The sequence below is a fragment of the Aquimarina sp. AD10 genome (assembly GCF_003443715.1).
In the GTDB taxonomy this organism is placed as follows: Bacteria; Bacteroidota; Bacteroidia; order Flavobacteriales; family Flavobacteriaceae; genus Aquimarina; species Aquimarina aggregata.
Genome location: NZ_CP031965.1, coordinates 2,478,500 through 2,593,842 on the forward strand (window position 1 = coordinate 2,478,500; position 115,343 = coordinate 2,593,842).

Here is a 115,343-nt window from a genome sequence, read left to right on the forward strand (position 1 = left end):
TTTTTGTTCCTTGGATGAGACTGTTTATACACTTTTGTTAATTGAGCTACACTATGATGCGTATACACTTGAGTAGCTGCTAAACTGGAATGACCAAGCAATTCTTTTACGGCATTAAGATTAGCACCTTCATTAAGTAAGTGAGTAGCAAACGAATGTCTTAGTATATGCGGACTCTTTTTAACTTTTGAAGATACCTTACTAAAATAGCCATTTATGACGCGATAAACAAGTGTTTCATATATTTTAACTCCTTTTTTAGTCAATAATAACGAAGATTCATCATCACTTAACAAAACACCTGATCTTATTTTTAAATATTGTTTTAATGTTTCACTAACAGATGGAAGCAATGGCAAATAACGCTCTTTACTTCTTTTCCCCATTACTTTAATTTGCATATTTGCTAAATCAATATCAGTCATTTTTAGACCAACTAGCTCTATTCTTCTAATTCCTGTTGCATAAAAAAGCTCAACGATCAGTTTATCTCTAACGCTTTCAAAATCTTCGTTATCGACAAAATTATCCAACACCTCTTCTACTTCCTTAACAGAAAATGGAATTTGAAGTTTTTTAGGACTTTTCAAAGCATGATGCTTAGCTAATGGATTGCTCTCAATCTGATCAATCTTAAGCAGGAATTTATAATACGTTTTTAATGAAGACACCTTTCTATTTATGGATCGATTAGAAACCCCTGTATCTACCAAAGACACAATCCAGGATCTAATTTGCTGATAATTTGCTTCAGCAAGCAAAGTATTCTCATATTCATTTTGATAAAACATAAGAAAAGATGACAAATCAGTCTTGTACGCTTTGACTGTATGTTCAGAATATTTTTTTTCAAGAAGTAAGTAATCAAGAAACTCAGAAATAAACATAAAAAAACCGTTAAGACACAAAAGTATGAAACTTTTGCTATCCTAACGGTTTTAAATTTTATACTGAAAAACGAAGTCTTTCTAGAACTCAGAAAGAACTATAGACCACGTTTGAACTTTTTAAATCTCTTCTTGATCTCTTAAGTGCTGAATATATTGCGCCTTTTGGATTTGCGCTCTTCTTTCAACAGAAGGTTTTGAAAACGCTTGACGCTTACGAAGCTGACGCATTGTCCCTGTTCGATCAAATTTTCTTTTAAAACGTTTTAACGCTCTATCTATATTTTCTCCGTCCTTTACTGGTATAATTAACATAGTGGGTACCTCCTTTCTTTAAAAATTAGGATGCAAAGATAATACAAAAGTATTACTGACAAAGCTTTCTATTAAAATATTTAATATTATTTCAAAGACCACACAGTATATCCTTTTGGGGGTGCTTGAATTTTAACCCATTTTCCTCCTTGAGTTGTTGGTTCCCAGCCTGAATTTCCAGTGTAATCTTTAATTTTTCTACTAGACCAATTTGTTTGTACCCATCTCTCTTGCCATGAATTAGAGTTATTGATATACACAATCAATCCTTGTTTTCCATTCCCCCCATTTCTTTTAGCAATGTATTCATCATTATCTGTCCATAAATTTGTGGTGCTTCCTCCTGCAAGGTTATTATGAATCCATATTAAATTATTCATTTTACTTTTACTCAACCAATCTTCATAATCTCGATAAAAAATTGCTGGATATCCTTCATGAGTTAATATATAAGCATATGCTAATATTTTATTATTAATAATCTCGTCTGTATCATGATTAGCCACAAAAGTTACTGCTCTAGTCGAATTTCTTTTCCATAGCATATCACCACTTAGCGCATTTAAATTATTCCCCATGAATGCATCTCTCATTTTATAATAACATCCAAAATCAAAAGCCGACATCTGCGCATTATCAGTCCACCACTTTAGAGCGTTTACATTACCATCCCAATACTCGCCTACCGCAAAACCACCAACAGCTTGATTAAATTGTCTTGCTACCCAAGGTTCAAAACCTTTTACATAATCGAACCTCCAACCATCAAACTTCATTGTATTTTTATAATATTTGGCTACCGAATTGGTTTTTTTCCATAACCAATCTTGAACATAAGGTTTCTTGTGACTTAGATCTGGAAAACCTCCAAAAAAACCACTATCTGAGTCATATTTATCATTAGGATGAAAATCATATTTTGTTCTGTTAAATTTACCAGACATTGGAGTAAATTTTGTGTATGTCTCTTTCCCAGCAAATTCATTTGACTCTAAATCACCACCACTATTATGATTAATCACAATATCTGCTATTACACTTAACCTATTATTATGCGCAGTTGTTATTAAACTAGTTAGCTCGGATCTTGAACCAAATCTAGTTTCTGTACTACCCATCTGATTAAATTCTCCAAAATCATAATAATCAAAAGGATCATAACCCATAGAAAAACGTCCGTTCTGAGCTTTACTTACCGGTGGTAACCATATGGCATCTATTCCTGCATTACTCCAATCACTCACTTTTCCTTTGATCGTATTCCACCAATTACCTCCTGCCGGTACATCCCAATAAAATGCTTGCATCATTACTCCAGAACCTATTTGTTTTAGAGCTTTGGAAGAAACCTCTTTCTCAAGGTTTACGGTTTGTTCTTCTGCTTCATCTATAAGTTCATCTTTGACACAACTTGAATACAGCAGTACGACGGAAAGAATTCCGTAAAAAAAAGTCTTGTTTTTCATAATTAATTGATATTTGTGTTAAATTATTATCAAATTAATTATTTCAGAGTATCGAAAACGTTTGAAATTTCACTAAAACGTTTGCGTGTTGATAAAATTTAAAACTTTAACATTATCATTAGTTTGAAAAAGATGTTAGTAAACAAATACCCCGAGGTATTGCCTCGGGGTATTTGTTTATATACTTACTAAAAGAATAACTCTACTAAGTTGCGGGTTTATATTCTTTTTTATCAATAATCATTTTTGCTATAATTTCTCTTAAGATTTCTGAAGTTCCTCCACCAATAGGCCCCAATCTACTATCTCTAAGCAAACGTGCTAAAGGATATTCTTCCATATAACCATACCCTCCTAAAAGTTGCAGTGCTTTATAAATAACTTCATCTGCCATTTTAGTCGAAAGTAATTTAGACATACTTGCTTCTTTAACTACATATTGGCCATCATTTAGTCTTTTGGTAATTGAGTAATTAAATTCTTTACACATTTCTACTTCACTCGCCATATCAGCAACTGTATGTCTTAATGCTTGAAATCTATCAATTGTCTTTCCAAAAGCCTCTCTTTCTGACATATATTTTAGAACATAATCTACAGCATATTCTGCACGTGCATGGGAGTTAACCCCCATAATTAATCGTTCTAGAGCAAAATGTTGCATAATATATGAAAAGCCTTTATTTTCTTCTCCCATAAGGTTATTTACAGGAATTTTCACATTATCAAAAGCAATCTCTCCAGTATCTGAAGCTTTCCATCCTAGTTTATCAAGTTTTGTAGCAGAAATACCCGGAGTATCTCTATCCATAACAAAGATACTTATACCTTTATTACCCAATTCTGGACTTGTTTTTGCTGCCACTACAAGATAATCACTATATACCCCATTAGTGATAAAAGTTTTAGATCCATTAATTACATAATGATCTCCTTCTTTAACCGCCGTAGTTCTCATCCCTGCAACATCAGAACCTCCAAATGGTTCTGTTATTGCTAAACATCCTATTTTTTCACCAGAAATACTTGGTGTTAAATATTCTTCTTTTATTCTATCGTCTCCTTCTTTATTGATATGAGTCATTGCCAGATACGCATGAGCCCACATAGCCGCTGCAAAACCACCCGAATTAATTTTCTGTAACTCTTCTAAAAAGATAACAGTATAAAAAAGATCCAGGTCTAGACCTCCATATTTTTCGGGATAAGCAATGCCAAAATATCCCATTTCACCAAATTTACTCCAAATAAAGCGCTCTATATCTCCTGTTTTTTCCCATTTATCGATATGCGGAACAACTTCTTTTTTCAAAAACTCTTTAAGGCTTTCTCTAAACAATTCATGCTCTTCTGTAAAATACATACTATTCATCTGTTCTTTTTCTTTTTTTTTTAAAAACGTCAGATAGAATTTACCAATATTATAGCGCAATTCTTATCGTTATGCACCAAACTATTTACATATGGTAATTTTGACTGTTTTAATTAATATAGGCCGTGTATTGAGATTATCAGCAAAAATAAAGATATCGTAATCCAACAATAGTTTTTGTGTTATTAATTGAGGATTTATCAAAATTCACAGCAATTTTTTCCGATTTTTAATTTAATGTCAAATATAAAGCTATTCTGTCAATTTTTTCTAAAGAAAAACCTTCGATTTTTCCTAATTCGTTAAAATTTGAAACACTTCCATTCTTTTTAATAAAATCAGTTATTTCTAGGGCTGTTTCAAAATCGAAGTAAGGTATTTCTATCAGATCTTTAACTGAAGCGCTATTAAGGTTAATTTTTTTTATGTTTGGTGAAGATTTGACAGTAAAGTTGGATAAAATCTTCTTTCTTTGAAAATCATAAAGACCTTTAATATCTTTAAGCTGTTCATCATCTAAAAATCCACCTATTTTATTTCTGTATTTAATTGTTCTTTCGGCTATAAAGTCTGGAACTTGCAAATCATCTATAAGTTGTTTTGCCAATACTTTATTCAGATCCTCTTTTTCTGTATATGGTTTAGTAAAAGTACTTTTCTTTGCAGCTGTTTTTTTCTTTTTCCATTCAGGAAACTTAAACAATGGAGCAATTACTTTAAGAAGTGAGTCCGACACTCCTGATACCTTTTTAAAATCAGAAATAGAATTTATCCATTTATCTTGTTTCCTAAACCGATAAATTCTATCGAGTTCATCAGGAGACAATCCTAATTGATAACCTTTATAATCTGAAATAAAATTAGGATTAAAAGGTTTTAATCTAAACTTCTGTTTTTTCTGCTCTGCAATGGATTTTAAGGAATCTATTTGAACTTGAAAGGTAGTAAGTTCAACCAAATCGTTTTCTACATGTGTAGACTTAGGATAAAAAAAATACCCCAGTATACTTACCAAAAGGATAAGGGTTAAAATAAAAATCCCATTTCGAAAACGTGAATGTATATCGAAATGGGATTTTATATTATTCATGATGTATTAAATCTTATTTATTCGAAGCTTTTATCGCTTCAAAATATCGTGCTAGTTGTTTTTTAACTACTGGGAACAAGAAAAACAATCCTACCATATTAGGGAATACCATTGCAAAAATCATTGCATCAGAGAACGCCCATATAGAATTCATACTTGCAGCAGCTCCTATAACCACAAAGCTCAAGAACAATAGTTTATAAACTAAATCAGCTACTTTTCCTCTACCGAATAAAAATTTCCATGATTGTAAACCATAGTACGACCATGATATCATAGTAGATACTGCAAACAATACCACTGCAATAGTTAAAAATATATTAGAATATGGTATATATTTCCCAAAAGCTTGGGCTGTTATACCAGCACCTTCATAAGCAACACCATCGATTAAAACAGAACCACTTCCATCACCACCATAAGTAAAGGCTCCTCCTGAATTAAAAATTATGATTACTAAAGCTGTCATTGTACATATAACCACTGTATCAATAAATGGCTCTAACAAGGCAACAAGTCCTTCACTGGCAGAATATTTAGTTTTTACAGCAGAGTGCGCAATTGATGCAGAACCAGCTCCAGCTTCGTTAGAAAATGCTGCTCTTTTAAATCCTACTAGTAACACTCCTATAACTCCTCCTACTCCAATAGCTTTAGGATTAAAAGCTTCTGTAACAATCAATCCAAGAGCATCATCCACAAAAGAGAAGTTACTAAAAATGATATACAAACATGCTAACAAATACATGATTGCCATAAAAGGCACTACTTTTTCTGTAACCGAAGCAATACGTTTTATTCCTCCGATAATTATAATTCCTACTAAAATAGCTAGTATTATTCCTATCCAAAAACCAGCTCCCGTGCTTTCTAGTCCCATTAGTTCTTTTAAAACTATAGTCGCCTGATTTGATTGTGCAGCGTTTCCACCACCAAAAGATCCTCCTATACAAAATACTGCAAATATTGCTGCTGCAATTTTACCTAATGTCACGAAACCTTTTTCTTTAAGTCCTTTGCTTAAATAATACATAGGCCCACCATATATAGTACCATCTTCACCAACATCTCTATATTGAACACCAAGTGTACATTCTACAAATTTAGTAGACATACCTAGTAACCCACAGATGATCATCCAAAAAGTAGCTCCAGGACCGCCTAAAGCAATTGCCAATGCCACCCCTGCAATATTACCATTACCCACAGTTCCTGAGACTGCAGTTGCTAGTGCCTGAAAATGAGAGACTTCTCCTTCTTTAGATTCATCTCTGATAGTATCTTTAATATCACCATCTACCGCTGCAGAAGAATCTCCTAGACCATGTCCTTCAACATCATCGTATTTTCCTCGTACTACATTAATTGCTTTTCCAAAATATCTAATATTAGGAAAACCAAAATAAAGCGTAAAAAATAATGCACTTAATACTAATAGTATAATTACAAATGGTGCACCATCAAATACTTCAAAAAAGATGATACTAGAAATTGTATCAGAAAATGGCTTAAAAGCCTCGTCAATTTTCTGATCTAAACCTTTTTCTGTAACTTCTTGTGCAAATGATAAAAATGGAATTGTAAGCGCTAAAAATGAAAGAAGAATTCTCTTCATAATTCTGTGAGTTAATTAAATTTAGTTATTTATGAGGTTAGCAAGATGCTAAAAAAAACGGTCGTGTACAATTTTTAGGAAGTTAAATGTTTTGTAACGGTTAAATATTAAACTCCTTATTAAGTAAATTAATTTGTTCTGGACGACCCAAAACAACAACCTTTGAACCCGGTTTTAACACTGTACTTGCTTCGGGGTTTACAATATATTCTCCATTTGGTGATTTATACCCTATAATTGTGCAACCTGTTCTTGATCGCATATCTATATTAAGTATAGTTCGCTCTTGATGGTCATCAAACATATCTTCAAAAGAAACTTCTTCAATATTTATAGATCGTTTTCCTACAATAGAAAGATTGTCGAGGAACTCTATTAAATCCGGCACTACCACTAACGAAGCCATATGATCTCCACCTATACGGTCTGGCATGATTACATTATCGGCTCCTGCCAATCTTATTTTTTTATATGAGGCATCTTCAGAAGCTCTACTAATTATTTTAAGTTTCTTATTAATCTGTCTTGCAGACAGCACTATAAATAGATTGTCTGCATCCTCTGGCAATGTACATATTAGGCAAGCAGCATTTTTGATACCAGCTTCAATTAAAACTTGATCTTCTGTTGCATTACCCTTAAGAAATAATAATTGATCATTCTGATATCGTTCTATTATCTCATCGTCTTTTTCAATAATAATAAATGGTTTATTATACGCTAATAATTTTACTGCCGATTGTTTTCCATTTCGACCATAACCAATGATAATAATATGGTTTTCTAGCTTATGTATCATTTTTTGTATTTTTCGATATTGAACTCTTTTCGGGTCATTTTTACTAACGATATAGTCTGTAATTACAGATACAGAATATGCAAATATAGAAACACTCGTAGCAATCAAGAAGATAGTGAATAATTTGGCATTTTCATCGAGTGGATGTACTTCACTAAAACCAACGGTAGACATGGTTATTACCGTCATATACAAAGCATCAATCCAAGAATAATCAGAAAAAAATCGAAATCCTAATACGCCGATCAATATGACAACAATTAATAAAATTAAAGCGATATAGACCTTTTTTCTACCCCAATTGTAAATTTTTATCATAGGTCAAATACTGAAGTTCTTTTAGTATACACTAAATCTTTTATTTTTAGCCAAAATGCCATGTTTAGATAAATCACAAAACCTAAACCAGCTGTAGCAAAAGTCAAATAAATAAAAAACAAACGTACAATTTTTGCACGCATACCCAATCTATCAGCTAATCGTGATGATACATAAAATCCATTTCGTTCTAAAAAGTGTCTTAGATTATATAGCATCCTGCAAAATAATTATATTATCTCAAACTTTAATCTTGATTTAGTAAATTATTACCAATTGCACATTTTAAACATTTTTTTTGATCACAATACATATTCTTAAGTTGTAACATCGCTTGAGAGTGCATTGCCGTTTTGATGGGCACTTTATGTTTTATGAAATTATCTATAATAGTATTTTTCTCATAAGATATTTGAGAAATTAACTTAAAAATTTCCTCTTCTACATATTTTCCTTGACTACGGGCATAACTAAATTGCATAGGGATTATAGTATTTATCACTATTAAATCCACAAATTGCTTAGTCATCTGTTTTTGCCGAGGTTTTGACTCTTTATCAAAGGTATAATGACGCTCCCAAAAACTACTAGTACCAACATTAAAGATCTGATAGAATTCGTTTATATCATATGTCTGAATAATTCTACTAAACAGTCTGTCATTTTTAAAATATAATTTAGCCAATTGCGCTAATCGTATTGTTGGAAAGTTTGACGGTCTTAACCTAAAAAACTGCATTGAAATTGCATGTATTGGTTTAAGGCCAAACTTAGTTTTTAGAAAATCATATTCTATTTTAAGTTTTTTTGAATAATAATTATCTTTTTCTTTTTCTAAAAAACCGGCTTGTCCAAAAAACAAAGCTTCTAATTGACCCAGATCATGAGTACATTTTCTAAGTACAGAGAAATCAAATGAGTTTGCAAAACTTAAAAAGGCATCTCCGTTTACTTTTAACCCAAAGTTTTTTGCTAACATTTTAAACATTACGGTTTCCCAATTATTTGCAGAGCTTTTCAATAATTCTGAAATTAGAATAGACTTTTGCTCTAATCGTTCTAAATACAATCTATCTTGCCAGTTTACTAGGACGAAATCTGAAACATTTGACAATTGATTTTCGCATAAAATCCATTTTTTAAAAGTACGCTCAAAAAGTTTTTGATACCTAAATAAAAGTTTCTCATCTATATAGTCTTTTAACACTAATGTGGGAATACTACTATTATCTTTTCTAAAGACCTTTATATCATCAAACCATACAACATGTAGAATAACATTATTATAAGCAAGATCGTTTTCATGATGATGTGCATACCAATCACTAGATTTGATATGAATCTCGACATTCCCTGCCCATTTTTGATTATGTATTGTTATTTGCGCATTAAAAAAGTCTGGCCCAGAATTTTCTACATTGTGTGTTCCGACCTGCTTAATAATCACCTCGTGGTTATCGGTAGTCCTTAAACAAGAAGGGTTAAACTTCTTGTATTTCCAGAGAAACTGGAGAAAATCTTCTTTCATGTGTTTTTGTATATAGCTTTGTTATTCTGCAGATCAATTATTGATAACCACAGAAAGATGCTATTTACATTTTGGGTAGGATTAAGACAAATGCTTTAGCTTATCTAAATTTGAATGTGAAAATACTAAAATTTACTTTAATCTTGTAAGTCATCAATTAGAACCTTGACCAATACAGACTAATAATAAATACTATCCATCATGAATTCAGTACTTAAATCCATTTTTATTTCGGTATTTCCGCTTATTGCTTTATATTTTTCGATAGACGGCATATTACATTTAACCAATCATGGATTGTCTTACAGATATATTGGTAGGTTAATTGCATCTTTTTCTATATTATTTTTCTTTGCTATGCTATTTATAAAACCTGTGGCAAGAACAGATGCTAATTTAAAAATCAATACCATTTTAATTGCAATTGGATTCTTAATCAGCATTGTATTTGGTGGTCTTATCGAAAAGGATATCAATGGCTCATTACCTAGCGTTGGATTATTCTTAGGATGGATTCTTTATATCAAATGGTATTCTATTTTTACAGATCGTAAATCAAATACCACAATTCAAGTTGGCAAACAACTTCCTTCTTTTGAATTAGAGGACTCTGATAAAAATACTGTGCCTATGTCTGGTTTTATCGGCAACCCTTCTATCTTTTTATTTTACAGAGGAAATTGGTGTCCTTTATGTATGGCTCAAATTAAAGAAATTGCCGAGCAATACAAAGAACTAGAAAAAAGAAATGTAAATATGGTTTTGGTAAGCCCACAACCACACAAATACACTAAAACTCTTGCAGAGAAATTTAATGTAAACTTTAATTTTCTAGTAGATCAAGGAAATAAAGTAGCCAAAGAGCTTAAAATTCTTGCAGAAAATGGATTACCTATGGGTTTTCAAGCCCTAGGATATACAAGTGACACCGTAATGCCAACAGTAATTATAACCAATAAATTTGGAAAAATTATCTTTGCCGATCTTACCAATAACTATAGAGTAAGACCAGAGCCCGAAACTTTTCTTAAAATTCTTGATCAAAACATTATTGACTAAATATTCTCATTAAACTAGAAATAAAATATCCTAAACAAAATTGAGGTTACAATAGGTCATAATTAATGTCATAAATACATTTAATTCTTAAAACTACGTTAATTACAAGTAGAAATGTACTATTGGTAAGATTTTATGTATTAATGGAAAACCGTACAACAATTACTTTTCTTTTCTTTGTTTAACAATTAATGGGAAAATTAATTCACAACGACATAAAGATTACAAAACCCTAAGCTAAGTTGAGTTTGTGTTAGGTTATAGATGGCTGTCATTTTTGATAGCCATCTTTATTTTTATAAATTAATATCAGGATAGATATCAAACTTATTGAAAAAGGATTTTTTAAATTTAGATGAGTTAGAATAATTAAGCGTATCCATAACCTCTTTAAGAGGTAACCCCTCACCAAATATCATATTGTAAGAGCTTTCTAATTTTTTATTATTAAAAAATTCTAGCGGAGTTTGATTATGAATTTCTTTAAACATATTAAAGAAATTTGTTCGACTCATGTGAGCCATCGCAGCAAGCTGATCTACTCCTATAAATGGTTCATGTAAATTGTTCTTAAGATAGTTACTTACTTTATAAATATTACCAACTTGTGCACTATTAATATTAAATGGATTACTCTCTGTCTCCCACTTTAAAACATCTTTCCAAAATGTCTCTAATAATCGGATTCCTCTTGATATATAATATAAATAATTTTCAACCCTATTAATATCTGGTTGCACAATCTGATCAAAAAGATTAGATTGTTTATAAGAAAGGTAAAACTTGTTGATGTGTTGATGAGAATATCGTATATAAGTATCTACGCGTTCGGCCATATCATTATTCTTCATAAAATAAGACCGTGTATACGAACTTTTAAGCACTATCATTGTTGATTTAACTACTGCTCCTTTTGGAATAAAAACCTGCTCACCCTGCTGTGAATCCATACACCTCATATTGCCTGGCGTATAGCTATCAGAATATGTACTTATAATTTGATCTTTCTCTAGTTGATGATCTAATGCATACTTTCTAAAATGAAGAATAATATCTCGTTCGTTTATAGGTTGTCTTATATACTCTATATCTGCATTTGCCTTATAATTATTGACCAACAAAAAAACCTCGGGCGAGATTTTATAATATGATAAATACCCTTCTCCTATTTCAGGTGGAAAATAGATATGATCAGAAGTGCTATTTGGATCTAATTGTGATCTAAAATAGTTTCTTAACTTATCTATATCTGAAAAATCAAACGAATATTTATACATCCTCATTTAGGTTTTACATATGTTTATATTCTTATAAGATCAATACTTTTCATTTAAGTTGCGTATTAGCCTTTGTAAAAGATCGACAGATATAAACAACCCCTTTATCAGCGCGTACACTAATAAAGGGGGTATATTAAACTTGATATAAATATAATAATTTATTTTATATGACTGATTACGTCATATTTTGTGATAATGTGATGCTTGCCATTTTCTAACGCTACAAGAACTGCTGGATTTCCATTTTTAATAAGTTTAGATATCTCATCTAGTGACGTTTTAGCTTTTACTATAGGAAAAGGTTCTTTCATCACTTCTTTGATAGGAGTACTATCCATATCTTTATTTTCCATAAAAGCTTTAAATAAAGCACTTTCATCTACAGATCCTACAAAACCATCAGTATCGATTACCGGTATTTGTGAAATTTGAAATTTACGCATACGTTCAATCGCATGAGAAACAAGTTCTTCTGTTTTTACGGTAATTAATGGTTTATCTGCATGATCCTTTATTAAGCCTTCGGCATTAGAAACTTCTTCTTCAAGAAAGCCTCTCTCACGCATCCAATCATCATTAAACATTTTACCAACATATCGGCTACCATGATCGTGATATAAGACTACTACGACATCATCTTTAGTAAAATTTTCTTTTAACTGAAGTAATCCTTTTATAGCCGCACCTGCACTATTTCCTAAAAACATTCCTTCTTCTTTGGCCAGTCTTTGAGTATATATTGCAGCATCCTTATCGGTTACTTTTGTAAACCCATCTATAACAGAAAAATCCACATTTTTAGGCAAAATATCTTCACCAATACCTTCTGTTATGTAGGAATAAATTTCGTTTTCATCAAAAACACCTGTTTCATGGTATTTTTTAAAAACTGACCCATAAGTATCTATCCCCCAAATTTTAACATTAGGGTTTTGTTCTTTTAGATACTTTCCTACACCAGAAATGGTTCCACCTGTGCCTACACCAACAATAAAATGGGTAATCTTGCCATCTGTTTGTTTCCAAATTTCAGGACCGGTACTTTCATAATGCGCCAAAGCATTAGATGGATTATCGTATTGATTTACATACCATGAATTTGGAGTTTCCTCTGCTAATCTTTTTGATACAGAATAATACGATCTTGGATCTTCGGGTTCTACATTTGTTGGGCAAACCATAACTTTAGCGCCAACTGCGCGCAGAATGTCCATTTTTTCTTTGGATTGCTTATCCGCCAAAACACAAATCAATTTATATCCTTTGATAATCGCCACCAACGCTAACCCCATACCTGTATTACCAGAGGTCCCTTCGATAATAGTACCACCAGGTTTTAACCTTCCATCAGCTTCAGCATCTTCTATCATTTTTAACGCCATTCTATCTTTTACAGAATTCCCTGGGTTAAATGTTTCATATTTAGCCAACACCAATGCATCAACATCTTTTACCAATGCATTCATTTTAACCATAGGTGTATTGCCTATAGTTTCTAATATATTTTCTGCGTATTCCACTAGTGTATATTTAGCAACCTAAAGAAATAGGTCATTTAATCGTACAAAGATACAATCTAGATTACCGATGCAAAAATTTTAAATAGATAATCGATATTATTGAAATCGAATTGATTTTGTAGGAGATATTTTTGAAACGATATATGAAGGAATTAATAGCATTATTAGACATAAAAGTATAGTCCCTACATTAAGCAATAATATATAACCAAGGTTTATATATACGGGAGCTGTATCTACATAATACGTCTCGGGGTTAAGTCCAACTACCCCGTAGTAATCTTGAATTAACAACAAGCCTATACCTATAAGATTACCCCAAAAAAGACCTATTAAAATTAAATAAGCTGCATTATATAAAAACATCTTTCTAATGCTCCAATCAGAACTACCTAATGCTTTAAGAATACCTATCATAGGTGTTTTTTCTAAAATCAAAACCAGTAATGCCGTAATCATATTAATCCCAGCTACTAGAATAATAATCCCAATGATCCCAATAATATTGAGATCAAAAAGTTTAAGCCATTCAAAAATCATTGCATACTTCAACGTTATTGTTTGACTATCAAGTGTAGAAGGTATATTTTCGTAGATTTCCTGGCCTTTAGTATCAATCGCAGTAAAATCGTCAATAAAGACTTCAAAATTACCGATCTCATTAGTCTGCCATTTATTCATTTTTTGAATATGCCGTATATCTGCAAAAAGAAATTTCTCGTCAAACTCTTGAAAACCTGAACTATAAATCCCAACTATTTTAAACGCCCTAATATATGTTTTAGAATTTGAAACAGAATTCTTTTTTAAAAAATATGTAATGGCTTTATCACCTACAGTAAGTCCTAAACGACTTGCTATATGTGAGGATAATAAAATCTCTTCATTTAGTTCATTCCTAAAATCGGGTATTCTACCTTCTATTAAATACTCTTTAAAGTAACTCCAATTATAATCTTTGCCTACACCCTTAACAACGACACCATCAAAATCAGTTTCAGTTCGTATGATACCCATTTTAGTTGCAACTCCTTGCATATGAGCGATTCCTTTTACCTCTGGGAATATAGATGGACTTCCTTTTTCTATCCAATTTGTCCAATCTGAATTTTCTACTAGAGCTTTAAATTCTTTGGAGTAAAACTTTTGATCTTTCGAAATTGGAATTAAAGATTCTAAACTACTATTATTATCAAAGCTTGATATTAGCACATGTCCGTTAAACGCTGCAACTTTTTCTCTTATTTTTCGTTGTAAACCTATGCCAGTAGCAATTGTAATAAGCATCATAACCATACCAATAGCAATAGCCGAAATCGCAATTTTTATAATTGGTGTCGAAATGCTACTTTTATGTTCCTTACCTTTGATAAGGCGTTTGGCGATAAAATACTCGAAATTCAAGCTTAACTATGATTTTTATTAGAAATGCATTCAAAAATACATTTTTATTCTTTTGTACCCTTCTTATTTTTCATGGAAGTGTAACAAAAACATTTGCACAAGGTCAAAATGTAAGACAATTAAATACTATTACTAAAGATAGTGTTCAAATTACTGCACCAATTATTGTGGGTGCAAACCAAACAGAACTTTATCTTCCGATATTAGAAGGTAAAAAAGTAGCCATAGTTGGTAATCAAACTTCAGTCATTTTTAGATATCCAAATCTTAACATGCTTATTGAAGAGCAAGGAGGGATTGAATCTACAGAATTTAAACAGTACACACATTTAGTTGATTCTTTATTATCTAGAAATATTAAAATACAAAAGGTATTCGCCCCAGAACATGGTTTTAGAGGCAAAGCAGATGCCGGTGAACTAGTTGCAAATAGCAAGGATATTAAAACTGGTCTGCCTATTTTTTCACTACATGGCAAAGACAAGAAACCCTCTGTAGCATCCCTATCTGGTATTGACATGGTTGTTTTTGACATACAAGATGTTGGCGTTAGGTTTTACACCTATATATCAACATTACATTATGTTATGCAAGCTTGTGCAGAGAACAATATTCCTGTTTTAATTCTGGATAGACCTAACCCAAATGCGCATTATATAGATGGACCTACCTTAGAGCCTAAACATTCAAGTTTTTTAGGAGTACACCCTATCCCACTCGTACATGGTATGACTATAGGTGAGTACGCTAAAATGATTAATGGTGAAGGCTGGCTAGGCAAAGATCTTACTTGTGAAATTACGATTATACCTCTTAAAAACTATACCCATAAAAGTTCTTATAATTTACCGATTAGACCTTCTCCAAACTTACCTAATGATAAAGCTATAAATCTATATCCAAGTTTAGGTTTTTTTGAAGGTACTACTATAAATGCTGGTCGAGGCACCGAAAAACAATTTCAAATTTTTGGATCTCCTGATCTAGCGATAGAGCATTATAATTTTGCATACATTCCAAAACCAAATTTTGGAGCAAAATATCCTAAACATCGCGGAGAAGTTTGTTATGGTAATGATTTAAGAAAAACAAAATGGCTTAGCTCTATAAATTTATGGTGGTTAGTAAATGCCTATAAAAACTCAAACGACAAAGACAAATTCTTTAATACCAAATCTTTTACACTTCATGCTGGAACAGAGAAACTACAGCAACAAATTCAAGATGGAATAAGTGTTCAGGAAATCAAGAAATCTTGGAGCGAAGATTTAAAAGCGTATAAAATCAAAAGACAACAATATCTTTTGTACAAATAAGATGATTTGGATAATTACGAGTAAACACTTTTGGATCAAAGAATCATCAACTCACAACAATATTAATAATCGCTTAAGCCCTTCTATTACTTTTATGTTCAAGATCTATAGTCGCTTTCATTTTTTCAACGATATTATAAGCAGCAGGGCATATAGCTACATTTTTTAAGGTTAAATCAGAAATTTGCTGAAACTTCTTGCGATCTGTATGTGGATATTCTCTACAAGCCTTTGGTCTTACGTCATAAATTGAACAATAATTATCATCTCCCAGAAAAGCGCAAGGTGTTTCTTGCAATACCAAATCTCCATCTTCATCTCTTCGTAAATACTGTGCTTCAAATTGACTAGATTTCATTCTAAAATGCTTAGCAATTCGTTCTACATCTTTATCTAAAAATAATGGACCAGTAGTTCTACAACAATTACCACACGCTAAACAATCTGTTTTTTCAAACTCATCTTGGTGCAAATCTTGCATGATTTCGTCTAACTTCTTTGGTGGCTTTTTTTTGAGCTTAGTAAAGAACTTTTTATTCTCGTTATGTTTATCTTTGGCCAGTTTTGGTAATTGATCTATAAATTGCTGCATAGATGCAAAATTACAACTAAACCAATGAATTATCATTTAGGAAACAGTAATTATGAATAAAGACATTTTTGGAGAAGCCATTAAAGACTTTTACAATCAGAAATACACTGAAGATATCATAGTACAAGCTCCTGATTTTGATGATGATATTATACCCATACCATATCTATTTAGATCCTATAATGAAATGCCTGAACTAGAAAAAAAAGCATTGGATTTATCTTATGGAAAAGTACTTGATGTTGGCTCTGGAGCAGGAAGTCATAGCTTGTATCTTCAAAATACTCGAGATATAGATGTGACTGCTATTGATATTTCAGCTGGAGCTATAGATATTTGCAAAAAAAGAGGACTACAAAAAGCTATAATTCAGGATATATTCGAATTGAAAAATACTACATATGATACGCTACTATTTTTAATGAATGGAAGCGGAATTATAGGTAATTTATCAAATATCGATCGATTTTTCAGCCACATAAAAACACTTCTCGCACCAAAAGGACAAATTCTTATAGATTCTTCTGATATCTCATATTTGTTTACTGATAATGATGGGGGATTCTGGGTTGATGCTTCTGCCGGATATTACGGAGAAATGCAATACAAACTTAAGTACAAAAATTTAGAATCAGATTGGTTTGATTGGTTGTATATAGATTATAACACATTACAAAATGCAGCAAATACCCATGGATTTTTATGTGAATTGTTATCTGAAGGAGAAAATAACGACTACCTAGTTAAATGTACAATAATTAACTAATTTTTAGCAATTAAAAAAGTAAGTAATGTCATAGTGGTATACTATTTGTGGGTAAACTCCTATTTTTAAACAATCATCTACTAAACTTTTTTATTTACTAACTATTATTCACTAAAAACTATATCCCGTGCAAATTACAAAGTTTCTAAGTTATCTATTTATCACTTCATTTTTACTAGTAAGTTGTTCTAACGATGATGATGCAGCCCCAGATAACAACAATACACCAAATTCTTTTAATGTTGCTAACAGACAACCTCTTGGGAGTTCTGCTAATGATCTTTTAAGTGATAATCAATTTAAAAGTATAACAATAGAAATCGTATCTGTTCAAGGGTTTGAGCCTACATCTACTGCAGTAGATGCTTTTAGACAGTTTTTAGAAAATAGAATATTTAAACCAGATGGAATCACCATCAACCAGCGCTCTGTAGCTTCGTCTAATAGAGCTCCTTTTACCGTAGACGAAATCAGAGAAATTGAAGATGGAAATAGAGGTCTATTTAATGCGGGGGATGAAATAACGGTTTATGTGTACTTTGCTGATGGAAATAATGAAGGAGACACCAATACGCAGGTAACATTAGGAACAGCCTATAGAAATACGTCTATGGTTATTTATGAAAGCACACTACGTAGACTTAGCACAAGACCTGGAGCTCCATCTCTTCCTACGATAGAAACAGCAACACTCAATCATGAATTTGCGCACCTTATGGGATTAGTTAACATCGGTACTCCTTTACAATCTGATCATGAAGATCCAGAAGCAGGTGGTCACTGTAACGTAGAGAGTTGCCTTATGGAAGCTGCAATAGAATTTGCCAGCGGTATGATGGGAATGGGAGAAATAGTACCCGAATTAGATGCACAATGTATCGCAGATTTACGTGCTAACGGAGGAAGATAAAAAAACAAAATACTACCAAAAAAGCATCACTTTAATACAGAGTGATGCTTTTTTAATGGAGTTATTTCTTATTATTTAAAAAACTTTTTTACCATCTAAATACGTTGCATTCACTTTGATATTCGGAATCCTATCTTCATCTACTTCCATAATATTCTCTTCCAGGATTACAAAATCGGCAAATTTACCTATGCTTATACTCCCTTTCTCTGTTTCTTCAAAATTACTGTAAGCCGCCCATATTGTCATTCCTTTTAAAGTCTCTTCTCGTGTAAGCGCATTTTCTTTTTGAAAACCACCTTCTGGGTATTGTTTTAGATCTTTTCTTGCTACTGCTGCATAAAAAGTATAAAAAGGACTTACTTGTTCTACAGGGTAATCAGTACCTAAAGCTACTTTACCGGTTTTTTCTAATAACTTTTTATAAGCATAAGCTCCCTTAATACGTTCGTTTCCTAATCGTTCATCTGCCCAATACATATCACTAGTAGCATGAGTAGGTTGTACACTCATGACTAAATTATCATTTAAAATCTCAAACTCTTCTGGAGCTACTACTTGTGCATGCTCCACTCTCCATCTACGATCCGATTTGTTTTGTAAAACTTCGTAATACGTTTTCATGACAACAGCGTTCGCAGAATCACCAATAGCGTGTGTATTCATTTGAAAAGGAGATCCCGCCAGTTTTTTTGCTAATGCTTTAAATTCTGCATTGCCAATTACCATAGCTCCAAAATGTTCATCTTGGTCGCTATATGGTTCTTTTAAAGTAGCACCACGAGATCCCAAAGCCCCATCTGCATACACTTTAAAAGATGAGACATTCAATTTATCTGTTTTATGCACTCCATTTTTTAAATAATAGTCCACATATTCTGGCACATTACTAACCATGGCATACATCCTGATACTAAGCTCTTCTTTGTTTTGTAAGCTATCAATTAATTGTATTACCTGAGGACTCAATCCTGCATCATCAACAGTAGTTAAACCATAACTGAAATTAATTTTTTCGGCTTCTTTTAAAGCTTGAACTTGTTCGTGAACTCTAGGCTCTGGTATAGTTGATTCTATTAACCTCATTGGGTTATCAATAAGCACTCCTGTAAGTTTACCTTCTTTTATAATAATATCCCCTCCTTCAACTTTGGTATTTACCGTAATTTTAGCCAGATCCAATGCTTTTTGATTTACCAACAAAGCATGACCATCAACACGTCGCATCGCTACAGGGATGTTAGGAAATAAACTATCTAATTTTTCTTTGGTTGGGAACTCTTTCACTTCCCAATCATTTTGATCCCAACCTCTACCTGTTATAAAAGCTACATTATTTTCTTTTTGAAATGATACGATACGTTCTAGTACCTCATCATAACTTTTGGTCCCTCTTAAATCAACTTTTTGCTGCTGTAATCCTAATCTATAAAAATGACAGTGTGCATCTATCAATCCTGGAACGATAGTTTTTCCATTTGCGTCCAAAGTATCAGAAACATTATATTGTTTCATTAATGTTTCACTTGTTCCAACCGCTATAAATTTTCCGTCTTTAATTACAAAAGCTTCTGCTTTTGGTTTATCATCATCTACTGTATATATGTTTGCATTTAATACCAAAAGATCTGCATCTTTTTTGGGTTCTTGACAAGAAATAAAAAACAGTGTAATACTAAATAATAGAATAACTTTTTGCATTGTGTATTTGAGTTTGATGTATGTAATAGTGCTTAAAAGTAGGAATATCTATATTTTAAAAGGTTAAGGTTTTCTTAATAAAGATTGACTTACAAAATCCTAAGAGATAAATTAAGCAAAAAACGACTTACAAAAATGCGCTTTATTAGAATTAGAAAAGAACAAATAAATACTATTCTTTTTTATTACTTATAACCTTTATCATAACCTTATGGTAAAAACTTAAAACTATCGTGATTATAGTTCTTCTTTTCTTTAATTTGTATAAACTAAAAAAATAAACACATGGATTTAAAACCAAAACTGGGCTTAGATAATCTTACATTCGGAATGTCTAAAAAAGAGGTTTATGAAGTGCTAGGAATGCCAGATAGAAAAAGAATTAGTGACGACGACGACGATCAACAACTTTTAGAATATAATGATCAAAAATTAAGACTAACTATATACAAGAATGAGGATAATCGTCTAGGATATTTGCAAACCTCGAATCCAAAATTAGAATTTAATGGACATGCTATTATAAATTCAAAAATAGACTTTGTAAAAGATAAAATATTTGGAGACATTATTTCTGATTGGGAAATTGAGGACTATGATTTTTTTGCAACCCATAGCAATGATGACTATTGGATTACACTTAATGTAGAATTTGGAGTTGTAATTAATATCGAGATTGGAGTTCCGTTTAACGACGATAACGACTATGACTGGCCCAATTAAATAACACTAACTGAAGAAACCAATATATGGATATTACTATTCGTAGAGCTGAAGCTGATGACCTAGAGTTTATCTGGCAGATGTGGCATGATGTTATGGCACAAAAGATTTACTTTTCATATAATCATACTTCAACAAGAGCAACAATTGAAAAAAGCTGGATTAATCTTACAAACCATATCTATGTCGCTACTATAGAAAATGAAGTTGTAGGTGCGTATATTTTTAAAGATAATCAACCAGGTTATGGCAATCATATCGCAAATGCTTCGTATATGGTAAAATCAGAACGAAGAGGATTACGAATCGGACATCAATTATGTGCGCATTCTATAATCAAAGCCAAAGAAGTAGGATATAAAGCTATGCAATTTAACTTAGTAGTAAGCACAAACAAAGGAGCAATAAAAACATGGTTAGATAATGGTTTTAAAATTATTGGCACTATCCCAGAAGGTTTTCATCATTATCAGGAAGGATATGTTGATGCTCATATTTTCTATCGTAAACTCTAAACTAAAAATACACCCAGAATCAATAGATTTTTGGTGGGTTAGATGTGAGATAAATTTCGATTTATGACGCTTTGGTATAATTGTTTGACTCTCTGTTCTTGTTTTATTTTGTAAACTACCATTGGTTTTGCCCTATTTTGGGAAACCCTTCCACTATCGATTGTTATTCAGGTAATTTTAATAGTTGTAATACATCTTTATGGGCAGATTCTATAGCACCTGATCCTATAAGTAATCTCTTTATCAAGATATTTGTGATACTGCATTCTGTCTTTGTTTAGTTACAATAGTTAATAATGATGCTTCTTTTTACTGTTATTTTATGTTGTTTTTAGTATTTTTTTTATTGCCACAATCCCTCTTTGGCAAGTATAATTTCTGAAAATCATTACTTCACTCCTACCTTAAAACTTAAAATCAGATATTCTATATTTTTTAAAAAAAGTAGGGTATAAGTCTAAATATTTGTTTTAGGTAAGCAAAGAGCAATAAACTATAATTTTAAAAAAACAGAATGAAAAGAATAATTAAAAATGTATTCAAATTATGTATGATCGCAATAATAGCTAACACTGCGATTTCTTGTGATAAAGATGATGATAATGATAATGTAATGCCTCAAAAAATAAATGCTGTAACTATTTCTAAACCAAAACCGATTGAGGGAAATATACTCAATTTGATTTATGCCGTTTCAGATTTTACAACTGAAGACTATATAAATAACAAGAAGGTTACTATCACATGGTGGAGAATAGATGATATCAATGATAATAACTCAAAACGTGTAATAATACCTAATGAATCTTTATCGCAATATACTCTAAAAAGTGAGGATATTGGTAAGTATATAGAAGTTCAAGTAACCGTAAAGGGTGCTAAAAATCTACAGAAGACTTCTAAATCTATCGGTCCTATAAAAGGAAAAGATAATGCAGACTCACAGGATTCTTCTCTTACTTGTTTTAATGCGTCTCTTGATTATAGTTTTGCTGAAGTATCCCATAGATTATTTCCTTCAAAAGAGAATTGCAACAAACTTAAGACCGCTATTCAAGAATACTTAGCTAATACAGTATGTCCCGTTACTGGTTCAGAAAAATCAAAATTAGAAGAACAATTAAAAAAACTTAATTGCGATACCGAAACACCATCAGAAGATACTACTTTAGCTTGTTTTAATGCATCTAGTGATTATAATTTTGCAGAAGTATCTCATAGATTATTTCCTTCAAAAGAGACTTGCAATAAACTTAAGACCGCTATTCAAGAATACTTGATTAATACAATATGCCCAGTTACAGGTGAAGAAAAATTAAAATTAGAAGAACAACTAAAGATACTTAATTGCGATACCGAAACGCCATCAACATCAGAAGATACTACTTTAGCTTGCTTTAATGCATCTAGCGATTATGGTTTTGCTGAAGTATCCTATAGATTGTTTCCTTCAAAAGAGACTTGCAATAAACTTAAGACCGCTATTCAAGGATACCTAATTAATACAGTATGTCCAGTTACAGGTGAAGAAAAATCAAAATTAGAAGAACAATTAAAAAAACTTAATTGCGATAAATAAGAAATCATGCTTCGAACAAGGCTTCATATATGGTAAAATCGGAACGAAGAGGATTACGCATTGGGCATCAATTATGTGCGCATTCTATAATCAAAGCCAAAGAAGTAGGATATAAAGCTATGCAATTTAATCTGGTAGTAAGTACCAATAAAGGAGCAATAAAACGTGGTTGGACAATGGTTTTGAAATCATTGGCATTACCCCAGAAGGTTTTCATCATTATCAAGAAGGATATGTTGATGTACATATTTTCTATCGTAAACTGTAAAATTTTATAAAAAAACACCCAGAATTCATAGATTCTGGGTGTAAACATTTAAAAAGTACTTAATGTTATTTACTTGCAATAATCCAAGTACTTATTTTATCTTCTAACAACGCTAGTGGTACACAGCCCGTTTCTAAGACTTGATTGTGAAACTGACGAATATCAAATTTATCTCCTAATGCTACCTCTGCTTTAGCTCGAAGTTCTCTTATTTTCAATTGTCCGATTTTATAGGATAATGCTTGTCCTGGATTGGCCATATATCGTTCAATTTCAGACGTAATTCCCGCTTCAGATTCTGCTTCATTATCCAAAGAATATTGTATTGCTTGCTCTCGTGTCCAACCTTTAGAATGAAGTCCTGTATCCACTACTAAACGAACCGCTCTATGCATCTCTGCTCCTAGCATTCCAAAATATTGATAAGGATCGGTATATAATCCAAGTTCTTTACCCAAAGATTCGCTATATAAAGCCCAACCTTCTCCATAACCACTATACCAAAGTGTTTTTCTAAACTGCGGAAGATCTTTACTTTCTTGCGTTAATGAAATTTGATAGTGATGTCCAGGAATTGCCTCATGCAAAAACAAAGACTCATCACTATAGGTATTATACTTTGTTACATCTGGTATTGGTGTGTAAAAAATCCCAGGACGAGTACCATCTAAAGAACCTGGGTTATATTCTGCACTTGCAGATTGCTCACGAAACGCTTCGGTACGACGTACCTCAAAAGGCGTTTTAGGTTTAACATCGAATAATTTTTCAATCTGTGGTTTCATGCGGTTATGAATCGCATTAAAATTATCGATCACTTCTTGAGGATCTTTAAAAGGCATTAGTTCCTTCTTAGTACGTACATAATCAAAGAATGATTTTAAATCTCCTTTATATCCTACTTCATTTTTAACCTTTTCCATTGCTGCAGAAATACGTGCCACTTCAGACAATCCTAATTCATGAATCTCATCGGCAGTCATATTTGTAGTAGTATACAATTTAATCTGATACTTATACAGATCAGCTCCGTTTGGAATATCGGAAATCCCAGAACTTGCTCTACCTGCTTCCATATATTCAGCACTCATGAATTTATGTAAACTTTTGTATGCAGGAACAATTTTTTCTGAAACCATTTTAGTATATGCTTCAGTGAGTTGTTTTTTATCTTCTTCTGAAAAACCTTCTGGAAAATTTTTGACTGGTGTATAAAAAAGATGCTTATCTAAATCTTCTACTGTTAACGCTTCTAACTGCGGAAGGACTTTTGTAATTAAAGATTTAGGAAGAACATATCCCGCTTGCATACCTTCTTTCATTTTTGACTCTGCTGAAGCCAACCATTCTAAATACCCTTCAAGACGTTTTAGCCAATTATTATAATCTTCTACCGTTTCAAAAGGTTGTGCACTTGCACCACTTGCTAATTGACCTGCAACAAGATTAATCGACCACATTTGATCAATTGGGAAATACTCTTTTTTAAATTTAAAAGCTTCTAGGTTAATATCACACTCCCATTTTAGGATAGCTTTGCTCATTTTTTCACTAGCAGAAAGAGAAGCATCATCAAATTGATCTAGCATTTCTTTATATGTAGTATAATATGCTTTTACTTTTGCTACTGTTTCATCTGCTAATGGATTAGGAAACTGATCATTAAAACGATTATCCCCCGCAAAGGTAGCTTGTACAGGGTTTAGTTTAAGTCCTTCTTCATAGTAATTATCCAGCATTTTATTAAACTTGGCACTAACATCAACAGTGGCCTCAGGTTCTTTTGTAGTGACTTCATTTTTACACGCGGTAAAAACTACTGCTAGATAAACTACAGCAAGTATTCTTTTAATCATGGTATTATGTGTTTTGTTTTGAGTGTTGAAAGATAGCAAAATTTGCTGTAGAAGATTTGCAGCTTAACAACATCTTAAGTCCTAAGTTTTGCTTTGAGTTTTGCTTTTTCTTCGGCTAACCATTCATCTTTAAGAATACTCAATAATACGCCATCGGTTCTTCCTTCACCATTAATTGCAGGAAAAACACCTCTTAAAACTCCTTCTTGCTTACAACCAACACTTTGCATTGCAGCGATACTCACTTTATTTTCGACATACGAACCTAACCCTATACGCTGTGCTCCCATGGTCTCAAAAGCAAACTCAAAAAGCAAATATTTACAATGTTTATTTAACCCTGTTCCTCTAAATGCAGAGCCATACCAGGTATACCCCAATCGTATCGCAGATAATATGGATGATATTTCGCAATATCGAGTACTACCCGCATATTGATCTTTTATTTTATCATATACAATAAATGGATATTCTTTTTTAGCTTTTCTATTAGTTATCGCAGTTTTTATATATGCTGTAAGCCGCTCTTCGCCATCCCCTTTTATAAATGAGTAGTCCCAAATACCAGGTTCATTAGCTATATCCAACAGATGCTCTATATCGTTCATTTGTAATGGTCGAAGTTTTACAAAATCATCTTCGAGCACATATACTTTTGAAAAATCAAAATTTAGCATTTAAATAATAATATTAATTAATTTACCACCTATTAAAGGTCAACCTATTTTATGCTCAAAAACCCTATAAAATGATTCAAGGCTAGTATGCTCTTGTATATTGTTCTTTTTCTGAAAGTAGAATGGCTTTTTTTCCGGTATCTATGAGGAACTTTGTTTTTAAAGTAACCCTATCTTTAAGCTCTTGAAGAAACACTATAAAATGTAAATGAGGACCTGTTGCCCAACCTACATCTCCGCTATAACCGATTAGCTGACCAATTTTTACCTGATCACCAACAGTAACTTTGGCTCCGCCTTTTTGGATATGTGTATATTCTGCAAAAGTACCATCACTATGATAGACCAATATAAAATTATTCAGTTTCGCACATTCTGGTGTTGTACAGCTTTTGCTATTACTTTCTTCAACATCTATAACAACTCCTCCTCTAGCAGCATAAATCTTGGTACCCATAGGCATTTTAAAATCTAATGCATTTTCATTTTTATGAGAAGTAGCTCCATTATACCCTTGAGAAAGCCAAAATGTATTTCCTTTACCATACGGAAGATAATAGTTGAAATCTTTATCATACTCTTTTTGATTATGATCACCATGATTATACACCGACTCATACCCTAATTTCACCCGTTTTTTTCGATCAATCACGCTTAAATTAGTAATTATATGTCGCTTAGTCATGGCTGGCACTACAAATACTTTATTATTTCCATTAGACGATTTAAGATTTTCTAGTGTAAAATTCATCTTGGCAGAAACCGGACTATACTCATCGTTATCTGCTAGAATTACAAATCCATCATCTGTTTCTTCATAATAAAGCTTAAAATTATCTTGCGAAAAGACAATCAATGAACATAAACTTAAAATAATCAGAATAGTATTTTTCATAGGGGTTTACTTTTATTAAATATAACAAAAGTTATTCCTGATTTTGTTAATAATCAAACTTATATGTTGCTCCTCCTAAGATTTGAATATCCTGAACAGGAAAATTCACCCATTTTTCATAATTATCCCCTACTAAATTATTTCCTTTTACAAAGAAAGACAGTTGATCATTTAATCGATAGCCGACGTTAATATTAGCATCAAAATAAGAATCTAATGTAACTGTTGCTTCGGGAACTGTAGGTACAACCGCAACGGTATTATCTATATCTTTTCGTTCACCTACATAAAATAATTGCCCTCCTAAAAACCACTGCTTATTGATTTGGTAGTCTACTAATACCGATGCCTTTATTTCTGGTAAGTTCCAAGCTTCTTGCTCATCTTCACTACTATAACTAAAATATTCTGCAGCCGCTCCTAGTTTAAACTTTTTATTGATTTCAAAATTAAGTTCTCCATAACCTATAACTGTATTTACATCATCATAACGATAAGAAAAAGAATTTCCAAAATCGTAACCTTCCAGTTGAAGTGTAGCACTTCTATTGTTAACAAATAAAGGTTTTTCATCTTCAGAAATATAACTCCCACGAACATTATAACTCACTATATCTGAAATCTTACCTTTTAATCCAATATAGGCATCATAAAGCATATTTGTAGGTTCCAAAATTAATGTTGGTGAAACAAAAGGATTCTTTTGCACTGCATTTCTATACGTGTTTTGTTGCAATGTTCCTTCTAACCCACCGTAAGCTATTACAGCCTCATCTAACAATCTATACGATGCGGTAACTTTTGGATAAATAAAGAAATCATTATCACTGTTTTCGGTATCAATACTATAATATACTGCTGCTCCTAAATTCACCGTAAGATTATCTCTTAAAATGACCAAACTGGGGTTTACACCTAAATTAAGTATCCCATAATTATTTGGGGTTTGTAAGACAGGATCCAGATCACGATCAAAACTTCCGCTTACATAATCTACAATAAAATTGGTATTGATTAATGAATCTCCCATCTCGAACTCAAATGTAGGTTTTGCCACCACATGATGTTCTGTAGACCCTAGAGCATCACCAAAAAAGCGATATTTTAAAGAAGCTTTTTTAAAGTATAAATCATCAAACTGAAGTTTTCCTCCTAATTTAATTCCGAAATAACTTTGTTGAGGATCTATAGCTGCAATTTGTTCTTGAGTCAATGTGGGCACCTCAGGTAACCCATACCAATTATACAACTGGTGTTCTGCTCCCACTTCTAGACCATAAGTATATTTTCTACTACGCGAAGTATAATTAACGTCTAAAAATGAATTGTAAAATTTATCATCTAATTGCACTTCATCGATACCCCCTTGCGAAGAATTATGATGCAAGTATATCCCTAGATTATCAGAACGATTGATTTGAAAATTACTATAAAATTCTGCTAGTGCAGAGGTAAAGTTTCCAAATCCTAATGTTGCATAATTATCATAAATCTTAATACGTTTAGGTCTATCTATATTAGCCGCTTTTCCTTTTGCAGGTGTATAAGTAGATGCCACTGGAACAGAAAAAATACTGTATCGTATTTGCTTTTTCTTTTGGGTAACAGAATCATTAAGTATCGGTGTAGATTTTATCTTAAATGCATCGCTAATTGTAGGCGTATAAGCTTTAACAATTACTACACGTTCTGTATCCAGGGTTTCTTCTTCTTTTTCTTGTGCAAGTGTTCCCCAACTTACTATACCCATACAAATAAAAGGTATTGTTTTTTGAAAATATCTAATCATAAGATACGCGTCATTTTTAAAACTAATTACTACTGCTCTTCAGTTTGGATGGATGAATTTGTTTTTGCCTCTTTGGCTTTGATTTTTTTGAGTTCGGCACTTGCCTCATCAATTACTTCAGGAAAATCTGCAAAATTCTTAATCACACTTTCCAAAATATACGTGGCTTGATAGGCATCTTTAAGTCCGTAGAAATTTTTAGCCATTAATAATAATCCTTTAGAACCATATAATCGGTATCCTGGATAATCTTTAGCCAATTTTTGAATAGTTTCGTTAGACGACTTGTATTTTCCTTCGTCATTTTCAAAATATGCTGCATAATACAATGCCTCTGCTGCTAATTCTCCTGTAGCTATTTTTTGTACTTCGGCATACGCTTTTTTAGCACGTACCATATCTACAGTTTTTAATGCTGCTCTTGCAGTAAAAATTTTAGCATCACTTTTTACATCATTTTGAATTTTAGGATTAGCCAATACCTTATCTGCATATTCGATTGTTTTTTGATACTTCAATAATTGATAATATGATTTCATTAAATTAGATTGTGCAAAAATGATATTTTGCGGATAATCTGCATCACTTTCTAGACGTTCTAATATCGGGATGGCTTTTTCGTAACTACGATTTTCTAGATGCACCTGTGACAATCTTGCCAATGCTTGCTCTGTAAATTCTGTTCTATCATTTTTAAGCACATATTCATAATGAGGAATCGTTACATCTTTATCGTTATTTTTGAAATATAATTGTGCGAGATAAAAATGACTTTTTAACGTATGTAAGCCATTAGGAAATTCATTTAAGTATTTTTCAAATCCTGAGATAGCCGCATTATCATTATTTTCTAAAAACTGTTTTTCTGCTGCTTCATATGAGGTGTTATCCAGATCAGCATCACTAACATCAACAAAACTTAACCCTTTTACCCAAGTAGCATACTCATCGGTTCTACCTAAATCTACATAAATTAATCTTGCAGTATTTACCGCTTGTAACGCCTCGTCTGTATCAGGATACTCTGCTACTACTTTTTTGAATTTAGACAAGGCTTTATTTCCTTGATCTCCATTGTAAAACACAAGGCCTTGTTTTAATAATGCTTTAGGCACATATGAACTTCTAGGTATATCTCGTATCAAACGATCATACGCTTGGATACCGCGTTCTGTTTTATTTTCTGAAATATAAACATCTCCTAAAGCAAACATCGCATCATCTCTATATGTTGATCTTGGGTATTGTTTTAGAAACATTTCTAAATCCTGTATTTTTTTATCATGCTTATTTACAAAACCATAACTAATAGCTTTTTGGTAATGTGCATAATCAGAATCTGGTCCGTTTTTCTTGATTGCCTTGTTATAGGCTTCCATAGCCGGCCAATATTTACTAGAAATAAAATGACTATCACCTAACCTAAGGTATGTATCTATTTGTCTAGCTTCATCAACATTATCTTTTTCAGAAAAAGTTTCAAAATACTTTGCTGCTTGTGGATATTGTTTCAATTTAAAATATGTGTATCCTAAATTATAGTCTATCTGTTGATATTCTACTGTAGTTGAAGCTCCTGTGCTTCCTTGAAACTGCTTAAATCCTATTAAAGCACTATCATAATCGTTAAGTAGATATTCACTTTCTGCTTTCCAATATGTTGCTCTAGATGTAAAATTTGGGTCTACTGGTTGTTTCAAAGATTTATCAAAATAGGTTATCGCCTCTGCATGATTATTTTCGTTGTATAATTCTATAGCACGATAAAAAGCTACTTTTTGATACACTTCTTTATCTGCAAAATTGCGGCTACCTTCTAATAAGTCCATTGCCTCCTTATAATTTTTAGAGGTTATATAAGAACTGATCAAAAGCTCTTTGATTTCTTCTTTAAATTCTGTGCTCGGATACTCATCTAGATATCTCAATAAAACTTTTGGTGTACTTTCATAAGAGTTCCCTATTTCATAACTTAATTTGGCATAATTATATAGCGCATCCTCTTTAATTTTAGCTTCAAAATTCATTTCTGAAGCATTTTTAAACGCATTAAGCGCTTGCTGTTTTTGGTCTGTTTTTAAATATGATTCTGCCAGATGGTAATATGCATTTTGTGCAGTTGCATTTTTACCCCCTACAATTTTATTAAATTCAGAAATCGCATTTTGATAATCGCCTTGTTTATAATAGGCATATCCCAAGAAATAATAATCTGTATTATTCCATTTTCCTTTTCTTCCTTTATATCCTTTAAGGTAAGGTATTGCTTTATCGTATTGACCAAGATTAAAATAACTTTCTCCTATGATCTTGTTTAACTCTGACTTTTCTGATGGTTTTGATTTTGGCAATTGCGATATTCCTTCGGTAATAGCTTCTTGAAAATTTCCAGATTTAAAATTCATATCACTCTGAAAATAGGATAGATTTTTATTGTATTGATCTAAATCTTTTACTTCATCAAATAACTTATCTGCCTCTTGATAATTATCTCCTTCATAGGCTATAAAACCGAGGTAATACTTTGCTTTAGCCCCATATTCTGGGGAATCTTGAACTCGGTTTAAATACTTTTTAGCTTCGTTAAACCGTTGTATTTTAAAGTATGCATAACCGTTATTAAAGTTATACTTCTCTTTTTCGGTTCTACTTAAACTACCTTGATCTACTTTTTCATACCATTTCCTAGCATAAGCGTATTTTCCATTATCAAAATAATAGGTTGCTGCATCCAAATATGCCGCATTTCGTTTAATACTGGTTGGATATTGTACTACAAAATCTTCAAGAAGTTGATCTGCATCTTTTTGATTTAACCATACTGCACAATTTGCTATATAATATGAGCAATTCGCATCAATATTCTCGTCATTTACAGCATCACGAACTTTATCAAAAAGATTTTGTGCTGCGAGAAATTGTTTGTTATTATACAATTCTAGTGCCTGATTATACAAGACTAACTCATTCGTATAAATTTCGGATTGCTGAGCAGTTAAATCGACTGACAGGCTAATCACAAAAAGCATCAAAGCGATGTATTTCATAGTATTCATCTAATATATTAGAAAACCAACAATTAGAACCAACCCTTGTTTATAGATATACCAAGTATCTATATAACTAGAGAGTAAATCCTGTTAGGTGTTAATAGTCTTATTTTTAATTAAAAGTAAATATCGTTTCCCGCGAATAAATTTTGTGTTAAAGATAGCCTAATCTTCATTTTAATAACGAAACATTTTAGAGATAATTACACCTCATTATTAGAATTATGAATTCTTTATGACTGTGATATCAAAAAAATAAGTCAATCTTAGACTATTAATGGTTCTTATAAGATTAAGTACTTAGAGATTTCATCTTTCAAAACTTCTTGCATTATTAACGTTATTACATAAAAACCGATTTTATATATATTTTATACTGATTTTACAATAAATTATTTAAAACTTTGGTTCTACTAACTCATGGTCTATTTATATAATAAATTGCTTATTTAAATATTAGTCATTTTTTTAACGAAAACTTTTTACTTTTACGAAGTATTATTAATCCAGAACTATAAACTATGTCCAATACGGTATTGAGCCTAAAAGATGCATCAATTTATCAACGCGAAAGCTTAATTCTATCTGATGTTAATGTAGAAGTTAACAAAGGAGATTTTGTATATCTGATCGGTAAAACCGGAACCGGAAAAAGTAGCTTTATGAAAACCCTATATGGAGATCTACCTTTGTTAGAAGGTGAAGGCAGTATTGTGGATTTTGATTTACCAAGTCTACAAGAAAATCAAATCCCTTTTTTGCGTAGGAAATTGGGTATTGTATTTCAAGATTTTAAATTACTTAATGATCGAACTGTAAAAGACAATCTGTTATTTGTTTTAAAAGCTACCGGTTGGACAGATGAAAAAGCAATGGACAGTAAAATTGATAATGTGTTAGACAAAGTTGGTATGAAAACAAAAGGTATTAAATATCCTTATCAATTATCTGGTGGCGAGCAGCAACGTATTGCGATTGCAAGAGCTTTACTAAATGACCCAGAACTTATACTAGCAGATGAACCCACTGGAAATCTTGACCCACAAACCTCTGTAGAGGTTATGGAAGTATTACAAGACATTAATAAAAATGGTAATACCATTCTTATGGCTACTCATGACTACGCTCTTCTTCTTAAATATCCTTCAAAAACTTTAAAATGTGATGGCAACAAAGTTTTTGAGGTAGTACAACGAAAAGCATAAATTTTTCAGCCGATACGCAATCCATTAATTACTTTTTTGGTAGGACTTAACAAGGTGACATCATTGTCTAGACCTACTACTCCAAGTACAAGGCATTCACTCATCATATTGGCTATTTGTTTTGGTGGAAAATTAATAACTGCAACTACTTGCTTTCCTATCAACTCTTTGGCTGCATACAATTTTGTTATTTGTGCTGATGTTTTTCTTTTACCAAACTCTCCAAAATCTACAATCATCTTATAAGCTGGCATTTTTGCCTCTTTAAATAATTCTGCACTTAGTATTGTTCCAACCCTCATATCAACCTTCATAAAGTCTTGCCAGTGTAAATGTGTTTCCATTAAATAATCATTTTTTATGTAGTATGATAAAAATAATAAAGTTTCTAATTGATTATATGTTAGTTCGTACATTTTACGCATAAACAGTACTACATTTGATGGTAAAAAATAAAAAATGTGTTTTTTGTCGAAAATAAACTGCTTTTTACCGAATATTTGTTGGTTTTTACAAGTTACGAAACGGTATTTCTTCTTACATTTGTAATATAAAATTAAGACATTGTTTTTGGCACTTCGCCCCAAAATCGAAAAGCCCAATTGATTGCCCCAAAATTAAATAAACCCCAAATTTACCCCAAAATATTATCTAAAGTCCCGATCCCCCTCTCGGGACTTTTCTTTAAAAAAACAGCTCTTCCCTATTAAGAACACTGCTTTTAGCGTAAGTAGATAGCACTTATAAATCCACAAATTAACTCATTTTAGTACTATCAACAGAACTATTCTTTATATGAAATAAAAGTTCAAAAGCTTTATGAAAATATCATTCAAATCAAGTTAGGTGTTGTAATTAGATTCTCGTTCGAAAAACGAAAGAAAAAAGCTCTCAAAACCCTATAAAACCTTAATAAATACACCTTTAATCGTAAAAAAATAACTTTTTAACGATATTTTATTGATTTTTACAAGTTTTACTCAAGAAAGTAATCTTAACTTTGTAGTATAAAATTAGATTAATGTTTTTATGGTATTTCGCCCCAAAATTGAAAAACCACAAATATTTGACTTAGCCGAAAAATATTTAACCCAACCAAACAACTAATTTTACCCCAAATTTACCCCAAAATATCGACAGGCAGTCTGAAGTATATACTTCAGACTGCTTTTTTATATTAAATTATTACGTTTTATATTGTCTTTTTTTAGACACTATATCGAGTAGTACTTGTAAAAGACTTTAAAGCCTTACAACAACCTTTATCGGTTCACAAAACCTTATTTTCTTCATGAAAAAACATCGTAACATTCATATAACTAAATAATTAAAACCTTGACATGATACATGATATTTATAAATTTAAACTCTCAATTTATAAATCCCAACAACGATAGATTTATTTCTAATAATGACACAATTACCTTTGGTTTTAAGAAAATCATTAACCCAAAAGAGCAGGCACTAACAATAGATTTTTAAACTACTCTTTTATTTTAAAACCTAATTATTTATGAAAACAATTAATCTTTTAACAAAATCAGTTTTATTATTATCTATTTTACTTATCACCTATAGTTGTGATAAAAATGAAGAAGATGAGTTAACTCAAGAAAGTATACAAGAAATAGGTATTTCTGAAGAAGAATGGACAGGAGAAATCGCCAATCCCAGTTCAAAAAATCTAATTTCTTCGGTTAGCGGTAGTAATTTTAGACGCTTTTATTTAGATGTAAATTTTGATAGGTTTGCTGACTTAGTAGCAATCAAAACCAGAAGTACTGGTACTAGAAGTACAGAAATACATGTTTTAGATGGAAAATCTGGGTTTACAAAATTCATCATACAAACTGGCACAGCGCTACACGAAACTGGATCAAACTTTGATTTCTTAGTAGGACTAACACCAAGAGGAGGGTTAACAATGTACGCAATTAAAAAATCCAATACAGGTAGCAGAAGTACTGAGGTTCATGTAATTTCTGGGAGAAATGGTTATAACAGATTCTTTAGACAATCAGTTACACCACTACCAGAAACTAACAGATCTTATTCTTTTAGATTAGTTGGTGGACTAGATCAATATTTACACCATATTCAAGTTTTTAGAAGTGGTGTTAAAAGTGGATTATTAGATGCTCGTACGAGTTATAGAACCTTCTTCTAGAGTCTTAACTTTCTGTATAGTTTTTACTATTAACATATACTTGTAAAAAAGAAACCCCAAATCATATGATTTGGGGTCTCTTTATGTATGTAATACAATATATTTATACAATTTTATTTCTCTTACGTTCTACTTCAGTAAGGAATACTTTACGCAATCTTAAATGATTAGGAGTCACTTCAACGTATTCATCTTTCTGAATATATTCTAAAGCTTCTTCTAGTGAAAATTTAATTGCAGGTACAATCTTAGCTTTATCATCTGCTCCAGAAGAACGTACGTTAGATAATTTTTTAGTTTTGGTGATATTCACGGTCATATCATCTCCACGAGAATTCTCTCCGATAACTTGCCCTTCATAAATATCTTCTCCTGGGTCAACAAAAAACTTACCTCTATCTTGTAGTTTATCTATTGAATATGGAATAGCAGATCCTTTTTCCATTGAAACCAAAGAACCATTTATTCTTCCTGGAATGTCTCCTTTTAAAGGCTGATATTCTTTAAAACGGTGAGCCATAATGGCCTCACCTGCAGTAGCAGTTAAAAGTTGGTTACGTAAACCTATAATCCCTCTAGACGGAATTAAAAATTCGCAAACCATACGATCTCCCTTTGCTTCCATACTTAGCATTTCACCTTTACGTAGGGTAACCATTTCCACAGCTTTTCCTGAAACATTTTCAGGTAAATCTATAGTTAACTCTTCTATTGGTTCACATTTTACGCCATCAATCTCTTTTATAATTACCTGAGGTTGACCAATCTGCAACTCATACCCTTCTCTTCTCATTGTTTCGATAAGGACAGATAAATGCAATACACCACGACCAAATACTAAAAATTTATCAGCACTATTTGTTTCATTAACTCGTAATGCCAAGTTTTTTTCAAGTTCTTTCTCTAGTCTTTCTTTAATATGTCTTGAGGTTACAAATTTCCCATCTTTTCCAAAGAAAGGTGAGTCATTAATTGTAAACAACATACTCATTGTTGGCTCATCAATAGCGATAGTTTTTAATCCTTCAGGATTTTCAATATCGGCTACTGTATCACCTATTTCGAAACCTTCTAGTCCAACTAAGGCACATATATCTCCAGCTTCGACTTTTTCTACTTTCATTCTTCCTAAACCTTCGAAAGTATGAAGTTCTTTTATTTTTGATTTCTTAATAGATCCATCACGTTTTACCAGAGAAACTTGCATTCCTTCGGTTAATGTACCTCTTTGTAAACGACCGATAGCAATACGTCCTGTAAATGAAGAAAAATCTAACGAAGTAATCAACATTTGAGTTGTACCTTCTTCTATTTTTGGAGCAGGAATATGTTCTATTACCATATCTAATAATGGCTCGATGTTATCCGTCTCATTTTTCCAATCTTCACTCATCCAGTTATTCTTTGCAGAACCATATACTGTTGGAAAGTCCAATTGCCATTCTTCTGCACCTAATTCGAACATAAGGTCAAATACTTTCTCATGAACTTCATCTGGAGTACAGTTTTCTTTATCCACCTTATTAACAACTACACAAGGTTTTAAACCAAGATCAATAGCTTTTTGTAGTACAAATCGTGTTTGAGGCATAGGTCCCTCGAAAGCATCAACAAGTAATAATACTCCATCTGCCATGTTTAATACACGCTCTACTTCTCCTCCAAAATCGGCGTGACCAGGAGTGTCTATAATATTAATTTTAGTGTCTTTGTATATGACAGAAACATTTTTAGAAGTAATGGTAATACCTCTTTCACGTTCCAGGTCATTGTTGTCTAAAATTAAATCACCAGTATTTTCATTCTCACGAAATAATTGGCAATGGTACATAATCTTATCTACCAACGTAGTTTTACCATGATCTACGTGAGCAATTATCGCAATATTTTTTATAGCTGTCATAAACGCCTCATTTTTAAGGCTGCAAAGGTACGAGTTATTTCAACAGGTTGTATATGAAAACTTAATTATTAAAAAAGCTTTATATTAAAGTTTACAAAACCTTCATATAAAGCTGCTTGTATTTTAAAAAATTAATACTTCTTATTCTACATTATTTCCCAAATGCCCAACCTAATCTAAAATTAACAATTGGTGTTATAATACCATAGTCATCGGTAGATGCAAAACCAACACCCAAGTCCAAACCAAGATTTAAACCAGAATTATATGTGCGTTGAAATCCCCAAACAGGTCCAACCTGTACCAAATAGCTATCATTAATATCTATGTCTCCCAGTATCGGGTCTAAATTCGTGTACAATGAGGTTAAAGCGATATAATTTGCAGAATTACCAGATGTCTTTTTCCCTTTACGTGCTCTTTTCTCAAAATTATAATAATATCGATATGCACCTTCAAAGGTCAAAAAAACACCATACTCCTCTTCATCATTAGATTTCACATATATAAGCCCGGTACCTAGTCTAAAATCTAAGGTAGTTTTTTTATTGAGCCCAACTTCATATTCTATTCCAGGAGTTAGTAATAGATTTGCTTTAAATTGATGTTTTTCTACTTCATTTGTGTTTCCTTGAGCGTTTACAAAAGCTACAGTTAAAAATAAAAATGCTGTGAATATTTTTTTCATTATACTAAGTTTTTTTATGTGAATGTCTATGTCGAAATCAAACATCTTGCCATAGTTACTTTTACCAATAATTCTTTACTTCAACTATTAAAAATCCTATCTTTGCCTTTTTAAAAATATCATATGGATCTTTCTGAAATTGAAAACTTAAAAAATCTTGATGCCAATAACTTTTTCTTACTTGCTGGGCCTTGCGCTATAGAAGGAGAAGAAATGGCCCTACGCATAGCAGAAAAAGTCGTAGAGATCACATCAAAACTGAAGATACCATATGTTTTTAAGGGTTCTTTTAAAAAAGCCAACCGCAGTCGTATAGATAGTTTTACAGGAATTGGCAATGAAAAGGCATTAAAAATTTTACGTAAAGTTGGAGAAACTTTTGAAATCCCAACAGTAACAGATATTCACGAAAACGAAGACGCTACACTAGCAGCAGAATATGTGGATATCCTACAAATCCCAGCGTTTCTTGTACGTCAAACTGATCTTGTTGTGGCTGCAGCTAATACCGGAAAAACAGTTAACCTAAAAAAAGGTCAATTCATGAGCCCAGAGGCCATGCAACATGCTGTAAAAAAGGTTACAGATTCTGGTAATTCTAAAGCTATGATTACAGATAGAGGAACCATGTTTGGATATCAAGATATGGTTGTGGATTTTAGAGGAATACCTACAATGAAACAATATGGTACAACGGTTTTAGATGTTACACATTCTTTACAGCAACCAAATCAATCAAGTGGCGTTACTGGAGGAAGACCTGATATGATAGAAACTATAGCACGTGCAGGTATTGCAACTGGTGTTGATGGCTTATTTATAGAGACACATTTTGACCCTGCAAATGCGAAAAGTGATGGAGCAAATATGCTAGATTTGCAATACTTAGAAAAGTTATTAAGTAATTTAGTTGCAATAAGACAAACAATTAATAATCTATAGACATACTTATTAGTAAAACTTCTTATCTTTTACTTGATAGGCATTTTCTAGAATTTCAATTAAAACCGTCTCATTAATCTCTTCAATATTTCTATATCGTAGAGATTTCATGACCTTACGTCCTGCGGTGACCATTTGATCAGAGTGCACAGTAATATGACCAGCATTCCAAAACCCTAAATCTACATAATCCTTAGCCACATTTAAGTAACAAAATGGTCTACCATCAATATAATAAAAGGGTATTTTGTACTTATAAAGTAGTTCTACTGAAGAAACCGTATTCTCTATTAACACTTGTAAATGTAGTAGTATAGTTTTATACGGTTCTTGTTGATTAAGAATATAGGTTTCTGCTGGATTCATATCATTATACAATCAAGATACGACAATATAAATATTCCTTTTCAAATTGAAAAATCTAACCACTTACTCTTTACAAATGTTGCAAAAAACAAGTGGTAGATAGCTTCAACGATATGTGTAATACTACAGAATTAATACTGCATCACTAATAGTTACTGAAATTAAAAAATCGGAAAATAGTAATTACTAGTCGACTAAAATCAACATCTATTCTAAAACATGTAACTGATCTTAGCATGTGTATTTTTAACAGATTCGAAAATAGTTCTACGTACAAAGTAAGTTATTATAATTTTTTACGTCAAATTGATAATATAAATACGAGTATTTATATTATCAATAACCAACCAACATATATGACACTCCAACAACTCAAGTATATAGTCGCCCTTGACCATAAACGACACTATGTAAAAGCTGCAGAAGAATGTTTTGTAACGCAGCCTACATTAACTATTCAAGTAAAAAAATTAGAAGACGAAATTGGTTCAACAATTTTTAACAGAGAAAAAACTCCTCTTGAACCTACTCCCATCGGCGTAATATTGATTGCAAAAGCGAAATCTATTTTACGCGAAGTAAATGAATTTAATGAATATGCTTATGGAGACAAGACTAATATTTCTGGAGAATATACATTAGGTATTATACCAACAATAGCTCCTTACCTTCTTCCTCTTTTTCTTGAAGAGTTTTTAACTACTCATCCAAATATTAAACTAACCATTAAAGAAATGCAAACCGAACATATCGTTAAAGCATTACATAATGGTACTTTAGATATTAGTATAATATCTACCCCTCTAGAAGATCCAGGTTTGAAAGAAGTACACCTTTATCAAGAACCCTTTCTTTTATATTGTAAAGATCCAAAACAATTTAGCCAATCAGAAAAAGTAAATCAAGATGATCTCACTCCAGAAAAACTTTTGCTACTAGAAGAAGGGCACTGTTTTAGAAATCAAGTCTTAAATATTTGTAAGCATAAAAAAGAACATTCAAACCACCATTTTAGCTTTAAAAGTGGCTCTATTCAAACCATTAAAAGATTAGTAAAAGCTGGTCTAGGGTATAGTTTAGTACCGCAACTATCTGTTAACCACCCATCAGAAGATAGATTTATAAAATCGTTTTTAAACCCTATGCCTACAAGAGAAATCAGTATTGTCATTAATAAAAATTTTACAAAAGAAAAACTTATAGATGATCTGCATTTGACCATTAAAAAGAGCATTCCTGATAATCTAAAAGAAATCAATAATTACCGTAAAGTAGCATGGCGATAATTCAAACTCACGCCTAACTACACCAAATATTTTAAAGGTCCAATTCGTACCGTATCTTCTTCGTAATATTTATTATAAAATATAATATACGCTAATGAAAACCCTATCAGATTACCATACCACTATATCGATTTGAGTTTCATTTACTTGTGATAACTAAAATTTATTTATTTAACAAAACTATAGATTTTAATTATGACTGTATAATTTATGGATACTAAAGCCCAAATTATTAATGTTGTTTTGTAATTAGTTTTGTGTGCAACTAAATATATTTTAAATAATTTATTCATGATCACACAAAAGAAAACACTAGTATTACTTTTGGTTTTAAGCCTCTATTTAAATGGCTTTTCTCAAAAATTGACAACGAATTTTGGCGCCCCAGTTGGAGACAATCAAAATTCACAAACTATGGGTGTAAATGGCCCTGTTTTATTACAAGACATTCATTTAATCGAAAAACTTGCTGCTTTTGATAGAGAACGTATTCCTGAAAGAGTTGTTCATGCAAGAGGTACTGGAGCTTTTGGTTATTTTGAAGCTTCTGCTGACATGTCTGAATATACAATGGCTGTTCCTTTTCAAAAAATCGGAAAAAAGACTGATGTAGCTGTACGATTTTCTACAGTCGCCCATGGTAAGGGGTCCGCAGAAACTGCAAGAGACCCAAGAGGGTTTGCAGTAAAATTTTATACAGAAGAAGGAAACTATGATATTGTAGGAAATCATCTTCCTATATTTTTTATTAGAGATGCAATAAAATTTCCTGATTTTATTCATACTGTAAAACCATCTCCTGTGACAAATAAACAAGACCCCAATCGATATTTTGATTTTTGGAGTCTTTCACCAGAAGCAACACATATGGTGACAAGGTTATTTACTGACTTAGGGATCCCAAAAGGGTATCAATACATGGATGGAAGTAGTGTTCATGGATTTAAATGGGTAAATAAAGAAGGAAAAGTAGTATACCTAAAGTATACCTGGAAAACAAAACAAGGAGTTCAAAACCTTACTCCAGCCGAAGCATCTGCAATCCAAGCCAAAAATGTTGGTCACGCTACAGAAAGCTTACGAAAAGATATAGAAGCTAAAAAATTTCCACAATGGGATTTATATGTTCAGTTCATTAAACCAGAAGATCTTAATAGTTTTGACTTTTGGCCTCTAGATGACACCAAACATTGGTCAGAGAAAAAATTTCCTTTAACTAAAATTGGAACTATGACTCTGAACCGCAATCCGGTTAACTTTTTTGAAGAAGTAGAATCAATAGCAATGGCTCCCGGAAATCTAATTCCAGGTGTAGAACCTTCTGAAGATAAAATGTTACAAGGAAGATTATTTTCGTATTTTGATACGCAACGCCATAGACTTGGTGGTAACTTTCAACAAATAAAGGTTAATCAACCTAAGAACAAAGTTGTAAACTATAATTCAGATAGTTGGAACAGTTCTAGAAACAGTAGTTTTCCCAATCCAGACATTAATTATGAACCAAGTAATCATATACCTGTAGCCGAAGAAAATAAATATAGAAATGCATCTTATAGCTCTGCAGAGAAAGCAATCATTGTGCAATCTCCTATAAATAAAACAAATAATTATGGTCAGGCAGGTGAATTTTATCGTTCTCTAACTGATACAGAAAAGGAACATTTAATCGCAAATCTTGTAGGAGATTTAAGTCAGGTTAATAGTAAAGATGTTCAAAAGAAAATGATTACTCATTTTTATCGTGCCGATAAAGATTACGGCATGAGAGTAGCAAAAGCTTTAGGTTTTTCTGCTAAAGATTTTAGATAAATAACACATTACAAAATAGCCTTTAACAGAACCTATTCTTAATTTCTTTTAAAGGCTATTTGATTTTTAACACTACTAAACATAGTTATGAAAACAAAAATATGGTTAACTATGGTATTTCTAAGTTTGATAATACCAAATATCATAAAGAGTCAAGATTTTCATCTTTTAGAACAAGTTGTAAGAGAAGGGAAACTTGAAATATTACAAGAAGCTATTAAAAAAAATTACGATTTATTACATTATCAAAACTCTAAAGGCTTCTCTTTATTAATATTAGCATCTTATAATAATCAATCAGAAATAGTAAAATACTTAATCTCTAAAAACGCAAATATTAACCTTGCAGACACCTCAGGGAATACTGCTTTAATGGGAGTAGCTTTTCAAGGGTATACAGATATCGCTAGAATATTAATCAAAAATAAAGTGAGCATTGATCAGCAAAATTACAATGGCGCCACTGCCTTACACTTTGCCGCAACTTTTGGAAACAAAGCTATTGTAGAGTTACTAATAGAAGCTAAAGCCAGCAAAACCATAAAGAATAGTTATGGTGACACTCCTTATGATCTAGCAAAAAAGCAAGCCAATGTAGAACTTGCAAATATCCTTAGGTAACCAAAAGCTAAATGAGTCTAAAAATTTTTGGACTCATTTTTTTAGTTCATCACAAAACCGGACATATAACACTACTATATAACATCTCCTAACTCAAAAACCACTCATTAATTATTGTTTGGAGAAGTATAACTCGTTTAAAATTTGCACAATTCAATATTTTAATTTTACTTTGCATTTCAAAGTACTTTTAATATGAGCACAGAAGATTATCTAAAAGACATTACCGAGATCAAGGATATGATGAATAAATCATCACGATTTTTTTCGCTTAGTGGTTTATCAGGAATCATGGCAGGTATCTATGCACTTATAGGCGCTGCAATTGCGTACTACCTTGTAAGTATAAGCGGAAGAGACTATTTAATCCTTGATGGCAAAATATTCAGTTATATATTGCTTGACCTAATAGTCGTAGCTACCTTAAGTATAGTCACAGCTATTTTTTTAAGCACTAGAAAAGCACGAAAAAACAGTGAAACTTTATGGAATAGTGCTTCACAACGATTAATTACCGCTTTTTTGATACCATTACTCACTGGTGGAGCCTATATTCTTATAAAAATCTCTAGTCATCATTATGGGCTAACTGGATCATTAATGCTTATTTTTTATGGTCTAGCATTAGTGAATGCATCAAAATACACTATTGGTAATGTAAAATATTTGGGATATACAGAAATTGTATTAGGTTTGATCTGTGCAATTTATCCAGGGTATGGTTTTTGGTTTTGGGTACTTGGTTTTGGAGTAATGCATATCGTTTACGGGAGCCTGATTTACTTCAATCATGATAGATAAAATCATACAGTAATCATAGATTTCGAAGCATAACAAAAAATTCCTGATAAAAACAGGAATCACAGATGAAAAACATAATTGACAATATAAATAAAGCTTTTGATCATAGAATTCGGTTAGGAATTATGTCCATACTAGTCGTAAATGAGTTTGCCGATTTTAAAATGCTAAAAGAACTTCTTGGTGCTACCGATGGTAATCTGGCAAGTCACACAAAAGCGCTAGAAAAAGAAGAATACATAAAAGTTGAAAAATCATTTATCGGTCGTAAGCCTAACACACGTTATAGCGCCACTAAAAAAGGGCGAGAAGCTTTTAAAAAACACGTAGAAGCTATTGAAAAATTATTAAAAGGATAGGTATTTTTTTTATTCTTTTACTTTGAAATTCAAAGTACTTTTAAAATATAAAAAATGAGAGCATTTATACAAGAAACTATATATGAGTGGAGTAAAAAACCATATAAAAAGTGGTTCAAAAAAGAAATCCCTTGGGATATATCGATTAAACAATTAATCTACTATCCCAAGAATAGTCTTGGTTTTCATTTAGGATGTTTCTTACTTAAACATGATTTCACACCTCAACCAAAATTAGAGAACCATGATGTTTTTCATGTACTTACAGGTATTGGCATATCTGTTTCAGAAGAAATATCAATGCAATTTTATCTTTTAGGAAATGGCAAACGAAGCATCTATTTATTCTCTGTAATCCTTTTAGGAAGTCTACTCTACCCCGATAAACTAAAGACATTCAAGTCATTCTATATAAAAGGGCGAAAAGCGCATCCTTTTTATCAATTAAATTATAAAAACCTCTTATATCAACCTTTAAAAGAATTACAAACAACGCTTTCAATTATACCCTTATGGAAATAACACAAACTAAAAACAAAACTGCCCTTATAATTGCTTTGATCAGCTTCTTAATCGGCACAATACTCTTGCTAACCTTTCATTTACATCAAACTCTACAAATAGTAAGAATAGGATTATTGTATGTAATAATCGCAGCAGTATTAAATACCATTATTCTAATTGATCTTGCAATTAGCTCTTTTATAAATCCGCAATACCAGAAAGAAAACAGAATGACGATTTTGATTTTTTTACTCAACATCCCGATTACTATTGGATACATATTAACCATCATTTTATAGCACTTAAGACAATGAATACCATATACAAACAATTACCTTTTATAAAAGGCTTTACTATCTCTGTAGGTTTTAGTTTTATACTCTTACTAATCAGAATTATAAAAACTGATTCTATTTATTACTTATTTCTTGTATGGAATCTCTTTTTAGCATGTATCCCCTATTTAGTAACATTTCTACTAGGTATAAAAACTACAAATCGTTTTGTGTTCTGGCTTGGTTTTACAATCTGGTTAGCATTTCTTCCCAATGCGCCTTATATCTTAACTGACTTACAGCATATTAGAATTAGCACTCTACAGACGATTTGGTTTGATGTACTCCTTATTTTATCCTTTGCTATCAACGGTATGATCATCGGGTTTGTTTCATTACAAATGATGCAAAAACTACTACAAGTACAATTTTCAAAACTCAAAACTCATATCATCATCAATGCTACATTATTACTTTGTGGTTTCGGAATCTATTTAGGAAGAGTATTAAGATGGAACAGTTGGGATATTCTTCAAAACCCTTTAGCAATTCTATCTGATATTTTTAAAAGAGTTCTATTTCCTATTGAACACATAAACACATGGGCATTCACTATTGGTTTTGGATCTTTTCTGATCATTACATATCGGCTAATACAATACTGTCAAGAAAATAAATAATTAGTAACAATATAATTTTAAAAACTATGGAAACTCAAAAACAAAAAAAGTCATTTGGACAATGGATCAAAACATCTATCACCATACGTATGCTTATGGTTGGTATTTTAATTTTAGTTTTATTGATTCCCTTATCCTATATAAAAAATTTAATACAAGAGCGTGCTTATCGTCAAGAAGAAGTCGTAAAAGAAATTAACCAAAAATGGGGAAATGAGGTACTTTTATATGGTCCAGTTCTTAAAATACCCTATCAAATCCACTCTCTCAAAAAAACCTGGGATGACAAGACTAAAGCCTATAATGAAGAAGATATCATTACAATAAAACATGCATTTTTCTTTCCTAACACTTTAGATATAAAGTCTAAGATAGAATCCGAAACCTTAGGAAGAAGCATCTATGAATCTGTTGTTTATACCGCCGATATGAAAATTAAAGGTTCTTTTGAATCTCCTAATTTTGACATCCAGGACATTAAGGATGAAGATATTTTATGGAATAAAGCAACAGTAATTATAAATTCTACAAATCTTAAAGGAATTAAGAGTAACCTAGAACTCAATATTGGAAACAACGCTTACCCGCTAAGATCTCGTTACATTCAAAATTCAAACACCAACACCTTAGAAACTAAATTTCTTAAAGAAAATTCATTACCAAAAGATCAAACCATTAGCTTTAATTTAGATTTAGTTATTAATGGTAGTGAACAACTACGTTTCATTCCAGTTGGTAGAGAAACCAATGTCTCAATGGTTTCGAATTGGGCATCACCAAGTTTTAATGGTAATTATTTACCAAACACAAAAACTAAAGAAATAACTGAAAACGGATTTAAAGCAGATTGGAAAGTACTACAAATAAATAGAGAATTTGAACAAGAGTTTTTTGGAGAATTACCTTATATCAATTCATCTGCATTTGGAGTAAAATTATTAATACCTGTCGATGAATATCAAAAAAGTGAACGCGCAAGCAAATACGGGTATCTAGTAATCGCATTAACTTTTTTAGTTTTCTTTTTAATCCAAACGATCAGCAAAATTGATATACATCCTTTTCAATATTTAATGATAGGTTTGGCACTTACCATGTTTTACACATTACTAATCTCTATTTCTGAACATTCTAGTTTTTTATATGCGTATATGATTGCAGGGGTCTCTGTTGTTATCCTTATATCCATGTATGCAAAAGCTATTTTAAAAAGTATAAAGTTTATGGGATTTGTAGCCGCTTCTCTAGCCGCTTTATACACCTTTATATTTGTGATCATTCAATTAGAGAATTATGCATTACTAGTAGGTAGCATTGGACTATTCCTAATTCTAGGAAGTATAATGATGATCTCTCGAAGAATAGATTGGAAAAACGATTAGAGCTTCGTCAATCTAAAAAAAAGGAGTTGCGCTATCACTAAATAAAATGCTATGTTCATGATAATTCTAATCTTCTTAATAATAGTTATTGGAGGACCTCTTTTAATTTCATTTATAGTCTTTAAAATTATTAAAAAATATTATCCAAATAAGGCGTTAATGATTGGTTTGGTGGTTTTTGTTATTCCTTATGTGATAGTAGCTATAATGATTTATATTGATAGCTTACCCCAAGATGATTTTTATACAGAAGAGTTTCAAACCATAACCGAACTTGAATTACCTAAAAGTGCTTATTTTAAGTTTAAAAAAGCAACGTATCCAGATTTTCATGGTGAATATATGTCGGCTGCTGCGATATCTGTAAATAAAAATGATTTTAAAAAGCTACTTTCTGAAGTAAAAAATTCTAAAAAACTTATGGAGTATCAAGATACCGGCAGCAAACCTTACGACTGGATAAAAGCGCAAACAGGAGATCAAAATTACGTATTCTTTGCTTCATCAAATAAAGGTAATGATTATCATTTTATAGGTTTTTGTAAAGACGAAAAAACTATTATCATTCATTTAGTAAAATGGTAAGCATATAGTACACACTTACTAGTTAATCAACAAAAGCTGCATATCATATTTTTGAAATGTAGCTTTTTTGGCTACTTTTAGCTTCTACAAAAGAAAATAACATGAAAACCACACATATTTATTCGCTTAGTCTCTTATGTATAACTCTGGCTATGTTTTCTTGCAAAACAGACCAAAAAAGCAATACAACAATTACTAAAGAAATAAGTTTCACCAAAGAAGGAGAACTATCTTTGTTTACTTTAGAAGACTCGATCCCTAAACTTATTACCCAATTAGATATCGAAATTGCCGATTCGGATTATGAACGTGAGACAGGCTTGATGTACAGAAAAACTATGGAAAATAAACAAGGAATGTTATTCATATCTGAAGAAAATAAGGTTCAAAGTTTTTATATGAAAAACACACTAATTCCATTAGATATTATCTATATAGATCAAGGGTACAAAGTAGTAAGCATTCAAAAAGAGGCAAAACCTCTTGATGAAAAATCTTTAGTTTCAAAAGGTCCTGCCAAATACATTCTTGAAGTAAATGCGAAACTAACTGATCTCTGGAATCTTAAAACAGGGGATTCTATTTCCTTTTCAAAACTTTAGATACTAAATCTTCTTTTATCATATGACTAACCTAGTTTTAAAAATAGTACTTGTCCTATGTATTTGTTCTGTAACACATATCGGCGCTCAAGAAAAAAATGGAGCCATACAAAAACATAAAACTATAGTTAATGAAACTATTGATAGACTAACAAAACTACAGGGAGATTATTACAACAAAGGTGAATATGAACGATTCAAAATATTTACAGATTCTATTTTACGTATTGCAAGAAAAAATAATCTAAAGGAGATTGAAATTGATGCAATCACTCGGCTAGGGATTTACTATAAAAAGAAAGCTGAATATGACAAAGCTTTAAACTACTACCTGAAATCTTTAGAATTAGTTACATCAATACCTGAAAGCTACAAGAGGCGCACTGTTATTTTAATTAACCTGGGAAATATCTATAATGAGATTGGATATCACAATAAAGCCAAATTAGTATTTGAAGAAGCACTAGGGTATATAAACAAGCACGGGGGACCAGACATATATAGAATGGCTACTTATTCAGGTTTAGGAGAATTAACCGTAGCCAATACTAAATATAAGGAAGCATTAGAATACTTCAAAAAATCAAAAGAAATAGGAGAAAAACTTAAACGCAATGATATCATTGTATCTGCTCTAAATAGTATAGCCGATAGTTATTATCAATTAAAACAGTATGAGCAATCTGTAAAGTATAGTGAAGAAGCATTAACACTAAATGATCAAAAGCTATCTAAAGAACTCAATGCATCAACACATTATAATATGGGTAGTGCACTGATAAAACTTAATCGATTAGAGGAGGCAGAAAAACCCTTACAAGTGGCTTTGGGACTAGCTTTTACGTATGAGTACAGAAGAACAGAAATGTATACGCACAAAAAGCTTGCTTACATATACGACAAACTTGGAAAGTTTGAAAAAGCTGTAAATCATCAAAAAGGCCATGATCGTGTAAAAGGATTATACTATAATTCTTTGTCCAAAGCCAAACGTTTAGAAACAGAAATAGAGATAAAAAAAATCGAAGAGGACTTAAGAGAAATATCTAGAGAAAAAAAGATACTCTATCTCTGTAGTATTATTTTTATTTCAATATTGCTATGCGTATTGTTTTATTACCTTAGAAAGAATAAAAGAGTTAGTCAAGAAGCCGAGCAGTTAAAAAAGAATCGGATACTTTTAAGGAATGAAAATGAAACACTAAAAACAAACCTACAGATTCTTGCTAAACAAAATTTAGCCTTAAGTTCATCAAAAGAAAAAACTCAAATTCCTTATCAGAAATCTTTATTGTCACAAAAAGATAGAGAGATTTATATGAAAAGATTCTTGATTATATGGATAACGAAAAACCATATTTAGATTTTGAAATCAAACAATCAGATATAGCCAAAAACTTATCTATGACCATTCATCAATTCTCTGAAGTATTAAATGTTTGTCTAGAAAAAAACTTTAATAGTTTTATAAATCTTTATCGCGTAAACGAAGCTAAAAACTTAATAAAAAACCCAAAATATAAAGACTTCAAAATTTTAGCAATAGGATATGAAGCAGGTTTTAATAGTAAAACATCTTTTAACAGAGTATTCAAACAACTAGTGGGGAAAACTCCTTCAGAATACAGAGAAGAATCTTTAAAACTTATAACATTATAAGGATTTATAGTTCCTTTGAAAAAGTCAATCAATATTTACAAGATATTCTTACACTCGCTCAATCCAAAGTATAAGAGTATCAATGAATATCCTAAAATTGTCTAGTCAACATTGATTATAATAATAGTAATAATTATACCTTTTTTACAAAAAGAAGTCTAGTTAGTTTTATCTCTCCACTAGTTAAAGAGTTCTAACACATCCACATAATTCAGAAGATATTGATATCCAGATAAATACACCAACAAAAGATAATTATATACAACCATAAGGTAATTTAGTTAAAGTTTTCGCTTATTTTAAACAATAACTTGTTGTTAACTAACACTTAACACAAATATCACTATGAAAACAAAGTATTTATTTACCCTACTTGTTTATTTAACATTTCTGGGAGTAACCGCTCAATCACCTATACAACAAAACCCCGGAGCGTGGGAAGCTGTACCCGAAATTACTGATGAATTTAACAATCCATTAAACACTAACAAATGGAAATTCGGACACCCATTTTGGAAAGGAAGAACACCTTGCTTATTTGGTCAAGGCAGAAATGCCTATACTAGAGATGGAGAGTTATGGATGGAAACGTCTGTCCAAAACAGAAATGGTCAGGGAGATTATCTTAGATGTGGTGCTATATATAGCGCATCGAAAGCCATGAAACAAGGAATGTATATAGAAGCTCAATACAAGGCCTCTGGACTACGAATAGGTTCGGGGTTCTGGTTAGTAAACAATGATCTGGATGCTAACCGTAGAGCCGATGAAATCGATATTCAAGAAGCATTTGGAGGTATTGCTTCAAGAAATCAACATAATACAAACGTTCACAATCCACAACCTAATTTTACAAACGATCAACCACAACCGCAATCATTTACCCTACCTAACGGAAAAACAGTTAGTACTGATTTTGTAACCTACGGATTACATTGGGTCGGTAGAAGTCGAATTCATTTTTATTTAGATGGAAATTTAGTAAGAGACTTAGTTACAAACAGCACTCTTGAACCCATGCATGCTTTGCTTAATACAGAAACCTATAGTTGGATGACACCTTTTCCCTCTATCCAACAGGTCGAAGGTGCTATAGATAACAGATACCAAAAGGTTGCTAGGTTTAAATACATACGAACTTGGAAACCAAAATCTGGGGGCGGTAACCCTCCTGGTGGCTCTGGATGGGTCGAAATTGGTGGAGGCGCTTCAAACGTATCTGTTGATAATGCTGGTAAAGCCTGGGTGGTTGCCGCAGGTGGACAGATGTATGCAAGAAATGGTAATTCTTGGAGTTTCATTAGAGGAAATGTACAAGATGCTGGCGCAGGACTTGGTGTTTCAATTACAGAGACAAATAGCCAGATTTCTTCAAAAAATAATAATAGCATTAATAATAACTTTAGTAGATTAGGAGGTACAGCATTAAAAGTAGATGTAGACAATCAAGGTAGAACATGGGTAGTGAATGCTGGCAATCAGATTTACAGGAGAGATGGAGGAAACTGGACACGAATTCCTGGCAATGCCGTAGATATTGGTTGTAGCGGTACTAGTGGCTCTATATACAGAGTTGATTCTAGCGGTAGAATTTTCTTTTATAATAACAACAGTTGGTCTCAAACCAGTGGTGGCGGAGCAACAAGAGTTGATGTTGACAGACAAGGAAGAGCATGGGTAGTAACTAATAATAACACCCTTTATAGATATAATTCTTCTAACAATACTTGGACCAATATGAGACAAAATGTAAATGATGTCGGATGCGGTACAGATGGATCGGTATGGATAACAGACGTAAATACCAAAATTTATAGAATGGCCAATGCTGCCAAGTCTGTAAAAATAACATCAGATACCAGCGCTTTTAGCTTATCCGCGGTACATGAAAGGTATGGAAACATTGATTTAAATATTAAGTCTCAAAACGGAGGTGATCTTAAAGTTGATGTATATAGTGTTTTAGGTTCAGGTCAAAAAGTATATTCAAAATCTTTTAACACTCCTTCGACAAATCTAACTGTTCGACTAATTGAGGGAACTTTAGCTTCTGGAATGTATATTGCCAAAGTTGTACTTAACGGTGAAACTAAAACGATCAAATTTGTTTTATAACCTATTCAATATTTAAAAAGTATGATTGGTTTTCACTAAAACATTAGTATTGGTATTAACATTAAAAACCCCCAAGAATTTAATTCTTGGGGGTTTTTAATATTATCAAAGACGTATAGTCAAAATTCTATAATAGTCTCTATCAATATTTAAAAAAAGGGTTCAACTATAAAAGTTAAACCCATTGAAATTACTTTTTCTTTTCTTCTTCTTTTGGTGCTTTATCTTTAAGTCCAACTTTCCTAATTGTATCATGCATTATTGGTGTTGCAATAAACAATGAAGAATACGTACCTACTAACACCCCTATTATTAATGAAAACATAAATCCTCTTAAAGGCACAGCAAATATAAAGATAGCTATAAGCACTAATAAAGTAGTTAACGAGGTGTTTAACGTACGACTTAATGTACTATTTAAAGCTCCGTTTACATTTTTATCTAATGACCAGCCAGTATGTTCTTTAAAAAACTCTCGAATTCTATCAAATACCACCACCGTATCATTCAATGAATATCCAATAACCGTTAATATGGCTGCAATAAATGCTTGATCAATTTCCATATTAAACGGCATGAACTTATAGGTAAGTGAGAAGATCCCTAATACAATAAGAACATCGTGGAATACAGCGGCTACTGCTCCTAAACTAAATTGCCATCTTCTAAATCGTAATAAAATATACATAAACACTACAATTAATGACCCTAATACAGACCAAAAAGCTGCTTGTTTAATATCATCGGCAATAGTAGGTCCAACTTTCATAGAAGACATAATACCTACCTGTTTATCTTCATCCCCATTAGCAAACTGATCATATGTCAATCCATCTGTTAGATAAGGTTGTAACGCAGCATATAGTTTATTAGAAATTTCTGCATCAACTTCTTCACCTGTTTCATCAACCTTATACTTTGTTGTAATTTTTAATTGATTATTTGATCCATATGTTTTTGCTTGAGCACTCTCAAAAGTTGCTACAAGATCTTTTTCAACATCTGTAGGTACAACATCTTTTGCAAAACGCACAGTATATGTTCTACCTCCTACAAAATCAACACCATAATCCAACCCTTGAGTTGCTAATGAACCTGCTCCTGCTAAAATGATCACTAAAGAAATTGCGTAAGCAACCTTACGTTTCTTTAAGAAATCAATATTTACATTTTTAAACAAGTTCTTAGTTGCTCCCGTAGAGAATGCAAGTTCTTTACCATTTTTACCATAACCATCAATAAACAATCTTGTTACAAAAATCGCTGTAAATAATGATGTAAGAATACCTATTAATAATGTAGTTGCAAAACCTTTAATTGGACCTGTACCAATAATCAATAAGATTAATCCTGTAAGACCTGTAGTAATGTTTGCATCTAAGATTGAAGATAATGCATTACTAAATCCATCTTTTATAGCATCGGCTTGTGACTTGCCTTTAGCAAGCTCTTCTCTAATTCTTTCAAATATTAACACGTTTGCATCCACCGACATACCAATGGTTAATACAATACCTGCAATACCAGGTAACGTTAATACTGCTTTTAAACCAGCTAATACACCAAAAATAAATAGAATATTAACTACTAAGGCTACATCTGCAAAAGCACCTGCTTTACCATAGTAGAATATCATCCAAATTAATATTAATACTAATGCAATAGCAAATGACATAATACCACTGTCAATAGCTTCTTGACCTAAAGATGGTCCTACTACTTCACTTTGGATAATATCTGCTGAAGCTGGTAATTTACCTGCTCTTAATACATTTGCTAAATCTTGCCCTTCTTCAATAGAAAAATCTCCGGTGATCTCACTTCTTCCTCCACTAATTGCTCCTGTAGTAACACCTGGTGCAGAATACACTACATTATCAAGCACAACTGCAATTTGACTTCTTTGCGTAAATGCTCGACCTGTCATTTCTTCCCATTTCTTAGCTCCTTTACCATCCATTTGCATAGTAACAGTAACTTTACCAACCTGGTTAAATTCTTGTCTTGCATCTGTAATAACTCCACCACTTAATTCTGGGCTATTATCACGATTGCCTTTAATAGCATATAAATCTAAAATCTCAGAATCTTTTTCTGCTTTACCCCATGCAAATTTCGCATATCGCTGCTCTGCAGGTAATAACGCTCTTACTTTTGGATCATTAAGATATGCCATGAACTGATCAGCATTCTTTTTTAATACAGAAACAAGTACTGGACCTCCTTGACCCCCTTGACCAGCAACAAGATCAAATAAAGGATTTACTTGAGTTTCTATATTTGTTGAATCTTCTGCATCTGCTAATAGATCATCAATTGCAGCATCTGCATCTGTTTTAAGAGAGTCAACTTGAGTAGTATCTACTTTTGTACTATCTACTTCTGTATTCTCTTCAACATTTTCCTTAATCTTATCAACCTTATCCGTTTGTTCTTTTAATAAGTTATTGGCAGAAAACAAGAAAGAAAACATTTCTTCAGACTTGTACACGTCCCAAAATTCAAGTTGAGCTGTACTAGTTACTAAACTTCTTACACGCTCAATATCTTTGGCACCTGGAAGTTCAACCAAAATACGCCCTGATTCTCCCAGACGTTGAATGTTTGGTTGAGTAACCCCAAATTTATCGATACGTTTACGTAACACTTCAAATGCAGAAGCAATAGACTCATCTATTTTCTTTTTAAGCACTGGCTCTACCTGATCGTTTGTCATATCATAAATGATATCATCACTCAGGTTTTTGTTTGCAAAAATATCTGGAGATGCTAGTTTAGCATCAGGAATTTTACCGAACTCAGTAAAGAAATCGTCTATATAATTATTCTGACTATTTTTTTGTAGCTCGTCTGTAGCTAGCAATGCTTGGTTAAAAGATGGATCTTTAGAATTATTTGCTAATCCTTTTAAAATATCTTTTACAGAAATTTGTAGAATAACATTAATACCTCCTTTAAGGTCAAGCCCTTTATTAAGCTCTTTATCCTTTGCATCGTTATATGAAATACCAGCAAAGATTTCTTCTTTACCAATAGAATCTAAATATACACGTTGTGCTACTTCTCTTAATCTAGAAGCATCTTCTCCTGGATGTTTTTGTATAGCATAAGCTTCTGCTTCTTTTTCTTTTGTGTAGGTCAAATACGTATATGATAATTGGTAAATACATACCAAACCAAATAAAACCGCAAATATCCTAACAATACCTTTATTTTGCATTATTGAGTTATTTTAGTCAAATCTATACAAACAAGCATCTTTATAGCTCATTTAAGATTTAACAGTTGTTTATAAATTATTTACTTTTTTGTGATTGAGTGTTATCAGTTTATTGACAACAGCTCTATTGAAAAGTTTACCTGCTTTTTGGCATCACTTTACAAAAGTGATGTGTAACTTTTAATAAAAAACTATAGTAGTAGGGAATCTTTAAAAGCTTCGAATTCCGATTAAGAAATTGGGCCAGCTCTTACCTCGGGAATTACATAAGAAATAGTATCTATTGCTATTGCAATACGATCATTTACTTTTTGAGCTACTCTAACGCGCCGGTATACATCATCTTCGTTTGATAATGTAATAAAATTAAGAGCACTAAAATTAGCATATCCTTCTTGTTCTATTTCTAAAACATATTTCCCATTAAAATCAACATCAGAGTCTAAGCTTTTCTGAAGTTCATAGACATCTAGATTATAGTCTTTAAGATTTTTGTGTTTAGGAAACTGGTTTTCTTTATTATTTTGATCATATAAAACATGATCAAGCGCTATATTTTTTTCTTTAGATAGTATCTTTTTTATAAAACTCGCATCTGCATCACTGTAGTAAGAAATTTTAAGTTTTCCTTTTTCTAGTTCTTTAGAAATTTTTGGATTTTTTACTCCTAAAGATTCTAGTTTTATTTTTACTGATGCTACGGCATTTTGAGCTTCCTGAGAACTAATCTCTATATCAACAAATTCTAATACAATTTCTTGATTTGGTATAACGGCATTATCCTGCATTACAACAAGCGCTGTAAATGCAGTAATCAAAATTCCGAAATACCATTTTTTCTTCATCGTCGCAAATATAAAAAATATAAACTGCATTTATAACCTCTTCTTACAAATATCTATTATCCTTTTCCCAACATTAGTAACTATTTGACATGCAAAAACTTAACACTAAAAGACCCATCTAAAATCACAAAAACAATCAATTAAAACTGTAGCCACAGTATTTCTAAACAAAAAAAGGAGCTACTTCATTCAGTAGCTCCTTATTCTAAAATATTGTTATTTAGATTATAATTCTAATAATCCATTTGTTTTCTTAACACCTTCAGCACTTTCTGCTAATTTTGCTTTTTCAGCATCGCTAAGATTTATTTCTACTATTTTTTCGATACCATTGCTACCTAAAACAACTGGAGCTCCGATACAAAGATCATTTAACCCGTACTCTCCTTCTAAAAGTGTAGAACAAGGAAATATTTTCTTTTGATCACAAGCTATTGCCTGCACTAATCCAGACACTGCGGCTCCTGGTGCATACCAAGCAGATGTTCCTAATAATCCAGTAAGTGTAGCTCCACCTACTTTGGTATCAGCTGCTACTTGCTCTAATCTTTCATCAGAAATATATTCTGAAACAGGAACACTATTTCTAGTTGCCAATCTTGTTAAAGGAACCATTCCTTTATCACTGTGACCACCAATTACCATTCCGTCTACATCAGATATTGGTGCTCCTAAAGCTTCAGCTAATCTATATTTAAAGCGAGCGCTATCTAATGCTCCACCCATACCTATAATTCTGTTCTTAGGAAGGTTTGTGGTTTTATGCACTAGATACGTCATTGTATCCATAGGGTTACTTACTACAATAATAATTGTATTTGGAGAATGCTCTATCAAACTAGAAGAAACTGTTTTTACGATCCCTGCATTGATTCCTATTAACTCTTCTCGTGTCATTCCTGGTTTACGAGGAATTCCTGAAGTAATTACAGCAATATCACTCCCAGCAGTTTTAGAATAATCCCCTGTAGTTCCTGTTATTTTTGTATCAAATCCGTTTAACGACGCAGTTTGCATAAGATCCATCGCCTTACCTTCTGCATATCCTTCTTTGATATCTAACAATACTACTTCTGAAGCAAAATTCTTTATGGCAATATACTCAGCACAACTTGCACCTACTGCACCAGCTCCTACTACTGTAACTTTCATGATATATTTTTTTGAATGAAATTAAAAATTTATTTGTCCCGCGAAAATACGAATTCTTTAATGAATTAATTAACAAATAAAGTGTTAATTACCAGCCAAAACTAAGTCCTAAAGACAGATTATTAAAATTCTGAAGTGTATAATCCAGATTAGCTTTAAAAACTCCAAAAGTCGCTCTAGCTCCTAAAGTCGCCTTTACTCCTTTTGTTTTTGTTTTAACACTAATAGGATCTGTAATTTCATCTGAAGTGAATGGTCCATTTTGAATTTGATATGTCCCTAATAAATCTGCATTATTAGCACCAAAATAATACCCTAAACCACCATAAAAATTGAAAACAGGCATTTTGGTGGATACAATCGTAGTAAGTAACCAAGAGTTAGAATTTAAGCGAACTTCTTGATCTGTTCCTACAACGCCGGTATTTGCATTTAAATCATAAAATCCTTTTACATTTGTATACCCAATTAGGGCTGCAAGTTTAACTGGCCATCTTCTTAATGAATACACCCAATCTGTAACTTCGTGTTGAAATGCTATACCATATAACTGTATCTCTGCATCTTCTACTGCTTTTATTCTAGGTAAAACACGTATCTTAACCTCGGTACTTTTTATTAATCCCATTGATGCTTGAATAAAGCCCGACGGTAAAGATTTAATTACAGAACTCCCTATACCATCTGGTAACACAACTTCTAACTCAGAAGCTTGTCCTTCATTAATAATTACAGAAATATTATCTGTATTATTTCCTAACGTACTTGCTACTGATTGACTAAACTGACCATTACTAAAGGTCAAATTATTATACTCGACTACATTTAAAATAAAGGATTGCTTATCCTCTCTCACAAAAGAAAGGTTACCCACAAATCCCACTTCGAAATGCCAAAGTTTTTTTGTTTTTGCTGTTGTATACCAACCGTTAGACATATTATTAATCAGAGCTTCGCCAGCAGGGGCAAAATAATCCTCACTAAACTTCTGTGCATTTTCGACACCTATTTCAAGGATTTGATCGATATCTGTTTGAGAAAAGGCAACTTGACTCAAACACAAAAGGATTAATACTGTAAGTTTTTTCATAAGTTTAGATTTAATAGGCAGTGCAATATAAAAAAAATCCGCTATACCAAGATATAGCGGATTTTAAATACGTTTTTAAAATACTATTTATGCATCAATATTAGCATAAACGGCATTCTTCTCGATAAATTCTCTACGTGGTGGAACCTCATCTCCCATAAGCATTGAGAAAATTCTATCTGCTTCTGTTAGATTATCTATTGTTACCTGTCTCATTGTTCTAAACTCCGGATTCATTGTAGTATCCCACAACTGTTCTGCGTTCATCTCTCCAAGACCTTTATATCGTTGAATTTTCGAATTTTCTCCATATTCTTTAACGATTCTATCCCGTTGATCATCATTCCATGCATATTGTTTTTTAGCTCCTTTTTTCACTAAATACAATGGTGGTGCTGCAATATAAATATGTCCTGCTTCGATTAATTCTTTCATATAACGGAAAAAGAAGGTAAGAATCAAAGTAGAGATATGACTACCATCGACATCGGCATCACACATAATAACTACTTTATGATATCTTAATTTTGAAAGGTTCAATGCTTTACTATCCTCTTCTGTACCGATTGTAACACCTAAGGCAGTAAATATATTTTTAATCTCTTCGTTTTCAAAAACTTTATGATGCATGGCTTTTTCTACATTCAATATCTTACCACGAAGTGGAAGAATTGCCTGAAACATACGATCACGTCCTTGTTTTGCAGTTCCACCTGCCGAATCACCCTCGACAAGAAATACTTCACATAATGCAGGATCTTGCTCTGAACAATCCGAAAGTTTACCAGGTAAACCACCAATACTCATTACGGATTTACGTTGTACCATCTCACGTGCTTTTTTGGCAGCATGACGTGCCTGAGCAGCAAGAATTACTTTTTGCACAATGGTTTTGGCATCATTAGGGTTTTCTTCAAGATAATTTTCTAACATCTCAGACACAGCCTGAGACACTGCAGATGTTACTTCTCTATTTCCTAATTTGGTTTTTGTTTGCCCTTCAAACTGTGGCTCCTGAACTTTTACAGATACAATTGCCGTTAATCCTTCTCGGAAATCATCTCCCGCTATTTCAAACTTTAATTTATCCAATAACCCTGAAGCATCTGCATATTTTTTAAGAGTAGCTGTTAACCCTCGTCTAAAACCAGAAAGGTGTGTACCTCCTTCATGAGTATTAATATTATTTACATACGAATGTAAGTTTTCTGCATAGGAGTCATTATAAATCATAGCAACTTCTACAGGAATATCATTTTTCTCACCCTCCATAGAAATCACTTCTGCAATGATCGAACTACGACTAGCATCTAGAAATCTTACAAATTCTTTTAATCCTTCTTGAGAGTGAAAAGTTTCAGAAACATTATTTCCTTTTTCATCCTGATGACGCAAATCTGTCAAGATAATCGTAATACCCTTATTAAGGTATGCCAATTCTCTCATACGACTTGCCAACGTATCATAATTATACTCTAGCGTTTGCTGAAAAATACTTGCATCTGGTTTAAATGTAACGATCGTACCATTAAAATCAGTATCGCCTGTAGATTTCACAGGATACATAGGCTTACCTCTTTCATACTCTTGCTCCCATACCTTACCATCTTTATGCACAATTGCATGCAAATGATCAGATAATGCATTCACACAAGAAACTCCAACCCCGTGTAAACCACCAGAAACTTTATAAGAATCTTTATCAAATTTACCACCAGCTCCAATTTTTGTCATTACAACTTCAAGAGCAGAGACACCTTCTTTTTTATGTATCCCTACAGGAATACCACGACCATTATCTTTGGTTGTAATAGAATTATCTTCATTAATAGTAACCTCTATAGCGTCACAATATCCAGCTAATGCTTCATCGATAGAATTATCAACAACCTCATATACTAAATGGTGCAAACCACGAGACCCTACATCTCCAATATACATCGACGGACGCATACGTACGTGCTCCATTCCTTCGAGTGCCTGAATACTGTCTGCTGAATAGTTTTTCTTATTAGCTTCTTCGCTCATAAAATATCCCTTATTAATTATTTTATTTTTTTGACAACAAACAAAGATAAAAAAACAGTAAAAGGATGAAAGGGTTTTACCAAAGATGATTTAAAGAGTTATCAACAATTCGTTAAGAAAAGTACCAGAAAAAGAAAAAACTCGCTTAAAATAGCTAAAAACAACCTTAAACAAGATTTGCTGTTATTTTATAATTTCTATAACATTTCTAAAACTCGATCTGGAGGCTTTAAAATCATTATCATAATTTCTTTGTATCGGTCTACTTTATATTTCCCAACCTCGACCCTCTTTTAGTGTGATCGTTTTCAACAATACATCCCATCAAATTTTTAATTATTTATACAAGTACTATTATTTAATTTACAAATTCAAAAAAAACGAATACGCTTAATAACTAATCCCTAACGAATAATCAACTGTTAACAGGAATTAACACTATTTACAATACTTTTAACCTGCTCATTTGAAATATCGGGCTCATCAAATCAGTTATCAGCACTGAAATAATTTACAAACTCAAAACAATTAATTTACAAAAAATGAAAACTAAAAATCTTATTAATCTCGCTAAAGTATCTGCATTAAGTTTGGGACTTTTCTTTACTTCTTGTTCTAATGAGAGTATTGAAGACTTACCAGAAGAAACTGGTGGAGAACAAGAACAACTTGTTGACAAATATTTTAAAGGAGACTTAATACAAGTTGAAGACATAGGAAACAATACTTTTAAATTTGGAGATGTTTTATTTGACTCAGCTCAACTTTCTGATGAAATAGTAGCGTATGACGCTAATCCAGAACCAGGCGCAGGTTTAAGTTCAGATCCTAAGTTAGGATTAGCTGGAGGTGTTAGAAAATGGCCCAACAATACCATTATTTATGTTCTAGACAACAGTTTATCAAGTAATCAACGTCAAGTTACTTTTGATGCTATGGATGAATGGAAAAACAAAACTAATATTCGTTTCAAAGAAAGAACTAATGAAAGTTTTTATGTAACAATCCGTAACAGTGGTGCTCAATGTAATTGTGCCTCTGCATCTCTTGGAGTTCAGGGTACTCGTGGTACTATCAATATGGGAGTAAGAACTGGGTTTGGAGTAATGACACACGAAATCGGGCATACTTTAGGGTATTTACATGAGCAAAATCGTAGTGACAGGGATCAATTTGTTCGAATTTTTCCAGAAAATATTCAAGATGGAGCTATTAGCCAATTTAGAGTAGATAACAACTCAGTAAATCCAGGAAGATTTGATGTAGAATCTATTATGATCTATAGTAGTTTCACATTTTCTAAAAATGGACAACCGGTAATGTTAGAATTAGACGGTAGTCGTATACCGTTTAGATCAAGATTATCTGCTGGTGATATTGCAGGAACCAACCAATTATACCCAGGTGGTGACGGTGGTGATGGCGGTGGAGACACTGACACTTGCGAAGGCGTTGACGAATGGGTAAGAGGAAGACAATATACTGTTGGAGACAGAGTAACCTACAGAGGTTCTTTATATGAAAGAGATTTTTCTAGATGGAATCGTATCAAAGAATGTGATGCAACAACTCCTCAAGATATTTGCGAGGGTGTAGCCGCATATAATAGAGGTACAAGATATAGAGCTGGAGATCGAGTTACTTTTCAAGGATTCTTATACGAGTTACAAAGTAATGGAAGATGGTCTAATTTAGGACAATGTGCTAATTAAGAACATTTTTAAATTCATTATAACATTAAGGCTATGGTTTTCACCATAGCCTTTTTTAATACGTTTAAGTTTTAATTTAAAACAATTTTAATTTCTTTGCTTTTCACACTATCACTCACTCCTATCGCGATGAAAAAACTGTTTTCAATTTCTCTATTATCTCACCACCCTTAAATCCAAGCAGACAAAACATACAAAAGACGCTGTTTGGAACTCCAACCATTCAAAACACATCAATACCATAAGTATAAAAATACTTAAACAACATTAAATTTAAGTTATCACAAACGAAAACCCCGAAAGATTTTTCGGGGTTTTACTTCTCAATTTACTCAACTTTCAGCTATAAAGGCTGTTGGTTATCTTAAATATTTTAATACGCTTCATCGTGTACATTAGCCACTGCTCTTCCACTTGGGTCATTCATGTTTTTAAAGGCTTCATCCCACTCTAATGCAATTTTAGTACTACAAGCGACAGATGGTTCTTGCGGCACACTTAAAGCTGCTGCATCGCTAGGAAAATGTCCTTCGAATATTGTACGATAGTAAAATTCTTCTTTGTTTTGTGGTGTTTGTATCGGGAATCTGAAATGTGCATTTGCCATTTGTTCATCAGACACCTCGTTATCTACCACCATTTTTAAAGTATCTATCCAACTATACCCTACACCATCAGAGAACTGCTCTTTTTGTCTCCATGCTACACTCTCTGGCAAGTAAGACTCAAATGCTTTACGAATCACCCATTTTTCCATTCGTTCTCCATTGATCATTTTATCCTTAGGATTGATTCGCATTGCTACATCCATAAATTCTTTATCCAAAAATGGCACACGTCCTTCAATACCCCAAGCAGCCAATGACTTATTAGCTCGTAAACAATCGTACATATGTAGTTTATCTAATTTACGTACTGTTTCTTCATGAAATTCTTGTGCATTAGGAGCTTTATGAAAATAAAGGTAACCCCCAAAAATTTCATCTGCACCTTCGCCGGATAGTACCATTTTCACGCCCATTGACTTAATCACTCTTGCCATAAGATACATTGGCGTAGACGCTCTAATAGTTGTGATATCATAGGTTTCTAAATTATAAATCACATCTTTAATCGCATCTAATCCTTCTTGTATTGTGAATTTTATTTCATGATGCACAGTACCTATATGGTCAGCCACTTTTTGTGCCGCAGCTAAATCTGGAGATCCTTCTAACCCCACAGAAAAGGAATGCAATTGAGGCCACCAAGCTTCTTTAGTATCTCCAGACTCTATTCTTTTTTCTGAATACTTCTTTGCTATCGCAGAAGTTACAGAAGAATCTAATCCTCCTGACAAAAGAACTCCGTAAGGGACGTCAGACATCAATTGTCTATGAACCGCAGCCTCTAAAGCATCTCTAAGCTCATCTATACTAGTTTGGTTTTCTTTTACTGTTTCATACTCTGACCAATCTCTAACATACCATTTTTTTAACTCACTATCGTTACCATATAAATAATGACCTGGAGGAAACAATTCAATTTTTGAACAAACACCTTCTAAGGCTTTAAGTTCTGATGCTACATAAAACGTTCCGTTTTGATCCCACCCCATATATAATGGAATAATCCCCATATGGTCTCTAGAAATTAAATAAATATCTTTTTCTACATCATATAAAGCAAAAGCAAAAATACCATTAAGATCATCTAAAAAGTCTACTCCTTTTTCTTTATAAAGTGCCAATATGATTTCGCAATCAGATTCTGTTTGAAAATTATATTTCCCTTTAAATTGCTCACGTAACTCACTATGGTTATAGATTTCTCCGTTTGCTGCTAGTATTAACTTTTTATCCTCGCTAAATAAAGGTTGTTTTCCTGAAACTGGATCTACAATTGCTAAACGCTCATGAGCAAGTATTGCATTTGTATTTGAATATATACCGCTCCAATCCGGGCCTCTATGACGAATTTTTTTTGACATTTCTAATAATTGAGGTCTTAACACCTCTGAATCTTGCTTTAAATCAAAAGCACATACAATTCCGCACATAATCTTCTTTTTCTTTTATTTGAGAATTCAAATATGAGATATAGATTACATTTATTAAACATAAAAACATCTTTTAATTAATAATTATAACTAAAACAAGATTATTTATAATGAATAACAACTATTTTATTAAAATTTTGAAGACATACTATCAATCTGTTATTCTTAATATTTAACAGAAATTATAGACTCGATTAACATTTAGCTTGTAAGTTCGCCTATATCTTTACGTCAATAATTAAAATAAAATCACTATTATGAAAAAATCACTCTTACTTGTAGCAATTATGCTATTAGGTAGTTTATCTACTATTACTGCGCAAAAATTTGCTGGATTACAAAAAAGTCCAACAGATATTACATATGCCAAAGCAGATAGAAATGCTGCGCCAGCAATTAAAGTTGTTTATAGTCGTCCTCAGAAAAAAGGAAGAAAAGTCTTTGGAGAATTAGTAAAATTTGACAAGGTTTGGAGAACCGGGGCTGACGAAGCTACTGAAATTAAGTTCTTTAAAGATGTAAAAATGGGAGACAAAACAGTAAAAGCTGGAACATATTCACTTTTTACTATTCCTGGAGAAAAAGAATGGACAATTATACTTAGTTCTACTCTAGATGTATGGGGTGCATATACATATGACGAAAGCAAAGATGTTGCAAGAATAAAAGTACCAGCTGCTTCCGGAGACGCTTTAGAAGTATTTTCTATAGCCTTTAAAAAAGTAGACAAAGGTTACCACATGGTTATGGGATGGGATACTGCACGTGTAGAAGTTCCTTTTTACCTATAATAAGTATATATAAAAAGATAGCTCGGTAACTAAGTTACCGAGCTATTATTTCTAATGATCATTCAAGCCCAAAATGAATGATTATACTATTATCAAATGATAATACAATTTTTTCCTTAGATATCTTATCTGTGAATAGCGTGACTCGACGCCCCTGGTAATTCAGATAAAAAATCCATTACAATTCTAAAAGTAATTCTAAATTTTGTGTAAAATAGCCCCATATTTTTATTTTTAATTAATTGAACAAATATAACATCTTAATAACATGATGTCAATGATTTATATATAAATTAGTTATAATTTAAGATTTTATCGATAACATACACAGAGTGACAAAAACTAACAATCATATTTACAAGTAATTGTTGTTTTTTACAAGGATAAATAGGGTAATTTCCCCAAAAATCTTATCTCTTTTATTTCAATATTGACAACAATTTAATCCCAAATTCATAAAAATCATCTATGAATTGCATTACTGCATGCTGCTGGTAATTGTTTCAAAAATTTCTTTAAAGCCTTTATATCTATAGTGATTATTCCGTAAAATAGCTTCATAATCAATTGGTTTTTAATTTTTTACAAAAATTAGCACAGTGTACTACTGTTTTAAAAAAGGTATTATCAAAAGTATTTATTTCCCTAACTAAACGCATTTCAAAGTCCTTCTCGAAACAAAACACATAAATTAATTTAGTATCTAGTTTATATATGTGTATTTTTTTTAATACACCGGGTAATTTCCCTTAAATTATTTATGTATCAATTCCCTAATTTGTTATTTACAAGCGCTTCTTAAAGAATAAAGAAGCAAAAGATAAACTAATAAAATCTACCTATGAATTGCATTACTACTTGCAGCAGGTAATTCTCCAATAAATCTTTTTAAAGCTTTTACATTAATTACTAAAATACCGAAAAAAAGTTTCATAATATGTTGATTTATAATTTGTTATTATTTGCTTTACAAAGATACATTGCATCTTACAATTCAATAAAAAAATTAACATTTACTCTTAATCGTTTTAGATATAAAACATGTTAGCTTAGATAAAAAACATAATAAAAGCCTATGTTGCTAAATAAAAATAAGAAAATTCTTACTTAAAAAAGTACTGTTTTAGGGGTATTCTCCCCCTTTTTGACATACTTTTCAATCTTAGTTTTTGATGTTATATCATTATACTAGGATAAAAAACAATAAACTTTACACAATAGAAAGTAATTGTGACAATTAAACACCTCATTATTTTTCACGTAGTCTATTTTAAATTACTATACTATTAGACCACTGGTTTAGGATTATAACATAAAACCATACTTAGCAAACTAAGGAACTCTGTCTAAATCTATTTTATTAAATGCTTTTTTATAGAGAATCCTTAAATAAACATATTAATTTCTGAAGTTTATTAAAATAAAGAGAGATTATCATAATTGATAATCTCTCTTTATTTTATACCAATTGCCTAAGCAATACTAAAATTCTAATGTCATATTAGGATCTTATTATTATTTACGCATTGCATATCTAGATGCACCAGGTAATTCGCTTAAAAAATTAACGAAAGTTTTAAAATTTGATTCAAAAATAGTGTAGAATTGTTTCATAGCCCCTTGATTTTAAATTACTTATTTAAAACTAACAACAATTAGTTTTTATTCCAAATAAATGTTAAAATAAAAGATAGAAAATCGACAGAATAATTATTGAACAAGATTATTGGTAATAAAAATGTAAATTTTTAACAATTTAAGTAAGGAATTACTCACTTTTTAACATTAAAAACTAAGGGAGATTTCTCTATTTCTTACGGACAAACCGTAAAATATTTGTAATCAAACACTTGTGTTTTCAACAAAATCTCTATATTGTTATTTACCTTACTTTTTTTACGGGATATTTAAGTACTTATGCGTCTGTAAAGACACTCTCCATTTTGGATTCTTCATTACAAAATCTACCATAAGAGGTATCATTTTATCTCTCACACTCCATTCAGGTTGTAAATACAATATACAATCTTCTGAAACTTTAGCAGCTTGCTCCTCTGCAAATGCAAAATCACTTTTGTTATAAATGATACATTTTAATTCATTGGCCACCCCATAAATTTGTTTAGTAGGTAGTTTTACCTTTTTAGGAGAAAGACAAATCCAATCCCAGTCACCGGTAAGAGGATACGCTCCAGAAGTTTCGATATGAGTTTGGGCACCTTTACTTTTAAGTCCTTGAGTAAGCAATGTCATATCCCAAGTAAGGGGCTCTCCTCCTGTTACAACAACTACATTGCTATATTTCAAAGCGTTATCAACTATTTTTTCTGTAAGCGTAGGAGGATGTAAATCTGCATTCCAACTTTCTTTTACATCACACCAATGACATCCTACATCACAACCTCCGATTCTAATAAAATAAGCGGCCGTTCCTTTATGATATCCCTCTCCTTGTATTGTATAGAACTCTTCCATTAAAGGAAGCATTTCTCCAATATTTACCAATTTTTGTACACTCTCTTGCATAAGAGCGCAAAGGTACGCAACATAAAATAATTATTCTTGAAATCTTTAGTATCAATACAAAAGCTGTATTACTTTTTAACAGCGATACATTCTATTTCTATACTCGCTCCTACAGCAAGACCTTTTGCAGCAAAAGTTGTACGCGCTGGTTTCTGAGGAAAATATGTTTTATATATTTCATTAAATGCAGAAAAATCATTTATATCTGCCAATATTACAGTACACTTAACTACATCATTCATAGTCAGACTATGATGGTTTAAAACAGCTTTAATATTTTCTAACGTTTGTTTTGTTTCGTTTTTAATTCCTCCTTCAACTAATTTCCTGGCAGTATGATCCATACCCACCTGTCCTGATAAAAAGTACAAATTACCTACTTGAACTGCGTCTGAAAACGGAGCTCCTTCTTTTTTAGGTTCATGGGTTTTATGAAAAGTAACTTCAGTTGACTGTGCATTGCAACCTATACCCATTAAAAAAAGACAAATGATCATCACTAATTTTTTCATAAACTTAATACTATTAAAAGTTCTAAATTAAACGTATTTTACATTAAAAGTAAACTATAATTTCTATAGAAAAGTTAAGATTCCTATTTTTATCAAAAATTAAAGCTATTATGAGTGACCATCAAGAATTTCTGGATCATATTAATGAAGGTTATAAAACCAAAGGTGATTTTTTAACCATGGGAGCTGCCATGCATGAAGGCGAAACTGTTACAAATGCTCATGTTAAGGTGCCATTAAAAACATTAAACCGCCATGGTTTGATTGCGGGAGCAACGGGTACAGGAAAAACTAAAACGTTACAAGTAATAGCAGAAAATTTAAGTGATCAAGGAATACCGGTCCTATTAATGGATATAAAAGGAGATCTTAGTGGTATTGCGGCTGCAAGTCCAGGACACCCTAAAATCGATGAACGCCATGAAAAAATTGGAATCCCGTTCGAAGCAAAAGGGTTTCCGGTAGAGATTTTATCGTTATCAGAACAAAACGGTGTTAGACTTAGAGCTACCGTTAGTGAATTTGGACCTGTATTACTATCTAGAATTTTGGATGTTACAACTACACAAGCAGGTATTATATCTGTCATATTTAAATATTGTGACGACAACAAACTACCTTTATTAGACCTAAAAGATCTAAAAAAGGTACTACAATTTGCTACACAAGAAGGGAAAAAAGAATTAGAAAAAGATTATGGTCGAATTTCTACAGCCTCTACCGGGGCTATCTTGCGAAAAATAGTAGAACTAGAGCAACAAGGAGCTGATCTATTTTTTGGAGAAACATCCTTCGATGTTCAAGATTTATGTAGATTAGATGATAACGGAAGAGGTATGATCAACATTATCAGGTTAACTGACATACAAGATAAACCAAAGTTATTTTCAACTTTTATGTTGAGTCTTCTTGCTGAAATATATGGTACTTTTCCTGAGCAAGGTGATAGCGGAAGACCTGAATTGGTAATATTCTTGGATGAGGCACATTTGATTTTTAAAGAAGCTTCGAATGCACTAATGGATCAAATCGAAAGTATTGTTAAATTAATACGTTCTAAAGGAGTAGGTTTATATTTTGTAACACAAAACCCAACTGATGTTCCTGATGGAATTTTAAGTCAACTAGGGTTAAAAGTACAACATGCTCTAAGAGCTTTTACTGCAAAAGACAGAAAGGCCATTAAACTCACTGCAGAGAATTACCCGGATTCAAAATATTATGACACCAAAGAAATACTAACATCCTTAGGGATTGGAGAAGCATTGGTATCTGCTCTTGACGAAAAAGGGCGCCCCACCCCTCTAGCTGCTACAATGTTAAGAGCACCCATGAGTAGAATGGATGTGTTAACCGATAGTGAATTAAAAGACCTATTAAAAAGGTCTAAACTTTCTTCAAAATATAATAAAGAGATTGATAGAGAAAGTGCCTATGAGCTTTTAAATGAGAAAATAGAAAAAGCTGAAGCCGACGAAGCTAAAGCGGCAGCAAAAAAAGAACGAGAAAAACTTGAAAAAACCTCTTCCAGCTCTAGATCTCGAAGAAGTAGAACAAGTGCAACAGAAAAAGCCGTTATCAAAGTTTTAACCAGTGCAACTTTTATTAGAGGTGCATTAGGAGTCCTAAATAAGTTATTAAAATAATTTTCGTTTACATATAAAACCAAATTATTTAATCAATTATGAAAAGTAGAATTTTTCAAACAGCACTGGCCTTAGTACTTATATTAAGTTGCCAAAAAGAAAAAAAACAAAACCCTTTTGAAATTTCGATCAATAGGATTGGATTATTAACAAATGAAATCCCTATTAACAAACTAGATTCTATTTTTGCAAATGATTCTATTGCCAAAAGTTCTCCTGATAATAAATTATTAGGAACCACAAATGAAATAGAGATTTATGAAAAAGGAGGAGCTAAATTACTTGTTCTTGAACCTAAGAAAGACACAGACGTTTCTTCTACTATAGGGAATATACAGGTTATAGATCCTAGATATAAGACAGCTTCAGGTTTATCCTCTAACAGTACTTTTAAAGATATAAAAGAACAATACAATGTTTCTAAAATTAATAATACATTAAGTACTGCTGTAATTTTTGTGGATAGTCTACAAGCTTATTTTACTATTGACAAAAAGGAGTTACCCGAAAAATTTAAGTTTAATACAGATTCAAAAATTGAAATTTCAGATATTCCTGATACTGCTAGAATTAAACATTTCTGGTTACAGTGGGAATGATAATTAAATGAAGATGGCAAAAAAATATACAGTTCAAGATTCTCCTTTTGTGGTACCTACAACCGATGGTAAATTAATTGAAGAGCATTTTGGTAAAGCTACAGATGGTAATTCTAAAATTAGTATTGCACATATGGTAGCACCACCTGGTTGGAGTGAGCCGTTTCAAACTCCAGAATTTGATGAGTACACTTATATTATAAAAGGTAAAAAGCAATTCACTATTGATGGAGAAATTGTAATATTATCATCAGGTCAATCTATTAAAATTGAAAAAAACACTAGGGTTCAATATGCCAACCCCTTTGACACAGTTTGCGAATATCTGGCAATTTGCACACCTGCATTTACACCAGAATCTGTACATCGAGAAAATGAATGAAAGAAAAGTTTAAAAAACATCTACCCGTCTTGATTGGAAAATATTTCCAATTCTTATTCTTTTTTTTCCCTAAAAAAGCAATTCGTAAAGCGTATACATTATTTTGTACTCCTAGAAAAGGTAAGGTATTACCTGAACAAGAAGATTTTTTAGAAGATGCCAAAGATGAATTAATATCACTAGAATCTTTGCGTCTTCAAACCTATAGATGGCCTAGTCTTGGGGAAACAATATTAATGGTTCACGGATGGGAAAGTAATACACACCGCTGGAAAAATATTATACAAAAATTACACAAAAAAGGATATAACATCATCGCTTTTGATGCGCCTGCACATGGCAATTCATCGGGTAAAATCTTAAATGTACCTTTATATACAGAATGTCTTCAAAAAATGATAGCCTTATATCGTCCAAATCACATTATAGGTCATTCTGTAGGTGGCATGACTACCATATTTCATCAATACACCTATCCTGATCAAGAAATAGATAAGCTAGTAATTCTGGCTCCTCCATCAGATTTATCAAGAATTATGAAACAGTATCAAGGAATATTGAAACTTTCTCAAAAATTCATGCAAGCATTAAATCAATATTTTAAGGATAAACATGGACATTATTTTGAAGAGTTTACAATTTCTGAATTTGCAAAAAAAATTTCTCAAAAAGGGCTTTTAATTCATGATAAAAACGATGACATTGCACCTTATGCAGAAGCAGAACGAATAGCCAATAATTGGAGCGGAATTAATTTTATAACAACCGAAGATTATGGGCACTCTCTCTTCTTTAATGAGGTCGATACTATGATTTTGGATTTTTTAAGCAAATAATCAATATCGTATTGGTGTTATTATATAAAGTACTAATATTCAAAAACCAATAATTAGGTATTCATAATTTTATATTATTTACCTTTGTGCGTGGAAAATTCTAAACTTACCAGATTAAATAAATACCTAAGTGAAGTAGGGTATTGTTCTCGTCGCGAAGCCGATAAATTAATCGATCAAAAAAGGGTTACTATAAATGGTCAAATTCCCGAAATGGGAACTAAAGTTAGTCCGGATGACACAGTACATGTTGATGGTGAATTGATTAGTGCACCTAAAGAAAAACACGTGTATCTTGCTTTTAATAAACCTGTTGGAATTGTATGTACTACAGCACAAAATGAAAAAGATAATATTATAGACTATATTAATTATCCCAAACGAATTTTTCCTATTGGTAGATTAGACAAACCCAGTGAAGGCCTTATTTTCTTAACTAGTGACGGAGATATTGTAAATAAAATTCTAAGAGCTCGCAATAATCATGAAAAGGAGTATGTAGTTACCGTTAATAAACTAATAAGTCCTCAATTTATTAAACGAATGAGTAATGGTATTCCAATTCTAGATACAATTACTCGTAAATGTGAAGTAGAACAAATAAACAAATACAATTTCAGAATTGTTTTAACTCAGGGGCTTAATAGGCAAATTCGTAGAATGTGTGAATATTTAGGATATGAAGTTACTAGCTTAAAAAGAATTCGCATTATGAATGTAGCATTAGATGTTCCTGTTGGCCAATGGCGCTATTTAAGTGACGAAGAATTAAAGGTGCTTAACTCTGATGTTGATGACTCTAGTAAAACAGAAGAAGCGTCTATCTTAGAAACCCCAAAACGAAAAACACGATTTAATAACTCAACCCCCAAAAAGACACACACTACCCATAAACCAAGAAATAAAAGACGTCGAGATCGTTAAAAGGTTAATTGTTAATTAAATGTCAATTTCAAGTATTCACTAATACATATTCTATAGATTAAGTAAATTTCTTACTTATTACATTATAGAGCATGAACACACAAATTTCACCATTCCATTTAGCCATACCAGTAGATGATTTAAAAAAAGCTAGGCAATTTTATCGCGACATCTTAGAGCTTGAAGAAGGCAGATCTAGTCAGCATTGGGTAGATTTTAATTTCTTTGGTCATCAATTAGTCATTCATTATAAAGCCAAATCAGATCACGAAACTGCATACAGCAACCCTGTGGATGGTAAAGACGTTCCGGTTCCACATTTCGGAGTTATTTTAGAATGGAATACATGGGAAACACTTGCAGAAAAATTAACTAAAAAAGAAATTAAATTTGTAATAGAACCCTACATTCGATTTAAAGGAGAAACCGGAGAACAAGGCACAATGTTTTTTTACGATCCATGCGGAAACGCCTTAGAATTTAAAGCCTTTAAAAATACTTCACAAATTTTTGCCAAATAACTACATATACCACATTTTACAAACAAAAACATTAGGGTTTTAACATAAAATCACAAAGGTTAACACTTTTTTAGTATATTTAATCGCTAAAATATTCCTAATCAAGTGATAAATACTCCCTAACCATGAAAAACGTTACCCTATTGACCTACACGTTATTGTTGTTATTTAGTGTAAGCTGTGGTGTTCCACAAGCGGATTTTGATAAACTAAAAAAAGAAAACGAAAAGCTAAAAAAAGAAATTGCTGAGTGTGAGTTAACTCCTGCAGAAATTTTAGAAAAGGCCAATGTTTATTATGATGCTTCGGATTTCACTAAAAGTCGTGAAAAACTTAAGACTTTGATTGCAAAGTATGCTAATTCTGATGAAGGAAAAAAAGGCAAAAGATTACTAAAAAGGGTAGAGAACAAAATATTAGAAACAGCTCGTGCTCAAAATGATCAAGATACCGAGGTTGAAGAAGAGGAGAAAAATGAAGGTTTAAGCGAAAAAGAAGAGAAGGAAAGAAAAGCGAGACAAAAAAAGAAAGAAGCCGCAATTGCCAAAATGAACAAAAAATACGATATCAATGATGATGTCACTTGGTATTCCGACAAATCTTCAACCAAATTGAATACCAAAAATTATATTCAAGCATATATTGGCAAAAAAGAAAAAAAACCATGGATAGGAATATCTATTAACTATTTCTCTAAAAAGAAATGGCTATTTATAGAAAGAATAGAAATTATAGCCGATAAGAAGACATTCGAATTAGAAGAAAATACGCCTGGTGAATTTAATTCTAAAGAAGAATCAGGAGGAAAAAGAGAATGGTTAGATCGCGTAATAAAAAATGAAGATATGCTAATGACTAAAGCTATCGCTTCTAGTAAAATTGCCAAGATAAGATTTGTAGGAAAAGATGATGTAAGTACCAGAACGATTAGCAAAAATGAAAAGAAAGCTATCAAGAATGTTTTAGAAGCATATGTGGCACTTGGTGGAAATATTAAGTGATTAGAAAAGTATTCGACACTTCTTTTAGGCACAGAAACAATATTTAACATTAGACAATCGTTAAAAAAACAACTTTTGTATAATTACCGGTATATTGTTAAAGGTATACTAAAAAAATCTTCATATATTCCGCTCCCAGAATAACTCGAAAAAGAAAAAATGGATTTAACAAACCCCTTAGTCTATGGAGTGCCTTGCTTTTTAGGACTAATTTTAGTAGAACTTACTTACAGTAAAACTCATGATCATGACAAAAAAGATCTTTACAAATGGAAAGATCTTGGTGCAAGCGTATTTATGGGGGTAGGTTCCGCAATACTGGGGCCATTAATTAAAACTGTTTTTTCCATTGTCCTTTTTCATTATGTATATGAATTTTTTAATCCTGAGGTAAATGGGGTTCGCACAAACATTATGGGTTGGCAATCTTTTGGTTATGCTTGGTATATTTGGCTTTTATGTCAATTAGCAGATGATTACACATACTATTGGTTTCATAGACAAAACCATATGGTAAGAGCCTTGTGGGCTGCACATATAGTACACCATTCTTCAGATAATTTCAATTTAGGAACAGCAGTACGTAACGGTTGGTTTACACTTTTATATAAACCCTTATTTTATATGTGGATGCCAGCTATTGGATTTCCTCCTGAAATGGTTATTGTTTGCCTTGGTATAGAAGCACTATGGCAATTCCAGTTACATTCTGTTTACATACCCAAAATGGGAATTATAGAAAAGGTATTTAACACCCATACTATGCATCAAGTACACCATGCTAAAAATGTAGAGTACATGGATAAAAATCATGGTGGATTTCTTAATATATTCGATAAAATATTTGGTACTTGGAAAGAATTAGATGAAAATATAGAAGTACAGTATGGAGTAACTCACGCTCCCAATTCTTATAACCCATGGGTAATCTTAACTCATGAGTACAAGGATATATGGAATGACACTAAAAAATCTAAAAACTGGTACCACAAATTTATGTACATTTTTGGACCTCCAGGATGGAGTCATGATGGCAGCACATTAACGGTAAAACAAATGCAACGCGAACTTGAATTAAATAAACAAAAAAGTTTAACTTAGTATCAACCATACGTTTCTTGTTTTTATAATCCATTGCTAGTTTTACCATGAGTTATCAGCACCTTATTGATCAACAGCGTCATTTTTTCAATACAAATACTACAAAAGACCTTTCGTATAGAATTAATGAGTTAAAACGTTTAAAAAGTGTTTTGTTAAAAAATGAAACACGTTTATATGAAGCGATCTATCAAGATTTTAAAAAATCAGAATTCGAAACATATACTACAGAATTATCTATTATTTATCATGAAATTGATCTTGCGGTTTCAAAAGTAAAAAAATGGGCAAAAAAACGCAAGGTATCAACAGGCTTGGCTAACCTCCCAGGGAAAAGCTATATTATTCCTGAACCCTATGGAACTGTTTTAGTTATTGGCGCTTGGAATTATCCGTATCAATTATCTCTCTGCCCTGCAATTGCAGCAATTGCGGCTGGGTGCACCGTAATCTTAAAACCTAGTGAAATACCTTCACAAACTGCAGCTATAATGGCTGAATTGGTTAATGAAAATTTTGATCCGAAAATTTTTAAAGTAGTAGAAGGAAGTGTAAAAGAAACTACAGCCTTGCTTAATCATAAGTTTGATAAGATATTTTTTACAGGTAGTGCAGTTGTTGGTAAAATCATCTACCAAGCAGCGGCAAAACATTTGACACCGGTAACCTTAGAATTAGGTGGCAAAAGTCCCGCAATTATTACTAAAGATGTCAATATAGAAATGACCGCTAAAAGATTAGTCTGGGGTAAATTTTTAAATGCAGGTCAAACCTGTATAGCTCCTGATTATGTTATGGTCGAATCTAGCATAAAAGAAACATTTTTATCGGCGATAAAGAAACAAATCGAAAAAGCTGATTATAATGTAGACAATCATAATTATACTCAAATTATTAATGATAAGAATTTTGAACGTCTCGAGAGTTTAATTGACAGTGATAAAATCTATATTGGAGGAAATTGCAACAAAGAAAATCGCATCATCCCTCCTACCATTCTAACAGGTGTAGATTTTGAAGATAAGGTTATGCAAGATGAAATATTTGGACCTATTTTACCTATTATAGAGTATACTAATATTAACGATGCTATTAAACAAATAAAAACATTGTCAAAACCTTTGTCTTGCTATGTTTTTACTAAAAACAAAACACTAAAGAATAAGATCTTAAATGAAATCTCTTTTGGAGGTGGTGCCGTAAATGATGCTGTTATGCATTTTACTGAACAAAAACTTCCATTTGGAGGTGTTGGTGATAGCGGAATAGGAAATTACCATGGAAAATATGGTTTCGAAACTTTTTCACATTACAAAAGCATCCTACAAAAATCATTTTTAATAGAGCTTGATTTAAAATATGCCCCATATAGCGCCAAAAAATTAAAATGGCTTAAGAAAATTATTGGATAACTTTTTTATCTTCTAAAAGTCCAAGAATATAGTGTTCTACTTGCTCAGTATCCCATATGTTCTCTATATCATCTAACTTCATTACTTTATCCATAATTGCAGCTTGTTGATCTCCAATATTAAGAGCTTCAGAATATGGTCTACGACTAAATGTCACTCTAGAATATAACGGTAACCATTTATCAGGATATTTTTGAGAGAATTGTTTTTCAATTCTTTTTCTTAAAATAAACTCTGGATCTGCTGTTTTGCTACTCATTTCTATAAAGTTACGGTATGAAAGTTCTGCAATCGCATCTGCATTAGGTTTGCGAGATTTTTGATACATTTCAAAAATCTCTTCCCAATTCTTATCTCCTTCATTTTCTATAATTTCGTCCAAAATTGAAATGTCTTCAAAACCAGCATTCATACCTTGTCCGTAAAAAGGCACTATTGCATGCGCAGAATCTCCTACTAACGCTACTTTATCCCAATAGGTCCAAGGGTAGCATTTCATCGTAACTAATGCACTAGTAGGATTACTTTTAAAATCTTCGAGTAAAGTCGGCATGATAGCAATTGTATCAGGAAAATATTGTTTCCAAAACTGCATTACGGCTTCATCGTTTGTCAATTTTTCAAAAGAACTATCACCTTCATGGGGCATAAACAATGTACACGTAAAACTACCATCAAGATTAGGTAATGCGATAAGCATAAATTTACCTCTTGGCCAAATATGCAATGAATTTTTATCTAATTTATGAGTCCCATCGGTATTAGCAGGAATTCCTAATTCTTTATACCCCGTATCTAAAAATTTCTGAGAATAATTAAATCTACTTCTTCTTTGCATTTTGTGACGTACTCTAGAAAAAGCGCCATCACACCCAAAAATCATATCGTATTTATATTCTTTCCACTCTCCTCTTTCCGTTTCTCCTGTATAAATCTTTGCCTCTGGCAAATTAATATCCCATACTTTTTCATTAAATCTAAAAACTGCTCCAGCTTCCTCTGCAAGGGTTATCATTTTTTTGTTCAATATCCCTCTAGGAATTGAAGAAATAGCTTCCCCATCTTTACCATAATATTGATGATAAATCGGTTCTCCCGTTACATGCATTGTTCTCTTGTTCATAGGGATAGCCAGTTTTCTAACTTCATCACCTATTCCTATTTTATCAAGTGTTTCCCAACCTCTAACAGACATTGCCAAATTAATAGAACGACCGCTAAACTCTATCGTTCGTATGTCGGGTCTTCTATCAAAAACTGTAACTGTATATTCTCTTTTTCTTAAATAGAGTGCTAATAATGAACCGACAAGCCCACTACCTATTATAGCTATATTTTTTGTTTGCATATATTATTTGCAATTAACAACAAGTTGGAATACTACATACAATCTGGAAAGATTCGAGTTTTAATGCATCCAACAAAGTAAGCTACAATCTTTATAAAGAGCATATGCAGACATTAAAACCTTCGGTAAATGTAACGATTATTAGCGAATTAATACACAATCATCTACAATCTGATACATCTCAAATTAATACGCACGGATGTGCTAAGTATAATTTACTTAAGTGTAGCTTTGATCGTAAAAAGTAAAGGATACAATTTATCTTTAGTTTCAAACATTTTTTCGCTATTTTGAATTAAATCCGGAAAGATTTCATAAGGAGATTCATCATACTCTCTTAAATATTCTATCGTAAGTCCTGCTTCGGCAAGTGCCGAAACCACTTCTCCTAAACCATGATTCCAGGCAAATTCTTTACTAATCATTTTAGAATCCTGATCAGCATAGGTTCCTTGATACTCTTCATAAATAACATCTTTTTGATGATATCCATACTTGAGAGTCGGTACACTTTCTAAGTAATCAAACATCCAAACAATAGGATGAAACTCTGCAATATAAAAAGTTCCACCTGGCTTTAAACGTTCGGCGATCATTTTACCCCAAGGTTTTAAATCTGGTAACCAACCAATAACACCATAACTTGTATAAACAATGTCAAATTTATCTTTAACAAAAGTAGACGTATCCAAAACATTACAGCATACAAATTTAGCGTCCTGATTTAATTCTAAATTTAATTGTTCTGCCAATATGATCGCTTCTTCTGATAAATCTACCCCTGTACATTTAGCTCCCATCCTACTCCAACTTAAAGTATCTTGTCCAAAATGACATTGCAAATGCAATATAGATTTACCAGATACATCGCCAAGGGCTTCTAATTCAAACTTTTTTAATGAGGTTTCACCTTTCTTAAAGTTGTCAATATCATAAAAAGCACTTTTGGCATGAACACTAACTTTTTTATTCCAAGTTTCTTTATTAGTTTCAAAATACTCTTTAAATTTTTCAGACATCGCTTTAAGATTAATTAGATTTGAATAACAATTATTTTATCAAATAATCTTTAAATATAAATGAATCATTTTACATCAGAACAACTTAAAGAATTACCCTCTAGATATCGCGCAAATTTAATGAATAGCTGCACAGGATATAAACCCTGTAATATTATTGCAACAAAAAGTAAAAATGGAACTACAAATGCAGCAATCTTTAACTCTATCGTTCATATTGGTAGTAATCCCCCAATGATTGGTTTTATAGTGCGTCCAACAACAGTTCCTAGAAACACCTATAAAAATATCAGGGAAACAGATTTTTTTACTATTAATCAAGTATCTGAGCATATGATTAAAGATGCGCATCATACCGCTGCTAAATACGACGAAGATGTTTCAGAATTTGAAAAGACAAACCTCAACGAATTATTCCTTGATAACTTTTATCCTCCTTATGTTCAAGATAGTCCTATAAAATTAGGCTGTAAGTATGTAAATGAATATCTAATAAAAGAAAACGACACAATTTTAGTTATTGGATCTGTTGAACATTTGTATATTAATAATGATTACATCCATACAGATGGTTGGGTACAACTTGATAAAGCCCAAACGGTTGCTTCTATTGGTTTAGATGGATATGCGCTACCTACATTACTTGATCGATTTGCTTATGCAAAACCAGACCTAAAAACAAAATCTTTGCTAAACAATTCATAAGAACTACAGTTAATTTTATAAAAACCTTAAGAATTCAAACGTTTCGAAATATTGCAGAGGCTTTTTTTATTGACTAATTTTAAAGGATGAAAATTTCTGTAGATCATCTTCATAAAATTCCTGATTTTAGTACCGTACCTGATGACCAATTGCAATGGCTTATAGATCACTCGCATCTTCAGAAATATAACATTGGAGATTTCTCTTTTGAAAAAGGTGACGCCATTGATAGTTTATTTATTGTGCTTAAAGGTCAAATTGCTATAAAAATCAAACAAAACGGAAATTATAAATTTGTTAGTTACATCAATACCAACACCATTGGTGGTCTACTCCCTTTTTCTAGAGCTCAGTCTGCACTTGGTTATGGTGAAGTAACTGAAGATACAGAGCTTTTAATCTTAGAGAAATCATTTTTTAAAGAAATGATCGCTAAACACTATGAACTTACAGAAAGTTTAGTGCATAACATGACATCAAGAGTCAGAGAGTTTACAAAAAACAATTTACAATCTGAAAAAATGATGGCGCTTGGTAAATTATCTGCAGGACTAGCACATGAATTAAATAACCCCGCCTCTGCTATGTTGCGCAGTGCAAAAGCTCTAAAAAAACACTTATCACATGTGCCAGAAAAGTTTAAAAGAATTATTTCAATTCAGGCCACCAACGAAGAAATAGATATTGTTAACAACCTGCTATTTGATAAAATCACCAATCGTCCTGAAAATAATATGTCGCTAATAGAGCGTAATGAAAAAGAAGATCAACTTGAAGATTGGCTAGAAAACCATAATGTCACTAATGCCTATGAACTAACAGAAACACTATTAGATTTTTGTATTGACGTTTCTGCAATAAAAAGTATCCATAAAGAAATAGGAGCTAAAAGTTTTCCTACGACTATTGAATGGATTGAAAATGTACTAACTACCGAAAAAATGGTAGATGAAATAGAAGAAGCTTCTGATCGAATTTCTAATCTTGTACAATCTGTAAAAAGCTATACGCATATGGATCAAACTCCAGAAAAGGTCGCCACAGATATTCATACAGGTATAAAAAGTACATTAACAATGCTAAATCATAAGTTAAAGCAAAAAGGCATTATTATAAAAAAACAATTTCAAGACAATCTCATTACTCCTAAGATTTTTGTTAGTGAGATCAACCAAGTGTGGACTAATCTCATTGACAATGCAATTGATGCTATGGACCACGGTGGCACATTAACTATTATAACAACAAAAGATGGGGATTTCATAAAAATCGAAATCATCGATAACGGAAAAGGAATATCTAAAGAACATATTAATGCCGTCTTTGATCCTTTCTTTACGACAAAAAGTATTGGTAAAGGCACAGGAATGGGATTAGAAGTTGTTCAACGAATTATTAATCAACATAACGGAAGTATTAAAGTTACCTCAACAAAAGGAGAAACAATATTTACGGTATGCTTACCTATCAATTAACACAAATACAAATGAATAACATTACAAATATCAAAGGAACTTTTGATTTACATAATGGCATTAAAATGCCCTATTTAGGATTGGGAGTATATCTTGCCGATAACGATAGTGAAGTAATTAATGCTATACATTGGGCTATTGACCATGGCTATCGACATATTGATACTGCAAGTATTTACAAAAACGAAGAAGGTGTTGGTAAAGCGATTCGTACTGCTTCAGTATCGCGAGAAGAACTTTTTATTGTTAGTAAAGTGTGGAATTCTGATCAAGGTTATGACACCACCATCAAAGCATTTGAGGAAAGTCTTCAAAGATTACAACTGGATTACCTAGACTTATATTTGATACATTGGCCAGTAAAAGGCAAATATAATGACACCTGGAAAGCATTAGAAACGTTGTATAAACAAAAACGCATAAGAGCTATCGGTGTTAGTAATTTTATGCAACATCATTTAGAAGATTTAATATCCCATTCAGAAATTACTCCTATGGTAAACCAAATGGAATTTCATCCTCATTTGGTACAACAAAACCTAATCGATTTTTGTAATAAACACAAAATTATTTATGAAGCATGGTCACCTATGATGCAAGGAAAAATTTTCGAACTATCAATACTAGATAATTTAGCTCATAAATATCAAAAAACTGTAGCTCAAATTGTATTACGCTGGAATTTACAAAAAGGGGTTATTACAATTCCGAAGTCCGTTAAAAAAGAACGTATTATCGCGAATGCAAATCTATTTGATTTTGAATTATCTGCTGAGGATATGAATTATATCGATGCATTAGATAAAAATCAAAGAACTGGGCCAGATCCTGATAATTTCAATTTTTAAAACATGAAGAAACCTATCATATTTGCATTAGATGATGATCCACAGGTATTGCGCGCTGTAACTAGAGATTTAAAATCTGAGTATAGAAGTAATTACAGGATCATGAGTACTGATTCTGCAAATGATGCCCTTGAAGCGTTAGTTGATTTAAAAAAGAAAAGTGAGACTATTGCACTCTTTTTAGTAGATCAAAGAATGCCCGAAATGTTAGGTGTAGAATTTTTAACGAAAGCCAAAGCATATTATCCGAAAGCAAAAAAAGTGTTACTAACTGCATATTCTGATACTGATGCAGCTATTAAAGCTATTAATGATGTTCAGCTAGACTATTACTTAACTAAACCTTGGAATCCGCCTGAAGAAAAGCTCTATCCAACATTAGATGACTTATTAGACGTTTGGCAACTAGATTTCCAACCAGAATTTGACGGTATTAAAGTTTTAGGGTATCAATTTTCTCCTAAATCTCATGATATAAAAGATTTTTTATCAGCCAATTTGTTTCCTTTTCAGTGGTTAGATGTAGAAAATAATGAAAAAGCTAAAGAGATTATCAATCTTTATGGTCTTACCGCAAAGGATATGCCTGTTGTTTCTTTACAAAATGGGGAATGTTTAAAAAACCCAAACATTGTAGATATTGCTGTAGCACTTGGATTAAATGCACATCCTAAAGACAATCTATATGACGTAGTCATTATAGGTGCTGGACCATCGGGACTTGCTGCTGCCGTATACGGAGGATCCGAAGGTTTAAAAACTTTATTAATTGAGAAACATGCGCCAGGAGGCCAAGCCGGCACCAGTTCTAGAATAGAAAACTATTTAGGGTTTCCTAACGGACTAAGTGGTCAAGAATTAACACATCGAGCTATCACTCAAGCTAAACGATTTGGAATAGAGTTCTTATCCCCTCAGGAAGTTACTTCTATTTCAGAAAAAGATGGCTATAAAAATATTATGTTGGGTAATGGGGAATCTATTAGTACAAAAAGTGTAGTCATAACCACAGGCGTCAATTACCGAAAACTAGACTCAGAAGGTATCGAAGAATATACAGGAGCAGGGATTTACTACGGATCATCAATGACCGAAGCGCAAGCATGTCATAATAAAGAAGTTTATATCGTTGGAGGAGGAAACTCTGCCGGACAATCAGCCGTATATCTTTCTAAATTTGCAAAAAATGTACATATTGTAATTCGTAAAAAAGACCTATCAAGTAGTATGTCTAGTTATCTTATTGATCAGATAGATGCTATTGAAAATATTACCGTATTAGGACATACTAATATCACCAAAGCAATTGGCAAAAACGAACGTCTTCAAGAATTAAAACTTAGCAACAGCGCTACTGCAGAAACAAAAACAGTAAAGGCAGATGCATTATTTATTTTTATTGGTGCAAGACCTTATACTGATTGGTTAGCTCTTGATATTATTAAAAATGAACGAGGCTTTATTGAAACAGGTAGAGATTTAACCAGATATGATAATTTTAGAAAAATCTGGAAAAAAGATAGAGAACCATTTTTATTAGAAACCTGCAGTCCTGGAATATTTGCATCTGGAGATGTTAGAGCAGGCGCTATGAATAGAGTTGCTTCTGCTGTAGGTGAAGGAGCTATGGCTATAAAATTTGTACACGAATATTTAGCAGAAAGATAAGACTATGGCTTTTAAACCAAAAATATGTGATCATTTACAACATTTTGATAAAAATACGATCAAAAAAAACGATAGTTATCAATGTTCAGAATGTATCAAAACAGGAGACTCTTGGGTTCATTTAAGAACTTGTCAGGAATGTGGTATTACACTTTGTTGTGATTCTTCACCCAATAAACATGCGAGCAATCATTATGCATCACACAATGCACATTCTGTCATAATCTCTGCTGAACCAAATGAAAAATGGGCATGGTGCTATGAACACAAATCTTTCTTACAATATTAAACCGTTTACAGATTATATGACTCTTGTTTAATTTTTAAACCTTAGCAAGTTTCGGGTTCTATTCCCTAAAAATTACTAAGATATTTGTATTCACAAAATAGGACCATTATGAATATAGAAAATTCTACTATCACCGACATTGATGAAATATTTAGATTATATAAAATTGCTACAGCATATCAAAAATCAAAAGAAACAGTAGTTCTATGGCCTAAGTTTCAAAGAGAACTTATAACTCAAGAGATTACGGAAAATCACCAATGGAAAATAATTATTGATAATCAAATCGCTTGTATTTGGGCTACAACATTTAGCGATGAACAAATTTGGGAAGAAAAAAATAGTGATCCCGCAATTTATATACATCGAATTGCTACTAATCCAGATTTTCGAGGACACAACTTTGTGACAAAAATTGTAGAGTGGGCAAAAGAATATGCACAAAAAGCACATAAAAAGTATATTCGATTAGACACCATAGGTAATAATGAAAAATTAATAGCTCATTATAAAAAATCTGGGTTTGATTTTCTAGGTTTTTTTGACCTGAAAAACACTCAAGGATTACCTGAACACTATAAGCAAGGTCCAGTTTGTTTATTCGAAATAAACCTTACTGTTTCTGCCAATGAATAGGAAGAATAGATTAAATCAAATCTTTATCTTGTAACAACTCAAATTCTTTTAAATTCCTATCTTAATAATCACTACCTTCAATCATTAAACTCAAACCATAATGAAAAGCACTAGTTTTATTACTATTAGGATTTTAAGGTATTTAGTTCTTTTCTTTTGGTTTACATTTATGCATTGCTCTTGTAAACAGAAATTAGAGCATACTTCAATTCATAAAACAATAGATCCCTTAGAAGGTGTATGGAAACAAACCAACTTCTACCGTCTTTCAAATAGTGATACAATAATCTCGGATAGTACTAAAGTCCAACATAAAATTTACCTTGATGGCTACGTAATGTGGACATCTAATGCAACTATTGATTCTTTAGAATGGCATGGTTACGGAACTTATACATATAAAAGTGATACTCTAACAGAAACATTAACATCAATGTCAATTCCTTTAAGAGCATATACTAACATCTATCCAATAAAAATAGATCTATCTAAAGAAGATGTATTAAAACAGATCATTCAATATAAAAATAATGACACTATTTACCAGAATATTGAACTTTACAGGAGATTAAAATAACATCACACACTTGTATATTTTTACCCATTAGATAAGTCCACAAAAATCTGTACAAGATTAATCTGTATTTTAGTAAACTGGAAAGCATCAATCGAACAATAAAACCTTAACAAGTTTACTATGAATACTCTCAAAAAAACAGTCTTTTTAATACTCTTTTCTTTTTTACTAAGTTCTTGTGGAGCTATTACCAAATCAGTTGCAAACAAAAAACTAACAGAAGAAAAAGGAGCCATCCCTGTAGAATTTGGAAAGGATGATACTACTACAATGATATTTATAACACATCACAGAAGTTACAATAAATATTTAAAAAAGAATGTCAAGAAGATTTACAAAGGCAAGTACGAGTTTGTTACTGAAAGTGAATTCTTAGAAGATGAGAAATACAAAAATACCGATATCTATAGGTTTATTTTTGATTACAACTATCAATCTGCTGGATACAACTATTCGAAACAAAGAGATTACTTATATAGCGTAAAGAAATTTTCTATTCTGGACAGAAAAACAGAAAAGTTATATAAAAGCCCTATGACTTCAAGTTACTGGAGTAAACTCCAAAAAGTTTATCTTCAAAAACTAAATGAAAAATTAATCTCTGAACAAAACTAATCCAAACTTATAGTATTGACATATAATAAAAGTAATTTTAGAAAATGTATTACATTTTGCTATTTAACTTTACGAATTAATCATCTTTACATTTCAATTTTCAATTTTTGTCGAAAATTAAATCTTTAATAAATCTTAACAAATTTACTTAAATTCGAAAAATCTCCTCTTATTTTTAAAATTGTCTAGTAAAGTTCATATCTAAACATTCTATTGTGAAGTTAAAAATATATATTTGAGTGACAATAGTCATATTAAATTGACCGATAGAACAACATCTTTTGTCTGTGATACTTTCTTATTTCACTCTTCTATACCCCATACTTACCACATGAGTTAATAGAATTCTTTGAAAAGAAGAAACATATCCATGAGGCAAAATCCAAAATATAAACTTTTAGAAAACCATATTAAATGGAAACAAATAACAAAGTCTCGTTAAAAGAAAAAATAGGTTACGCACTTGGTGATGGTGCTGCAAATATTGCATGGAGAGGTGTTGCTACCTTTTTATTTATTTTTTATACCGATGTCTTTGGTTTAACTCCTGCAACTGCAGGTCTCGTATTACTTGTTGCCAGATCAAGCGATGGTATTAGTGATATATTAATGGGTATTATTGGTGATCGAACCAATTCTAAATATGGTAAATTTCGCCCATGGATTTTGTGGACTGCTATACCTCTAGGCTTATCTCTATCTTTATTATTTATTACTCCTGAGTTAGGAGAAAATGGCAAAATATTTTATGCATATGCCAGTTATCTATTTTTTACTTTAGTTTATACCGCAAATAACATCCCTTATGGGGCGCTTATGGGTGTAATGACTGGCGATGATAAAGAACGCACCAGTATTGGTTCTTTTAGAATGGCAGGAGCTTTTGCAGGAGGTATGCTAGTTCAAGGAGCTTTACTCTTTTTGGTAGCTTATTTTGGTAATGTAGATCCATCAATCCAAATTTCCAAAATAAATGAAGAAACGTTCAAAGTAGATATTTTAGCTTCGAAAGATGTTGAGCATGTAAACATTAAAACTAAAGATGGTATTGCCTCTTTTGTATGGAACGACCCAAACAAAACTGAAAATGCACCAACTACAGGTAAGAGTTTTCAAATGACAAAAGGGCAAAATTATAGCTTTACAATTACTGGAGAGAAAGAACTATCAAATGATGACATTTCAATTATTGATCAAAAACAGGGATATAGTAAATCTATGTTTGTAATGTCGGCATTATTAGCCCTATTAATGTTAATTACATTTTTGACCACTAAGGAGCGAATATTACCTCCAAAAGATCAAAAAAGTAATTTATGGAAAGATTTTAAAAATCTGTTTACCAATAAACCTTGGGTTGTTTTACTTATTATAGGTCTATTGTTTAATATATACAACTCTATTAAACAAGGTATTGTAATTATTTATTTCACTCATTATTTAAATGATCAATTGCTATCCGCCTCTTATTTGGTAGGCTTAATGCTAGCTTCAATTGCAGGAGCATTTTTCACTGCCCCATTGAGTAAAAAATTCGGAAAAAGAAATCTATTTATTTATGCCTTAATTTTTTCTGGTGTTGTAAATGCCTTATTTGTATTCTGCACAAAAGAAAGCATCGGTGCAATATTCTCAATAGGAATTATATCAGAATTCGCTTCTGCAATGTTTCCTACTTTATTTTTTGTAATGTTAGGAGATGCAGCAGATTTTTCAGAATGGAAAAATGGAAGAAGAGCAACAGGACTCATTTACTCTGCAGGCTCTTTTGCCACAAAATTTGGTGGTGGGATAGCTGGTGCTATAGTCGGTTTTACTTTAAGTGCTTTTAATTACAATGGGCAAGATACGTTAACTATAGAAGGTGCTATTCCCGGTATGATTATGTTGATGAGCTGGATTCCTACTATAGTGGCACTCATTGCTGCAGCTATGATGCTTATGTACCCTTTAACTAGTAAAAAAATGGGACAAATAACTTCTGATTTAAATCAAAGAAGAATTTCAGAATAACAAAATATAAATTAACTAGCTCTTATCAATAACCATACTTACACAATTTTTAAAAATGAACACATTTCCAAATGATTTTATATGGGGTACCGCTACTTCTTCTTATCAAATAGAGGGTGCTGCAACAAAAAATGGCAAAGGGCCTTCTATTTGGGATGCTTTTTCGAGTATTCCAGGTAAAACACATAATGGCGAAACAGGTGAAATTGCTTGTGATCACTATCATAAGTTCAAAGAAGACATCCAACTCATGAAAGATCTTGGGATTAAAGCCTATCGTTTTTCAATAGCGTGGTCTAGAATTATGCCAACAGGAAAAGGAAAAATTAATGAAGAAGGAATTAAATTTTACTCTGAATTAATCGATGAACTTATAAAAGCGGATATTGTTCCTTGGGTGACTTTATATCATTGGGATTTGCCATTAGCACTTCAATTAGAGGACGATGGTTGGTTAGGAGATTCAATATCGGATCATTTTGCCACTTACGCTGACTTATGCTTTGAACGTTTTGGAGATCGTGTGAAAAACTGGATAACCCTAAATGAACCTTGGGTTGTTGCCATTCTTGGTTATGGACAAGGTGTATTTGCTCCTGGTAGAGTTTCTACTTCTGAACCGTATTTAGCGGGTCACCAATTAATTCTTGCTCATGCTAAGGCCGTACATATCTATAGAAAAAAATATGAACATCAAAAAGGCCAAATAGGGATCACTAATAATTGTGACTGGAGAGAACCCCTTACAGATAGTAATGAAGATAAAGAGGCTGCAGAAAGAGCTTTACAGTTTTTTCTGGCTTGGTTTGCAGATCCTATATACAAAGGAGATTATCCTGAAACAATGAAAGAACGTTTAGGAGATAGATTACCAAAATTTTCTTTAGAAGAACAAAAAATGATTAAAGGTACTTCTGATTTTTTTGGATTAAATCACTATACTACAATGTATGCAGCCCATGATGATGGTAGTCCTAAAGACCGAAATGTTTATGGAAATGGTGGTATCTCTGAAGATCAAGAAGTGGATCTGTCGTTGGATAAAAATTGGGATCTTACTTTAATGAACTGGGCTGTTGTACCTTGGGGATGTAAAAAAATGTTAGAATGGATCGATAATCGTTATGATAAACCAGAAATTTACATTACAGAAAACGGATGCGCCTATGCCGATCAACTCATCGACGGAAAAGTTAATGATCAAGAACGTTTAGAGTTTTATAAGGGATACTTAAATGCCTGTCAACAGGCTATTGAAGGTGGCGTAAAATTAAAAGGTTATTTTGCATGGTCCTTTATGGATAACTTTGAATGGGCTTCTGGATACGACAAAAGATTTGGCCTACATTACGTAGATTTTGAAACACTACAGCGTAAACCAAAAAAATCGGCACTTTGGTTTAGAGAAGCAATAAAAAACAATAGCGCTAATATAGACTTGCTATAATTTTTTGATCCTTCTAAAATTCAAAAAATAGTTCTTATCTTCCGTGTTAAAAGAGAATAACTTTTAATACAAAAATAGCTCTATGAGTATCATAAGTATAAGGTTTGTTCAACTTACTTTACTATGCAGTATGCTTTTTATAACAAGCTGCAAAACAGTACTAGCACCAGAATATGATAAAGCTATTGTAGAGAGTGTTAGTGTTACAAGTCAAAAGACGATGAGTTTTGTGGCATCTGTAAGTAATGGTGTTACTCAGGAAACTTTTAAAAATCGAGAACCAATATACAATTACTTAATAGGTGCTTTTGATGCATTAAAACTTCAGGCAAGAGCCAGACCTGTGCCTCGAAATGTAGCTACAAAACAAATTAACAAGCTCCTTAAAATCAAAGGGCATACAACTGTAAAAGATGAATATTACCCAAGTGCATTTGCATTTCAAAAAATAGCAGAAACACTAACTAAAATGAAAGATACCGATAGATCTAAAGGCATTAAACCATTTGCTGTAGAAGCATTTAAAGGTCAAATAGAAATCTTTCTTGATCAAGCAATAACCTATGAAAGCTTTTTAAAACGATAATATAATGGACGAAAAAGTAGTAAATCTTATCACAGAGATTAAAAATGTTGCTTCTTTGATTTTAGAAAAAGACATCTCTAGTGTTAGAGGTTTTAGTGAACGCCAAGTAGAAGCTATTGCTAAACAAACTATAATTATTCAAAAAGGAGTTGAAAATGGCGATATTGATAAAGAATTAAAAGAATTCTTTTTAGATGGCTTAGAAGCTATGACAACAAATTTTGTAAATACACTTAAAGGCATTTTATCTGCAACCATAGAGACCGTTTGGAATGCTATTATTGATGTCCTTTGGAAAGTCATTGATTCTACAGTGAAATAACAACTTCTTAAATCTACGGAATTCTCAGTATTATTTGTACATGTAGAAAATTTTGTTTGACTATTTACCCTTTCCTAAGCAACTGTATATCAATCATTTTCAATATACCTATTATTGGGTATTGAACTATGTCTTTAATGAAGATAATTTTGAAACAACAAGTTATTATTCACTAAATACACCACCAAATGATCATCGTAGACCGCTTTTTAGAAAATCTATCTATAACAGAAAAAAGATATGAAAGAAGAAAAGATTACAGAACAGAAGTAAATGCACTCAAACCTTCTGGAAAATACATTGACACAAGTCAACTTCTTAAAAGACTAGAATACAAAGGGTTCGAAAGTAATAGCGTTTTGTTTACAGATAAAATAACACGAGAACGACTTATTGGAACTGATGATTTACTAAATATTAATTTTTTATCAAAGGGATTGCATGCATCACATGCAGTAGGTCGTATCACAATTAACTCTGATAACGGGCAAGGCTATGGTACTGGCTTTTTGATCGGGGAAAATTTAATGATTACCAATAATCATGTTATTACCTCTAAAAGTGATGCACATAAAAGCTATATAGAGTTTAATTATCAAGAAGATCAGAATTCATACCCCACAAATCCTGTTGCTTTTAATTTTGAACCAGATAAACTTTTTATAACGTCAAAAGATCTTGATTTTACAATTGTATTTGTAAAAGGTGTCTCTTATGATGGAAGAAGTAATTTAACAGATTTTGGAAGTCTTAAATTAATTGAAGAAATCGGGAAATTGCAAATAGGAGAAAAAGTATCTATAATTCAACATCCTAACGGTGAAAGAAAACAAATTGCTCTAAGGAATAATGAAGTAATTGATATTTTTGATCAATTTGTACATTATAAAACTGATACTGAACCCGGATCATCGGGATCGTCTGTTTTTAATGAAGACTGGGAAGTTGTTGCGTTACATCATTCTGGTGTTCCAGAAAGAGATACTAAAGGTAATATTCTTACTAAAGATGGAAGAATATGGAGTCATTTTGACGGGGAAGAAGCTATTAACTGGATAGCCAATGAGGGAATACGAATTAGCTCAATCATTAAGTATCTTCGGTTAAATGCTACAGAAAATCAAAAAGTCTTCTTACGTCAAATTCTACAAGGCAATAATCTTGTAAATGGTTCCATAAAAAGACCCAGTATTGGGGTAGATAATGATTATTATAATAGTGAAAAGGATAATTTAAAAATCAAAGAATATTATACAACTATTGATCTAAATAATAATGATCAATTATTTAATGACCTAAATATATTACTTCGTAGATCTCACCAAAATATTTTACCGTATAAGCCTTCTAAATATGTATATCCTGAAGTCGATGTACAAGAAAACGGAAAAATTCGCAGTATTTACTCAGGAAAAGAATTTACAGTAGAAGAGCTTATACTAGAAGATGATCGAGTTGATTTAGAAAGGAAATCAAAATTATTAGAACTTAAGAAAAATAATAATCTAGTATTACTTGAAGATTATTCAGCCTCTATAGATAGCATAGAGTATAGTCTACCCTATAATTGCGAACATGTTGTCCCTCAATCTTGGTTTATCAAACGCAATCCTATGAAAGGTGACTTACATCATCTCTTTGCTTGTGAGTCTAGATGTAACAGTTTTAGAAGTAATATCCCCTACTATGATTTTGCAGATTATAATCCTGCTCAAATTGAAGAAGTAGTTCGAGAAGAATGCGGAAAAAGAGAAGGTAAAAAATTCGAGCCCGAATTTAACAAAGGAGCAGTAGCTCGGGCCACACTCTATTATTTACTAAGATACCCAAGAATGTTAGATAATAATTATGATGAATCAAGACTAAACACACTACTACAATGGAATCAAAAACACCCAGTAACTATTTATGAAAAACATAGAAACTATAAAATTCATCAAATGCAAGGCAATAGAAACCCTTTAATTGATTTTCCGGAATTGGGCGATAAGATTGATTTCAAGAAAGGATTATAATTACTCAATAAAATCTAATAACTATGACACAATCAGAATTAATAATCAAGTCACTAACCTCTGTTGTAACTCTAGCAGGAATACTAATTGGGGTATATCAGTTTAATAAAGGACAAAGAAAATTACAAGAAAACGAACTAGAACAAAGGGCATTTGAACTCAAAAAAATACATCTGGGAAATCAGTTTGAAGCCATTTCAAAATTCAAAGAAATCCAATCAATTAAATATAAAGAAACTACCGAAACAATATCTAGTATAATTTATGCAGATGATTATCAACCCACAGAATGTAAGCATGCTCTAAAAAGATTCTGGCAATTGTATTGGGTAGAATTATCTGCTGTAGAAGACCGTGAGGTAGAAGCTAAAATGGTAGAACTTGGAGAATTTATTAAAAAGCTTCAAAAAGTGAATTTTAAAAACATCTCGACAAACGATAAAAAACAACTGTACAGTTTAGGTTATTCTGTGGCACAAACAATAAAAAAGTCATCTAAAACTTGGGAACTTCCAGAAGGGTTTAAAAAACAAGAATAAATACGTTAGAAGAATTAAAAACACAAAATAGACACCTATATTCTAATCTTAAACAAAAGGATATTACTATCATAATTATAAAAGCTACCCCCAATTACTTTTATGAAAACAATAACTCGGTCGATAATAAAACCAAAAAAAACTTACCTTTATTATTTGTAATGTAGCTAACAAAAAATCGACAAACATCTCATATGATTAAGGAGTTTAAAGAATTTTCAACCGAAGCTTTATTAAAAGTAGCCGATGAAGAGTTGTTATTAGACTATAAAGTATCAAAACTAATTAGTCTTTATACTTTCATTTGGTCTAAAAATGGTAAAGTAATTATCGAAATTGATGGAATTGTAACAACCCTAGAAAAAGATAGTATTGTTGTTCTAACTCCAAATCAATATTTTAAATACTTAAGCGGCTCTGATCTTATAGTTTATCAATTTAATCGTGAATTCTATTGTATTAAGGATCACGATAAAGAAGTAAGCTGTATGGGTGTTTTATTTCATGGCAATAGTGCCGTTTCTTTAGTTAAACTTGGTGTTTCTGAACGTAATAAACTAGAACAACTACATAGTGTATTTTTAGATGAACTTGATACTGTAGACACCATTCAGGCAGAGATGCTACGCATGTTAATGGCCAGATTTATTATCACTACCACTCGTCTAATTAAGCAACAAAGTAATTTTGATCATGTTGAGGACCAAGGAGACTTGATCCGATCGTTTAATATGCTTGTCGATACTCATTTCAGAAAAGAACATTCTGTAGCATTTTATGCAGAAAAATTGTTTAAATCACCTAAAACATTATCCAATAATTTTGTTAAACTTAAGAAAAGTCCTTTGCAGATCATTCATGATCGCGTAATTTTGGAAGCCAAACGCCTACTTATATATACTGATAAAACTGCTAAAGAAATAGCCTATGAATTAGGTTTTGAGGATGCTTCTCATCTTAGCAGAATGTTTAAAAAGCATACATCATTTTCTCCGTCGGAGTTCAAAAAACAATTAAAATTAGAACCTCAAGGGAATTATTGACAAATGTAAAGGAAAAAGCTCCATTCTATCACACCTAATTTTGTTGCAACTTTGTTGAACAAAAAAGTAAAATATATCATTGAAAACAAATTTCGAATAAAGGGGATAGATATGAAAAATTTGATAATTAAAATTAAACTAGGATTACTCAGCATTTTGTTTTTGGCTTTTGCCGTAAGTAATGCCCAAACAAGATATGAAGAAGAGTTAGAGACTGTTTATCTAAATGACAATCTTGAAGAAGTTGTATACACAAATAATTTTAGTAATTATAACGAAAATTTAATTTCTTCTGATGAAATTGATTTTAGAAAACAAATTAAAAAAGCAAAACTAGAAGGACGCTTTTTACTTTTTCTTTCGGAAAGAAGTAATTTAGAAATTTTGACTGCAGGATATTTAAAAACTATTCGCAAAGGGGCAAATCGAAGTCGTGATGCTGAAGCTTTTGCTGCTTTTCTTAGAGATAAATTACCCGAATTAAAACATCAGTTTAAAAAAGACAATAATTTACAACAACTATATAGTGTTTCAAGAAAAAGTACTTTTAATGGTAAAATAGATGATTTGCCTAGTGTACTTTCTATAGATTTCTAAAATCCCTTAAAAACGTAATCAACACAAACTCCAACCATGAAAAAAATAGCACCCCTATTGCTACGAATTATCGTTGCAATTATTTTGATTCAAACACTTAGATTTAAATTTACAGCGCATCCTGATAGCGTATACATTTTTACAAAAGTTGGTTTAGAACCTTACGGAAGAATAGCCACAGGAATTAGTGAACTAATTGCTGGAATTTTGTTACTCATACCTAAAACTGCGTGGGTTGGAGCTATGTTAACATTAGGAATTATTGGTGGTGCCATAATGATGCATTTAACCAAATTAGGTATCGAGATTAATGGAGATGGTGGTATTTTGTTTTTTACTGCTGTATTAACCTTTATATTAAGCGCCATTATTCTTTGGATAAAAAGAAAAGAAGTTAAGTTCTTTTAAAAAACAAATTTAAAATTACATATTCTTATTATATAAATAAAAGGCTTCTCAAGTTTGAGAGGCCTTTTTTTATATTCGGGAGTTTTTGACAAGCCGTCGGGAAAAACTACCATTTTTTCACTTCTATTCATATCGCATCTTTGTACTATAAATTAAAATAAATAGTAACTGATCCTTGTATAAATATTGGATCAATTAAAATAACAAAAGATGACAAATAATAATAAATCAATTTTCAATCTAATCGAAATTTTTACTAAAGGAAGAAAAAAAGTAATTAACGCTATATCACCAAAAACACATTGTGAACAAAAAGGTATTCATGATTTTTACTGTGATGTAGAACGCCCATTTGTTCAAAAATAAAATGAAAAATTAAGGTCAGGAAGATTTGACAAGTTATCGGGAAAAACATTCATTCTTTCTCATCCAAATCTACCTGATCTTTGTATCATCAAATAAAACAAACATTTAAAAAATAAAATATATAATTATGAGCACATTTAATGTTCCAACAAGAGAAGAAGTAAGCGCAAATAATCAAGCAATATTTGATAACCTGAATAAAGGATTAGGTTTTGTTCCTAATTTATTTGCAACATATGCACATAGTGACACTGCTTTAGAGAATTATTTAAACTTCTCTAATGCCAAAACATCTCTATCTGCCAAAGAAAAAGAAGTTGTAAATCTTGCTGTTAGCCAAGTTAACAATTGCCTATATTGTTTATCTGCCCACACAGCTATTGGGAAAATGAACGGATTTTCTGAAGAACAAATCTTAGAACTAAGACAAGGAAAAGCTTCTTTTGATACTAAATTAGACGCACTAGCTAAATTCTCAAGAAATATTACAGAAAACAGAGGAGCAACTGACACAGAGGTATTAGAAAACTTTTTAAACGCAGGATATAGTAAAGGTAGCGTTATAGATGTAATTTCATTAGTAGGTGACAAAACAATAAGTAATTATCTACACAAAACTACACAAGTACCTGTTGATTTCCCAGAAGCACAGCCACTTGAAGCGGCAAATGCATAAGGAGTAAAAAAAATAAATAAAAAATTGTCATAACTAAGTAAGGTTCTCATTTTTTTATGACAAAACAAACAAGTAATTAATAAAAATCATTTAAATTAAATTAGTAAAACCATGAAAAACGTAATCACAGCATTAACATTTATTTTAGCTATCACATTTAGCGCAACTGCTCAAGAAGTAAAAACTGTTTCTTTAGAGCAAACAAAAGGAGAATTTACTCAAAAAGGAATTACATTATCAGAAGGAAGTTATGTTTTTAACATCTCTAATAATAATGTAGGTACTGATGTAGGTTTTGTACTAGTAAAGAAAGGTCAAGACGCATCTGATGCTAAAAATCATATAAAAGAAGCATACGTAACTAAAGTAGTTGCTGACGGAAAGACTGAAAGTTCTAAAACTGTTACTCTTAAAAAAGGAGAATACGAGTACTTTTGTCCTTTAAATAAAACACCAGCATATACTCTTACTGTAGAGTAATTATCTTAAAAATTAGATAAAAAAAGCTTCCGTAACAGGAAGCTTTTTTTGTTTATTTTAGCGATATGTATTCAGAAATTGAACAACATATTGCAAAACACATTCAACTAACTCAAAAAGAATGGGATCGGTTTACAAGTCTGCTTATTTATAAGAAACTTCGGAAAAAACAATACCTAATCCAAGAAGGTGATGATGTTCAATACGAATATTATGTTATCAAAGGATGTCTTAAAGCCTACCATATTGATAAAGATGAGAATGAGCATATCGTTCAGTTTGCAGTTGAAGATTGGTGGATTAGCGACTTTAAAGCTTTTTTTAAAGAAGAAAAAGCAAGATTAACAATAGATTGTATCGAGAACACAGAGTTAATCGGAATCAAAAAGTCAGATTTGGAAATACTCTTTCTCGAGATTCCAAATTTAGAACGTTTCTTTCGCATAAAACTTACAAATGCATTTGTTGCTTTTCAGGATAGAATATTATCTGCTTTGGAAAAAACAAGTGCAGAACGATACCTAGAGTTTTTATCAACATATCCTAACATAGAACAACGCATATCCAATTACCACATAGCCAACTATCTTGGTATCAAACCAGAGAGTTTAAGTCGTCTTCGTAGGCAAATTCTTAACATAGGTCAATAAAATTTCATAACAAAGATCAACTACATTTTATTTGAAGGTTTACGAAATTTGTAAACTCATTCAGTAATCCAATTAATATTCTGAATTGATATAAAAACAAATAATTTAAAACCTTTTATATAATGAAAAACTTAAATGTACTAATCGTAACAACGTCACACGATAAACTAGGTAATACAGGAGAAAAAACTGGAGTTTGGTTAGAAGAATTAGCTGCCCCCTACTATAATTTTATTAATGAAGGTGCAGTAGTAACAATTGCTTCACCAAAAGGAGGCATTGTACCTTTAGATCCAACAAGTAAGCAGCCAGATTGGCAAACAGAATATACAAAACAATTCAATAACGATACAGTAGCCACAGCAGCTATTCAAGATGCAAAAAAAATATCAGACATCAATCCATCTGAATATGATGTCTTATTTTTTCCTGGTGGTCATGGTCCTATGTGGGATCTAAGTGATAACTCTGAAGTTGCAAAATTAATTACCGCATTCAATACAGAAGATAAACCGATCGGATTAGTATGTCATGGAGTAGCCGCTTTAAAAGGGGTTATGTTAGATAATAATACCCCTCTTGTAAAAGGAAGAAGACTTACTTCGTTTACAAATACTGAAGAGGCCGCTGTACAATTAACAGAGGTAGTACCTTTTTTACTTGAAACTGAACTTACTAATGATGGGGCAATCTATCGTAAAGGGGATGACTGGAGTGAGTTTGTAATCGAAGATGGAAATCTTATTACAGGACAAAATCCTCAATCCTCTGTATTAGCTGCAAAGAAAACCTTAGAAGCTGTACAAGTTAATTAATAAAGTAATACATATTAAAGAGTTTAACCTTGCTGTTTTAAGTTATCAGCAAGGTTTTCTTTTTCAAAACAAACAACGTATATAAGTTATAGTATTATTTATCTCTTGCATAACATTATATCGGCGTATCATTTTGTAAAGTTCTGTTAAAAACTTCAACACAAAGTGCTGTAAATTATGACAATCTGATCTTTTCTCTACTTTTGCAAAAAATTAAACTAAAATGAAAAGTATAATCGCATTACTATTAGTATTATTAACAGGTATTAGTTGTAAAAATGAGGTGAAACAAACTCAAAGTTACGAGGATGAAACAGAGGTTAAAAACCCAGAACCTATTACCGATACTAAAGAAAAAATTACAACTACAGCAGAAGCAATTGCATATGCAAATGGTTTTAAAAACTGGGATAAAGTGTCCCAAATTAAATTTACATTCAATATAGATCGTGATACTATTCATTCTGAACGTTCATGGACCTGGAAACCCAAAGAGGATATAGTAACATTAACTTCTCAAAAAGATACCATAACCTATAATAGGGCAAACATGGATAGTATAACGACAAAAGTTGACAGAGGCTTTATTAATGATAAATATTGGCTATTAACCCCGTATAATCTTATCTGGGATGCAGAGAGTTTTACTTCTGAACATCAAATAAAAGCAACTGCTCCTATAAGCAATACTGAAATGCAAAAATTAACTATTGTTTATAAAGATAAAGGAGGATATACACCTGGAGATGCCTATGATTTTTATTTTGAAGGTGATTTTATAATTAAAGAATGGGTGTTTAGACAAGGTAACACTCCTGAACCTTCTCTTATAACTTCATGGGAAGATTATAAAAATTATAACGGAATCAAAATTGCTCAAACTTATAAAATAAATAAAGGTAATTGGAAATTGTATTTTACAGGAGTTGAAGTAATTACAGACTAAAACTTAATAACCAAATTAAACATTAATACTAGCCTCAAAGATGATAATATCTTTGAGGTTATTTATTAAATTACTTAATCATATTAAGCAACGCTCTACTAGCCTCGCTTTCTATTCAAAAAAAGTGTAATGATCATGGCTATACAACTAGCTATAAGCAACACTGTAAAGCTTAATTTAAGACTTTCTAATTTGGATATAAAACCAAGCACTGGCGGACTTAATAAAAAGCCTAAATAACCAAAACCAGCTACAAATGATATCCCCTCTGCAGAAGAAATTCCTTTGGCTCTCCCTGCCAACCTGAATAATTCGGGAATAACAACAGAGAAACCTAATCCAACAAGACCAAAACCTATAATTGTAATTAGTAATTGAGCCGATAATACAGCTATAAAACCTAATATACTAATTAAACATCCCCCTATAATGATAACAAAAGACCCAAAACGTTTACTAACAGCATCCCCAAAAAATCTTCCTAGCGTCATCATTGCAGAAAAAGCCACAAATCCAAAACCTGAAATTTTTTCTGAAGTAACCGAGACAATATCCTGAAGATATAACTTACTCCAATGCTCAATCGCACCTTCACTACCCATTATTAAAAAAGCAATAATCGTAAAACCAAAAAGGGGTTTCATTAACTCAAATGGTTTTGATTTTTTAGTATTAGACTCTTTTTTTCCCTGAATAGTCAAATACACTTTTGCTAATATTACATTTGTAATTATTACAAAAATCATGGCAAAGGCCATATGAGTAACAGGCACTTTTATATATTCTATCAAAAAACTGCCAATACCAGCACCTATAACACCTCCTAGACTAAAAAAACCATGTGATGCCGACATGAAATGAACATTATCCTTTTGTTCTATATCAGAGACTAAAGCATTCATAGATATATCTGTAAGACAACCAAATATTCCAACAATATAAAGTGAAAGACAAAGCATTATATAACTTGGAGCAATTAGCGGAACTAAAAACAATATTGAATACATAATTATTCCAATAAGTGTCATTTTGCCTACTCCTATTCTCTTAATCAATTTAGAAGAAAACGGTATAGCCGTGAGTGTTCCCAAAGCAAAACAAAATAATGCGATACCCAATTGAGCATCATCAATATTTAATTTCTCTTTTATTTTAGGAATATAAAGCACCCAGGTACCTGTCATTATATTTAGCGATGCAAACACCCAAGCAGGGCCTAAATAGCGAGATTTTGTTAAAATTAATTGCAATGAGTTCATAACTACAAATTCTTAAGCGTAAATGATATCAAGTTCTAAACTAAAGCATCAAAATTAAGCACCATGTTTCTTGTTGGGTAAAACAAAATATTCAAATACTAAGACAAAACATTCCTTGATATACATTTATTAAAAATAAAATGATAATTTTATTTTATGAAAATCTCATATGAAAACATCTATTTTGATCAATCACGATCCTTAAAAATTGAAAGTTATACTGATAAATCACAATGCGATATTGTTAGTTGGCATTTACATCCAGAATATGAACTTGTTTTTATTAAAAGTGGAAGTGGTAGTTTACAAATAGATTCTCATTTTGAAAATTACCATGACGGATTACTTGTTTTTCTTGGGCCTAATATCCCACATATGCCCTTTGGAAACAGTCAATTTAAAAACAATATTGAAGTTGTCATACAGTTTCCCGAAAGTTTTATTCATGAAAAACTATCTCACTTCCCAGAATTCAAAACCGTATTAAAATTTATTGAACATTCAAGAAACGGTGTTATATTTTCTTCTGAAGTACATAAAAGACTATCATCGCAATTCTTAAAGTTTGGTAAACAAAATAACACCGAAAAGCTCATTAATTTTATGAATATATTGTATCAACTTTCTGTTTGCAAAGATCAGAGTGTTATACTAAAAACTCAACTGTCTTTAGATATTCATAAACATTCGTTAGAAAGAATTGCAAAAGTATATCAATATATAAATGATCATTATAATGTAGAAATACGATCAGAATCATTAGCCAAACGTTTAGGATTAACTCCAAACTCATTTTGTAGAATGTTTAAAACCGTAACTAACAGGAATTTTATTGATTTTTTAAATGAATTTAGAATAAAAAAGGCGCAAGAATATTTTCAACATCATGATATATCCATAGCAGAAGTAATGTATCAATGTGGTTTTAATGATCCTTCATACTTTTCAAAACAATTTAAGAAATACACAGGTACTTCTCCCTCTAAATTCACAAAACAATTACTAATAAAACAAAATAGGATTAACTAACTTTATTAAGAATACCTTCTTTTAATATTTGTCCGAATTCATACATATCACTGTAAGAACAATATAATGGTGCAGGTGCAAGTCTAATTACATTGGGTTCTCTCCAATCTACAATAACTCCTTTTTTCATAAGATACTCAAACAACTTTCTTCCTTCTCCATGTAAAAACACAGATAGTTGTGTCCCTCTTTCTTCTTGATTAGAAGGGGTAATAATTTCAAATGAACTCTCTACTTGTTCATCTATTTCTTTGAGAATATATTCTAAATATGCTACTATTTGATTTCTTTTTGCTATGATCGCATCCATTCCTACCTCATCAAACATTTCTAAAGATGCCAGATATGGTGCCAAAGACAATACCGGAGCATTACTTAGTTGCCAAGCATCTGCATTTGCCATAGGTTCAAACTCTGGTTTCATTAAAAATCTAGTTTCCTTACTTGTACCCCACCATCCTTCGAATCGAGGTATTTCTTTTTGGTTATGAAACCGTTCATGCACAAAACATCCCGAAGCATTACCGGGTCCACTATTCATATATTTATAACTACACCAAGCAGCAAAATCTACATCCCAATTATGCAAGTCAAGTTTAATATTCCCAGCAGCATGCGCAAGATCCCACCCTACAAAAGCTCCAATATCATGGCCAGCTTTAGTAATTGTTTTCATATCAAAGACCTGACCGGTATAATAGTTTACACCACCAATAAGTATCAATGCACATTCATCTCCAACTTCTTTTATGGTCTTAAGAATATCTTCTGTTCGAAAATTATGTTCCCCATCACGTTTCTTAATTTCGATAATAGCATCATCGGGCTCATACCCATGAAAACGCACTTGACTCTGAAGCATATACTGATCGCTAGGAAATGCTTTTTCTTCACAAATGATCTTATATCTATTTCCTTTAGGTCTGTAGAAAGAAACCATTAATAAATGTAGGTTAACCGTAAGTGTATTCATTACAGTAATCTCAGCGGGTTTTGCTCCTACTATTTTACTAAGAGGATTTGCTAAACGTTCATGGTAATCCCACCATGGTTTTTGAGCATAAAAATGTCCTTCTACTGCAAGTTCTTCCCAATCTTTCATTACATCATTAACGAACTGTCGGGTATTTTTGGGTTGAAGTCCTAAAGAATTCCCAGTAAAATATAGTACCTGTTTATCGTTTACCTTAGGAAAAAGAAACTGATCCCTGTACTTTTTTAAGGGATCTTTTTGATCAAGTTTCTGGGCAAATTCTCTAGTATTTTCGAAGTGCATTCTTAGCGTTTTGATTCAAAAATACGTATTTGATTTGAGAATCGTCAATTCATGACAGAGATACAGATGCCGAATGTATAATTGATAAATGTGGAGGTTGCATTACTGATGACAATGATTAAGCTATGACACACATACTTAGCACTTGTTGGCACATTGATTTTTAATTAAAAAAGTTAATAATCATTGGGTATGCAGGATGTTAGAAAAACATCTTTTTATCTAATACCAACTAAACAGAAGCCTTAATTATCATGATTCGACTTCTGTTTACTATTATTTTCTAAATGTAAATATGTTATTTTTGCAAAAAAGCAAAGGACATGCACTTTATCCCAGAAGCACTAGACGACTATGTAGTACAACATTCTGAAAAAGAACCCAAATTACTACAACAGCTCACAAGAGAAACCTACCAAAAGATACTACAACCCAGAATGCTTAGCGGCCCTTATCAAGGCCGAGTTTTAAGTATGTTGTCTAAACTTATAAATCCCAAAAACATATTAGAAATTGGCACCTATACTGGGTATTCAGCTTTATGTTTAGCAGAAGGCATACAACAAGATGGAGTATTACACACTATAGATATTAATGAGGAATTAGAAGACTTTCAGAGAAAGTATTTTAACCTTTCTCCCTTTGGAAAGCAAATTTATCAACACATTGGAGACGCTACTACTATTATCCCAAATCTTGATCTTACTTTTGATTTAGTATTCATAGATGCTGATAAACCAAATTATCCTGTTTATTTTGATATCATTATTAATAAAATGAATCAAGGCGGAGTTATATTATCAGATAATGTTTTATGGAGTGGAAAAGTTATTGAGAAAATTCAACAAGATGACATTTCTACAAAAGCTCTTTTAGAATACAATACATTACTTGTAGAAGATAAAAGAATAGAAACGGTAGTATTGCCTATTCGAGATGGTTTAACGATAAGTAGGGTACTATAAAAAAGAGATGAAGAATCAATATTCTTCACCCCTTTATATCTCACAATTACTATTTTACCTATTGTACCGCTTTAAGTGCATCAATATTTCCGTAACCAAATTTACTATTACGATTAGGGTAATTTGCCCCAGCTCGTTTTAATTTATCTAGTACTTGTTCTCTTGACATATTAGGGTTACGTGCCCATACTAATGCCGCAATACCAGCAGTCATAGCTGTTGCTACAGAAGATCCACCTACATATGACCTCGTACCATTATTAAATCCTAATACGGGTACATTTCTATCACTATTACCCGCTCTTTGCATAATTAACGTAAAATCGATCTTACTACCATCATGGCAATTACTGCATCGTAAACCATCATCTCTTAAACCTGTAACTGCAACTGTTTCATTCATGTTTGCCGGAAAAATCACTCCAACAAAATTTGTAAATGAAGTTGAAGTACCTCCTGCTGCAATAATTAATTTACCTCTACTATGCGCATATCGAACCGCATCTTTAATATTACCAATACTAAAAACCCAACCTATAGACATAGAAATTATTTTAACATCGCTTCGATCTCCCATAGCTCTCAACGCATTACTCACACCTTTTCTTTCATGATAATCGTCTAGCAATACATCTGATGTTCCTCTATAAGCTACTAAATTCGAATTATAAGCTACTCCAACTGGCATACCATTATCATTACGAGGAGAAGCTATAGCAGAAGCCATTTGCGTACCATGACCACATCGATCATTAGGACCATCTAGATTATTGGACCACCACCAAATTGAGTCTATATACGTACCAAAACGTTGTACGCTTCTTCCACTCGATACGCCATCATTAAAGCCACTTCCTAGTAAATTTTGATTCGCCGATAATCCAGTATCAATTAACCCTACAGTAATTCCTGATCCTGTACTATAATTCCAAGCTTGTGGTATTTTATGAATATCATAGTTCCATGGTAATTGTGTATTAGGAGAAATCATTCGGTAATCATTTCCATTAATATTTTGTCCTTCTTGACTACAACCGGCAGATTTTTGCAAACTTTTGTTGTATTCTGCATAACCTATTGGTTCTATATATCTAATACCTGGTAGTTTAAGTAATTCTTCAACAGTCTTTAGATTGGTTACATTTACATCTATCACATTAAGAATTTGATCAGCCGCTCGAATTGCTTCAGATTTTGTTGTTTTTTCGTTTGATGCTACAACATTTGAAATATTTTCAATAATTTCTAAAAGTCGTGGAGATCTATTTTTAGAGAACGATTCTCCTTTATTACCAAAACCTACACTTAAGACCTCATTACCTTGCACCGCTGCACTCCATAATACTTGTGCAGATGCATTGCGCCAAATATCTTGATTCCCTTTTTTAAGTTCTGCATCAATAAATGAATTAATTTCTTTTGTTGAAAGCAATCTTTGCGTATCCAAAGATTCAAGGGTCTGTTCTGTCATATTAGTAGGGTCTTCTTTAGAACAAGAAATAATAAGAAGCATACCTAAAGTAAAGAGAATAATCTTTTTCATTTTTAGAATAAAATTTATGAGTTTGTGTATAAAATTAACAAATGACAAATCCACAAAAAAAGTACGGATAATTATCATTTATACAATTAAGTTACTAATGTATTAAATAATCTTCAAATTATTGACATTAATTTTAACAAATAATCAGTTAAAACTTCAATATTATGCTTGCATAACACTAAATTTTAAGAAAATTTTTCCCTGAAACCCCAGTAAACATTGACCTCCTTATAAAAGGCTTATCTATATAAAAATTATTTAAAAAAAAAGTAGGTATTTTAGTGTATTGATAAAATTGACAAGTATTTAATCATAAAAAAATACTGGAAAATATAAGAATCGTTATCAGCTTGTGCTATAAGAATCTAAAACACTGTTTAAAGGAAATTTAGAATATAGAGAAGTAGTGTTTATAAAAAAAACGATGAAGTAGTTCTATAGTACACCTTAGAACTTTCTTTTAACTGGACCAGTAATTTCATTAATATCATCTTTAACTTGGTCTATTTCTTTTTTAATATCTGTAGTTATCGAAGAAGTAATATCTGTATCAAGACCATGTTTCTCTGCACTTTTGGTTATCTCTGTCTTGATATCATTGGTAGCATCTTTAATCACCCTCATACCTTTGCCTAACCCACGTGCTATTTCAGGAATTTTATCCGCTCCAAACACCATTACGAGTATAAAAACTATAAAAGTTATTTCTGTTCCGCTAATAAATAAAGGTAAAGTCATCATAACAATACAAATATATACAATATCCATAAAACAATAGCCATCCCTATATACAGGGATGGCTATATTTATGTTTTTTTTTGGTTATTAGTTTATTGACCTTTAACCTTACTCTTGAATTTTTCAAACTTACCTACTTGTGTTCCTTTAGGCCAGCTATTATTTGATGTATCAATATCTGCCGTTTCTTGTTTAGGGTCTACTACAATTTTAGAAATTGCTTTCTCTGATGCGAGTGCCTTTTTAACTGTAGCATCATTTTTACGCCAAATCTGAGCTGGATACGTTACAGTTTCTGAGGTCCCATCTTCATATGTATATTCAACGATTAAGGGCATTACTAGTCCACCTGGTTTTTCAAAAGTAATTTCATAAAAATATTTTGGACTTTTCATTCTATCTCTTTCATCAGCAGAAAAGTTATCCATTAAATATTCTTTTAATGTTTTTGCATCTTCAATGATACCGTCATTAGCCTTAATTCTTGTATAATCTTTACTTCCTTCTTCTACCATTACCACTAAATCTGAAGGGTTAGCAAATCGTAAACTTCTATCTGTGGCAGCAAACTGTTGCGCTTCAAGTGTTGGTACTTTTGACACTACAAATTTCTTTACATCACTAACACCGATATCTGTGTAATCTGTTGTGTAGAACCATCCTCTCCAAAACCAATCTAAATCAACAGCAGAAGCATCTTCCATAGTTCTAAAGAAATCCTCTGGCGTTGGATGTTTAAACATCCAACGTTGTGAATAGGTTCTAAATGAATAATCAAATAGCTCTCTACCCATTACAGTTTCTCTTAGTATATTAAGTCCTGTAGCTGGTTTAGCATATGCATTTGGTCCAAATTGATGAATATTGTTTGACTGCGTCATTATAGGAGAAAGACGGTTTTGGTTTCCACTCATATACGGAACAATTTTTTGAGCAGGTCCACGTCTTGACGGATATGCCTTATCCTTTCCTAATGCCTTTGGATACCATTCTCCAAAATCTTGTTCGGCTACATATTGCACAAAAGTATTAAGACCTTCATCCATCCATGTCCATTGACGTTCGTCACTATTTACAATCATTGGAAAAAAGTTATGACCAACCTCATGAATAATAACACTCATCATTCCATATTTTGTTCGATCACTATATGCTCCATTAGCATCTGGTCTTCCATAATTCCAACAAATCATAGGATACTCCATACCCTGATTTTTAGCATGAACAGAAATTGCCTTATGATAAGGGTAATCAAATGTCATACGACTATAGGATTTAAGGGTACTTGCTACAACTTTAGTAGACCAATCTTCCCAAAGTGGATTTCCTTCTTTTGGGTACATTGATACTGCCATTACATCTCTATCTCCAATTTTAACAGCCATCATATCCCATAAAAATCTTCTTGAAGTTGCAAATCCAAAGTCACGTACCATCTCTGCATTAAGCCTCCAAGTCTTTTTCTTTTCAGAAAACACTTTTTCTTTTGCTACAGCTTCATCCTGAGTAACAATCATTACAGGTGTATCATATGATTTCTTCGCTTTTTCATAGCGACTCATCATATCCTTAGAGAATACTTCTTTTCTATTTACTAGTACTCCTGTACCATCTAAAATATGATCTGCAGGAACAGTAATATTTACTTCAAAATTACCAAATGGCAATGCAAACTCTCCTCTACCCCAAAATTGATGGTTTTGCCATCCTTCTACATCATTGTATACTGCCATACGAGGGTAAAACTGAGCAATAACATAAGCTCTGTTACCGTCTGCAAATTCTTCATATCCAGATCTACCTCTACCATTTACATGATCATTGATATTGTACCACCAATCAATAGAAAAAACGAATTTACCCCCAGGAGCCAAATCTTTAGGCATTTCTACTCGCATCATCGTGCGATTGATTGTATGTTGTAATGGTTTACCATTGGCATCTTTTACTGCAGTTATATTAAAGCCTCCATCAAATGGATCCGAAAGATACTGAGTAAAAAAACCTTTTGGAGAACTTGCTGGATTAACACCACTACCTTGAATCAATGGCGTTTTAGAATCTTTTGCTCTCATATTTTGATCCAACTGAACCCATAAAAATTCTAAATGATCAGGAGAATTATTTGTGTAGGTAATTGTTTCTTTACCACTTAACTTTTTATTTTTATCGTCAAGTTCGATATCCATCTTATAGTCTGCTTGTTGTTGATAATAAGCAGAACCAGGAGCTCCGGAAGCTGTACGATACATATTTGGAGTTGCAAACTCCTCATACATTTGTTTAAATTTATTCTGATTAGTGTGACCTAATTCACGAGTGTTTTTAGATTGCTCATTATTCTGAGCATACACCATAGTTCCTGACAAGAAAATACTCATTGACAGGGTAAACAGGATTTTTTTCATTTGAGATGTGTTGTTTTAACTAAAAATAAACTGCAAAATAACTGTTTTTTAAAGTTTTAATGATTTATTCACTAAAATTTAACAGCCCCTCGCTTTTTCCTTTTTCTAAAATAAGGCTTTTACGTTGATTTTCTTTCTTTACATGAACTATATTTTGTTGTTCTTCAAAAACATCCATTAACACTTCATTTGAAATATTAATTTCTTCTAAAGAACTGATATTTTGAACCTCCAAATAGCATATCATAAGATCATCTTCATATTCTTTCCCTAAGAAATTAAATGCTATATCTTTATCATTAACTTTAATCTTTATTTTTTGATCAAGATATTTCTTTAAATATTCATCCAACTTAGGATCATCCTTTGTGGTGTCGATTGTTAAAGATTCGTCATACCTAGTTTTTAATAGATCTTCTATATCATCAATAAAAATCCTTGATATTATCTGTAATGTTTGCTGTTCTTTATTGTGTTCTATCTGAGTAACACTAACATAAAACTTATGTACTGTATAAGAGCTTAGAGTAATTGATCCCAGAATTAGAAAAAATAATATGGTCTTCTTCATTTTTTTGCTTTGCAAGTGATAAATGTACTTAATTTTAAGAATCTGATTCAAAAAATCATGCCAAAGTTAATTACCTAATAAAAAAGCCATGTGTAGAAATTTGTTTATATTTTTTTATATGCTTTATATGCTATTGATTTTTCTTTAAAAAACTCTAAAAGACTAAGTCTTTTTGTATTTACCAATAAGTCTTTAAAATAATCATCTTCTGCACAATAATACATAAAATCAGATATTAAATCTTCGGGGATTCCTGCCTCTTCAATAAAAAAAACAGTATCAAATGTTTGCTCTCCTTTCAAAACTATCTTATCTAAATCTTCTAACGCTTTAATTCGTTTTAATTTTTTCAATTTGCCATTAAGATAATTAATGGGAAGTTCAAGTATTCCTGATCTTGCGGTATAAATTCTTCTCTCAATTAATGTAGGTTGAGGCTTATCGCTAAATGGAAGTCCTAATATTTTATTATCTACAAAAGGAAGAATTTCTATGTTTTTAGAATCACTGTTTAGATTACCCGAGAGTTCAATATTACTAATTTTTACTTTTTCTAATTGTTGCACCTTTGACGTCAACCTAATCTTATTGTTTTCTCTTCCTAAATTTTTTGTCTCAACAATAAGAGATAATGTCTCATATTGCACAGATGAGAAAACTATAGAATCCCCTTGTGATGCCGGAATTTTAAAAAAACCTTTTTCATCATTTGTTGTTCCAATCTCTTTGGTGAAATTTACAATATTGATAGCATATCCTTGTAGAGAATCTGCCAAAATCATACCTTCTAAAGTTTCTGATTGGCAGAAAGTATGCAGTGTACTTAGTATAAAAAGAAATGGTACTAATCTAATCATATAATCATCCTTACTATAGTATTTATTAACTGTAAAGGTCAACTATAAGGACGATCGAACAATCTTGATATTACACTATTATTGTCGTTGTTTGTATAATTTACTTTGATACACCAAAAACTGAAGAAGATCAAGTTCTTTTCCTGTTTTAAAATAAGAAGTATTTAAGCCATTATCTTCTGCAAAAAATATAAAATCATTGATTTGATGAATTTCTAAAGCCAGATAGTTTTTAAAAAAATCATCATTATATACATTTCTTACTTGAACATCAATATCTTTTTCTTCAAGTTCTTTTTTAGATTTATTTTTAGTATTAAAAGCCAATTTAAATAGATTAATAAAATTTAATCCATTAATCATTCTATCTTCTAAAAAAACAGTGTTCTCAAGGGTGGATAGTTCGTCTTGTCTAAAATCGTATTCAACATCATTAATCCTCTTAGAGGTTTCTTCTGCAACTCTTCCAATACCGCTTTCAGAAATACCTATTTTTTTTACATCAACTGATACATTTCCTAACAAATCATATGGAGTTACAACTACTTCTTCTAATTGAGTCACTGTTTCATTAAGAAAAATATTTAATCGCTTAGTATCCACAATACCCTTATCGATTAATACAATAAAATGCTGAAATTGCATTGCAACTACTTCAATTCTATCACTAATTCCTGCACTAATTTTAAAAACACCTTCTTTATTTGTTATTGTCCCTTGATTGGTACTTCTATTGTAAACAACCACACCTTCGACATTATCTCCTATAGGCACAGTTACTTTTCCATCGATGACTACTCTAGAGGTAATTTGAGCTATTGAAAGGCTACACACAAAACAAACAAGAAAAATAGATAATTTTATTTTCATAACAATTAAGATAAATTCAAGATTAAGATACTACATTTTTTTATCTTCACTCAGGATTTCAATATAAGAAAACGTTAAACTACTTTTATTTAAAAAACAATGAGAAATTGTATTATAGCAAGCACTTCTACAATACATGGAAGTCAACCATTAGCGTATTTAAAAGATGCATTAATTGAGTTATATTCTGATGTTGATGAGATACTTTTTATACCTTATGCAAGACCCGGAGGGATTTCACATGATGAGTATACGATAGGAATCAATAATATCTTTAAAAAGATTAATAAGAAGATTGTTAGCATTCACATGTTCAAATCAACTCAAGATGCTTTTAACAATGTTCAAGGCATTTATACTGGTGGTGGAAACACCTTTCTATTAGTGGATCAACTATATCGAAACAATGTTATAACTCCTTTAAAAGAAGCTATCCTATCTGGCGTTCCTTATCTAGGAACTAGTGCCGGCAGTAATATTTGTGGTCTCACAATGCAAACGACTAATGATATGCCTATTACTTATCCTCCAAATTTTAAAACACTAGGTATTTTTCCTTTTAATATAAATGCACATTATTTGGATCCAGATCCAAACTCTACTCATAAAGGTGAAACAAGAGAAACTCGAATAAAAGAATTTCATAACTTAAATTCGCAACCTGTAGTTGGTTTACGAGAAGGAAGCTGGTTAAGAATAAGAGATGAAGAAATTACTTTAGAAGGTGATTTATCAGCAAGAATATTTGAACAAAATAAAGCCCCATACGAACTAGACTCTGGAAATTCGCTATCCACGTTAAATTAAGACATATTGTGCAATATCAAGACATACTTAATACTATTCAACTTGAATTAATTTCAAAAAAACATACAGGAAAAGTAGCTACTTACATCCCTGAATTGGCAAAAATTGATCCTAAAAAACTTGGAATACATTTGTATTGTATTAACTCGGGACATTATTATTTTGGAGATAGTAATGAACGGTTTTCTATCCAAAGTATATCCAAAGTATTTGCCTTAACGCTTGCGATGTCATTATATAGTGACGAATTATTTAAAAGAGTAGATGTGGAGCCTTCTGGAGATCCCTTTAATTCTTTAATACAATTAGAATATGAAAATGGCATCCCTCGAAATCCATTTATTAATGCGGGTGCATTAGTTATTTCTGACATGTTAATATCTAAATTAGCAAATCCAAAAAAACAATTTTTAGAATTTATACATAAACTAACAGGAGAACAGAGCATAGGCATTAATCCTGCAGTATTCAATTCTGAAAAAGCATATAGCCATCGTAATGCAGCTTTATTAAATTTAATGAAATCTTTTGGCAATATTAAAAATGATATTGAAACTGTATTAGATTTTTACATTTATCAATGTGCAATAGAGATGTCTTGTGAAGAATTAGCCAAAGCCTTTATGATCTATGCTAACGGAGGCAAAAAATTATCTACAAATGACCAAATACTTGATCCTCAAAAAATAAAACGTATTAACGCAATAATGCAAACATGTGGTTTTTATGATGAGGCCGGGGAATTTAGCTTTAGAGTTGGATTACCTGGCAAAAGTGGCGTTGGAGGTGGTATTACAGCTATACATCCAGGGCAATATGCTGTAACGGTTTGGAGCCCCATTTTAAACCCCAAAGGAAATTCAGAATTAGGAATGTTTGCTCTTGAACGATTAACTACATTAACTGGGTATTCGATTTTTTAATTATTAATGAAAAAACTAAAGTTTTTTACCCACTTAAACTTGATTTTCCCAATATTAAGTGTATTTCCATACTTTTAAAATATTTATATTTGATTATTCTTAAATTAAAAAAGTAATATTACTTTGAAAGTTTAATTACATACAATAAATTAAAAAAGTTAAAACAATTAAGGTAAAAATGATTAGAACTCCTCTAACAAAAAGAAATGAATATTTCGTATTAGTTTCTATATTAGTTATTACTTTTTTTGTTTATTTAAACCATTTTGATAATCCTTTTTTTTTCGATGACACTCACACTATAACTAACAACGAGTCTATAACAAACTTAAAGAATTGGCCCAGTTTTTTCACAAATGCCGATACATTTAGTTCATTACCAGCCAATAGATCATACAGACCTATGATCACACTAATGAATGCAATAGATTATAGTATAGGCGGAGGTCTTTATTCTAATTATTATCATTATCATATATTTTTTTGGTTTCTTGTTCTAATCATTTTAGTATTTAAGTTATCAAAAAAACTATATAAATTATCTAAACCCAATAGTAGCTGGATAGGTATTACTGCTCTATTTACTACTGCTTGGTTCTCACTTCACGCAGCTAATGCAGAAACAATTAACTATATATGTGCAAGATCAGATTCTTTTACTACATTATGCGTTGTAGCCTCATTACTTCTTTACATTAATCCAATTGGAAAAAAATGGCATCTTTATTTGATAACCATGGTCATTGGTATATGGACAAAACAAACAGGAGTTATGTTTTTCCCTATACTTTTCTGTTACGTAATTTTATTTGAAGAAAATTCACTTATTGATGACTTTAAAATAAACAAAAAGGAAAAGCTAATTCGCATTATTAAAAAAATTGCACCGACAGGACTTATTGCCTTTGGTTTATTTATATTCAATCAGTATTATTTAACACCTTCAGCAACAGTATCAACCAATTTTACAATTACAAAATTTGAATACATAAGTACTCAATTTTTTGTAACAGCCCATTACTTAGGGAGTTTTGTTTTACCCATAAATTTAAGTGCTGATCCTGATATAACTATTATAAAACCATGGTATGATTTCAGAATATTATTAGGACTTGTAATAATAATTGGTCTTATTTTTATAATGCTTAAAACTGCCTTAAAAAAAGAATTGAGACCTATTGCATTTGGGATAGCTTGGTTCTTTATCGCACTTCTTCCAACGGCGCTAAACCCATTGTTCCAAATAGCAAATGACCACAGAATGTTTTTCCCTTTTGTTGGTCTTTTTATAGCCGTACCATGGAGCGTATTAATACTTTCTACAAAATACACTCTCCATACAAAGTTTAAATATTATTCTACTTTCATTACAACCTTAGTGATTATAACACTTTTTGGTCATGCTTATGGAACCGTTCAACGAAGTAATGTTTGGGATAGTTATGAAACGTTATGGAAAGATGTTACGCTAAAAAGTCCTAAAAACGGTAGAGGGCTGATGAATTACGGATTAACACTAATGTCAAAAGGAAATTATGACGAAGCACTGGAGTATTTCAACAAAGCCTTTCAATTAACACCAAATTATTATTCGTTACACATAAATTTGGGAATAGTTTATGGAGCAAAAAAAGACTATGTAAAAGCAGAACAATATTTTAAATCGGCCATAGCTATGAATTCTAGCTCTCCTGCCCCAGAATATTTTTATGCAAGATATCTTTCAAAACAAAAAAAATACAAGCAATCACAAAAATTATTAAAAAAAGCGCTAACCAAAAGTCCAAATCATATTGCATCAAAAAAATTATTAAAAATTGTTTCAAAAAAAATTATTAGTCCCGAAGAAGAAATTAAAGCATTAGTTAATAAGATTAAAAAAGATCCTACACCTGATAATTATATTAATTTGAGTCTAAAATATTATGAAACGAAAAATTTTGAATTAGCAATTACCACATGTAAAGAATTACTAAAAATAGATCCCAAAAATATAGCTGCATATAACAACATTTGTTCTTCATATAATCAAATGAAACAATGGAGACTTGGAGCAAAGGCCTGTAAAAAAGCATTGGAAATAGATCCAAATTACAAACTTGCTAAAAACAATCTTAAATGGGCTAATGATAACATCGACTAAACTTTATAATTTAAAAAAATCAAAAAATGCTGAATAATAAAACAATTGCCGTAGTAATACCATGTTATAATGAAGGTACACAAATATCCATGGTGATTGACAGTATGCCTGATTTTGTAGATCGCATCATTGTTATTGATGATGTCTCTAAAGACAATACAGTAGATGTTGTTTTAGAATATTTAAAAAAAGACAATTCCTCCCCTTTAAAACTAACATCTAACTTAAAAAAAACTATATCCCCTACTATCTACAACCAAGCCGATATAGAAGTACATCAAAAGAATGTCGAGGAGGTAAAGAAATTTACCCCTATTGAGATTCTCAACCAGAATCCTGATCAAGAGAAAATCATTCTCATTAAACATAAAAAAAATGGTGGTGTTGGAGCTGCAGTTGCAACTGGATACAAATGGTGTAAAGATCATGATATTGATTGTTCTGTCGTTATGAATGGTGATGGACAAATGGACCCTAATGAGCTTAATTCGATTTGTACTCCTGTAGTAGAAGAAGATATTGACTATGTAAAAGGAAATAGACTAATTCATAAAAGTGCCTGGGTAATCATACCGAGAATTCGTTTTTTCGGAAACTCAATTTTAAGTATATTAACCAAAATTGTCTCAGGATATTGGGGAATATCTGATACGCAAAGTGGTTATACCGCAATGTCAAATAACGCTATTAATTCTATCCCACTTTACGATATTTATAAAAGATACGGAATGCCTAATGATGTATTGGTTAAGTTAAATATTGCCTTTTGTACGATTAGAGAAGTAAAAATAAAACCTGTATATGGAGTTGGCGAACAATCAAAATTAAGTGTGATTAAAGTTACATTCCCTATTCTATTTCTATTAATTCGATGTTTTTTTAAACGTCTTAAAATAAAATATTTATACAGAAGTTTCCACCCCTTATTCTTATTATATTGGGTCTCATTTATTATTGGAACTGTTAATATGTATTTCCTTTACCACCTCTTAATTAATTTTTTCAACCCAAACTCTAAAACCCCAACCGACTATTTAATCATTTTTATTTTTCTTACTATTTCTGGGTTTCAATCATTTCTTTTCGCAATGTGGATGGATATACAAGACAATGAACGTTTATCTCAATAGTTTATTTATATTAATTGAAATTAGTTTTACATCCAAAAAAAAGAATTATTTTGAAAAAAATAGATCATTCAAAACTTAAAGCAACTCCAGAAACTGAAGATTTCTCTGGTAAATATACAGATGAAAATTTTATATCTAAACACCTAGTAAACAACTACTTCAATTCAGTCCAGAAACTTTTAAGAAAAATAAACAATGTAACTTCTGCCCATGAAATAGGTTGTGGTGAAGGCAGATCCACAATTAGATTAAATAAAATGATTTCTAATTTAACTGCCTCAGAGTACGTTGAAGAACTCGTGTTAAAAGCAAAAGAAAATAATCCTGACCTAGATATTTTTCAAGAAAGTGTTTATGAATTAAAAAATAATGATTCAAGTATAGAAATGGTATTTCTATTAGAAGTTTTAGAACATTTAGATTATCCTGAAATTGCCCTAAAAGAAATAAAGAGAGTTTCAAAAGAATATCTCATAATTGGAGTACCAAGAGAACCTCTGTGGCGTTTTTTGAATATGTGCAGATTTAAATATTTAAAAAGTTTTGGAAATACACCAGGCCACTTAAATCATTGGTCAAAAAAATCATTAATTAAACTAGTAGAAAAAAAATTCGGAAAAGTTATTGCAGTAGAATCACCTATACCTTGGACAATAGTATTAGCAAAGAAATCACAAACATAAAAACACGTTAAGACTTCTTGCATTATGTTTAAAATTGATAAGATACTAGGTAAAGAAAATAGAGAACTTGCACTAAGATATGTTTTTATCAGTATTCTCAGTTATGGATTTGTTTTTATTGGTTTAATAATTCTAGTGAATGGCTTCAACATCAAAGAAACCTTATCATTTATAATTATTTATGGAATTAACTATATTTTTTTGTATGTAGTCCAATTGCGATATCTTTTTAAAACTAATCACAATACTTATAAATTAATTAGATTTATAGCATTTATATTATTCTTCTATACTTGTGCTAATATAATTTACAATATAGGATTAAATCTTAATCTCAATTATTTAGTTTCAACCGCTTTTACTATAGTTATCTTAATGCCTTTTAGAATAATAGCTTCAAAATTATTTGTTTTCAAAAACTAATTAATTTAACTCATTTATAATATCTTAAGTCACATCTATTAACAAAAAATTAAATCA

107 protein-coding genes (1 of these 107 cut by a window edge) are annotated in these 115,343 nt (G+C 31.7%); 66 read left to right on the plus strand and 41 right to left on the minus strand.

The features are described from left to right. From D1816_RS10185 to D1816_RS10225, 9 genes are all read right to left on the minus strand, one after another. Positions 1-887: the 5' portion of a tyrosine-type recombinase/integrase gene (locus D1816_RS10185; protein ID WP_118502649.1), read on the minus strand. 4 nt of this gene lie to the left of the window's left edge; the window shows 887 of its 891 coding nt (coding positions 1-887); the start codon lies at positions 885-887; its stop codon lies off the left edge, out of view. A gap of 120 nt (positions 888-1,007) precedes the next feature. Next, positions 1,008-1,202, minus strand: a complete 195-nt coding sequence (rpsU, locus tag D1816_RS10190; RefSeq protein WP_024768892.1) for a 30S ribosomal protein S21 — start codon at positions 1,200-1,202, stop codon at positions 1,008-1,010. Positions 1,203-1,288: 86 nt separating this feature from the next. After that, the gene (locus D1816_RS10195) at positions 1,289-2,668 is read right to left on the minus strand and encodes an alpha-amylase (RefSeq protein ID WP_118502651.1); all 1,380 of its coding nucleotides are present in this window, start codon (positions 2,666-2,668) and stop codon (positions 1,289-1,291) included. Positions 2,669-2,873: 205 nt separating this feature from the next. Continuing rightward, complete coding sequence (locus D1816_RS10200; protein WP_066312472.1) at positions 2,874-4,040, minus strand: acyl-CoA dehydrogenase family protein; 1,167 nt, start codon at positions 4,038-4,040, stop codon at positions 2,874-2,876. A gap of 229 nt (positions 4,041-4,269) precedes the next feature. After that, complete coding sequence (locus D1816_RS10205) at positions 4,270-5,130, minus strand: helix-hairpin-helix domain-containing protein (RefSeq protein ID WP_118502653.1); 861 nt, start codon at positions 5,128-5,130, stop codon at positions 4,270-4,272. A 13-nt stretch (positions 5,131-5,143) separates the two neighbouring features. Beyond that, entirely contained in the window at positions 5,144-6,745 is a 1,602-nt protein-coding gene (locus D1816_RS10210) for a sodium:alanine symporter family protein (RefSeq protein ID WP_066312478.1), read from the minus strand. Between the two features lie 100 nt (positions 6,746-6,845). Then, complete coding sequence (locus D1816_RS10215; RefSeq protein WP_066312482.1) at positions 6,846-7,862, minus strand: TrkA family potassium uptake protein; 1,017 nt, start codon at positions 7,860-7,862, stop codon at positions 6,846-6,848. Continuing rightward, positions 7,859-8,080 carry a PspC family transcriptional regulator gene (locus D1816_RS10220; RefSeq protein ID WP_066312488.1) on the minus strand — a complete coding sequence of 74 codons (222 nt, stop codon included), beginning with the start codon at positions 8,078-8,080 and terminating at the stop codon, positions 7,859-7,861. Before D1816_RS10220 ends, D1816_RS10215 begins: the two co-directional genes overlap by 4 nt. 29 nt (positions 8,081-8,109) lie before the next feature. Then, a complete protein-coding gene (locus tag D1816_RS10225; protein ID WP_118502655.1) occupies positions 8,110-9,390 on the minus strand; it encodes a DUF2851 family protein in 1,281 nt (426 codons plus the stop codon). Between the two features lie 201 nt (positions 9,391-9,591). On the opposite strand from D1816_RS10225, the gene D1816_RS10230 reads away from it, so the two are divergent. After that, complete coding sequence (locus D1816_RS10230) at positions 9,592-10,449, plus strand: peroxiredoxin family protein (protein WP_118502657.1); 858 nt, start codon at positions 9,592-9,594, stop codon at positions 10,447-10,449. A gap of 296 nt (positions 10,450-10,745) precedes the next feature. Here the strand turns inward: D1816_RS10230 and D1816_RS10235 are convergent, their stop codons facing one another. The 3 genes from D1816_RS10235 to D1816_RS10245 form a co-directional block, all read right to left on the minus strand. Next, complete coding sequence (locus tag D1816_RS10235; RefSeq protein ID WP_066312497.1) at positions 10,746-11,726, minus strand: AraC family transcriptional regulator; 981 nt, start codon at positions 11,724-11,726, stop codon at positions 10,746-10,748. A 161-nt stretch (positions 11,727-11,887) separates the two neighbouring features. Continuing rightward, positions 11,888-13,249 carry a pyridoxal-phosphate dependent enzyme gene (locus D1816_RS10240; RefSeq protein ID WP_118502659.1) on the minus strand — a complete coding sequence of 454 codons (1,362 nt, stop codon included), beginning with the start codon at positions 13,247-13,249 and terminating at the stop codon, positions 11,888-11,890. A gap of 96 nt (positions 13,250-13,345) precedes the next feature. After that, positions 13,346-14,653, minus strand: a complete 1,308-nt coding sequence (locus D1816_RS10245; protein WP_066312516.1) for an ABC transporter permease — start codon at positions 14,651-14,653, stop codon at positions 13,346-13,348. Positions 14,654-14,661: 8 nt separating this feature from the next. On the opposite strand from D1816_RS10245, the gene D1816_RS10250 reads away from it, so the two are divergent. Continuing rightward, positions 14,662-15,969 (plus strand): exo-beta-N-acetylmuramidase NamZ domain-containing protein, encoded by a 1,308-nt coding sequence (locus tag D1816_RS10250; protein ID WP_118502661.1) that lies wholly within the window; start codon positions 14,662-14,664, stop codon positions 15,967-15,969. Positions 15,970-16,042: 73 nt separating this feature from the next. Here D1816_RS10250 and D1816_RS10255 read toward each other — a convergent pair whose 3' ends face one another. Next, positions 16,043-16,561, minus strand: coding sequence for a YkgJ family cysteine cluster protein (locus D1816_RS10255; RefSeq protein ID WP_066312722.1), 519 nt, complete (start codon positions 16,559-16,561; stop codon positions 16,043-16,045). A gap of 52 nt (positions 16,562-16,613) precedes the next feature. On the opposite strand from D1816_RS10255, the gene D1816_RS10260 reads away from it, so the two are divergent. Together D1816_RS10260 and D1816_RS10265 are read left to right on the plus strand one after the other, a co-directional pair. Continuing rightward, positions 16,614-17,327, plus strand: a complete 714-nt coding sequence (locus tag D1816_RS10260; protein WP_066312520.1) for a bifunctional 2-polyprenyl-6-hydroxyphenol methylase/3-demethylubiquinol 3-O-methyltransferase UbiG — start codon at positions 16,614-16,616, stop codon at positions 17,325-17,327. A 127-nt stretch (positions 17,328-17,454) separates the two neighbouring features. Continuing rightward, complete coding sequence (locus D1816_RS10265) at positions 17,455-18,237, plus strand: hypothetical protein (protein WP_232517369.1); 783 nt, start codon at positions 17,455-17,457, stop codon at positions 18,235-18,237. Between the two features lie 75 nt (positions 18,238-18,312). On the opposite strand, the gene D1816_RS10270 is transcribed toward D1816_RS10265, so the two are convergent. After that, positions 18,313-19,938 (minus strand): amidohydrolase, encoded by a 1,626-nt coding sequence (locus tag D1816_RS10270; protein ID WP_118502663.1) that lies wholly within the window; start codon positions 19,936-19,938, stop codon positions 18,313-18,315. 285 nt (positions 19,939-20,223) lie between these two features. Between D1816_RS10270 and D1816_RS10275 the strand changes: the two genes are divergently transcribed. From D1816_RS10275 to D1816_RS10290, 4 genes are all read left to right on the plus strand, one after another. Next, complete coding sequence (locus D1816_RS10275; protein WP_118502665.1) at positions 20,224-20,661, plus strand: hypothetical protein; 438 nt, start codon at positions 20,224-20,226, stop codon at positions 20,659-20,661. Positions 20,662-20,687: 26 nt separating this feature from the next. Beyond that, positions 20,688-21,176, plus strand: a complete 489-nt coding sequence (locus D1816_RS10280) for a GNAT family N-acetyltransferase (protein ID WP_118502667.1) — start codon at positions 20,688-20,690, stop codon at positions 21,174-21,176. A 514-nt stretch (positions 21,177-21,690) separates the two neighbouring features. Further along, positions 21,691-22,755, plus strand: coding sequence for a hypothetical protein (locus D1816_RS10285; protein WP_118502670.1), 1,065 nt, complete (start codon positions 21,691-21,693; stop codon positions 22,753-22,755). 29 nt (positions 22,756-22,784) lie between these two features. Beyond that, positions 22,785-23,033 carry a hypothetical protein gene (locus D1816_RS10290; RefSeq protein WP_118502672.1) on the plus strand — a complete coding sequence of 83 codons (249 nt, stop codon included), beginning with the start codon at positions 22,785-22,787 and terminating at the stop codon, positions 23,031-23,033. A gap of 55 nt (positions 23,034-23,088) precedes the next feature. On the opposite strand, the gene D1816_RS10295 is transcribed toward D1816_RS10290, so the two are convergent. From D1816_RS10295 to D1816_RS10315, 5 genes are all read right to left on the minus strand, one after another. After that, a complete protein-coding gene (locus D1816_RS10295) occupies positions 23,089-24,879 on the minus strand; it encodes a DUF885 family protein (protein WP_118502674.1) in 1,791 nt (596 codons plus the stop codon). 74 nt (positions 24,880-24,953) lie between these two features. Continuing rightward, positions 24,954-25,556, minus strand: a complete 603-nt coding sequence (locus D1816_RS10300; RefSeq protein ID WP_118502676.1) for a GNAT family N-acetyltransferase — start codon at positions 25,554-25,556, stop codon at positions 24,954-24,956. A gap of 82 nt (positions 25,557-25,638) precedes the next feature. Further along, on the minus strand, positions 25,639-26,451 hold the full coding sequence (locus D1816_RS10305; protein ID WP_118502678.1) for a M23 family metallopeptidase: 813 nt from the start codon (positions 26,449-26,451) through the stop codon (positions 25,639-25,641). 46 nt (positions 26,452-26,497) lie between these two features. Continuing rightward, positions 26,498-28,240 carry a TonB-dependent receptor gene (locus tag D1816_RS10310; protein ID WP_158597764.1) on the minus strand — a complete coding sequence of 581 codons (1,743 nt, stop codon included), beginning with the start codon at positions 28,238-28,240 and terminating at the stop codon, positions 26,498-26,500. Between the two features lie 29 nt (positions 28,241-28,269). After that, complete coding sequence (locus D1816_RS10315; RefSeq protein ID WP_118502680.1) at positions 28,270-31,296, minus strand: tetratricopeptide repeat protein; 3,027 nt, start codon at positions 31,294-31,296, stop codon at positions 28,270-28,272. Between the two features lie 515 nt (positions 31,297-31,811). On the opposite strand from D1816_RS10315, the gene D1816_RS10320 reads away from it, so the two are divergent. Then, on the plus strand, positions 31,812-32,495 hold the full coding sequence (locus D1816_RS10320; protein WP_066312535.1) for a cell division ATP-binding protein FtsE: 684 nt from the start codon (positions 31,812-31,814) through the stop codon (positions 32,493-32,495). Positions 32,496-32,500: 5 nt separating this feature from the next. Here D1816_RS10320 and D1816_RS10325 read toward each other — a convergent pair whose 3' ends face one another. Beyond that, a complete protein-coding gene (locus D1816_RS10325) occupies positions 32,501-32,839 on the minus strand; it encodes a tRNA-binding protein (protein ID WP_118506244.1) in 339 nt (112 codons plus the stop codon). 1,169 nt (positions 32,840-34,008) lie between these two features. Between D1816_RS10325 and D1816_RS10330 the strand changes: the two genes are divergently transcribed. Beyond that, complete coding sequence (locus D1816_RS10330; RefSeq protein WP_066312540.1) at positions 34,009-34,662, plus strand: hypothetical protein; 654 nt, start codon at positions 34,009-34,011, stop codon at positions 34,660-34,662. Between the two features lie 103 nt (positions 34,663-34,765). Here the strand turns inward: D1816_RS10330 and typA are convergent, their stop codons facing one another. Next, entirely contained in the window at positions 34,766-36,565 is a 1,800-nt protein-coding gene (typA, locus tag D1816_RS10335; RefSeq protein WP_066312548.1) for a translational GTPase TypA, read from the minus strand. A gap of 151 nt (positions 36,566-36,716) precedes the next feature. After that, positions 36,717-37,253 carry a DUF3575 domain-containing protein gene (locus tag D1816_RS10340; RefSeq protein ID WP_066312549.1) on the minus strand — a complete coding sequence of 179 codons (537 nt, stop codon included), beginning with the start codon at positions 37,251-37,253 and terminating at the stop codon, positions 36,717-36,719. 123 nt (positions 37,254-37,376) lie between these two features. Between D1816_RS10340 and kdsA the strand changes: the two genes are divergently transcribed. Next, on the plus strand, positions 37,377-38,195 hold the full coding sequence (gene kdsA, locus D1816_RS10345) for a 3-deoxy-8-phosphooctulonate synthase (protein WP_066312551.1): 819 nt from the start codon (positions 37,377-37,379) through the stop codon (positions 38,193-38,195). Positions 38,196-38,204: 9 nt separating this feature from the next. On the opposite strand, the gene D1816_RS10350 is transcribed toward kdsA, so the two are convergent. Next, positions 38,205-38,561, minus strand: a complete 357-nt coding sequence (locus tag D1816_RS10350) for a DUF1801 domain-containing protein (protein ID WP_118502686.1) — start codon at positions 38,559-38,561, stop codon at positions 38,205-38,207. A 356-nt stretch (positions 38,562-38,917) separates the two neighbouring features. On the opposite strand from D1816_RS10350, the gene D1816_RS10355 reads away from it, so the two are divergent. From D1816_RS10355 to D1816_RS10420, 14 genes are all read left to right on the plus strand, one after another. After that, positions 38,918-39,847, plus strand: a complete 930-nt coding sequence (locus D1816_RS10355; protein WP_066312730.1) for a hydrogen peroxide-inducible genes activator — start codon at positions 38,918-38,920, stop codon at positions 39,845-39,847. Between the two features lie 291 nt (positions 39,848-40,138). Next, positions 40,139-41,659 carry a catalase gene (locus D1816_RS10360; protein WP_118502688.1) on the plus strand — a complete coding sequence of 507 codons (1,521 nt, stop codon included), beginning with the start codon at positions 40,139-40,141 and terminating at the stop codon, positions 41,657-41,659. A gap of 87 nt (positions 41,660-41,746) precedes the next feature. Further along, entirely contained in the window at positions 41,747-42,280 is a 534-nt protein-coding gene (locus tag D1816_RS10365; RefSeq protein WP_118502690.1) for an ankyrin repeat domain-containing protein, read from the plus strand. Between the two features lie 195 nt (positions 42,281-42,475). Continuing rightward, positions 42,476-43,081, plus strand: coding sequence for a hypothetical protein (locus tag D1816_RS10370; RefSeq protein ID WP_066312555.1), 606 nt, complete (start codon positions 42,476-42,478; stop codon positions 43,079-43,081). Positions 43,082-43,146: 65 nt separating this feature from the next. Continuing rightward, positions 43,147-43,440, plus strand: coding sequence for a transcriptional regulator (locus tag D1816_RS10375; RefSeq protein WP_118502692.1), 294 nt, complete (start codon positions 43,147-43,149; stop codon positions 43,438-43,440). Positions 43,441-43,494: 54 nt separating this feature from the next. After that, positions 43,495-43,962, plus strand: coding sequence for a Coq4 family protein (locus tag D1816_RS10380; RefSeq protein ID WP_118502694.1), 468 nt, complete (start codon positions 43,495-43,497; stop codon positions 43,960-43,962). Then, a complete protein-coding gene (locus D1816_RS10385; protein WP_066312561.1) occupies positions 43,953-44,243 on the plus strand; it encodes a hypothetical protein in 291 nt (96 codons plus the stop codon). Before D1816_RS10380 ends, D1816_RS10385 begins: the two co-directional genes overlap by 10 nt. Positions 44,244-44,254: 11 nt before the next feature. Further along, a complete protein-coding gene (locus D1816_RS10390) occupies positions 44,255-44,899 on the plus strand; it encodes a DUF1361 domain-containing protein (protein ID WP_118502695.1) in 645 nt (214 codons plus the stop codon). A gap of 26 nt (positions 44,900-44,925) precedes the next feature. Beyond that, positions 44,926-46,281, plus strand: coding sequence for a cell envelope integrity protein CreD (gene creD / locus D1816_RS10395; protein WP_118502697.1), 1,356 nt, complete (start codon positions 44,926-44,928; stop codon positions 46,279-46,281). Between the two features lie 57 nt (positions 46,282-46,338). Further along, entirely contained in the window at positions 46,339-46,866 is a 528-nt protein-coding gene (locus tag D1816_RS10400; RefSeq protein ID WP_118502699.1) for a hypothetical protein, read from the plus strand. Between the two features lie 101 nt (positions 46,867-46,967). Beyond that, positions 46,968-47,468 (plus strand): DUF192 domain-containing protein, encoded by a 501-nt coding sequence (locus D1816_RS10405; RefSeq protein ID WP_118502701.1) that lies wholly within the window; start codon positions 46,968-46,970, stop codon positions 47,466-47,468. 22 nt (positions 47,469-47,490) lie between these two features. Continuing rightward, positions 47,491-48,831 carry a tetratricopeptide repeat protein gene (locus D1816_RS10410; protein WP_118502703.1) on the plus strand — a complete coding sequence of 447 codons (1,341 nt, stop codon included), beginning with the start codon at positions 47,491-47,493 and terminating at the stop codon, positions 48,829-48,831. Continuing rightward, complete coding sequence (locus tag D1816_RS10415) at positions 48,807-49,127, plus strand: AraC family transcriptional regulator (protein WP_118502705.1); 321 nt, start codon at positions 48,807-48,809, stop codon at positions 49,125-49,127. The genes D1816_RS10410 and D1816_RS10415 overlap by 25 nt, the downstream gene beginning before the upstream one ends. Positions 49,128-49,472: 345 nt before the next feature. Then, positions 49,473-51,242, plus strand: coding sequence for a tectonin domain-containing protein (locus D1816_RS10420; RefSeq protein ID WP_118502707.1), 1,770 nt, complete (start codon positions 49,473-49,475; stop codon positions 51,240-51,242). Positions 51,243-51,432: 190 nt separating this feature from the next. Here D1816_RS10420 and secDF read toward each other — a convergent pair whose 3' ends face one another. From secDF to gyrB, 5 genes are all read right to left on the minus strand, one after another. Next, complete coding sequence (gene secDF, locus D1816_RS10425; protein ID WP_118502709.1) at positions 51,433-54,462, minus strand: protein translocase subunit SecDF; 3,030 nt, start codon at positions 54,460-54,462, stop codon at positions 51,433-51,435. A gap of 230 nt (positions 54,463-54,692) precedes the next feature. After that, the gene (locus tag D1816_RS10430; RefSeq protein ID WP_118502711.1) at positions 54,693-55,307 is read right to left on the minus strand and encodes a hypothetical protein; all 615 of its coding nucleotides are present in this window, start codon (positions 55,305-55,307) and stop codon (positions 54,693-54,695) included. A gap of 225 nt (positions 55,308-55,532) precedes the next feature. Further along, a complete protein-coding gene (mdh, locus tag D1816_RS10435; protein ID WP_066312572.1) occupies positions 55,533-56,459 on the minus strand; it encodes a malate dehydrogenase in 927 nt (308 codons plus the stop codon). 88 nt (positions 56,460-56,547) lie between these two features. Continuing rightward, complete coding sequence (locus D1816_RS10440; RefSeq protein ID WP_118502713.1) at positions 56,548-57,549, minus strand: DUF6588 family protein; 1,002 nt, start codon at positions 57,547-57,549, stop codon at positions 56,548-56,550. Between the two features lie 87 nt (positions 57,550-57,636). Beyond that, complete coding sequence (gene gyrB / locus D1816_RS10445) at positions 57,637-59,577, minus strand: DNA topoisomerase (ATP-hydrolyzing) subunit B (RefSeq protein WP_118502715.1); 1,941 nt, start codon at positions 59,575-59,577, stop codon at positions 57,637-57,639. Positions 59,578-60,119: 542 nt separating this feature from the next. Between gyrB and D1816_RS10450 the strand changes: the two genes are divergently transcribed. Continuing rightward, entirely contained in the window at positions 60,120-61,289 is a 1,170-nt protein-coding gene (locus D1816_RS10450; RefSeq protein WP_066312577.1) for a M12 family metallopeptidase, read from the plus strand. Positions 61,290-61,662: 373 nt separating this feature from the next. Here the strand turns inward: D1816_RS10450 and asnB are convergent, their stop codons facing one another. Then, positions 61,663-63,327: an asparagine synthase B gene (gene asnB, locus D1816_RS10455; protein WP_118502717.1), complete on the minus strand. Its 1,665-nt coding sequence runs from the start codon at positions 63,325-63,327 to the stop codon at positions 61,663-61,665. 257 nt (positions 63,328-63,584) lie between these two features. On the opposite strand from asnB, the gene D1816_RS10460 reads away from it, so the two are divergent. Continuing rightward, positions 63,585-64,118: a DUF2911 domain-containing protein gene (locus D1816_RS10460; RefSeq protein WP_066312579.1), complete on the plus strand. Its 534-nt coding sequence runs from the start codon at positions 63,585-63,587 to the stop codon at positions 64,116-64,118. Positions 64,119-66,014: 1,896 nt separating this feature from the next. Here D1816_RS10460 and D1816_RS10465 read toward each other — a convergent pair. Together D1816_RS10465 and D1816_RS10470 are read right to left on the minus strand one after the other, a co-directional pair. Then, positions 66,015-66,644, minus strand: a complete 630-nt coding sequence (locus D1816_RS10465; RefSeq protein WP_118502719.1) for a 7-carboxy-7-deazaguanine synthase QueE — start codon at positions 66,642-66,644, stop codon at positions 66,015-66,017. A 68-nt stretch (positions 66,645-66,712) separates the two neighbouring features. Continuing rightward, the gene (locus tag D1816_RS10470; protein WP_118502721.1) at positions 66,713-67,156 is read right to left on the minus strand and encodes a RidA family protein; all 444 of its coding nucleotides are present in this window, start codon (positions 67,154-67,156) and stop codon (positions 66,713-66,715) included. A gap of 110 nt (positions 67,157-67,266) precedes the next feature. On the opposite strand from D1816_RS10470, the gene D1816_RS10475 reads away from it, so the two are divergent. The 9 genes from D1816_RS10475 to D1816_RS10515 all read left to right on the plus strand — a co-directional run bounded on the left by D1816_RS10475 (position 67,267) and on the right by D1816_RS10515 (position 75,578). After that, positions 67,267-68,802 carry a helicase HerA-like domain-containing protein gene (locus D1816_RS10475; RefSeq protein ID WP_118502723.1) on the plus strand — a complete coding sequence of 512 codons (1,536 nt, stop codon included), beginning with the start codon at positions 67,267-67,269 and terminating at the stop codon, positions 68,800-68,802. 38 nt (positions 68,803-68,840) lie between these two features. Further along, positions 68,841-69,401 (plus strand): hypothetical protein, encoded by a 561-nt coding sequence (locus D1816_RS10480; protein ID WP_066312589.1) that lies wholly within the window; start codon positions 68,841-68,843, stop codon positions 69,399-69,401. A gap of 13 nt (positions 69,402-69,414) precedes the next feature. After that, positions 69,415-69,783 (plus strand): cupin domain-containing protein, encoded by a 369-nt coding sequence (locus D1816_RS10485; protein WP_118506245.1) that lies wholly within the window; start codon positions 69,415-69,417, stop codon positions 69,781-69,783. Next, entirely contained in the window at positions 69,780-70,619 is an 840-nt protein-coding gene (locus D1816_RS10490; protein WP_118502725.1) for an alpha/beta hydrolase, read from the plus strand. Before D1816_RS10485 ends, D1816_RS10490 begins: the two co-directional genes overlap by 4 nt. Before the next feature lie 90 nt (positions 70,620-70,709). Next, entirely contained in the window at positions 70,710-71,543 is an 834-nt protein-coding gene (gene rluF / locus D1816_RS10495; RefSeq protein ID WP_118502726.1) for a 23S rRNA pseudouridine(2604) synthase RluF, read from the plus strand. 92 nt (positions 71,544-71,635) lie between these two features. Next, positions 71,636-72,064, plus strand: coding sequence for a VOC family protein (locus tag D1816_RS10500; protein ID WP_118502728.1), 429 nt, complete (start codon positions 71,636-71,638; stop codon positions 72,062-72,064). A gap of 125 nt (positions 72,065-72,189) precedes the next feature. Next, the gene (locus D1816_RS10505) at positions 72,190-73,065 is read left to right on the plus strand and encodes a hypothetical protein (RefSeq protein ID WP_147405072.1); all 876 of its coding nucleotides are present in this window, start codon (positions 72,190-72,192) and stop codon (positions 73,063-73,065) included. 159 nt (positions 73,066-73,224) lie between these two features. Then, on the plus strand, positions 73,225-74,166 hold the full coding sequence (locus tag D1816_RS10510) for a sterol desaturase family protein (RefSeq protein WP_066312602.1): 942 nt from the start codon (positions 73,225-73,227) through the stop codon (positions 74,164-74,166). A 47-nt stretch (positions 74,167-74,213) separates the two neighbouring features. Beyond that, positions 74,214-75,578, plus strand: a complete 1,365-nt coding sequence (locus tag D1816_RS10515) for an aldehyde dehydrogenase (protein ID WP_118502732.1) — start codon at positions 74,214-74,216, stop codon at positions 75,576-75,578. Here D1816_RS10515 and D1816_RS10520 read toward each other — a convergent pair. Beyond that, positions 75,568-76,926 (minus strand): NAD(P)/FAD-dependent oxidoreductase, encoded by a 1,359-nt coding sequence (locus tag D1816_RS10520; RefSeq protein WP_118502735.1) that lies wholly within the window; start codon positions 76,924-76,926, stop codon positions 75,568-75,570. The genes D1816_RS10515 and D1816_RS10520 overlap by 11 nt on opposite strands. Before the next feature lie 215 nt (positions 76,927-77,141). Then, a complete protein-coding gene (locus D1816_RS10525; protein WP_118502737.1) occupies positions 77,142-77,945 on the minus strand; it encodes a bifunctional 2-polyprenyl-6-hydroxyphenol methylase/3-demethylubiquinol 3-O-methyltransferase UbiG in 804 nt (267 codons plus the stop codon). Positions 77,946-78,005: 60 nt separating this feature from the next. On the opposite strand from D1816_RS10525, the gene D1816_RS10530 reads away from it, so the two are divergent. The 23 genes from D1816_RS10530 (at position 78,006) to D1816_RS10635 (ending at position 97,661) form a co-directional block, all read left to right on the plus strand. Further along, entirely contained in the window at positions 78,006-78,650 is a 645-nt protein-coding gene (locus D1816_RS10530; RefSeq protein WP_118502739.1) for a flavin reductase family protein, read from the plus strand. A gap of 86 nt (positions 78,651-78,736) precedes the next feature. Next, positions 78,737-80,125 (plus strand): ATP-binding protein, encoded by a 1,389-nt coding sequence (locus tag D1816_RS10535; protein WP_118502741.1) that lies wholly within the window; start codon positions 78,737-78,739, stop codon positions 80,123-80,125. Between the two features lie 11 nt (positions 80,126-80,136). After that, positions 80,137-80,973: an aldo/keto reductase gene (locus D1816_RS10540; RefSeq protein ID WP_118506246.1), complete on the plus strand. Its 837-nt coding sequence runs from the start codon at positions 80,137-80,139 to the stop codon at positions 80,971-80,973. A 3-nt stretch (positions 80,974-80,976) separates the two neighbouring features. Further along, positions 80,977-82,641, plus strand: coding sequence for an FAD-dependent oxidoreductase (locus tag D1816_RS10545; RefSeq protein WP_118502743.1), 1,665 nt, complete (start codon positions 80,977-80,979; stop codon positions 82,639-82,641). A gap of 4 nt (positions 82,642-82,645) precedes the next feature. Continuing rightward, positions 82,646-82,930 carry a hypothetical protein gene (locus D1816_RS10550; protein WP_066312623.1) on the plus strand — a complete coding sequence of 95 codons (285 nt, stop codon included), beginning with the start codon at positions 82,646-82,648 and terminating at the stop codon, positions 82,928-82,930. Positions 82,931-83,038: 108 nt separating this feature from the next. Further along, positions 83,039-83,566, plus strand: a complete 528-nt coding sequence (locus tag D1816_RS10555; RefSeq protein WP_066312625.1) for a GNAT family N-acetyltransferase — start codon at positions 83,039-83,041, stop codon at positions 83,564-83,566. Between the two features lie 100 nt (positions 83,567-83,666). Then, positions 83,667-84,143 (plus strand): hypothetical protein, encoded by a 477-nt coding sequence (locus tag D1816_RS10560; RefSeq protein WP_066312627.1) that lies wholly within the window; start codon positions 83,667-83,669, stop codon positions 84,141-84,143. A gap of 120 nt (positions 84,144-84,263) precedes the next feature. After that, the gene (locus D1816_RS10565) at positions 84,264-84,758 is read left to right on the plus strand and encodes a hypothetical protein (RefSeq protein WP_066312637.1); all 495 of its coding nucleotides are present in this window, start codon (positions 84,264-84,266) and stop codon (positions 84,756-84,758) included. Between the two features lie 414 nt (positions 84,759-85,172). After that, complete coding sequence (locus D1816_RS10570; protein ID WP_118502747.1) at positions 85,173-86,771, plus strand: MFS transporter; 1,599 nt, start codon at positions 85,173-85,175, stop codon at positions 86,769-86,771. 55 nt (positions 86,772-86,826) lie between these two features. Then, positions 86,827-88,218 (plus strand): GH1 family beta-glucosidase, encoded by a 1,392-nt coding sequence (locus D1816_RS10575; RefSeq protein ID WP_118502749.1) that lies wholly within the window; start codon positions 86,827-86,829, stop codon positions 88,216-88,218. 82 nt (positions 88,219-88,300) lie between these two features. Then, positions 88,301-88,804, plus strand: a complete 504-nt coding sequence (locus D1816_RS10580; protein WP_147405071.1) for a hypothetical protein — start codon at positions 88,301-88,303, stop codon at positions 88,802-88,804. Positions 88,805-88,808: 4 nt separating this feature from the next. Continuing rightward, positions 88,809-89,126 (plus strand): hypothetical protein, encoded by a 318-nt coding sequence (locus D1816_RS10585; protein ID WP_066312645.1) that lies wholly within the window; start codon positions 88,809-88,811, stop codon positions 89,124-89,126. A 188-nt stretch (positions 89,127-89,314) separates the two neighbouring features. Next, positions 89,315-91,141 (plus strand): endonuclease, encoded by a 1,827-nt coding sequence (locus tag D1816_RS10590; protein ID WP_118502751.1) that lies wholly within the window; start codon positions 89,315-89,317, stop codon positions 91,139-91,141. 23 nt (positions 91,142-91,164) lie between these two features. Continuing rightward, positions 91,165-91,680: a hypothetical protein gene (locus tag D1816_RS10595; RefSeq protein WP_118502753.1), complete on the plus strand. Its 516-nt coding sequence runs from the start codon at positions 91,165-91,167 to the stop codon at positions 91,678-91,680. A 194-nt stretch (positions 91,681-91,874) separates the two neighbouring features. After that, complete coding sequence (locus D1816_RS10600; RefSeq protein ID WP_066312647.1) at positions 91,875-92,723, plus strand: AraC family transcriptional regulator; 849 nt, start codon at positions 91,875-91,877, stop codon at positions 92,721-92,723. Between the two features lie 111 nt (positions 92,724-92,834). Beyond that, the gene (locus D1816_RS10605) at positions 92,835-93,320 is read left to right on the plus strand and encodes a hypothetical protein (protein ID WP_066312650.1); all 486 of its coding nucleotides are present in this window, start codon (positions 92,835-92,837) and stop codon (positions 93,318-93,320) included. A 36-nt stretch (positions 93,321-93,356) separates the two neighbouring features. Beyond that, positions 93,357-93,728, plus strand: coding sequence for a DoxX family membrane protein (locus D1816_RS10610; protein WP_066312652.1), 372 nt, complete (start codon positions 93,357-93,359; stop codon positions 93,726-93,728). Positions 93,729-93,938: 210 nt separating this feature from the next. Continuing rightward, positions 93,939-94,094, plus strand: a complete 156-nt coding sequence (locus tag D1816_RS25630) for a hypothetical protein (protein ID WP_157766055.1) — start codon at positions 93,939-93,941, stop codon at positions 94,092-94,094. Between the two features lie 127 nt (positions 94,095-94,221). Continuing rightward, positions 94,222-94,770 (plus strand): carboxymuconolactone decarboxylase family protein, encoded by a 549-nt coding sequence (locus D1816_RS10615; protein WP_118502757.1) that lies wholly within the window; start codon positions 94,222-94,224, stop codon positions 94,768-94,770. Positions 94,771-94,881: 111 nt separating this feature from the next. Beyond that, a complete protein-coding gene (locus tag D1816_RS10620; protein ID WP_066312657.1) occupies positions 94,882-95,250 on the plus strand; it encodes a cupredoxin domain-containing protein in 369 nt (122 codons plus the stop codon). Between the two features lie 65 nt (positions 95,251-95,315). Then, on the plus strand, positions 95,316-95,900 hold the full coding sequence (locus tag D1816_RS10625; RefSeq protein WP_066312660.1) for a Crp/Fnr family transcriptional regulator: 585 nt from the start codon (positions 95,316-95,318) through the stop codon (positions 95,898-95,900). Positions 95,901-96,022: 122 nt separating this feature from the next. After that, a complete protein-coding gene (locus tag D1816_RS10630) occupies positions 96,023-96,715 on the plus strand; it encodes a type 1 glutamine amidotransferase domain-containing protein (RefSeq protein WP_118502759.1) in 693 nt (230 codons plus the stop codon). A gap of 223 nt (positions 96,716-96,938) precedes the next feature. Further along, entirely contained in the window at positions 96,939-97,661 is a 723-nt protein-coding gene (locus D1816_RS10635) for a hypothetical protein (protein ID WP_066312665.1), read from the plus strand. A gap of 98 nt (positions 97,662-97,759) precedes the next feature. Here D1816_RS10635 and D1816_RS10640 read toward each other — a convergent pair whose 3' ends face one another. Further along, positions 97,760-98,920, minus strand: a complete 1,161-nt coding sequence (locus D1816_RS10640; RefSeq protein WP_118502761.1) for an MFS transporter — start codon at positions 98,918-98,920, stop codon at positions 97,760-97,762. Positions 98,921-99,076: 156 nt separating this feature from the next. On the opposite strand from D1816_RS10640, the gene D1816_RS10645 reads away from it, so the two are divergent. After that, positions 99,077-99,949, plus strand: a complete 873-nt coding sequence (locus D1816_RS10645; RefSeq protein WP_118502763.1) for an AraC family transcriptional regulator — start codon at positions 99,077-99,079, stop codon at positions 99,947-99,949. Here D1816_RS10645 and kynU read toward each other — a convergent pair. Continuing rightward, positions 99,942-101,225: a kynureninase gene (kynU, locus tag D1816_RS10650; protein ID WP_118502765.1), complete on the minus strand. Its 1,284-nt coding sequence runs from the start codon at positions 101,223-101,225 to the stop codon at positions 99,942-99,944. The two genes, D1816_RS10645 and kynU, sit on opposite strands and share 8 nt — an antisense overlap. Before the next feature lie 323 nt (positions 101,226-101,548). On the opposite strand from kynU, the gene D1816_RS10655 reads away from it, so the two are divergent. Then, entirely contained in the window at positions 101,549-102,190 is a 642-nt protein-coding gene (locus D1816_RS10655; protein ID WP_118502767.1) for an O-methyltransferase, read from the plus strand. A gap of 58 nt (positions 102,191-102,248) precedes the next feature. Here D1816_RS10655 and D1816_RS10660 read toward each other — a convergent pair whose 3' ends face one another. The 6 genes from D1816_RS10660 to D1816_RS10685 all read right to left on the minus strand — a co-directional run bounded on the left by D1816_RS10660 (position 102,249) and on the right by D1816_RS10685 (position 109,177). Further along, positions 102,249-103,733, minus strand: coding sequence for a S8/S53 family peptidase (locus D1816_RS10660; protein ID WP_118502769.1), 1,485 nt, complete (start codon positions 103,731-103,733; stop codon positions 102,249-102,251). 447 nt (positions 103,734-104,180) lie between these two features. Next, complete coding sequence (locus D1816_RS10665) at positions 104,181-104,474, minus strand: twin-arginine translocase TatA/TatE family subunit (RefSeq protein WP_066312743.1); 294 nt, start codon at positions 104,472-104,474, stop codon at positions 104,181-104,183. Between the two features lie 89 nt (positions 104,475-104,563). Next, positions 104,564-106,879 carry a M1 family metallopeptidase gene (locus D1816_RS10670; RefSeq protein WP_066312679.1) on the minus strand — a complete coding sequence of 772 codons (2,316 nt, stop codon included), beginning with the start codon at positions 106,877-106,879 and terminating at the stop codon, positions 104,564-104,566. 64 nt (positions 106,880-106,943) lie between these two features. Next, the gene (locus tag D1816_RS10675; protein ID WP_118502771.1) at positions 106,944-107,450 is read right to left on the minus strand and encodes a DUF6702 family protein; all 507 of its coding nucleotides are present in this window, start codon (positions 107,448-107,450) and stop codon (positions 106,944-106,946) included. A gap of 104 nt (positions 107,451-107,554) precedes the next feature. Continuing rightward, positions 107,555-108,307: a hypothetical protein gene (locus tag D1816_RS10680; protein ID WP_066312684.1), complete on the minus strand. Its 753-nt coding sequence runs from the start codon at positions 108,305-108,307 to the stop codon at positions 107,555-107,557. A 78-nt stretch (positions 108,308-108,385) separates the two neighbouring features. After that, the gene (locus D1816_RS10685) at positions 108,386-109,177 is read right to left on the minus strand and encodes a hypothetical protein (RefSeq protein ID WP_118502773.1); all 792 of its coding nucleotides are present in this window, start codon (positions 109,175-109,177) and stop codon (positions 108,386-108,388) included. 99 nt (positions 109,178-109,276) lie between these two features. On the opposite strand from D1816_RS10685, the gene pepE reads away from it, so the two are divergent. The 5 genes from pepE to D1816_RS10710 all read left to right on the plus strand — a co-directional run bounded on the left by pepE (position 109,277) and on the right by D1816_RS10710 (position 114,863). Beyond that, on the plus strand, positions 109,277-109,984 hold the full coding sequence (gene pepE / locus D1816_RS10690; RefSeq protein ID WP_118502775.1) for a dipeptidase PepE: 708 nt from the start codon (positions 109,277-109,279) through the stop codon (positions 109,982-109,984). An 8-nt stretch (positions 109,985-109,992) separates the two neighbouring features. Further along, positions 109,993-110,907: a glutaminase gene (locus tag D1816_RS10695; protein ID WP_118502777.1), complete on the plus strand. Its 915-nt coding sequence runs from the start codon at positions 109,993-109,995 to the stop codon at positions 110,905-110,907. A gap of 178 nt (positions 110,908-111,085) precedes the next feature. Beyond that, positions 111,086-113,050, plus strand: coding sequence for a tetratricopeptide repeat protein (locus tag D1816_RS10700; protein WP_118502779.1), 1,965 nt, complete (start codon positions 111,086-111,088; stop codon positions 113,048-113,050). Between the two features lie 26 nt (positions 113,051-113,076). After that, a complete protein-coding gene (locus tag D1816_RS10705) occupies positions 113,077-114,180 on the plus strand; it encodes a glycosyltransferase family 2 protein (RefSeq protein ID WP_118502781.1) in 1,104 nt (367 codons plus the stop codon). Positions 114,181-114,230: 50 nt separating this feature from the next. After that, entirely contained in the window at positions 114,231-114,863 is a 633-nt protein-coding gene (locus tag D1816_RS10710) for a class I SAM-dependent methyltransferase (RefSeq protein ID WP_158597746.1), read from the plus strand. Positions 114,864-115,343: the final 480 nt, after the last annotated feature.

Excerpts from the sequence above, each read along its gene's own strand:
- rpsU (WP_024768892.1), bottom strand. The coding sequence starts at position 1,202 with ATGTTAATTATACCAGTAAAGGACGGAGAAAATATAGATAGAGCGTTA.
- D1816_RS10195 (WP_118502651.1), bottom strand. The coding sequence starts at position 2,668 with ATGAAAAACAAGACTTTTTTTTACGGAATTCTTTCCGTCGTACTGCTG.
- D1816_RS10200 (WP_066312472.1), bottom strand. The coding sequence starts at position 4,040 with ATGAATAGTATGTATTTTACAGAAGAGCATGAATTGTTTAGAGAAAGC.
- D1816_RS10205 (WP_118502653.1), bottom strand. The coding sequence starts at position 5,130 with ATGAATAATATAAAATCCCATTTCGATATACATTCACGTTTTCGAAAT.
- D1816_RS10210 (WP_066312478.1), bottom strand. The coding sequence starts at position 6,745 with ATGAAGAGAATTCTTCTTTCATTTTTAGCGCTTACAATTCCATTTTTA.
- D1816_RS10215 (WP_066312482.1), bottom strand. The coding sequence starts at position 7,862 with ATGATAAAAATTTACAATTGGGGTAGAAAAAAGGTCTATATCGCTTTA.
- D1816_RS10220 (WP_066312488.1), bottom strand. The coding sequence starts at position 8,080 with ATGCTATATAATCTAAGACACTTTTTAGAACGAAATGGATTTTATGTA.
- D1816_RS10225 (WP_118502655.1), bottom strand. The coding sequence starts at position 9,390 with ATGAAAGAAGATTTTCTCCAGTTTCTCTGGAAATACAAGAAGTTTAAC.
- D1816_RS10230 (WP_118502657.1), top strand. The coding sequence starts at position 9,592 with ATGAATTCAGTACTTAAATCCATTTTTATTTCGGTATTTCCGCTTATT.
- D1816_RS10235 (WP_066312497.1), bottom strand. The coding sequence starts at position 11,726 with ATGTATAAATATTCGTTTGATTTTTCAGATATAGATAAGTTAAGAAAC.
- D1816_RS10250 (WP_118502661.1), top strand. The coding sequence starts at position 14,662 with ATGATTTTTATTAGAAATGCATTCAAAAATACATTTTTATTCTTTTGT.
- D1816_RS10255 (WP_066312722.1), bottom strand. The coding sequence starts at position 16,561 with ATGCAGCAATTTATAGATCAATTACCAAAACTGGCCAAAGATAAACAT.
- D1816_RS10260 (WP_066312520.1), top strand. The coding sequence starts at position 16,614 with ATGAATAAAGACATTTTTGGAGAAGCCATTAAAGACTTTTACAATCAG.
- D1816_RS10270 (WP_118502663.1), bottom strand. The coding sequence starts at position 19,938 with ATGCAAAAAGTTATTCTATTATTTAGTATTACACTGTTTTTTATTTCT.
- D1816_RS10275 (WP_118502665.1), top strand. The coding sequence starts at position 20,224 with ATGGATTTAAAACCAAAACTGGGCTTAGATAATCTTACATTCGGAATG.
- D1816_RS10280 (WP_118502667.1), top strand. The coding sequence starts at position 20,688 with ATGGATATTACTATTCGTAGAGCTGAAGCTGATGACCTAGAGTTTATC.
- D1816_RS10285 (WP_118502670.1), top strand. The coding sequence starts at position 21,691 with ATGAAAAGAATAATTAAAAATGTATTCAAATTATGTATGATCGCAATA.
- D1816_RS10290 (WP_118502672.1), top strand. The coding sequence starts at position 22,785 with ATGGTAAAATCGGAACGAAGAGGATTACGCATTGGGCATCAATTATGT.
- D1816_RS10295 (WP_118502674.1), bottom strand. The coding sequence starts at position 24,879 with ATGATTAAAAGAATACTTGCTGTAGTTTATCTAGCAGTAGTTTTTACC.
- D1816_RS10300 (WP_118502676.1), bottom strand. The coding sequence starts at position 25,556 with ATGCTAAATTTTGATTTTTCAAAAGTATATGTGCTCGAAGATGATTTT.
- D1816_RS10305 (WP_118502678.1), bottom strand. The coding sequence starts at position 26,451 with ATGAAAAATACTATTCTGATTATTTTAAGTTTATGTTCATTGATTGTC.
- D1816_RS10310 (WP_158597764.1), bottom strand. The coding sequence starts at position 28,240 with ATGATTAGATATTTTCAAAAAACAATACCTTTTATTTGTATGGGTATA.
- D1816_RS10315 (WP_118502680.1), bottom strand. The coding sequence starts at position 31,296 with ATGAATACTATGAAATACATCGCTTTGATGCTTTTTGTGATTAGCCTG.
- D1816_RS10320 (WP_066312535.1), top strand. The coding sequence starts at position 31,812 with ATGTCCAATACGGTATTGAGCCTAAAAGATGCATCAATTTATCAACGC.
- D1816_RS10325 (WP_118506244.1), bottom strand. The coding sequence starts at position 32,839 with ATGGAAACACATTTACACTGGCAAGACTTTATGAAGGTTGATATGAGG.
- D1816_RS10330 (WP_066312540.1), top strand. The coding sequence starts at position 34,009 with ATGAAAACAATTAATCTTTTAACAAAATCAGTTTTATTATTATCTATT.
- typA (WP_066312548.1), bottom strand. The coding sequence starts at position 36,565 with ATGACAGCTATAAAAAATATTGCGATAATTGCTCACGTAGATCATGGT.
- D1816_RS10340 (WP_066312549.1), bottom strand. The coding sequence starts at position 37,253 with ATGAAAAAAATATTCACAGCATTTTTATTTTTAACTGTAGCTTTTGTA.
- kdsA (WP_066312551.1), top strand. The coding sequence starts at position 37,377 with ATGGATCTTTCTGAAATTGAAAACTTAAAAAATCTTGATGCCAATAAC.
- D1816_RS10350 (WP_118502686.1), bottom strand. The coding sequence starts at position 38,561 with ATGAATCCAGCAGAAACCTATATTCTTAATCAACAAGAACCGTATAAA.
- D1816_RS10355 (WP_066312730.1), top strand. The coding sequence starts at position 38,918 with ATGACACTCCAACAACTCAAGTATATAGTCGCCCTTGACCATAAACGA.
- D1816_RS10360 (WP_118502688.1), top strand. The coding sequence starts at position 40,139 with ATGATCACACAAAAGAAAACACTAGTATTACTTTTGGTTTTAAGCCTC.
- D1816_RS10365 (WP_118502690.1), top strand. The coding sequence starts at position 41,747 with ATGAAAACAAAAATATGGTTAACTATGGTATTTCTAAGTTTGATAATA.
- D1816_RS10370 (WP_066312555.1), top strand. The coding sequence starts at position 42,476 with ATGAGCACAGAAGATTATCTAAAAGACATTACCGAGATCAAGGATATG.
- D1816_RS10375 (WP_118502692.1), top strand. The coding sequence starts at position 43,147 with ATGAAAAACATAATTGACAATATAAATAAAGCTTTTGATCATAGAATT.
- D1816_RS10380 (WP_118502694.1), top strand. The coding sequence starts at position 43,495 with ATGAGAGCATTTATACAAGAAACTATATATGAGTGGAGTAAAAAACCA.
- D1816_RS10385 (WP_066312561.1), top strand. The coding sequence starts at position 43,953 with ATGGAAATAACACAAACTAAAAACAAAACTGCCCTTATAATTGCTTTG.
- D1816_RS10390 (WP_118502695.1), top strand. The coding sequence starts at position 44,255 with ATGAATACCATATACAAACAATTACCTTTTATAAAAGGCTTTACTATC.
- creD (WP_118502697.1), top strand. The coding sequence starts at position 44,926 with ATGGAAACTCAAAAACAAAAAAAGTCATTTGGACAATGGATCAAAACA.
- D1816_RS10400 (WP_118502699.1), top strand. The coding sequence starts at position 46,339 with ATGATAATTCTAATCTTCTTAATAATAGTTATTGGAGGACCTCTTTTA.
- D1816_RS10405 (WP_118502701.1), top strand. The coding sequence starts at position 46,968 with ATGAAAACCACACATATTTATTCGCTTAGTCTCTTATGTATAACTCTG.
- D1816_RS10410 (WP_118502703.1), top strand. The coding sequence starts at position 47,491 with ATGACTAACCTAGTTTTAAAAATAGTACTTGTCCTATGTATTTGTTCT.
- D1816_RS10415 (WP_118502705.1), top strand. The coding sequence starts at position 48,807 with ATGGATAACGAAAAACCATATTTAGATTTTGAAATCAAACAATCAGAT.
- D1816_RS10420 (WP_118502707.1), top strand. The coding sequence starts at position 49,473 with ATGAAAACAAAGTATTTATTTACCCTACTTGTTTATTTAACATTTCTG.
- secDF (WP_118502709.1), bottom strand. The coding sequence starts at position 54,462 with ATGCAAAATAAAGGTATTGTTAGGATATTTGCGGTTTTATTTGGTTTG.
- D1816_RS10430 (WP_118502711.1), bottom strand. The coding sequence starts at position 55,307 with ATGAAGAAAAAATGGTATTTCGGAATTTTGATTACTGCATTTACAGCG.
- mdh (WP_066312572.1), bottom strand. The coding sequence starts at position 56,459 with ATGAAAGTTACAGTAGTAGGAGCTGGTGCAGTAGGTGCAAGTTGTGCT.
- D1816_RS10440 (WP_118502713.1), bottom strand. The coding sequence starts at position 57,549 with ATGAAAAAACTTACAGTATTAATCCTTTTGTGTTTGAGTCAAGTTGCC.
- gyrB (WP_118502715.1), bottom strand. The coding sequence starts at position 59,577 with ATGAGCGAAGAAGCTAATAAGAAAAACTATTCAGCAGACAGTATTCAG.
- D1816_RS10450 (WP_066312577.1), top strand. The coding sequence starts at position 60,120 with ATGAAAACTAAAAATCTTATTAATCTCGCTAAAGTATCTGCATTAAGT.
- asnB (WP_118502717.1), bottom strand. The coding sequence starts at position 63,327 with ATGTGCGGAATTGTATGTGCTTTTGATTTAAAGCAAGATTCAGAGGTG.
- D1816_RS10460 (WP_066312579.1), top strand. The coding sequence starts at position 63,585 with ATGAAAAAATCACTCTTACTTGTAGCAATTATGCTATTAGGTAGTTTA.
- D1816_RS10465 (WP_118502719.1), bottom strand. The coding sequence starts at position 66,644 with ATGCAAGAGAGTGTACAAAAATTGGTAAATATTGGAGAAATGCTTCCT.
- D1816_RS10470 (WP_118502721.1), bottom strand. The coding sequence starts at position 67,156 with ATGAAAAAATTAGTGATGATCATTTGTCTTTTTTTAATGGGTATAGGT.
- D1816_RS10475 (WP_118502723.1), top strand. The coding sequence starts at position 67,267 with ATGAGTGACCATCAAGAATTTCTGGATCATATTAATGAAGGTTATAAA.
- D1816_RS10480 (WP_066312589.1), top strand. The coding sequence starts at position 68,841 with ATGAAAAGTAGAATTTTTCAAACAGCACTGGCCTTAGTACTTATATTA.
- D1816_RS10485 (WP_118506245.1), top strand. The coding sequence starts at position 69,415 with ATGGCAAAAAAATATACAGTTCAAGATTCTCCTTTTGTGGTACCTACA.
- D1816_RS10490 (WP_118502725.1), top strand. The coding sequence starts at position 69,780 with ATGAAAGAAAAGTTTAAAAAACATCTACCCGTCTTGATTGGAAAATAT.
- D1816_RS10500 (WP_118502728.1), top strand. The coding sequence starts at position 71,636 with ATGAACACACAAATTTCACCATTCCATTTAGCCATACCAGTAGATGAT.
- D1816_RS10505 (WP_147405072.1), top strand. The coding sequence starts at position 72,190 with ATGAAAAACGTTACCCTATTGACCTACACGTTATTGTTGTTATTTAGT.
- D1816_RS10510 (WP_066312602.1), top strand. The coding sequence starts at position 73,225 with ATGGATTTAACAAACCCCTTAGTCTATGGAGTGCCTTGCTTTTTAGGA.
- D1816_RS10515 (WP_118502732.1), top strand. The coding sequence starts at position 74,214 with ATGAGTTATCAGCACCTTATTGATCAACAGCGTCATTTTTTCAATACA.
- D1816_RS10520 (WP_118502735.1), bottom strand. The coding sequence starts at position 76,926 with ATGCAAACAAAAAATATAGCTATAATAGGTAGTGGGCTTGTCGGTTCA.
- D1816_RS10525 (WP_118502737.1), bottom strand. The coding sequence starts at position 77,945 with ATGTCTGAAAAATTTAAAGAGTATTTTGAAACTAATAAAGAAACTTGG.
- D1816_RS10530 (WP_118502739.1), top strand. The coding sequence starts at position 78,006 with ATGAATCATTTTACATCAGAACAACTTAAAGAATTACCCTCTAGATAT.
- D1816_RS10535 (WP_118502741.1), top strand. The coding sequence starts at position 78,737 with ATGAAAATTTCTGTAGATCATCTTCATAAAATTCCTGATTTTAGTACC.
- D1816_RS10540 (WP_118506246.1), top strand. The coding sequence starts at position 80,137 with ATGAATAACATTACAAATATCAAAGGAACTTTTGATTTACATAATGGC.
- D1816_RS10545 (WP_118502743.1), top strand. The coding sequence starts at position 80,977 with ATGAAGAAACCTATCATATTTGCATTAGATGATGATCCACAGGTATTG.
- D1816_RS10550 (WP_066312623.1), top strand. The coding sequence starts at position 82,646 with ATGGCTTTTAAACCAAAAATATGTGATCATTTACAACATTTTGATAAA.
- D1816_RS10555 (WP_066312625.1), top strand. The coding sequence starts at position 83,039 with ATGAATATAGAAAATTCTACTATCACCGACATTGATGAAATATTTAGA.
- D1816_RS10560 (WP_066312627.1), top strand. The coding sequence starts at position 83,667 with ATGAAAAGCACTAGTTTTATTACTATTAGGATTTTAAGGTATTTAGTT.
- D1816_RS10565 (WP_066312637.1), top strand. The coding sequence starts at position 84,264 with ATGAATACTCTCAAAAAAACAGTCTTTTTAATACTCTTTTCTTTTTTA.
- D1816_RS10570 (WP_118502747.1), top strand. The coding sequence starts at position 85,173 with ATGGAAACAAATAACAAAGTCTCGTTAAAAGAAAAAATAGGTTACGCA.
- D1816_RS10575 (WP_118502749.1), top strand. The coding sequence starts at position 86,827 with ATGAACACATTTCCAAATGATTTTATATGGGGTACCGCTACTTCTTCT.
- D1816_RS10580 (WP_147405071.1), top strand. The coding sequence starts at position 88,301 with ATGAGTATCATAAGTATAAGGTTTGTTCAACTTACTTTACTATGCAGT.
- D1816_RS10585 (WP_066312645.1), top strand. The coding sequence starts at position 88,809 with ATGGACGAAAAAGTAGTAAATCTTATCACAGAGATTAAAAATGTTGCT.
- D1816_RS10590 (WP_118502751.1), top strand. The coding sequence starts at position 89,315 with ATGATCATCGTAGACCGCTTTTTAGAAAATCTATCTATAACAGAAAAA.
- D1816_RS10595 (WP_118502753.1), top strand. The coding sequence starts at position 91,165 with ATGACACAATCAGAATTAATAATCAAGTCACTAACCTCTGTTGTAACT.
- D1816_RS10600 (WP_066312647.1), top strand. The coding sequence starts at position 91,875 with ATGATTAAGGAGTTTAAAGAATTTTCAACCGAAGCTTTATTAAAAGTA.
- D1816_RS10605 (WP_066312650.1), top strand. The coding sequence starts at position 92,835 with ATGAAAAATTTGATAATTAAAATTAAACTAGGATTACTCAGCATTTTG.
- D1816_RS10610 (WP_066312652.1), top strand. The coding sequence starts at position 93,357 with ATGAAAAAAATAGCACCCCTATTGCTACGAATTATCGTTGCAATTATT.
- D1816_RS25630 (WP_157766055.1), top strand. The coding sequence starts at position 93,939 with ATGACAAATAATAATAAATCAATTTTCAATCTAATCGAAATTTTTACT.
- D1816_RS10615 (WP_118502757.1), top strand. The coding sequence starts at position 94,222 with ATGAGCACATTTAATGTTCCAACAAGAGAAGAAGTAAGCGCAAATAAT.
- D1816_RS10620 (WP_066312657.1), top strand. The coding sequence starts at position 94,882 with ATGAAAAACGTAATCACAGCATTAACATTTATTTTAGCTATCACATTT.
- D1816_RS10625 (WP_066312660.1), top strand. The coding sequence starts at position 95,316 with ATGTATTCAGAAATTGAACAACATATTGCAAAACACATTCAACTAACT.
- D1816_RS10630 (WP_118502759.1), top strand. The coding sequence starts at position 96,023 with ATGAAAAACTTAAATGTACTAATCGTAACAACGTCACACGATAAACTA.
- D1816_RS10635 (WP_066312665.1), top strand. The coding sequence starts at position 96,939 with ATGAAAAGTATAATCGCATTACTATTAGTATTATTAACAGGTATTAGT.
- D1816_RS10640 (WP_118502761.1), bottom strand. The coding sequence starts at position 98,920 with ATGAACTCATTGCAATTAATTTTAACAAAATCTCGCTATTTAGGCCCT.
- D1816_RS10645 (WP_118502763.1), top strand. The coding sequence starts at position 99,077 with ATGAAAATCTCATATGAAAACATCTATTTTGATCAATCACGATCCTTA.
- kynU (WP_118502765.1), bottom strand. The coding sequence starts at position 101,225 with ATGCACTTCGAAAATACTAGAGAATTTGCCCAGAAACTTGATCAAAAA.
- D1816_RS10655 (WP_118502767.1), top strand. The coding sequence starts at position 101,549 with ATGCACTTTATCCCAGAAGCACTAGACGACTATGTAGTACAACATTCT.
- D1816_RS10660 (WP_118502769.1), bottom strand. The coding sequence starts at position 103,733 with ATGAAAAAGATTATTCTCTTTACTTTAGGTATGCTTCTTATTATTTCT.
- D1816_RS10665 (WP_066312743.1), bottom strand. The coding sequence starts at position 104,474 with ATGATGACTTTACCTTTATTTATTAGCGGAACAGAAATAACTTTTATA.
- D1816_RS10670 (WP_066312679.1), bottom strand. The coding sequence starts at position 106,879 with ATGAAAAAAATCCTGTTTACCCTGTCAATGAGTATTTTCTTGTCAGGA.
- D1816_RS10675 (WP_118502771.1), bottom strand. The coding sequence starts at position 107,450 with ATGAAGAAGACCATATTATTTTTTCTAATTCTGGGATCAATTACTCTA.
- D1816_RS10680 (WP_066312684.1), bottom strand. The coding sequence starts at position 108,307 with ATGATTAGATTAGTACCATTTCTTTTTATACTAAGTACACTGCATACT.
- D1816_RS10685 (WP_118502773.1), bottom strand. The coding sequence starts at position 109,177 with ATGAAAATAAAATTATCTATTTTTCTTGTTTGTTTTGTGTGTAGCCTT.
- pepE (WP_118502775.1), top strand. The coding sequence starts at position 109,277 with ATGAGAAATTGTATTATAGCAAGCACTTCTACAATACATGGAAGTCAA.
- D1816_RS10700 (WP_118502779.1), top strand. The coding sequence starts at position 111,086 with ATGATTAGAACTCCTCTAACAAAAAGAAATGAATATTTCGTATTAGTT.
- D1816_RS10705 (WP_118502781.1), top strand. The coding sequence starts at position 113,077 with ATGCTGAATAATAAAACAATTGCCGTAGTAATACCATGTTATAATGAA.